A 115,343-nucleotide genomic window follows, 5' to 3' on the forward strand; every position below is an offset into this window, starting at 1 on the left:
CGGGAGGCAGCAGTGGGGAATATTGCACAATGGGCGCAAGCCTGATGCAGCAACGCCGCGTGAGGGACGACGGCCTTCGGGTTGTAAACCTCTTTTAGTAGGGAAGAAGCGAAAGTGACGGTACCTGCAGAAAAAGCACCGGCTAACTACGTGCCAGCAGCCGCGGTAATACGTAGGGTGCAAGCGTTGTCCGGAATTATTGGGCGTAAAGAGCTCGTAGGCGGTTTGTCGCGTCTGCTGTGAAAACCCGAGGCTCAACCTCGGGCCTGCAGTGGGTACGGGCAGACTAGAGTGCGGTAGGGGAGATTGGAATTCCTGGTGTAGCGGTGGAATGCGCAGATATCAGGAGGAACACCAATGGCGAAGGCAGATCTCTGGGCCGTAACTGACGCTGAGGAGCGAAAGCATGGGGAGCGAACAGGATTAGATACCCTGGTAGTCCATGCCGTAAACGTTGGGAACTAGATGTGGGGACCATTCCACGGTCTCCGTGTCGCAGCTAACGCATTAAGTTCCCCGCCTGGGGAGTACGGCCGCAAGGCTAAAACTCAAAGGAATTGACGGGGGCCCGCACAAGCGGCGGAGCATGCGGATTAATTCGATGCAACGCGAAGAACCTTACCAAGGCTTGACATATAGAGGAAACGGCTGGAAACAGTCGCCCCGCAAGGTCTCTATACAGGTGGTGCATGGTTGTCGTCAGCTCGTGTCGTGAGATGTTGGGTTAAGTCCCGCAACGAGCGCAACCCTCGTCCTATGTTGCCAGCACGTAATGGTGGGAACTCATGGGATACTGCCGGGGTCAACTCGGAGGAAGGTGGGGATGACGTCAAATCATCATGCCCCTTATGTCTTGGGCTTCACGCATGCTACAATGGCCGGTACAAAGGGCTGCAATACCGCAAGGTGGAGCGAATCCCAAAAAGCCGGTCTCAGTTCGGATTGAGGTCTGCAACTCGACCTCATGAAGTCGGAGTCGCTAGTAATCGCAGATCAGCAACGCTGCGGTGAATACGTTCCCGGGCCTTGTACACACCGCCCGTCAAGTCATGAAAGTCGGTAACACCCGAAGCCAGTGGCCAAACCCGCAAGGGATGGAGCTGTCGAAGGTGGGATCGGTGATTAGGACTAAGTCGTAACAAGGTAGCCGTACCGGAAGGTGCGGCTGGATCACCTCCTTTCTAAGGAGCACAGCAGTGCCGTCTGTATACAGCGGAGTAACACTGCCAAGTCATACGAAGACGAATGTTCTTCGATGGCGCTCATGGGTGGAACATTGACATTGATGCGCAGAGTAATGGTTTGAACTAAGTACGCTCCTTCGGGGGTTGGAAAGGTTTGGGCCGGCATGAAACGCATATGCACGCTGTTGGGTCCTGAGGGACCGGAACACGAACCGCTTTCGAGTGGTTGGTGGACTTTTCCTCTGGACCTTTTTCGGTCAGCAGTCGTACTCTTTCGGGGGTCGTTGGTCGTAAGGGGTACCGCCCGTACTTTGAGAACTACACAGTGGACGCGAGCATCTTAAATTTGAACCCTTCGGGGTCAAATTACAAAGATCAACACACTCTTTGAGTGTGTGATCATTGGTCAATTTCGGTCGCGAATTTATTCGCGGCACTTAATCGATTCAAACTCATGTGATTTCAAATTTCTAAGAGCAAACGGTGAATGCCTTGGCATGTAGAGCCGAAGAAGGACGTAGTAATCTGCGATAAGCCTCGGGGAGTTGATAAACGAACTGTGATCCGAGGATGTCCGAATGGGGAAACCCCGCCAGGCCCGCAAGGTGACCTGGTGACTCCCGCCTGAATATATAGGGCGGGTAGAGGGAACGTGGGGAAGTGAAACATCTCAGTACCCACAGGAAGAGAAAACAATAGTGATTCCGTTAGTAGTGGCGAGCGAACCCGGATGAGGCTAAACCGATCATGTGTGATAGCCGGCAGGCGTTGCATGGTCGGGGTTGCGGGACTTTTCTGCTGATTCTGCCGAACAGTGAGCGTTACAAAGTTGTATAGACGAACAGGATTGAAAGCCTGGTCATAGAGGGTGCGAACCCCGTAGTCGAAATGCAGCGATGGCGCGAAGAGTATCCCAAGTAGCACGGGGCCCGAGAAATCCCGTGTGAATCTGTCAGGACCACCTGATAAGCCTAAATACTCCTACATGACCGATAGTGAACAAGTACCGTGAGGGAAAGGTGAAAAGTACCCCGGGAGGGGAGTGAAATAGTACCTGAAACCGTTTGCTTACAAACCGTTGGAGCACCCTTTGTTGGTGTGACAGCGTGCCTTTTGAAGAATGAGCCTGCGAGTTAGTGATATGTGGCGAGCTTAACCCGAGAGGGGAATGCGTAGCGAAAGCGAGTCTGAATAGGGCGATTCAGTCGCATGTCCTAGACCCGAAGCGAAGTGATCTATCCATGGCCAGGTTGAAGCGACGGTAAGACGTCGTGGAGGACCGAACCCACTTCAGTTGAAAATGGAGGGGATGAGCTGTGGATAGGGGTGAAAGGCCAATCAAACTTCGTGATAGCTGGTTCTCTCCGAAATGCATTTAGGTGCAGCGTTGCGTGTTTCTTGCCGGAGGTAGAGCTACTGGATAGCCGATGGGCCCTAAAAGGTTACTGACGTTAGCCAAACTCCGAATGCCGGTAAGTGAGAGCGCAGCAGTGAGACGGTGGGGGATAAGCTTCATCGTCGAGAGGGAAACAACCCAGACCACCATCTAAGGTCCCAAAGCGCGTGCTAAGTGGGAAAGGATGTGGAGTTGCATAGACAACCAGGAGGTTGGCTTAGAAGCAGCCACCCTTGAAAGAGTGCGTAATAGCTCACTGGTCAAGTGATTCCGCGCCGACAATGTAACGGGGCTCAAGCACGCCACCGAAGTTGTGGCATTGATATTTTTGGTAAGCCGCACCCTTGTGGTGTTGGTTCAGCCGTGTTGATGGGTAGGAGAGCGTCGTGTGGCCAGCGAAGCGGCGGTGTAAACCAGCCGTGGAGGCTACACGAGTGAGAATGCAGGCATGAGTAGCGAAAGACGGGTGAGAAACCCGTCCTCCGAAAGATCAAGGTTTCCAGGGCCAGGCTAATCCGCCCTGGGTAAGTCGGGACCTAAGGCGAGGCCGACAGGCGTAGTCGATGGACAACGGGTTTATATTCCCGTACTGATGAAAAACCGTCCAAGCTAATCCAGTAATGCTAAGCATCTGAATCCTCTAGATGGATCCCTTCGGGGTGAAGCGTGAGGCCTAGCGTGCGACCCTATGCTGGTGCGGTTAGCGTATTAACAGGTGTGACGCAGGAAGGTAGCTGAGCCGGGCGATGGTTGTCCCGGTCTAAGGATGTAGGGCGAACGATAGGCAAATCCGTCGTTCATTAAGCCTGAGACCCGATGGGTAGCCCGTAAGGGCGAAATCAGTGATCCTATGCTGCCAAGAAAAGCATCGACGCGAGGTTTTAGTCACCCGTACCCCAAACCGACTCAGGTGATCAGGTAGAGAATACTAAGGAGATCGAGAGAATCGTGGTTAAGGAACTCGGCAAAATGCCCCCGTAACTTCGGGAGAAGGGGGGCCTGAGGCGTGAAGGGATTTACTCCTGGAGCGTTCGAAGGCCGCAGAGACCAGTGGGAAGCGACTGTTTACTAAAAACACAGGTCCGTGCCAAGTCGCAAGACGATGTATACGGACTGACGCCTGCCCGGTGCTGGAAGGTTAAGAGGAACGGTTAGCCGCAAGGCGAAGCTGAGAATTTAAGCCCCAGTAAACGGCGGTGGTAACTATAACCATCCTAAGGTAGCGAAATTCCTTGTCGGGTAAGTTCCGACCTGCACGAATGGCGTAACGACTTCCCAGCTGTCTCAACCGCGAACTCGGCGAAATTGCATTACGAGTAAAGATGCTCGTTACGCGCAGCAGGACGGAAAGACCCCGTGACCTTTACTACAGCTTGGTATTGGTGTTCGGTGTGGCTTGTGTAGGATAGGTGGGAGACTTTGAAGCTTGGACGCTAGTTCAGGTGGAGTCATCGTTGAAATACCACTCTGGTCATATTGGATACCTAACTTCGAACCGTGATCCGGTTCAGGGACAGTGCCTGGTGGGTAGTTTAACTGGGGCGGTTGCCTCCTAAAAAGTAACGGAGGCGCCCAAAGGTTCCCTCAACCTGGTTGGCAATCAGGTGTCGAGTGTAAGTGCACAAGGGAGCTTGACTGTAAGACTGACAAGTCGAGCAGGGACGAAAGTCGGGACTAGTGATCCGGCAGTGGCTTGTGGAAGCGCTGTCGCTCAACGGATAAAAGGTACCTCGGGGATAACAGGCTGATCTTGCCCAAGAGTCCATATCGACGGCATGGTTTGGCACCTCGATGTCGGCTCGTCGCATCCTGGGGCTGGAGTAGGTCCCAAGGGTTGGGCTGTTCGCCCATTAAAGCGGTACGCGAGCTGGGTTTAGAACGTCGTGAGACAGTTCGGTCCCTATCCGCTGCGCGCGCAGGAAATTTGAGAAGATCTATCCCTAGTACGAGAGGACCGGGATGGACGAACCTCTGGTGTGTCAGTTGTTCCGCCAGGAGCACCGCTGATTAGCTACGTTCGGAACGGATAACCGCTGAAAGCATCTAAGCGGGAAGCCGGCTTCGAGATGAGATTTCCATCCCTTAGGGGGAGAGGCTCGCAGCTAGACTACTGCGTTGATAGGCCGGATGTGGAAGTGGGGACTAAAGACCCACGGAGCTGACCGGTACTAATAAGCCGATAATTTGATAACACTCAGTTTGAATAAGCTGCTATGCGTCCACTATGTGGTTCTCGATGTACGGTCGAGAACAAACACATTCCCACGGGAGTGTTCTATAACTAAAAATATAGATTCGATTCACCATCACCAGGTGTTTCGGCGGCTATAGCAAGAGGGAAACGCCCGGTCACATTCCGAACCCGGAAGCTAAGACTCTTTGCGCCGATGGTACTGCAGGGGGGACCCTGTGGGAGAGTAGGACACCGCCGGACTTAACTTAAGTAACACACGAAATGGCCACCCCCAGGGGCGGCCATTTTGCGTTTAACCCACCCCACCCCACCCCGCCCCGCCCGTCCCGCGACCCGTGAGTCAAACCCCCAAAACCCCCGGTTTTCGGGGTCAAACTCACGGCTCGCGAACCGGCTCCGATCGGGAACGCGCCCCTCCCGCTGGTCGAGCTTGTCGAGACCCCGCGAGGCGGCCTCGGGAACGCGCCCCTCCCGCTGGTCGAGCCTGTCGAGACCCCGCGAGGCGGCCTCGGGGACGCGCCCCTCTCGCTGGTCGAGCCTGTCGAGACCCCGCTGGACGGCCTGCGGAACGCACACCGGCACCCCACGCCACCCGCGCACGTCACCGGGTCTCGACGAGCTCGACCAGCGGGTGGGCGCGACCCGCAGACATCCGCCCGCGCGCATCCGCGAACCGTGAGTTTGGCCCCGAAAAGGTGGGGGTTTTGGGGTAAAACTCACGGCTCGCGGGAGGGGGAGGGGTGTTGTCCTGTACACTGGAGACATCGAAGCTTGATGGTTCGAAACGACTTGGTGCGCCAGCCTTCGCGGCAGCGCATCGCACGATGTTTCGGCGGCCATAGCAAGAGGGAAACGCCCGGTCACATTCCGAACCCGGAAGCTAAGACTCTTTGCGCCGATGGTACTGCAGGGGGGACCCTGTGGGAGAGTAGGACACCGCCGGACTTAACTTAGTCAAAATGGCCACCCATTCGGGTGGCCATTTTGACGTTAACGTACGCTGGAGAAGTAGTCCGGTACGTATAGCCACACCTACAGGAGATAAACAGTGACCCCCACGGAACGCAACGGGAACGACGCACGCGACAACGGAAGCGGCGATCGTCGAACCGGCGGCTACCAGGGAGGTCGCGGCGGGTCGGACCGGCCCCGCCAGGACGGCGCACGACCGCCGTACCGTGGCAACACCGGCGGCAACGACCGTCCCCAGCGCGATGGGGAGCGTCCTCCTTACCGTGGCAACAGCGACCGTCTGCAGCGCGATGGCGACCGTCCCGCGTACCGTGGCAACTCCGACCGTCCGCAGGGCGGGGAGCGCGCGCCGTACCGTGGCAACAGCGACCGCCCGTCTTACAACTCCGACCGTCCGGCGCAGGGCGGCGAGCGTCCGCCCTACCGGGGCAACGGCGACCGTCCGGCGCAGGGCGGCGAGCGTCCGCCCTACCGTGGCAACAGCGACCGTCCGCAGCGCGATGGCGATCGTCCCGCGTACCGCGGCAACTCCGACCGTCCGCAGGGCGGGGAGCGCGCACCGTACCGGGGTAACTCCGACCGTCCTGCCTACAAGGGCAACAGCGACCGTCCGTCCTACAACTCCGACCGTCCGCAGCGCGATGGCGAGCGTCCTCCGTACCGGGGCAACTCCGACCGTCCGGCGCAGGGCGGCGAGCGAGCTCCGTACCGTGGCAACAGCGACCGTCCCGCATACAAGGGCAACTCCGACCGTCCGCAGCGCGATGGCGACCGCCCGCCGTACCGCGGCAACAGCGACCGTCCGGCCTACAACTCCGACCGTCCCGCGCGTGACGGCGACCGCCCGCCGTACCGCGGCAACAGCGACCGCCCGGCCTACAACTCGGACCGCCCCGCCTACAAGGGCAACTCTGACCGTCCCCAGCGCGACGGCGACCGTCCCGCGTACAAGGGCAACAGCGACCGTCCGGCCTACAACTCCGACCGCCCTGCCTACAAGGGCAACTCGGATCGTCCGGCGTACAAGGGCAACTCCGACCGTCCGCAGCGCGACGGCGACCGTCCCGCGTACAAGGGCAACAGCGACCGTCCGGCGTACAAGGGCAACTCTGACCGTCCGCAGCGCGACGGCGACCGTCCCGCGTACAAGGGCAACAGCGACCGCCCCTCGTACAAAGGCAACTCCGACCGTCCCCAGCGCGACACGGAGAACAAGCCGTGGCTGAAGGACAGCGCCCGCGGCGGTTCACCGACCCGCGCCGGCGCTCCGCGCGACGCCGGGAAGAAGCTGTGGACCCGCGACGGCGCCCCGGCCCGTAATGACCGCGACGCCCGCGTCGTGGAAGAGGAGATGACCGAAGAGCAGCGCATGCAGCGCGAGCTGCGTTCGGTGCGCCCGCGTCACGACGACCCCGAGCTGCCCGACGACATCACGTCGGAAGACCTGGACCGCATCGCCCGCAACGAGCTGAAGACCCTCACCAAGGACAACGCCGAGGCCGTGGGCCGCCACCTGGCCATGGCCGCCCGGGTCATCGACGAAGACCCCGAGCTGGCTCACCGCCACGTGATGAGCGCCGCGCGTCGTGCCGGCCGCATCGCCGTGGTGCGCGAGAGCCTCGCCATCACCGCTTACGCCACCGGCGACTTCGCCCTGGCACTGCGGGAACTGCGCACCTACCGCCGTATCTCGGGCTCCAACGCCCAGCTGCCGCTGATGGTGGACAGCGAACGCGGCGTCGGCCGCCCCGACCGCGCCCTCGAGCTCGGCCGTTCGGTGGACCGCTCCACCCTGCCGGCCGGCGTGCAGGTGGCCCTGGCCATCGCCATGTCGGGTGCCCGGCTCGACCTGGGGGAGACCGAGGCCGCGCTCAACGAGCTTGAGATCGCCCAGCTCGACCCCAAGACCGCGTTCTCCTACAGCTCCGAGCTGTTCGCGGCCTACGCCGAGGTGCTCGAGGAACTCGGCCGCACCGACGAAGCCGAGCTCTGGAACGACCGCGCCTCCCGCGCCGACGCCGCCCTGAACGGTGACGTCGACGAGACCATCGAAATCGTCGAACTCGACGACGAAGAGTTCGACGAGGACGAAGACGAGTCCGACGAGGACGAGGAGGAGTCCGAGGCGGACGACGCCGACGTGCCCGACGAACTCGAGACCGCCGACGACACCATCACCATCACCGAGACCGAGGACACCGCTTCAGCCGATGACGAATCCACCGACGGCGCCGAGGGCGTGGACGAAGATCCTGAAACGACGCCCGTTGACTGAGCCGGCCACGCCCCTGGCCGGCATCGACGTGGTGCTCGCTGACCTCGACGGTGTCGTCTACGCCGGACCGCACGCCATCCCGTTCGCGATCGACGGCCTCAACAAGGCCGCCGAGAGCATCCGGGTGGGCTACATCACCAACAACGCTTCGCGTACGGATGCGTCCGTGGCCGGCCACCTCACCGACCTCGGCCTCACCGTGGCACCGTCCGACGTGGTCACCTCGCCTCAGGCGGCCATGCGGCTGCTCGTGGACCAGGTGCCCGCCGGATCGCGCATCATGGTGGTGGGCGGCGACGGCCTGGTGGACGAACTGCAGAAGCACGGCTTCGAGGTGACCCGGTCCGCCGAGGACAACCCCGCCGCCGTGGTGCAGGGCTTCGCGCCCGACGTGGGCTGGACCCAGCTGGCCGAGGCCTGCTTCGCGCTGAACGCCGGCGTCACGCCGGACGGCGACTACCCCGGCATCCCGTGGATCGCGACGAACACCGACTGGACCATCCCGCAGGCCCGCGGCATCGCGCCGGGCAACGGCACGCTGGTCTCCGCGGTGCACACCGCGGTGGGACGCCTGCCCCTCGTGGCCGGCAAGCCCGAGATCCCGATCTTCCTCGAGGCCATCAAACGCTTCGACGCCACCGCGCCGCTGTTCATCGGCGACCGGCTCGACACCGACATCCTCGGCGCCAACCGCGCCGGGATCCCGTCGGTGCTCGTGCTCACCGGCATCGACAAGGCCAAGCAGGCCCTCGCGGCCGGCCCGGAGGAACGCCCCACGTTCATCCTGGAAGACCTGCGCCAGCTGCACGAACCGTACCCGCAGACCGTGTTCTCCAAGGACAAGTCCCAGGCCACCGTCGAGGGCGCCAGCGTGCGCATCCACGGCGCCGACGTGGAGATCGTGAACGTCGGCGACGACGGAATCAACCTGTTGCGGGCGGCCTGCGCCGTGATCTGGGCATCCGGCCGGCCGATCTATGGGCTGAACGTTCCGGAGAGTCTCTATCTCGGACGGTAGCCTAGGAAGCGTGAGTGCAGACGGAGTAGACCAAGCACGACAGGCCGGCGGGCCCACCCCCGGTCGGCCGGGCCCGCGCCCCACCCCGTCTGCGCCGACGCCCGTTCCCGGCGCCGACACTCCCGCACCACCCGTTCTGGGCGGTGAACTCGAGGCCCGCATCGCGGCCATCGAGGCGCTGCCCCTCGCCGACCGGGCCGCGGCATACTCCGAGCTGCACGACAGTCTGCGCGACCACCTCGAAGGTGGCGACGTGCCCCGATCGAAGGCCGAATGACCACCACGAGCACGGCACAGCCAGACCCCGACATGGGGACCCCGCAGGGCGACACCCCGGCACCGCCCCGGTCCGCCCCACAGCCCACCAGCGTGCCGATCCGCCCGCCCATCGCGCCCGCTAGCGAACCTGTGCTGTCGCCGACGGGGGAGCAGCGCCTGGACTCCGCGCTCTACGAACGCGGCCTGGTGCGCTCCCGCACCGTCGCCGCCCGGCTCATCTCCGAGGGTCTGGTCACCGTGGACGGCAGCCCCGTCGTGAAGGCCTCCGCCAAGGTGCGTGACAGCCAGGTGATCGCCGTCGCCCCCACCGACCACTACGTCAGCCGCGGCGCGCACAAGCTCGTCGCCGCCCTCGACGCCTTCGCCCTGCCCATCACCGGGCGTACCGCGATGGATGCCGGCGCCTCCACCGGCGGGTTCAGCCAGGTGCTGCTCGAACGCGGTGTCGGCCGGATCGTCGCCGTCGACGTGGGTCACGGCCAGCTGTCGCCGACCATCAAGGCCGACCCCCGGGTGACCCTCGTGGAGGGCTTCAACCTGCGTTACGCCACCGCGGAGTCCATCGCGGCCGCCTCCGGTGTGCCCGAGCGCGCCGACCTCGTCGTGGGCGACCTCTCGTTCATCTCCCTCACCACGGTGCTGCCGGCCCTGGTGGCCACCGCCGCCGAGGGCGCCGACTTCGTGCTGCTGATCAAGCCGCAGTTCGAGGTCGGTCGCGGCGGCATCCGTGAAGGCGTCGTGCACGACGCGGGCCTGCGCGCCGACGCCGTGTCCGGCGTGCTCTGGGCCGCCTGGGACCTGGGTCTCGGCGTGAACGGCCTGATCGCCTCGCCGATCGCCGGAGCGGCAGGCAACCACGAATATCTCGTCTGGCTGCGACATGGAACCGGCACCAATCCGACAGAATGGATCGATCGGATAACCATCCTGGTAGGAGCGTGACGAGCATGACCGCAACGCCCCGCCACATCCTCGTCGTCGCCCACACCGGCCGGCAGGATTCGCTCGAAGCCGCAGCCACGGTGTGCGAGCAGCTCATCGCCGCCGGCGCCGTGCCGGTGCTGGCCGCCGACGAGCGCAACGACCTGCTCGCCTCCTGCCCGCAACTGAACGGCAGCACCGCCGTGCTCGGCGACACCGTGCAGGCCACCGACCTCGAACTCGTGATCGTGCTCGGCGGCGACGGCACCATCCTGCGTGCCGCCGAGATCGTGCGCGGCTGCTCCGCCCCGCTGCTGGGCATCAACCTGGGCCACGTCGGCTTCCTCGCCGAAAGCGAACGCGACGACCTCGGCGAGGCCGTGCGCCGCGCCCTGCTGCGCGACTACCTCGTCGAAGAGCGGATGACCCTGTCGGTGCGGGTGAAGGTGGACCACGAAGTGGTCTACGAAACCTGGGCGCTGAACGAAGCCACCGTAGAGAAGGCCAACCGGCAGCGGATGATCGAGGTCATCATCGAGGTCGACGGCCGTCCGCTGTCGGCGTTCGGCTGCGACGGCGTGGTGCTGTCCACCCCCACCGGGTCGACCGCGTACTCGTTCTCCGCCGGCGGACCCATTGTCTGGCCGAGTCTGGACGCCCTGCTGCTCGTGCCGCTGAGCGCGCACGCCCTCTTCGCCCGGCCCCTCGTCGTCGGACCGGACTCCTCGCTGGCCGTGGAAGTTCTCGCCCGCGGCGACAGCTCGGCGGTGCTCTGCGCCGACGGCCGCCGCGTGCACGACCTGCCGCCGGGCGCCCGCGTCATCGTGCGGCGCTCCCCGGTGCCGGTGCGGCTCGCCCGGCTGCACAGCGGCCCGTTCACCGACCGCCTGGTGAACAAGTTCAACCTGCCCATCTCGGGCTGGCGGGGCCCGGTCGGTCGTGAGTGAGGCAATGACATGATCGAAGAACTGGTGATCCGCGACCTCGGCGTCATCCGCGAGGCCACCCTGCCGCTCGGCCCCGGCTTCACGGCCATCACCGGCGAAACCGGCGCGGGCAAGACCATGGTCGTCACCGCGCTCGGCCTGCTGCTGGGCGAGCGCGCCGACCCCGGCACCGTGCGGGCCGGCCAGCCGCAGAGCTGGGTGGAGGGCCGCTGGCTGATCGCGCCCGACGGCCCCGTGGCCCAGCGGGTGCGGGACGCCGGGGGAGACCTCGACGGCCCGGAGCTGCTGCTCAGCCGGTCGGTGTCAGTCGAGGGCCGCAGCCGCGCCGTCGTGGGCGGCCGCAGCGCCCCCGCCGGGGTGCTCGGCGACCTCGGCGGCGACCTCGTGGTCGTGCACGGCCAGTCCGACCAAGTGCGGCTCCGCTCCGCCTCCGCGCAGCGCGACGCGCTCGACCGGTTCGCCGGCGCCGAACTCACCGAGGTCCTCACCGACTTCCAGCACGCCTACCACCGCTGGCACGCCAACCAGTCCGAGCTCGACCTGCTCATCGCCGAGCAGGACCGCCGGGCCCGGGAAGCCGAGGACCTGCGCCTCGCGATCGCCGAGATCGAGCTGGCCGCCCCGCAGCGCGGCGAAGACACCGAACTCACCGAACGCGCCGAACGGCTCGGCAACCTCGAAGAACTCCGCCTGGCCGCCGCGCAGAGCCGCGAGTTGCTCTCCGCCGAAGAATCCACCGACGACGCCCCGGATGTCGTGGCCCTGCTCGACGCCGCCCGCCGCCAACTCGACCGGGCCGCGGCGCACGACCCCGCCCTGCCGCCGCTGGCCGAGGCCCTCGCCAACGCCGGGTTCCTCGTGGCCGACATCGCCGCGCAACTCTCCACCTACCTCGCCGGCCTCGACGCCGACGGCGCCCGGGAGCTCGAGGTGGTGCAGGAGCGCCGCGCCGAACTGAGCGTGCTCTCCCGCAAGTTCGCCGGCGGCCTCGACGAGGCCATCGACTTCCTCGACACCGGCAGCAGCCGCCTGGTCGAACTGGACAGCGACTCCGACCGCATCGACACCCTCCGCGCCGACACCGGCGCCGACCGGGAGCTCGTGCAGCGGCTGGCCGACCAGCTCACCGGCATCCGCACCCGCGCCGCCGCCGAACTGGGCACCGCCGTCACCACCGAACTGGCGGCGCTGGCCATGGCCAACGCCCGGCTGGTGGTGGAAATCGACCGGCTCGACGACGTGACGGCCACCGGGCACGACGTGGTGCGCATCCTGCTGCAGCCGCACGCCGGCGCCGAACCGCGCACCCTGGCGCGCGGGGCATCTGGCGGTGAACTCTCCCGGGTGATGCTCGCCATCGAGGTGGTCATCAACGCCACCGACCCCGTTCCCACCTTCGTCTTCGACGAGGTCGACGCCGGCGTGGGCGGAGCGGCCGCCATCGAAATCGGCCGACGACTCGCCCGGCTCGCCGAAACCGCGCAGGTGATCGTGGTCACCCACCTCGCCCAGGTGGCGGCGTTCGCCGGCAACCACCTCAGCGTGGTGAAAGACAGCGACGGGTCGGTCACCGCCAGCAGCGTGCGCCAGCTCACCGGCGACGACAGGGCCGCCGAGATGGCCAGACTGCTCTCCGGCCTGCCCGACTCCAGCAGCGGTCTCGAGCACGCCCGGGAGCTCATCGAACTTGCCCACTCAACCAGCTCCAACGGAGAGGCCCACACTAGGTGATAGGATCGAAGCCCGTGGTGAACAATATAAACGCGGACAAATCAGACGACATTACGAAGCACATTTTTGTGACCGGTGGTGTCGTTTCTTCATTGGGTAAAGGCCTGACGGCGGCAAGCCTCGGCAACCTGCTCACTGCTCGCGGACTGCGCGTTGTGATGCAGAAGCTCGACCCCTACCTCAACGTCGATCCCGGAACGATGAACCCGTTCCAGCACGGCGAAGTCTTCGTCACCGACGACGGCTCCGAGACCGACCTCGACATCGGCCACTACGAGCGCTTCCTCGACATCAACCTCACCCAGGCGGCGAACGTCACCACCGGTCAGGTCTACTCGCAGGTGATCGCCCGCGAACGCCGCGGAGAATACCTGGGCGACACCGTGCAGGTCATCCCGCACATCACCGACGAGATCAAGCGACGGATGCGCCTGCAGGCCAGCGATGAGCCGCGCCCCGACGTGATCATCACCGAGGTCGGCGGCACCGTCGGCGACATCGAGTCGCAGCCGTTCATCGAGGCCGCCCGCCAGGTGCGCCACGAACTCGGCCGCAAGAACGTCTTCTTCGTGCACGTGTCCCTGGTGCCGTTCATGAACGCCTCCGGTGAGCAGAAGACCAAGCCCACCCAGCACTCCGTCGCGGCGCTCCGCTCGCTTGGCATTCAGCCGGATGCGCTCGTGCTGCGCAGCGACCGGCCCGTCTCCGAGTCGAACAAGCGCAAGATCGCGCTCATGTGCGACGTGGACGAAGACGCCGTCGTGAACTGCAAAGACGTGCCCAGCATCTACGAGATCCCCGCCGTGCTGCACGAGCAGGGCCTGGACAAGTACATCACCGACGCCCTGAACCTGCCGGTGAAGGACGTGGACTGGACCGCCTGGCAGCGGGTGCTCGACGCCGTGCGCGAACCCAAGCATGAGGTCACCATCGGCCTGGTCGGCAAGTACATCGACCTGCCCGACGCCTACCTCTCGGTGACCGAGGCGCTGCGCGCCGGCGGTTTCGCGCAGCAGACCAAGGTGAAGATCGAGTGGATCGCCTCCGACACCTGCGAGACGCCCGAAGGCGCCGCCGCGATGCTCAGCGAGCTCGACGGCATCTGCGTGCCCGGCGGCTTCGGCGTGCGCGGCATCGAGGGCAAGCTCGGCGCCCTCAAGTTCGCCCGCGAGAACGCCATCCCCGTGCTGGGCCTGTGCCTCGGCCTGCAGTGCATGGTCATCGAATACGCCCGCAACAAGGCCGGTCTCGAGGGCGCCTCGTCCAGCGAGTTCGACCCGGAGACCGAGTTCCCGGTGATCGCGACCATGGAAGAGCAGGTCGAGATCATCGCCGGCGGCGACCTGGGCGGCACCATGCGCCTGGGCCTGTACCCGGCGGACCTCGCTTCCGGTTCGATCGTGGAGGAGCTCTACGGCGCTCCCGTCGCATCCGAGCGTCACCGTCACCGCTACGAGGTGAACAACAACTACCGCGCCCAGATCGCCGAGGCCGGCCTGTGGTTCTCTGGCACCTCGCCCGACGGCCACCTGGTGGAGTACGTGGAGCTGCCCCGCACCGAGCACCCGTTCTACGTGGGCACCCAGGCGCACCCCGAGCTGCGCTCCCGCCCGAGCCACGCGCACCCGCTGTTCCGTGGCCTGATCGGCGCCGCCTTGGACCGTCAGCAGGCCAGCCGCCTGTTCGAGGTGAAGGAAGATGCCTGAGTCCCTGTCTGACCGCGCCGCGGCCGACGCGTTGCTTCCCCGCATCGAGGATGAGCCGGCTCCCACCGCGGTGACCACGAGCACGGTGCAGTTCGAGGGCCACGTCTGGAACATCCGTCAGGATGCGTTCGACTACAACGGCGCGGAGATTGTGCGCGAGTACGTCGACCACCCCGGCGCGGTCGCGATCCTCGCGCTCGACGACCAGGACCGGGTGCTGCTGATTCAGCAGTACCGGCACCCGGTGCGGATGCGCGAATGGGAACTGCCCGCCGGGCTGCTCGACATCGACGGCGAACACGCCCTCGTCGGCGCGCAGCGTGAGCTGGCCGAGGAGACCGACGTCGTCGCATCCGAGTGGAATGTGCTCACCGAGTTCTACACCTCCCCGGGCGGCAGCAACGAGGTTATCCGCATCTACCTGGCCCGCGGGCTGTCGCCGGCCCCCGAGGCCTTCGACCGCACCGACGAGGAAGCCGACATGGTCACCCGCTGGGTGTCCCTGGACGACGCCGTCGACGCCGCGCTCGCCCGCCGGGTGCAGAACCCGTCGCTCGTGCTCGGCGTGCTCGCCGCCGCCGCCTCCCGCGCACGCGGCTGGTCGTCGCTGGCGCCGGCCGACCTGCCCTGGCCGCGGCATCCGTCGAACTGGGACCACACGGTGTGACCGGCCCCGTGTTCGTCGAGGAGGCCGTGCACTCGTATCTGCGGCACGTCTCGATTGAACGCGGGCTCTCGGCCAACACGGTCGCCGCGTACCGGCGCGACCTGGTCATCTACGCCGGCTGGCTCACGGATGCCGGTGTCACCGACCTGCGCGCGGTCACCTCGTCGCAGGTGAGCGGGTTCGTGCAGCACCTGAGCAGCCGGGTCGAGTCGCCGCTGACCGCGGCGTCGGTGGCGCGCGTGCTGTCCACCGTGCGCGGATTCCACCGGTTTCTGCTCGAGGAATCCCTCGTGGACGAAGACGTGGCGCACGAGACCAAACCGCCCAAGCTGGGCCTCAGGCTGCCCAAGGCCATCTCGATCGAGCAGGTGACCGCGCTGCTGGCCGCGACCGACGGCGAGGAGCTGCCGCAGCTGCGCGACAAGGCGCTGCTCGAGCTGCTCTACGCCACCGGGGCGCGGGTGTCTGAGGTGGTGAACCTCAACGTGGACGACATGCTCGAGGAAGACGTGGTGCGCCTCACCGGCAAGGGCAACAAGCAGCGCATCGTTCCGGTGGGCAGCTTCGCCCGCGCCGCCGTGGACGCCTACCTGGTGCGGGCCCGGCCGGCGCTGTCGGCGCGCGGCAAGGCCACCCCGGCGCTGTTCCTCGGCGTGCGCGGGCACCGGGTGAGCCGGCAGAACGCGTGGTTGATCATCCGTGCCGCGGCCGAACGTGCCGAGCTGGGCATCGAGGTGTCGCCGCACACGCTGCGGCACTCGTTTGCCACCCACCTGCTGTCCGGCGGCGCCGACGTGCGCGTGGTGCAGGAGCTGCTCGGCCACTCCTCGGTGGCCACCACCCAGATCTACACCCTCGTCACCATCGACACCCTCCGCGACATGTACACCACGGCGCACCCCCGAGCCCGCTGAGCGGCGGCGATCGCTGGTCTGGGGGCGTCTCGGTCCCGGTGGTCGAGCTCGTCGAGACCCCGTGACGTGCGTGTGTGTCGTGCCCCGATCGCTGGTCGAGCTGGTCGAGACCTCGTGACGTGTCTCGGGATCGGCTCACCGGGTCTCGACAAGCTCGACCAACGCACTGGGTGCGTTCCGCAGTCTGGCCCGCCGGGTCTCGACAAGCTCGACCAGCGCAGGGGGTGCGGTCTGCGTGCCAGCTCCGCGACAATGGGGGAGTGACCCGCACCTCCCCGCCACAGCCCGCAGCGACGCCGGCCGGCCGCTTCGGCATCCGCCGTAACCTGCTGCGACCCGACGACGCCGAGGGTGCCGACCGCGTCACCTATGTTGAGCTGTTCTTCGACCTGATCTTCGTGTTCGCGCTCACCCAGCTGTCCCGGTACCTCTACGAGAACCAGTCCTGGGAGGGCGCGCTGGAGTCGGCGATGCTGGTGCTCGCGCTGTGGTGGCTGTGGGTGTACACGACCTGGGTGACCAACTGGCTCGACCCGGCCAAGCTGCCCGTGCGCGCGGTGGTGCTCGGTCTCGCGCTGGTGGGCTTCGTGGTGAGCGTGTCGATCTACGAGTCGTTCGGCGACCGCGGCATCGTCTTCGCGCTGGCGTACACCGTGCTGCAGCTGGGCCGCACGGTCTTCATGCTGCTCGCCGTGGCCCGGCACGACGCCGAGTTGCGGCGCACCTTCGTGCGCATCCTCGTTTGGCTGGCGCTCTCGAGCGTGTTCTGGATCGTCGGCGCATTGCTGCCGCTGCAATACCGGCTGCCGCTCTGGTTGATCGCGCTGGCCATCGAATACCTCTCCGCCGGGGTGGGTTTTCGGGTGCCGGGACTCGGCGCCGCCGGGATCGACCGCTGGGACCTCTCCGGCCCGCACATCGCCGAGCGCAGCGCCCTGTTCGTGATCATCGCCCTGGGCGAATCGCTGCTCGTGACCGGGTTCGCGTTCGTCGACAAGGAGTCGTCGGCGGAGAGCATCCTGGGCATGCTGCTCGCGTTCGGCGCGAGCGTGGCCATGTGGTGGCTCTACTTCGACCACAGCGAACGCGCCGGCGCGAAGGCGATCAGTGCGGCCGCGGAGCCGGGACGGATCGCCCGGCTGGCGTACACCTACGTGCACGCGGTGATCATCGCCGGCATCGTGCTCACCTCCGTGGCCGACAAGGAGGTGCTCTCGCATCCGCACGCCCAGATGACCCTGTCGACCGCGGTAGTGCTGGTGGGCGGCCCGCTGCTCTACGTGCTCGGGATGCTGCTGTTCCGGCTGGTGGTGGCGCGGGAGTTGCTCGTGTCGTACCTCGTGGGCGTTGGGGCGCTGCTGGTCGCGTTCGCGGCCGCGTTTGTGCTCACGCCGCTGCAGCTGGGCGCGGTGACCACGGTGGTGCTGATGATCGTGGCCGGCTGGGAGACCGTGGTGCGGGTGCGCGCCGGCACCGACGACAAGAAGGCCGGCTGACCGCTGCTGCCGCTCGCGCTCGCGCCCGCGCCCGGGCCGCGCCGCACCAATCCGCGCGCATCGGCCGCAACTGTTGCCGAAGCGGACAAATGGTCCCGGCACACCGGGTGCAATTGTCCGCATTGGGAACAGTTGGGCACGGGGGAGGGTCGAAGCGGCGGGCGCGGATGGCGCGGGGCAGGTGACGGCACACCGGGGGGCTTGGCGGGGGCGGGCTTGTCTGCTCGGTACAATCGACCAAGTGAACTGCATGACGGATCGAGGACAGCCCAGTGGCGCGTAAGACGGATAGCCGGACGCAGCTTCCCGGACTCGAGGAACTCCCCACCGGCGCAACCGGACGGCCGGTGCAGGTGTTCGACGAACCCGCCCCGCTGAAGGCGCACGGCCCCGCACGCATCATCTCGCTGTGCAACCAGAAGGGCGGCGTCGGCAAGACGACGACCACCATCAACCTGGGTGCCGCGCTGGCCGGCTACGGCCGCCGCGTGCTCGCCATCGACTTCGACCCGCAGGGCGCCCTGTCGGCCGGCCTGGGCGTGCCCACGCACGACGTCACCACCATCTACGACCTGCTCCTCAGCGGCTCCAAGGACCCCAAGGAAGCCATTCAGCAGACCTCGGTGGAGGGCCTGGACATCATCCCGGCCAACATTGACCTCTCCGCCGCGGAGGTGCACCTCGTCAACGAGGTCGCCCGTGAGCAGATCCTGGCCCGGGTGCTGCGCAAGGTCTCCAACGACTACGACGTGATCCTCATCGACTGCCAGCCGTCGCTGGGCATCCTCACCGTGAACGCGCTCACCGCCAGCCACGGCGTGCTCATCCCGCTGGAGTGCGAGTTCTTCGCCCTGCGCGGCGTGGCCCTTCTCATCGAAACCATCGACAAGGTGCGCGACCGGCTCAACCCGGCCATCGAACTCGACGGCATCCTGGCCACCATGTACGACTCCCGCACGCTGCACTCGCGCGAGGTGCTCGAGCGGGTTGTCGACGCGTTCGGCGACCGGGTGCTCGACACCGTCATCGGCCGCACCGTCAAATTCCCGGATGCCAGTGTCGCGGGGGTGCCGATTACCGAGTTCGCTCCGGAGCACGCCGCCGCCAAGGCCTACAAGCAGGCGGCGCGGGAACTGATCCAGCGTGGCGCGGTCGCCTAAGCGGCCCACGGCCGCTCCGGCCCGCGTCGCGGCGACCACCGCGACGGCCAGCGCCGGCACGACCGGATCCGGCGCGAATGGCCCCACGGCCGCACCCGGCTTCTCGGTGGCGCTGCAGAACTTCGAGGGCCCGTTCGACCTGCTGCTCTCGCTGATCGGCAAGCACGAACTCGACATCACCGAGATCTCGCTCAGCCGGGTCACCGACGAGTTCATCTCCTACCTGCGCGGCCTCGACGCCGCGGAGGAGCTCGACCAGGCCACCGAGTTCCTCGTGGTGGCCGCCACCCTGCTCGACCTCAAGCTGGTGGGCCTGCTCCCGCAGGGCGAGCTAGTGGATGCCGAGGACGTGGCGCTGCTTGAGGCCCGCGACCTGCTCTTCGCCCGGCTGCTGCAGTACCGGGCGTTCAAGACCGCGTCGGCGTGGTTTCTCGAGCACCTCGAACACGAGGCCACCCGGCACGTGCGCTCGGTGCGGCTCGAGGAGAAGTACCGCACCACGACGCCCGAGCTGGTCTGGACACTGTCGCTGGGGGACTTCGGCGCTCTGGCCGCGCTGGCGCTCACGCCGCGGGAGCTGCCGACCGTGGGGCTGGAGCATCTGCACGCGCCGCTGGTGAGCATCCGCGAGCAGGCCGCCATCGTGGTGGCGATGCTGCGCGCCAACCAGAGCCTCACCTTTCGGGAGCTGATCGTGGACTGTGCGGCGAAGGGCCTCGTGATCGCCCGTTTTCTTGCCGTGCTGGAGCTGTACCGGCATGGCGCCCTCACCTTCGACCAGATGGAGCCCCTGGGCGAGCTGAGCTTGCACTGGGACGCCGACGGCTGGACTGATGACAACCTTGCGAACCTCGGAGCCGACTATGACGCTTGATGCCAGCACTGCCGCGGTCGAAACAGAGGCTCACGGGGTCTCGACAAGCTCGACCAGCGAAGAAGGCTCGACCGGCGAGACGGGCGCGACCGATCGTGGGTCGAGCTTGTCGAGACCTGGTGACGGGGTCTCGACAAGCTCGACCAGCGAAGTGGGCTCGACCAGCGATGGGGGAGCGACCAGCGGCGGGGGAGCGGTCGCGATTGAGCGGCGGCTCGAAGCGATCTTGATGGTGGCTGATGAGCCGCAGAGCCTGGTGCACCTGGCCACCGCGGTCGCGCATCCGCTGGTGGAGGTGCGCGAGGCCATCCTGCGGCTCGTCGCCGACTTCGACGGCGTCGACGGCACCGTGCGCCGCGGCTTCGAACTGCGCGAGGTGGCCGGCGGCTGGCGCATCTACGTGCGCGCCGAACACGACCCGGTCGTGGCCGACTTCGTGCTCACCCAGAACCCCAGCCGGCTCTCGCAAGCCGCCCTGGAGACCCTCGCGGTGATCGCTTACAAGCAACCGATCAGCCGCGGCGCGGTAGCCTCGATCAGGGCCGTTAACGTCGACTCGGTGGTGCGCACCCTTCTGGGGCGCGGATTGATCACCGAGGCATTCACCGATAGCGAGACCGGCGCGATCAATTACGCCACCACCGACCTGCTGCTCGTGCAGCTGGGAATCAACTCGCTCGACGAGTTGCCACTAATTTCGCCGTTGCTCGCCGACGGTGCGAACGGATTCGAGGATCTACCATGACCGACCACAACGATGGCTACATCGACACCAGCAGCACCAACCCAGACTTCGCCACTAACCCCGAGGCCGCCGCCGACGGCATCCGCCTGCAGAAGGTGCTCTCCGCCGCCGGAGTCGCCTCCCGCCGGGTGAGCGAAGACATGATCAGCTCCGGCCGGGTGCGGGTCAACGGCAAGGTCGTCACCGAGCTCGGCCGCCGCGTGCACCCCGAGACTGACAAGATCGCCGTGGACAACATCGCCATTCAGCTGGACACCAGCCGCCGCTACGTGATGCTGAACAAGCCCGTCGGCGTGGTCTCCTCCATGCAAGACGAAAGCGGCCGGCCCGACCTGCGCCAGTTCACCGAGGGGTACGAGGAACGCCTGTTCAACGTGGGCCGCCTCGACGCCCAGACCAGCGGCCTGCTCATCCTCACCAACGACGGTGACCTCGCCCACGTGCTCGCGCACCCCTCCTTCGGCGTCGCCAAGACCTACATCGCCAAGGTGGAGGGCCGCGTCTCGGCGCAGACCATCGGCAAGCTGCAGAGCGGCATCGAGCTGGAGGACGGCCCCATCGCCGCCGACAAGGCCCGCATCCTCACCAGCCCTCCCGGCGACGGCTTCACCCTGGTGGAGCTCACCCTGCACTCCGGCCGCAACCGCATCGTGCGCCGGATGCTCGACGCCGTCGGCCACCCCGTCGTGGACCTGGTGCGCCGCCAATTCGGGCCGCTGCAGCTGGGCACCCTCCGGGCCGGCGCCGTGCGCGACCTCACTAAAGTGGAACTCGGTCAGCTGCTCACGGTGTCCCGCGCCGAAGTTCAGAAGTAGAGCCCCCGCAGCATCCGTTTCACCCTGTTAACCGCGCAAGTTTGGAGCCGAACGTGGTCGAGTCTCGCCTGATCGGGCCGGTGCGTGTTGTCGGCGCCGGGCTCCTGGGAACCAGCATCGGTCTGGGCCTCACCGCCCGGGGGATCGACGTGATCCTTGCCGACGCGTCGCCGACCAACCTGTCGCTGGCCATCGACTACGGCGCCGGCCGCGCCGCGCGCACCGGCGACGCCCCGCAGCTGATCGTGGTGTGCGTGCCGCCGGATGTGACCGCCGAGATCGTCGCCCGCGAACTCGAGGCATTTCCCGACGCGATCGTGACTGATGTGGCCAGCGTCAAGCTGGCCCCGCTCACCGAGCTGCAGGCGCGCGGCGCCGACGTCTCCCGCTACATCGGCTCGCACCCGCTGGCCGGCCGGGAACGCGGCGGACCCCTCGCCGGCCGCGCCGACTTGTTCATCGGCCGGCCCTGGGTGGTGGCCGCGCACGATGCCATCAGCTACCAGCGCGCCACCGCGATCGACGACCTGATCCTCGACCTCGGCGCCACCCTGGTGGAGATGAGCCCCGCCGACCACGACAACGCCGTGGCCCTGGTCTCGCACGTGCCCCAGGTGATTTCCACCCTGATGGCCCGCCGCCTCACCGACGCGCCCGCCTCGGCGCTCAACCTCGCCGGCCAGGGTGTGCGCGACGTCACCCGCGTCGCCGCGAGCGACCCGGAGCTGTGGGTGCAGATCCTCGGCGCCAACCCCGCCCCTGTGCGGGAGATCCTGCTGGCGCTCCGCGACGACCTCGACCGCTTCATCGGCGCGCTCGACGACCCGTCCGCCCCCGGCGCCCGCCGTCAGGTGGCGGAGGAGATCGCCGGCGGCAACACCGGCGTGGCCCGGCTGCCCGGCAAGCACGGCCAGGACCGCCGTTACGCCAGCCTCACCGTGATGGTCGACGACACACCCGGCCAGCTCGCCCGCCTCTTCCAAGAGATCGGCGAAGTGGGCGTCAACCTCGAGGACCTCCGCCTCGAGCACTCCCCGGGAGCCCAGATCGGGCTCGCCGAGATCAGCATCCTCCCCGAGACGGTCAGCCGTCTCACCTCTGAGCTGGCCGCCCGCGGCTGGCGGATTGTCGGTTAGACGTTTGAGCAAGCACTCCTACCCCCTGTTCGTTGCCATCGACGGGCCTGCCGGCAGCGGCAAGTCCAGCGTGAGCCGGGCCGCGGCCCGCCGCCTCGGCTACGGCTACCTCGACACCGGCGCCGCCTACCGCGCCCTCGCCTGGCACGTGCTGGCGCAGAACATCGACTCGCAGGATGCCGACGCCGTGACCGGTGCCCTCGCCACCTTCGACTACACGATCGGCACCGACCCGGATGCCTACTTCGTGCGGGTGGGGGAGACCGACGTCACCGACGCCATCCGGGAGCCGCAGATCTCGGCCGTGGTGAGCGCCATCGCCCGGGTGCCGGCCGTGCGCACGCACCTCACCGAACTGTTCCGGAGCATTGCCAGGAACGTGCCGCAGCCCGGTGTGGTGGTGGAAGGCCGGGACATCACCACGGTCGTGGCACCCGAAGCTCAGGCGCGCATTCTACTCACAGCAACCGAAGAGGCTAGAATGGCTAGGCGCTCTGCGGAAATATCAACCCAATCGGCCCACACCGTGGCGGAACAGTTGCGATCGAGGGATCGCGCTGACTCCCAGGTAGTGGAATTCATGAGCGCCGCAGACGGTGTGACCACCGTCGACTCCACCCATCTCGACTTCGACCAGACCATTGACGCGGTTGTAGAGGTCATCAATACCGCGAGGAACTCGCATGACTAATCAATTCGACGACACGACGATCCCCGAGCTCGACCCGGAAATCGCGGCGCGCCTGACCGACCTTGACGACGATGACGCCCTGATCTCTCAGCGCGCCCTCGCGCTGCGCACCGGCCTGAACGAGTATGACCTCGATGACGAGGACTTCGACGTTCTCGACTCGATCAGCGACGACCCCGACGCCATCCAGTACCTGCCGGCGCTGCCGGTGATCGCGATCGTCGGCCGCCCCAACGTGGGCAAGTCCGCGCTCGTGAACCGCATCCTCGGCCGCCGCGAGGCCGTCGTGGAGGACACCCCCGGTGTGACCCGTGACCGGGTCACCTACAAGGGCGAGTGGCACGAACGCCGCTTCAGCCTCGTCGACACCGGCGGCTGGGAGCCCGACGCCAAGGGCATCGACCGTTCCGTGGCCATGCAGGCCGAGCTGGCCATCGAACTTTGCGACGTGGTCATGTTCGTCGTCGACGCCAACGTGGGCCCCACCAGCACCGACGAGGCCGTCGTCAAGCTGCTCCGCAAGAGCGGCAAGCCCGTCTTCCTCATCGCCAACAAGGTCGACGACATCCGCCAGGAGCCCGAAGCGGCCAGCCTGTGGGCGCTCGGCCTCGGCCAGCCCTGGCCGGTCTCCGCGCTGCACGGTCGCGGTGTGGCCGACCTGCTCGACGCGATCCTCGAAGAGCTCCCCGAGATCTCGGCCGTGGCCAAGCAGGAAGTGGGCGGCCCGCGCCGCGTCGCCATCCTGGGACGCCCGAACGTGGGCAAGTCCAGCCTGCTGAACAAGGTCGTCGGCGAAGAGCGCGTTGTTGTCAACGAGCTCGCCGGCACCACCCGCGACCCGGTCGACGAGCAGGTTGAGCTCGGCGGTCGCGTCTGGCGCTTCGTTGACACCGCCGGCATCCGCCGCCGCGTGCACCTGTCCCAGGGCGCCGACTTCTACGCCTCGCTGCGCACCAGCGCCGCTCTGGAAAAGGCCGAAGTGGCCGTGGTGCTCATCGATGTGACCGAGGTCATCAGCGAGCAGGACGTGCGCGTCATCGACCTGGTGCTCGAATCCGGCCGCGCCCTGGTGCTCGCGTTCAACAAGTGGGACCAGATCGACGACGACCGTCGCCGCTACCTCGAGCGTGAGATCGAGCAGGACCTGGCCCACGTGGCTTGGGCCCCGCGCGTGAACATCTCCGCCAAGACCGGCCGTCACATGGAGAAGCTGGTTCCGGCCCTCGAGCTCGCGCTCGAGTCGTGGGACACCCGCGTCGCCACCGGCAAGTTCAACGCGTTCCTCGCCGAGCTGGCCGCGGAGCACCCGCACCCGGTGCGCAGTGGCAAGCAGCCGCGCATCCTGTTCGGCACCCAGGCCTCCAGCCGCCCGCCGACCTTCGTGATCTTCACCACTGGGTTCCTCGACCCGGGCTACCGCCGGTTCATCCAGCGTCGTCTGCGCGAGGTCTACGGCTTCGCCGGCAGCCCGATCAACATCAGCATGCGCGTGCGCGAGAAGCGCAAGCGCTAAGCCGCACGGCTGGTTCACCGGCCGGTTCGACAGGGCCGTATGCCGACACTTCAGGTGTCGGCATACGGCTTTTTCGCGTCCCCAGACAGGATTAATGGCCGGTCGGGGCCGATTCGAGCGCAAGGTTCGCGCAAGGCCTGCGCAACGTCCGCCCAAGGGCAGCGCAACCGGACGGCCGGGATCCCAGTGCTGGCGCGGAACTGCCGCGGGAACTCCAAAGTAGAGGTTGAAGGTGTGCCCCGGAGGGCCGACACGGGCCGCCGAAAATGCCCTAAGTTCGTCGTGTTGGCAGATTCACCCGGATCAGCCGGCACCACAGATTTACACCCAGCAGCACCACCCCAGTCTCCGCTTCCTAGTGCGGAACTGGGCGCAGCAGATGCCCTTCCGACATTTCCGTGTCCATCGCATTCCAGAGAACCTGGCCCGAAACTTTCGACCGGTCAGTCCTCTGCGTCAGCACAACCGCAGGCCGTCACCCTAATGACGGCCTGCGGTTTTTGTCGTGCCCAAACGGATGCCTGTGCGGCCGCCAGCGGGCAGAGAAATGCCCGGGCCGGTAGTAGGGCACCGGCCCGGGCAAAGCTCCCTGTTCGCGGCTTAGCGCGTGGTGGTGGGGCCGTACGACGAGTCGTCGTCGCCTGACTTGGTCGCGGGCGCATCCGTGGCCGGGGTCTCGGCGGGTGCCGCGGCCGGGGTGGCCTCGGTGGCGTCAGCGACGACGGTGGGGGAGACGGTGGTCGCGGCGGCGGTCTGTGCGGCCTCGGCCTCAACGGCGGCCTTCTCGTCGGCGTCGAAGTCGGTGTCGTCGAAGTCGAAGTCCGGCTCGTCGTCGACGGTGGTCACGGATGCCACGGCCTCGGCGTTGCGGGCCAGTGACCAGGACACGGCGTGCGCGGCGAGGGTGATGAGCACGCCGATCACGCCGGCGCCGATCAGGGTGGCGCCCAGGTTGCTGCCGGACTGCGCACCGAAGTAGGAGACGTAGTCGGAGGACTGCGAGGTGTAGAAGTCGGCCTGGCTGGCGTTGGAGGAGGTCAGGATCAGGTATCCGGCGCCGGTCACGACCACGTCGACCAGCCACAACAGTGCCAGGGCGAGGTTGAACTTGGACAGGGGGCCTGACTTTTTCTGGGACATAACTTCCTTCGTTGTGGGTGCGGCCGATGACGACCTCGCGTCACGCTACGCACCATTCCTATGGACAACCTATGCATAAGCAGGGAATCGCAATTGCCCCACCTGTGCGCCCCTCCAATTTCGCTGGGCACCGCTGGTCGAGCTTGTCGAGACCCCGCACACCGTAGTCGAGATCTCGCCCCGTCGTTGGTCGAGCTTGTCGAGACCCCGCAACCTTTCGACACCCAACGCACCCCCACGCTGGTCGAGCTTGTCGAGACCCGGTGACCCACATGCACTCGAAACTACGTCTCTCCAGCCCCTTGTCAACCACCCAACCCCAGATACACCCCCCAAAGTGAACGCAACCCCTCTCCTGAGGCGGTAAGCTAGTCCAGTTGTCTCCGGTAGATGCCTTCGGGAATCCACTGGGAAACGGCGGGCTGTAGCGCAGCTTGGTAGCGCACCTGACTGGGGGTCAGGGGGTCGCAGGTTCAAATCCTGTCAGCCCGACCAAATGTCCCGGAAACTCAAGGGTTTCCGGGACTTTTTTGGTTAAGAGATTTGATGTTCCCATCACTACCCCATCACTTTCAGCCCAATTCCGCCCCTTTGCCGGCCCTGTCGTGCGGGGTGCTGAGGTCGGTTTCGGTTCCTCCCGATCGTCCGGGATCGCCTGGCACACCTTCGGGGTATGAGCATTCACAACGAGAACCCAACCACTTCTTCCACCGACGACTGGGGCCTGGAGCCCCTGATGGACGTCCACGAGCTGGCCGCCTACCTCGGCATCCCGATCTCCACCGTCTACGACTGGCGGGTGCACGGCAAAGGCCCCGCCGCGTACCGGTTCGGCAAACACCTCAAGTTCGCGATCTCCGATGTGCGGGCCTGGATCGCCCAACAGCGGGAGCCCACCAGCGAGTCCAGGCGCCCCGATCGGCGGTGAGCTGAGGTGCCCCGGCAACGGTTGACTATCGGCACTTTCGGTGACATCAGTACCCGCCAGATGCCGAACGGACGCTACGAGGCGCGAACTCGCTACCGCGACTGGGACGGCCACGCACGCCTGGTGCAGGGCACCGGTGCCACGGCCAAGGCCGCCGAACGGGCACTAAAGGCCAAGCTCGCCGACCGGGACCTGTTCCAACCTGCCGATACGAGCTTGTCGCCGGACAGCCTGTTCAGCGACCTGGTGGTCTACTGGTTGGAGGACATCGACCTGGAGGACCGGATCTCCCGGACGACCCGGAACTTGTATGAGCGCAACATGCGCACCCTGGTCTCGCCCGCCTTTGATCACCTCGCGTTGCGGGAGATCGGGGTGGCCCGGTGCGACAAGTTCATCAAGCAGCTCGCGAAGATTTCCTACAACCGCGCGAAACAGGCCCGGGCAGTGCTGCGGCTGGCCCTGGAGCTGGCGGTGCGGCACGAGGTCCTGCCACGGAACCCGATGGACCACGTCGCCCGCCTGCACCGGGAGCCGCGCGTACCCGCTGCGCTCATGGCGCCGGAGGTGAATGTGATTCGCGCGGCGATCGCGCAGTGGGAGAGCGCTGTCAACCACACGTCCGGGCCCAAGCCGGACGGCCAGCTCGGCGCGATCATCGAGGTCATGCTCGGAACTTCAGCCCGGATCGGCGAGGTCCTGGCCATCCGCCGCCGGGACGTCGACATCACCAGCCCCGTGCCCTCCATCCGGCTGGCCGGCACCATCGTTAGCCGCAAGGGCGAGCAAACCTTCCGGCAGGACCACCGCAAAACAGCCAAGTCCACTCGCGTTGTCGCCATCCCCACGTTCACTTCCGACGCAGTTCGCCGGCGGCTCGCCAAGGTCGGGAGCATGGGCCTGGATGACCTGCTGTTCCAATCCCGGGACGGCACCCCGCTGACAACCGGGAACGTGCGCCGCCAGTTGCGACAGGTGCTCGAGGGCGCGGGCATCAACGGGGTGACCCCGCATCTGTTCCGCCGCACGGTAGCGACCGCGGTCAACACCAACGCCAGCAGCGAACTCGCCGCAGAACTCCTCGGCCACACCGACACCAGGGTCACGATCATGCACTACATCCAACGCAGCGAACTGGTGAACCCGGCCACCGCCGCTCTCCTCGACCGGGCGTTCGCGAAAGAGAAAGACTGAGCACGGTGCCGCCGCGTTCGCGGCATCGTTGCGCCCGGAGCGGGCTGGTATGCAGTGCGTCAGTGACGCGGCTGCTACCGGTCCAGGCAATGGCAGCGTCGACCTAGCCGAGAATTCTCTGCCGAAGAACTGTCGGCCAACGCTTTTTGCATTGGAAGTGCTTGCGTAAGGTGCAGTAGGTAACAGATATCCGAGCGGGACACTCGTGGCACTCGCCGCTCAGCGACATGACGGTTTGCACTCCTCGTGGAATCAGGTGGGAAGGCCACCTGTCTGACCCTGAGAACGAAACTCCTTATGAATACCGGAGGTGGACTTTAAGGGTCGAAAACAGCCCAGGTGCATATTGCGAGACAACCCCGGCGAGTTGGAGGCGATCGAGGATTAGACGGTGCAGTAGCGAGTCGTCAAGTTTGGGTCGGTGGCGTCCTTTGTCCGCAATGAGGGAGTAGGGCTCACCTAGCTGTCGCAGCATTCCTCGAAGTTCGTCGCTGGTTATTCGATCGCCGGCCCTTGCCAAGAGTTCAACAACAATCTGTTGTGAAGCGCCGCCGATGAAGACCATCTCGATTGTGGGCGCGCTGAGGATGATTTTGTTTTGGAGCGCAGCCTCGGCTACCGCCTGATACGCGTCTCTTGGTACGTGCGTGAAGGTCGGCAGCATCGTGGCCACGTGGTTTCGCAGATTGTTGTCGATTCTTGGGCTTCTCATGAGTGGCGCAACGTGCTCGGAAGCTAGCGTCTCTGGCGCGAGCAGCTCTCGGAATCGGGCGGACTTGAGGATGGCGAACTCGAGAGTCGGCCAATCGGTCATGAGCCTGGGCAAGAAGACACTTTCGTTATCCTCGATGAGCTCCGCCTCGACGAGGCGCCCAATAAGCTCACCGGGATCTGGATTGATGGAGCTTGTTGGCAGTCGACCGGGCTCCAGCGAGCGGGCCAAGGTGGCTCGAAGCCCGGGATCCAAGATGGCGCTGGAGGCGTTGACCAAAGTGAGTGCGACCTCGACGCGCTCCTCGACCGTGGCTATGTCGAAACCGGTAATTCCCCCGGCAGCGTGCAACGAGAGCGCGAGCTCAGCGTCGACCTCACCGATCCAGTCCACATAAGCATTCAAATTCGAAAACGTCATCGGCACACGCAGACCCGCGGCCAACGGCGGCCACGCCAGGTGCGGTACATCCGTGAGGTCATTGACCGTGCAGTCGCCATGTGAGCCTGACACAATTGCGGCATAGTCGGCCGCTCGCAACTGGTCCGAAGCATTTAGGACCTCGACGAAAGCGTCTGGGCTCTCGACGGTATGGAACGTCGTCGGAGACTCGTCATAAGCCAGTAAATATTCGTCAATCCGGTCAATCGCATAGGCGAAGATCTCACTGCCCGCTGACTGGAGGGCATCGAGAGAGATGCTCTTGGTCTTGGCGAGGTGTTCCAAGTTCTCCCAGGTCAGCACGTACGCACGGGTTTTCGACAACTCCTCACGCGTAGCGTCGGAGAGACCAACGACGCTGAGAAGGTGAGCTTCTATGCTGGCCACAAACGAGACTGCCTGGCGGGGCGAAGTAGTTGATCCCGCGCCGTTCAGCGACGGGAAGTCCTTATACGCCAGTTCCACAAAGGCTCCTAGCTCATCTGAGCGGTCGTACCGTATGTCGGCGCTGCGCGCCCCGATCGCCCTGTCTAGGGCAGCGACCCGCTCGCCGTGCTCGAGGGATGCGCTCGAGGCCAGATAGGAGAAAATGGAGGGCATATGCGGAGTGAGTTGGGCCACCATCTCGGATTTGGCGGTTCCCGAACTTAGATATTGGTCGATGAAAGTCAGCCCTTCATCCCCTTTGCCGGCAAGGTTCCGACAGATCACAAGGGCGTCAGTAGGCCGCGACACAAGCAAGTAGTCGAGGATTGAGACGTTAAACATGCTGCGCTCGTTGAGGACGGACGCACCCTGGTCCCGAAGGATGGCCTCAACGTCTGCTCCATCGAGGGGGTATTCGGCATCTGCGGTGCCCCGATCGATGCACCGCATCACGTATGTCATTGCATCGGGACGAATCAGTTGTCCGTAGAAAGATGACACGTGAAGATTAAAGTAGGGGGTGATGTAGCCCCCCAGAACGAGGTCAACTGCGAGGCGTGATGGGAGAAGGTGCTCTGCCCAGCCAGCGAAACTCCGTGACTCAGCGTCTTTGCTTTCGGCGTACTGAAACTCCGGCCGCTCGAATAGTTGCTTCCAAGTGTGGCGGCGGAGAAAAGCGGAATTTGTTCGATTGCGACTGATTGTCTCGTTGTCAGCGGCGGCTGTAGTGTCGGCGTGCTCGTCCACATCGATCGCCTCACCCAGCAGGGTTTGGACGGTATCCAGCGGGAGTTCCATCGCCGAATTGTTGTAGTAGCCCTGCACGATCAGGCTGAGCTTGAACTCTGCTCGGGCGAGACCTCTCCAGAAAGCAGGGGTTTCCAGGCGCGCATCTTCGACCGGCGCTCCATCCAGATGCAGGCGTTTGTCAGCAAAAGTGTTTCCGCGGGCGCTCGTGAGCGCAATGACGGTCTTGCGAAGTCGCACCGCCAGAACGGAAGCGCGTTCATCTGCCCCCTGACGCACTGCGATTCGGGTCCTGAGCCTGGCGTCTTGCACACGATTCGCTCTTATATTCGCAGCGACCAGCGCGCGCCATGTGTCGTAAAAGACGTCTATTGACGAAGTACCTTGACGAATGGCTTCGAAATCAGCCATATGCGCGTTCTTGAATAGAATCATCGCAAACAGGCGCTCCGCGTCGAGCTCTGGGACAGGATTTGCGACAGAGATGAGCCGGTGCTTAAAGACTTCGTACTCGTTAACAATGTTGTGGATGAGCCTCATGTCTGCGACATGGCGGGCTGCGAGATCGATCAGGTCTCTAGAGATCTCGTGCCCACGACCGACTAGGAGCTCATGCATTAGGTCTCGCGCGTTCTTATGCGTGATGAAGGGCACTACAGGGACGACAAGTTCGAAGAACTTGGTGCGATTAGCTCGGACCAATTCGGCTCTAGCTTCGTCAGTAGATTCACCGGTGTCGTCTCGACCCAGCTTCTCGAAGACGCTGTCCCGGACTGCATAAATAAACCGGATGTTACGAGCATCGAGCTGACTGGCCGCGTTCAGGAGGCTGTTGAGTGAGCGCAAGGCTTCAAAGATGCGGGGGTCGTTAAACCTATCGAGGTCCTCGACAATAACGATGTCACGGGTGCGGTTAGTTTCAAAAGAAGTAGATGATCTCGTCTAGGTACTCGTCAAAGTAGCTCGACGAACGCGGCGGCAGCGTGATAGTGGCGGGTCCGGCGTTGATTTTCTCCAAACCGAACCTGCCTTGAACCAGAAGTCGAACGACGAGGACGCTTATGCCGACAACGACGGGAACTGCCATGTAGATCGCGGCGGTCCGCAGCCACATCGGTAGCGGTTCGAGCGCTAGCCCGAGGTTCGGAAGGACGGAAACGTCGAGCCCCGAGGCGATCAGGAGAATCAGGGCGCCCAGCCCAGAAGCGAGAGAAATGGTTAGCTCTCGCAGCCATCTGAAGCGTGCGATACGGCGGAATCGAGATTCAGGAGCTGACGACGGGCGCTGCTGATAAAGCAGCTGCTTGACGATTTCTTTCTGAATTCGGTTGGTCGTCGTGGCGGCCGCTGGATTGTTATCGACGCCGGCAGCCGACGGCTCCGGTTTCGCGCCCAGCGTCAGTAGTGACAGCTCAATAACGCGACCCGAGAACTGGCGACTGACCTCGCGGAGAATGCTGCTTTTCCCAGTTCCATATGTCCCGGCCAAGGCGATATTTCGGACTTCAGGCTGCTTCTCGATCGCGCGCTTCAAGATCTCTACATACACGCCGTGCTGGAGAGGCTGGTATTCAGGCGCGAGTGTATGCAGCTTTGGGGCGTTGATAGGCGTCGACTGCGCGCTGTCACTTAGAGCCGGCATCATCGAATCCTCCCCAGGGGATCGTTGCACTCACGTATTCGCCAGCTGGCCTCGACCCGAGGTCAGTCTATGGGAGCCGCAATGCCGTGATTGAGTGACGAGATCAGGTGGGAACAGACCGCGTAGAAGGCCGCAATTCCGACCATGATTACCAACGTGCGGTCTTGGACTAATCACGCCGGAACTTCCACCTCGCGAGAAGCCACTTCGAGGCGCTCGACGTCAGCAATCAATTCGGCAGCTGATTGATAGCGCGCCGTAACGTCGTGATCCGCGCACTTTTGAATAATGCGTCCGATTTCATCAGTTCCAGTCTTCAGCGATTCTTGCCCATTGAAGATATAGGAGAGGATCCATCCCATCGAATGAACTTCGTTGATCGTCCCATAGTCCCTAAAACTCGTTAGCTGAGGATCACGGATTGACCCGCGCATTTCGGTCTGGGAATTAGTGAAGTTCGATGACTCAATTTTCACCAGCCATTGCTTGAGATCTGACCTGATACAAGTTATCAAAGCAGAGGATTGCTGATGTGAGCGAACTAGCCCAGTTGCTGAAATTGACGGACCATGAGTATGAGGGCTGGTGAGGAAGCATTCTGCAAGGCACGGCCGATTCCTTCAGACCAGCTGAGTATTTGACGCTCTGAGCACCACCCAACCGTGCGGTTCAGCACCGCCGATCGAGTGGGAGAGCACCACGAGTTGCATGATTCAGCGCCACTGGCCCACCGAGCGCCTCAATGTGGGGCTCTCGCCCAGGGGTGGGATTTATGCATGATGGGCGCATGGGGCGGAAAGAGCTAGGCGATGTCAGCAAGCGGATCGGTCTGGTCCGCTGGTCCTACGAGGGTGAGGCCAAGTTGCCGGAGATAGTGGTGGGCATTGCTGTCAACACGCAAGCGGGATCTGGCACCTCGATTCGTATGGGCAGACTCATGCGCTGAATAAGTCGGACTGGACTATGTACCGGCCCTCACGCACCCCGCCGACCAAGTCCTGGGACCTCGTGAATACGGCCCACAATCGCGACGGCGAGTCGAGGTTGACCAAGCACACGCCCCTCGTCGGAGCGGTGCCCAGGTTCTCAAGTGACCGTTTCAATAGCGGATCCTCGAACGTGACACGCATGCTTGCCAACTTTGCGGTAGGAGGATTAGCGCATCAAATTGACCAAATCAGTATTGGACGCGGAAAAAACAGGGTGCCTAGCCATGATGCCTGTAGGTTACGTTTGTGGACGACTGGAAAGAAGAACTGAGGCGCGTCGGCGAGTTGAATCGCAATGCGAAGCCAGCAGAGGCAGAACGGGTCCTCGTGCGGGTGTTGACACAAGCCTCGCCCTACGATCTGAGTCTGCTGAACGCTCCCATTGATCGTCTATTACTCGACTTCTTTCCAAAGCGGCGCGCTCGCATTGAGGCAGTGCGTCAGACCTCCGACTTGATTCATTTGCCCGCTATTGCCCCGAGTTCGGATTCGTCCTCGCTGGCCACCACTCCGATAGCGGATCGGACAACGCCCGATGTGCAAGCCGAACTCGGGGAAATCGCGTCCCTGATTCGCGAAGTTCGACTCGACCTCGCCGAGAACCGAGCACGCGCCCTAGTCCAAGAACTCGCGTTAGAGGACCTCGTCCAAAACGATGCGGCCATTGACGAACTGATTTCCGGGTTCTTGCCGAAGCGCCAACGAGCACTCCGTGCAGCGGTGGACCTGCGGACGAATGCGAGTGATTCCGCCGCCGTCGAGCTCGAAGCGAAGCCCGCCGAAAGCGATGCTCCAGGAGTCCCACGTGTCGTGGAGGTAGAACTTCCGCGCATCACCCCTTCGGTCATAAATAGAGGGCAACAGTCTCTGGCCGCGCCAGTCCAGCCGTCGAGGGTTCCGCACGGGGGAGCGACCATATACCAAAGTAGGACGGCGGTGACCCGCGAGAGATTCCAGTCAGACTTGGCTGAACTCGGTCGCTTTCACATCTTTCAATGGGCGACCTATTATCGCGACACTCTCGCCGATTACTTCGATGTGTTCTTGGATGAGCTAATCGCGACGGAGTCGTCGGAAGCACTAGACATCGTCCGCTCATGTCTGAGTAGCCATGCACGGGAGATTTTTCGAAAGGGATTCCTCCACGTCCGGGGTTCGGCAGCCGACGATCGGAGTTACGCGATCACCAAATCTCTCGCGGGCCTCCAGCGGTTCCTAGATCTGCCGCTGGAGTTTTACTCGTCCACACTTCAGGCGAGACAAGTCGAAAACCCGAAGGCGTTGCGAACACTATGCTCAGCCATGATTTGCGGAATCCTTCAGGGGTACGCTGCAGCCGACTTTGACGCGCCGGGCGGCCAGCTACTGCCGCGTTTCCCGAGATCGTGGGCTCATACGCTCCCGTTCCTCACCACTGCGGATCTCGAGGAACTCACGCCAGCTCTGGAAGCCGGCGACTTTGTCGAGGGGATCTATGACTCCGTGAGACCCGTCACGGCCGCGCTCGACCAGTTCATCGAAAGCGAACCCGGCTCGGCGCCGCTGCCCGCATTGTCGCAGTACCTTTACTCGACGCGGCGACTAGATGTCTCACTGAGCTTGCCACCCGACCAAGGCTCGAGAACCTTCGATCTGCAGTGCTATATGTCCGCGCAGTTTGTCTCGGCGGATCTCCTCGAGGAGGCTACAGCCCGCGCCGTTCATATTGTCGTCGCGCCGCTTAGGTCGGATCTGCGCGCCCGAGTGGAGAGCGTCGAGCGCTGGTCCTCACGAGTCGTGCCGGTTACGGGCCTTACTGAGATCGACCCCTCGCGACGACTGCTCGCACGCCTCCAAGACCTTGTGCATGAGACTCGAAGCGATCGTCTCGATCGCCCCATCACGTTTAACTGGGTTCAAACCTTTCCGCTGGAGAACCCATCACTAATCAAATACAACCACGTGTACCGGTCCAGTGTTCGACGGCTGATGCAGTCTCATGAGCGTCGAAACGGAGTTCGCCTGTGGTGCAGTGTGCGAAGGAGCGGGAAGACGACGGCGTGCACGACGGATCTTGGATCGACGACGGGCGGCTCAATACTAGTTGCCCAGACGTGCGAGTCAACCGGCCAGCTGACCGACGGTGATGTGTTCTATAGCGAGGTGAGACGGGCTTTAGATGAAGGGCGCCGCCTCCCCGAAGACTTTGTCGAGAACGCGGTGAGTAAATGCATACCTTCCGAGACCACGTCCGACACCAGGGTTGTCCTGGTGCTCGATGAGTACGAGACGCTGTTCGGGGATCTACGGAGCTCCCTTCGTCCTCGCCCCGAGCTTCGGTACTCGGTGGTGCAACCTCTTCTGAATCAGCTCGTAGCATTCGCACGCGATAACTTGCTGGTGCTCATGGGTCAGCAGCCGAACGCCCACTTTATCCTTCTCGATCAAAACCAGCTGAGCCCGATCGTGGAGCAGGACTCATTCCCTCTCTTCCCACACGACGAGTCGATGCCTGTAACCGGCGAATTTTATGAACTGCTAGCCAAGGTGATGACGGCACATGTTGAGCTCGAGCCCGAGTTTGTAAACGCGGTGTACCGGGAGACCAGTGGACACCCCTTTCTGACGGTCAAGTTGATGCTCACATTCATGGACTGGCTGATCGAAAAAAAGAGACTGATGTCCGATCTGACGCCAATTCGGTCCGAGCTCCTCTTTGAGTGCCTCGCGGAAGAGTTGCAGCCGCGGCGGATAGCCCGAAATCGGCACTTCGAGTTCTTCCGGTACGCCGCTGCCGAGCACCTATCAGCGGACGGGCGCAGACTCGAACCGTGGCTAAATGCCGCCTACACCTCCCTACGGTTGATCGGGCTGTCGTCACCCGATTCAATGTCGATATCCTTCGGCGACCTATCGCAGGCGCTCGCTCGCAACGCAGACGACATCGCGCCTCATGACCTACTCGCGACAGCATCTCGGGCGAACTTTCTCACGACTGGAGCCGACGATGACCAAATCAAGCCTCGAATTCCCCTTCTCGCTCGAATCTCTGCAGCTGCGACTCAGCGTTGAGCCCGTCATTGAGTGATCCGGACCCCCAATCGGTCGCCGACCACGTTCTCCGCACAAGCTCGGCGCTCCCAGCGCCGATGAACGCGTATTGGTTGAGCGTATCCGGCCCACGCGATGAATACGCAGAGGCGCTCAAGGCGCTTCTGCTCGGCTCCGACACGACGGTCGTGGTGGTTCGCTCCGGCGGCTTCGACAACCCCAACTCGCTCATGCAAGACCTGGCGCGCCTAATTGACAGCCATCGGGATCATCTGGCGGCCTTCTTCTCGCAGCGCCCCGCAATCCCGGGGCGTATCGGTTTGGTGCTCCTCGCCCGTTCTGAGCTTCGAATCCCGCAATCTTCTTCGCCGGTCATCTGGCCCGAGTGGGTGCCAGGTGTGGGAGGCCGAGAGATCTCCTGTTTTATCCAGGACATCACGCGCTCCGTTGACGTAGCACTCGATTCCTCGGAGCTTGGACTCGAACGGCTCTCCCGTTCGATCTATGACCTCGAGTGGGCATTGGCTCGGCGGCTAAAGACCATAAACAAGGTGCGACCGCACGCTCAGACGATCATGTGGGACATGATTCGTGGAAACCAGGACCACGCCGGTATGGACGGTTTTCTTGAGTCGGTCACACGAGCGCTCTCTAGCGAAGGAACGGTTGAGTCCTACCGTCCGACTGGCCGCGGCGCCCGAAGTCTATGCGGTCGACTTTGGGTTCGAATGCAAATGAGGGAACCGCGCGCGGTGGCGCCACTTGCCAAAGCCGTAGCGACGGCGCTTGGGCTTGAAGATCTCGAGATCGATACCCCTCCAAGCCAGACGCTCTTCTCGGTTCTTTCGCGTTCGGGTCCCTCGGCACAGGACGCGTCCCGGGGCGAGCAGTTTGCAAGAGACATTCTCGTCACGAATGCCAACGCGTGTCAGCTGATTACATGCGCGGCCCACGCTGGCGACTACGGGAGATATCCGCTTGGCCTTCTTCAAGGCGTTGCTGATGAGTTGCACCGTGGAATCACCGGCTTCGAGTCATTCATAAACACGCTTCCCCGTTGAGCGGCCTGCCACCCTCTACCAAGCCGACCACCAACTCGCCGCTTGACAAAACATAGAGGCACCCCCCCCGACGGGGATGGCGTCGGTTTTGGCAGCGTGGAACGCTGCGACGCGGATTCTAGATAGGAATCTCATCAACTGAACCCAGACGATCCCGCCGAGGAAACAATCGATTCACAGGCGCAGTTCATACAGAACACTTGCCCGCAAGCCGGCCCCTCACCGGCCCTTCGGCCTTTGCTCGGTTCGACCGATGCGTGCCGTCTGGATTGAAAGCGGGCTCACAACGCTGAATGGAAGCAAAAAGCTGCTGTAGCCATGGAGGCAGCTGCGAAGACCAAGTTACCCCGGTCAACCGAGGCGGTACCGGTCTGATGATCCTGGTCACCGCGGCTGCCGTTGGCGAGCTCAGCGTCCCGTCATCCGGCTACTCGCTCTAGATCGCCATGCGGGGTGCGCAGATGCAAGCCCGCCCCTGCTGATTCCACCGTTTGAAAACGCCCATGCGGCACGATACGCGGGCACCGTTCCCGCGCGGGACGCGGCGTTCTTGAGCGCGCAGTCCCGCCCGCCAAGACGGAGATAAACCTCTCGGGAGATCGCCGCGTGCGTGAGACGGGGCACCACGTGCTCGGGCTGGTTGGGCTTTCGGCTTACGCTGACGAGCGAGAACATCGTACGCATGTTCGCCGCGAACATGGCTCCCGGGATTGGCGAGTGCAATTCGATCGTCCTGCGGGAATCGACGGCCGGCGGATATATGATTCCGCTCATGAGCGGCCAAGATATGACTATCGATTACACAAATCATCGGGGCGAGAGATTCACTCGAATAATACGACCCGAGCGAATCTGGTTTGGGTCGACGGACTGGCATGCTGGAGAGCAGTGGTTGCTAGAGGCCCACGACTATTCGCGCGGCGCTATGCGCACATTCGCACTCTCAGATGTTCACAGTTGGCGAGCACGCGAGGATACGGGCCAAAGCTGAGTTGTGATGTGCACAGAAGTCGCGAGGACAGTCTTGGATCTTTCGCTCTGAGTGGCACGGCGACATGCTCGGCCGGCTTCATCGCGCTCCGTGAAGCGGCAGTCGGCACTCCTTGACCCCTCTGTCCATCCATAGGTCGGCAGTTCGCGGCGGTGGATTCGGCGGTCCTGGGCCTCAGCTAGACCAAATCGCCGGCTCGTTTTGGTGCAGAATCTGAGCGCAACATCCATTCGACAGGGAAGATTCTCTGAAGGCCGGCGGCCGCTTCCCGTGATCGGTCAGCAAATTCGTTCGGATCCTTCACTTGGCGCATGGTGTGGCCCATCTGACGAGCGCCCCTCGGGCCGCTGTACATGTAAAACCCGCTGAGGGGGACCAAGCCGCCCCCTTCTGCCCCGAGCTTTATGACGCCATACCCGTAGAGCTGGACCTGTGGTGAAGAGAGATCATGGTTGGCGAAAATATAGTGAAACTCATTTCGTTCCTTGTCGATATAGCTAGCCGTTGTGTACCAGTGGCAATAGGGTCGACCATCGTTGTAATAGTTGGTGCCGTTGAAGTCGTAGCGCCGTTTCCAAAAGCGATACTTGATTTCTCCGACGCTAAACTGCCGGCCGTACCCCTTGGGTGTCCATTCGCCCCACGTTCCCTCTATTTTGACTTTGCCGCCCGAATTCCGTTCGAGACGTGATCGCAAGAACTCGAATGCAAAGTTTCCGGCGACCCCGAGGATCGCACCCGCGATGAGGAGAAGGATTTCCATATCGCAATGATGCATGAAGTGCTGCGCCGAAGTGATCTTTTCTACGCGCCGGTGCGCACCGGACGAAGATAATCAGTTTTGGCAACCGCATACTTCTACCCGATCTTGGCGGTCAGGAGCGCGTCAAGCCGTAACAGGCGCGGGGCGGTATCGTACGGCGACTGCCCCCGACCGGAACTGCTGGCGATCCACGAGTTCGAGTTGGATGCGTTCACGCAGACCGGCAAGCAACGTGGGCCCGTGTCCGGCAAGGACCGGTTGCACCAAGAACGCGTACTCGTCGATCAACCCCAGATCTGCCAAGGCAAGGGGGAACGTTACGCCACCGACCCACAGGCCCTCGCCTGGTTCCTGCTTGAGTTGCTGAACCGCTTGTGCCAAATCGCCTTGCACCAGCTCGGTATTCCAATCCACCTCGCTCAGCGTGCTCGACACGACGTACTTCTTCGCCCGGTTGATGGTTTCGGCGAACGGGAACTGCCATTCCTGCACCCAGTCAGGCCACGTGCCCGTGGCCGGCTTGTGCCACGCCGACGCCATCATCTCGTAGGCAACCCGACCGAAGAGCAGTGCATCAGCTCGCTCCAGCTGAGCGGTCCAGTAGCGCATCGACTCCTCGTCCGGGGGGAGTCCTGCTTCGTGGTGGCAGCAGCCGTCGAGCGTGACGTTGATCGAGTATCGGAGTGGTCTCATCTCGTTGCTCTCCTTTGATGGGCGCCCCACGTTAGCTGGACCATTCTCAGTCGATTGCCGGGTCCGTTTCTGATCGACATACTAAATCGCGCCCAGTGTATAGCGCCGTCCGTGATGCGAACCAGATCGCCGACCGATCGCAGGAACGAGCGCCATCACCGCCCGTGCTCGATCACTTGCGGCACCATCCGGAGAAGGGGATGGGAGGGCCCATTGGACCGCTAGAGGCGGTTCACAAGGCCATCATTTGCCCATCTAATTCATCTCTATTTGACCCAAAACGATGGGCTACAATCGGAGGCAGCGAACCGCCCGGTTCCCTGTAAACACAAGGGAATCCGCGGGTTTTCGGAGACATTCGGCAACGACTAAATTAAGGCCAGAACCTTCAGGGGGTCGCAGGTTCAAATCCTGTCAGCCCGACCAAAGGGCCGTTCGCGAAACTCTTCACGAAACTGGCCGGTCGGAACAAAAAGAAATCGCTCCTGAGGATCCTCAGGAGCGATTTTTGTTTGTGGGCGGCAGTCTTCCCGGTGTTGCTTTGGGATCCGGTGCAAAGTCTCACATCTTATGGATGTTTGGCGTTTTCGTGCGCGCCGTATTGACTCGGATGCGGGAGTTTTGCCCTCTCGGACGGTATCGGGTGCTTATTTAACGGCTAGGTCTTTAGCGGTGGGCCGCCGGTTTCGTCGGACACTGGCGTTCTTGGTTTGTCCGGTCGTAATACGCCGGCTGGGTAGGAGTCGGTGTATGTGTTGTGAAACTCGCGGTCGCGGCGGCGGATCGGCGGCAGCGCTGGCTGGCCGTTGATCAGTTCCGATAGCGCCTGCTTCCTCGCATCGGTCTGGGTGCCGTCGTTGGAGTGCCCTCCAGTCCAGACGTGTTGGGCGCTCTGCAGCCGAAGTCGACGGGGCGTTTTGTTTCAGCGGTTCTCGACAATCTGAAACCTCTCCGGTGAAGACGGGAATGTCTGGTTCTCCGGATGAGTGGTCGTGGGTGGTCGGCGCTTCTCTGCGCCATTTCAATGGGCATTGTGTGGCGCGTCATTCGGGCATAATCTGTCCGAAAATGTGAGGTCACATGCGCACCCGATTGTCGATATGTCTGCCTGCCGTCCTGCTCCTGGCCCTCGTGACGACTGGCTGCAGCCCGGCCAACCAGAGCGCTGAACCGTCGGCAACTACAACGGACGATTCTGCAGTCGTGCTCCCGGGAGAGGAGTGGATCGTCTACCAGTACGGCACTCCCTGCGGCTTGAGCCCGTCAGATCCCAGCACCATCTGTCTCGTCCGACCCGACGGCACCGGCCGCCACCCCTTACCCACATCAGAGACCGGTGAGGCCGTGCACCCCGACTGGTCACCCGATGGGTCCCGGCTGACCTACGTCATCCACAACGAGATCTGGGTCACAGACGTCGACGGCGGAAACCAGAAGGCGGTCGCCTCCTGCAGCCAAGATGATTGCCTGGCCTTGGACTACCCCGCCTGGTCTCCTGACGGATCTCGGATCGCTTTCACCCGGTACACTGGCCCTCCACTTGGCGGCGGCCCACCCAGCAGCTCCGCCATCGACATTGTCGATGTCGAGTCACGTGCGGTAACGACCGCCACGCAAACCGACCGCCTATCCCTTGTCGATCAGGCCCGCTGGTCCCCAACCGGCGACCAACTCGTCGTTCAACTCGAACAGTTCACGCCAGACGGCACCGAAACTGGAGCGGCCATCGCTATCGTTCCGACAGCTGGCGGGACGCCGACCCCGATCACGAACTTCGACCTCGTCGCGACTTACCCCGACTGGAACCCCCGAAGCGACAGCATCGTGTTCGCCTCACACGACGTCGACACAGAAGACGAACCGGTCCAGCTGTTCACCGTTAACGCCGACGGCTCAGGCCTGACACCCCTTGTCTTCGACGGCGCAGCCACGCAACGGTCGGTGCAACCCAGTTGGACACCCGACGGGCAACAAATCATCTTCGTCGAATGGGAAAACCGCGCCACCTCACTCATCAACCCCGACGGGACATCCCTGCAAACGTTGACAACATTCCGGGCCTCCCACCCCCGCCTCAGACCACTGACCGACTAACCAACGCCCGGAAGGCCTCGACAGACATCGGAGTCGGCATTGTCATTCTCGGCGACTTGCTTGCCGACACGGCCAATCACCGTCTCGAGTCCATCGGATTTGGGGTCTCCCTGAGCGTTGCTACGAAAACACGTGGTTAAAGGTATTTTCACGAGCTGACACGCAGAGTGGAGGAAGACCCGTAGGCCGCGGAAGAACATGCGTGCCGGGAGACCCTCGGATGCCAGTTCTGCGGAGTTTCGCAAACGGCCCAACATTTAGCCCCGGATTTACGCGGAAGCAGCGTAGTCCGGGGCTTTTCATTTCATGCCAGTCAGACCGGGTATGCAGGCAGTGCCCGGTCGGGGTGCAGAGTCCACGCGGCCGTCATGCTGAGGCCGGGGGGGCGGCCTGGCTCGTGCGCTCTGCACCCTGGGCCGGTCAGCTCCCGGTGGAGACGGGCGTGGCGGTCGGGGAGATCGTGTCCTCGGGCCAGGCCGACTCGTACGGGTGGCCGGTCAACTTCTCGACGACCACACGGGCCTCGGAGGTGACGTCGTCCTTGGAGCCGCCGGCCTCGAGGCGGTCGATCTCGGCGCGCAGGACTCCGTGGGTCTGCGGGTCGAGGTACATGAACCGTGAGATGACGAACGCGATAGCGATGAGGACGAGCGGCCCGACGATGACGACGAGTGCGATCATGTGCTGGGTGCCGGAGCTCTGCACGAGGGGGCAGGAGTCGCTGCACAAGGCGTCGAGCTGCACGCCGCCCTCGCTGCCGGGCTTGAGGAAGCCACTCAGGCCCAGGAGCCACGAGACGAGGAGGGTCGCAACGGCACCTGTCGACTTGCGGCCGAAGGTCATTACCGCGGCGTAGATTCCGGCGCGGTCCTGGCGGGTCATGATCCGGTCGACGTCGGGGATGAACGGGAAGACGTTCCACGGCGTGAACTCAAGAACGGATCGTCCGGCCTGATAGGCGAGGCCGACGATGACGAGCAGCATCATCGTCGAGGACGGCTGGAGGAGGTAGATCGCGCCGAGGGCGAGCAGGCAGGCGATGATCACGGAGTAGGACATGGCGAACAGGTAGCGCGGGCCCTTCCGGATCATGAGGAATGCGGCGAGCACCGTGGTCGGCAGCCCGATGATGGACAACGCCTGGAGGGTGAGGCCGAAAGACTCGCTGCCGTTCACGGCGTACACGACGAAGAACGTCAGCGCAGTGGCGAAGATGTCCTTGCCTGTAAAGGAGAAGAGATAGATCGCCAGGTGCTTGCGGAAGCTCGAGTTCTTGAACGTCGAGCCGAAGTCCTTGAGGTTGTCGGCAACAAGCTTGCCGACCGGCACCTTGGGCTGGGCGTCGAGCTCCGCGAGGAACTCCGGGGTGAGCTTGCGCTCCCAGGTGGTGAAGTACGTGGTGATGACGGCGCCGGCGAACAGCACGGAGAAAATGAGGCCGGTGATGAGGTAGGCGTGCGGGCTGTTCGTCTCCTTGATCTGGGCCGGGATGAAGAAGACGAGGAAGGTGCCCGTGGCCGACAGGAACATGCGGGTCGAGCTGAGCTTGGTCCGCAGCTTGTAGTCGTCCGTCATCTCAGTGGGCAGGGTCTCCCACGGGATGAGAATCATCGCCATGATCATCTCGACGGCCAGGTAGACGAGCAGGTAGTACCAGAAGCCCTGGTGCGAGATCCACAGCAGGGGGAAGACGACGAGGAGCAAAGGTGCGCCGATGAGCAGGAAGAAGTGGCGGCGGCCGAACTTTTTGCCTAGGCGGGTCCGATAGAAGTTGTCGGTCAGCGGGCCGATGATGAGGCTGACGACCGCGTCGACGATGCGGGCGATGAAGAGGATCGTGCCGGCTTGGACGGCGCTGACGTCCCCGTAGGTCGTGAAGAAGTACAGCATCAGGCCGCTGATGATGGTGTTCCAGCCGCCGCCCATGAGGTCCAGGACGCCGAAGCCAATGCTCCGGGCGAGCGTGATGGGTCGGGCCGTGTACACGCGCCGGGTCGATTTGTCCATGAGGGGGCTCACGTCATTGTGCCTTCTGTTTCAGGGTCCCAGGCTCGTTCCTGGAACGCTTGCACACTACCATACAAGTACACCAGCGGCAGATGCAGATCGGGCTGGGGCGTAGCCCGGTCGATGGGGCACCGCTTGGTCGCGCCTATCCCGCACACCAGAGGACGACTGACCCTGCGCCGCCCGGCAGCACGCATGAGACTGTGGCCCGGCGGCGGGCGGTTGCCGGGTACGACTTCACGTTCTCGATCCCGAGCACTTTCGGATTCGGTGCACTGATCTGTGCGGTGATCTTCTCAGTTGGGTATCAGGGCGTCCCGCCGGGCGCTTCGATGTGCCTGAGTGCGGGCGTCAGCCTGTTCTTCGTAGCGAGTGCGGCGGAGTCACTGCGCTACGGCGCACCCTTGCGGGATGTCGTGATCTGGGCGCGCCGGCGGGGCACCGAGCTCAGTGACTAGATCCCGCTCAGCGCTTCCTCATCGGCGGCAACATTCTTCTGCACGGCGAACTGGGTCCGGTGCAATTCCTCGTACCGCCCGCCCACAGCCAGCAGTTCCTCGTGCGTACCGCGCTCCACGATCGAGCCGTTCTCGACCACGAGGATCAGGTCCGCGTTGCGGATGGTGGAGAGGCGGTGTGCGATCACCATCGCCGTGCGCCCCTCGAGCGCCTCGCTCAGCGCCGCCTGCACGGCGGCCTCAGACGTCGAGTCCAACGCCGCCGTCGCCTCGTCGAGGATGACGACGCGCGGCTGGGCGAGCAGGAGCCTGGCGATGGTCATCCGCTGGCGCTCACCGCCGGACAGTCGGTAGCCACGCTCTCCGACCATGGTGTCCAGCTGGTCCGGCAGGGACCGGATGAGCGGCTCGAGCCGCGCACGGCGGACGGCGTCCCACACCTCATCGTCGGACGCCTCCGGCCTGGCGAGGCGCAGATTGGAGAGGATGGTCTCGTGGAACAGGTGGCCGTCTTGCGTCACCATGCCCAGGGTGTGCCGCATGGAGGCGAAAGTGACGTCGCGGACATCCGTGCCCGCGAGGCGCACGGCGCCGCTGTCGACGTCATACAGTCGCGAGAGGAGCTGCGCGATTGTGGACTTGCCGGCGCCGGACGAACCAACGAGGGCAACGGTCTGCCCGGTTCGATCCGGAAGGACACGCCGTGCAGCACCTCCTCGCCGCCGCGGGTGTCCAGCGTGGCAACCTCCTCGAGAGAGGCGAGCGACACCTTGTCGGCGGACGGGTAGGCGAAGCGTACGTTGTCGAACTCGACGGCCACTGGGCCATAGGGGACGGCGACGGCGTCGGGCTTCTCCTTGATGAGCGGGTCGAGGTCCAGCACCTCGAAGACGCGCTCGAAGCTGACCACCGCGCTCATGATCTCCACCCGGGCGTTTGCGAGGCCGGTGAGCGGCGCGTAGAGGCGGGTGAGGAGGAGCGCCAGGGTGACCACATCACCGGTGTTCAGCTGGCCGGCGAGTGCGAGGGTACCGCCGAGCCCGTACACGAGCGCGAGCGCGAGAGCGGAGACGAGCATAAGTGCGGTGAAGAAGACGAACTGCAGCATCGCGGACCGGACCCCGATGTCGCGGACGCGGGCGGCGCGGACGCGGAACTCCTCGGCCTCCTCGTCGGGCCGGCCGAACAGCTTGACGAGCGTGGCGCCGGGCGCCGAGAAGCGCTCGGTCATCTGTGTGCTCATGGCGGAGTTGTGGTCGGCGGCCTCGCGGCGCAGCGCGGCGAGGCGGCTGCCCATACGGCGCGCGGGGACCAGGAAGATGGGGAGCATGATCACGGCGAGAACCGTCACGAGCCAGGACGTGCTGAGCATGACGATCAGGGTGAGGATCAGCGCCACGAGGTTCGTGACCACGCCGGACAGCGTGCCACTGAAGGCCTGCTGAGCGCCGATCACATCGTTGTTGAGGCGGCTCACGAGGGCGCCCGTGCGCGTGCGGGTGAAGAACGCGATCGGCATCTTCTGCACGTGGTTGAAGACGGCGGTGCGGAGGTCGAGGATCACGCCTTCGCCGATCCGCGCCGAGTACCAGCGCGTCACGAGAGACACGCCGGCGTCGGCCACGGCTACGAGGGCGATGACGACGGCGAGCCACACGATCGTGCTGACCGCGCCCTGGGCGACGATAACGTCGACCACCTGGCCGGCGAGTACCGGCGTCGCGACCGCGAGGAAAGCTCCCACGGTGGAAAGGGTGATGAAGATCAGCAGCTTGGACCGGTAGGGCACCGCGAACGTCAGGATCCGCCGCACGGACTCACGGGAGAAGCCGTGCTTGCCGTCCCTGGCGCTCGAGATCTTGTACAGCGAGCTCCAGGCCGCGCCTTCCATGCTCATTGAGGTTCCTTCCGTGGGCAACAGTCCAGCTTAGATGGCGACTTGCCTGAGCTCGGGGCTCTTCCCGCGGCTTGTGACCAAGGTCCCGGCTTAGCCCGCGTAGCGTGAACCTGTGTGGGATGCATGACGATGTGATGGGCAGGCCGCCCACACGCCTTGTCCGCCCGCGAGGAGACATGCGCATGACATCGCCCCCGCGGCAGACCGCCCGCGAAACCGCCCGGGCCCCCCTCAGCAGTCTCGGCATCCCGTTCGGGCTATCCGGCCTCGCCGGCACCTGGACCATGGCCGGGGTCACGTCGCTTGCGACGCAGATCATCGCCGAGGGGCTCTGGATGCTCGCGGCCGCGGCATGGATCGCGGTCGTCGCGAACTACCTCTGGCGATCCCACAACCACGGCGGAAGTATCCGCGAGGACCTGCGGGACCCCGTGCAGGGGGCGTTCGCCTCGCTCGCCCCGACGTCGGCGATGCTCATCTGCACGCACTACGCGCAGCAGCTCCCGCTGGCCGGCCGCATCATCACGGGCGTGTTCATGGCCATCGGGTTGCTCTTCGGTGCCTGGTTTCTCGCCCAGCTGGCGCTGCGCGAGCGAAGCATCGACGCTATCCACGCCGGGTACCTGCTGCCCACCGTGGCGGCGGCCTTCATCGTCGGACAGAGTGCAGGCACCTTCGGCTGGACGCTCTTGGGCGAGGCCGCCATCGCGGTGGGTATCCTCTTCTGGCTGGTGCTCGGCACGATCATCCTGGCGCGGATGGCGTTCCGCCCTGCTCCGCCCGCTGCACTCCTGCCCACCTTCGCGATCTTCTCTGCACCGCCGGCCGTCGCGGGCAACGCCTGGTTCGCGGTGAACGGCGGTCGCGTCGATCTGGTGGAGACGATGCTGCTGGGCACCTTCGTTGTGCTGATTCTCGTGCAACTGATGATGCTGGGAGCGTACTGGCGGCTGCCCTTCACCCTGGGGTTCTGGGCGTTCACCTTCACCGCCGCATCCAGCGGAACCTACACGGTGCACTGGCTCGCGCTGTGGGGCGGCCCCGGATACGCGGTGTGGGCGTGGCTTGCCATCGGACTGGTCACACTGCTCATCGGGAGCATCGCCGTGCGATCCGCAGCATTACTCGCCGCTCGTAACCGACGAGCCACATGATCGTGCCCAAAGTTTGGAGGTGGCCTCAGGGCTACGCAGATAGTCGCTTGACCCCCGAATGACCGAAAAGCCCGGTGAAGTGCGCGATTGGCATTACGTTCGTTGCTGGGGGGACACCGATTGCCCTCGATTCGTTCGAAGAGAGGGTTCGTTATGACAGATTTTCCGCCACCCGTGCCGCGAGACGACTACGTCGCTCCTGCGTCTGCGCCCGCACCGGCATACGCACCAGCGACTGCGTCGGCGGTGGAGGGCGTCCAGGGGACACATCCGACGTTTAACAAGATGGCCATCTGGGGGTTCGTCATCGCCTGCGTCGGGCTGATCGTGTTTGGATTCCTCGGAGCCCTGGCCGCGGCACTCTCATCTACTGGTCTCAAGGCCATACGTCGCACCGGTGAGCGTGGCAAGGGCCTCGCGATCGCGGGCATCTGCATTGGCATCTTCGATTTCATTTTCTACCTGGTTGGCCGCTTCTTTCTCTGATGACGTGACGCACGGACGTGCGCAGAGCCGGTGACCCCGGGTGCGGGGTCACCGCTCACCCGGCACCGGTTCAGCCTCTCCTGGCGGGGGACTCCAATGATCCGCGCCTTCACTTTCCGAGCCCGGCGGGGAGATTCTGGCAGTCCAGATGCCCCTGTGCTTCGGTCTTCCGCCGGTGGAGAATCTGCTCGATCACGCCTACCGTGGTCGGGCCGAAGGAGCGGGCCCGTTCGACGAGCCACCGCCTCGACCAAGGTTGGTCGCCGTCAGGATGCCGGATTTATGTGAGCTAGGCTACAAAACAGCTTGATGTTATCGATCACATTTGGATTTGAGAACCCACAGGTGATGCATCCAAGTCCCATAGCCGGGAAGGGCATGTCTCAGAGTGGACCGCTGCGAAGGAGAATAACTCAGCACATCACAATGTGTGCCGCACCCATGTCATCGCCGACAACGCGCTCATGGCACGACGGCATAGGCCCGAGACGACAGTCCCGGCCAGCCATCCTTCCTCGTGATCAACGGGAACTGAAACTGGTTCCTCACGCGGAGTGAAACATGGAAATAAAAAAAGAGATCGACAGTAAGTTCATATACTTCTTCGGATCCTTCGGGGGCATCCTTTTCGGCTACGACATCGGAGTCATGACAGGGGCTCTACCGTTCTTGCAAAGTGACTGGGGCCTTGACGATGCCGCCATCATCGGTTGGGTAACCTCTGGCGTAATGTTCGGCGCCATCTTTGGCGGGGCAGTGGCCGGACAGCTTTCCGATCGATTCGGACGGCGCAAGATGATTCTGGCCGCAGCGGTCGTCTTCATGCTCGGATCACTTCTCTGCGGCCTGGCACCGGAGGATGGTGTCATCTATCTGGTCATCGCCCGAATTTTCTTGGGCCTGGCGGTCGGCGCGGCCTCCGCCTCGGTTCCCGCGTACATGTCCGAGCTTGCACCTGCGCGGCTCCGTGGACGCTTGTCGGGCCTGAACCAGACAATGATTGTCTCCGGCATGCTGATCTCATACATCTTGGATTTCTTGCTGAAGGATCTGCCGGAAGCGTGGGCGTGGCGAGTGATGCTCGCGACGGCTGCGGTGCCGGCTGTGATTCTGTATTTGGGCGTGTTGCGGTTGCCCGAATCGCCCCGGTTCCTAGTGAAAGTCGGCAAGGAAGACGAGGCAGCCAAGGTGCTTCGCTACATTCGCCGCCCCGACGAGGTGGATGCCGAGCTCAGATCGATCAAGGAAACGGCCCAAGTCGAGAAGCGGGCAGCTGGCAACACATCACTGGCGACGTTGTTCGACGGCAAGTACCGGTATCTCGTCATTGCAGGTGTCGGTGTCGCCGCATTCCAGCAGCTCCAAGGTGCCAACGCGATCTTCTATTACATCCCGTTGATCGTGGAAAAGGCCACCGGCAATTCGGCAAGTTCGGCGCTGATGTGGCCGATCATCCAGGGCGTGATCCTGGTGCTCGGCTCATTGCTGTTCCTGGTGATCGCGGACAAGTTCAACCGACGCCTGTTGCTGACCGTGGGTGGCACGGTCATGGGGGTGTCCTTCATTCTGCCCGCGATACTCAATACCGTGATGGAGGACGCGAACCCGATGATGATCGTGGTGTTCTTGAGCATCTACGTGGCGGCCTATTCGTTCACGTGGGCGCCACTCACCTGGGTGATCGTTGGAGAGATCTTCCCGATGGCGATCCGCGGCAGGGCCTCTGGCATCGCATCGTCCTTCAATTGGATCGGATCGTTCGCCGTCGGTCTCTTGTTCCCGATCATGACCGCATTGATGAGCCAGGACGCGGTGTTCGCGATCTTCGGTGCCATCTGCATTCTTGGTGTCATCTTCATCCGGACTCGTGTTCCCGAAACTCGTGGCCGCACGTTGGAGGACATCGAAACCAGAAGTATTCCGACCCAGGATGCTTTCGCTGCTCAGGAGTGGAGCCGGTGAACCAGGTGACTCGGGACTGAGCGGCGTCCCCTGGGATAGGCTCCTCCCGCTGGCGTGTGCCGGTATGCCTCTGCATTTCGCCGCCCAGCTGGGTGCCGATTCGCGACGCAGCGAATTACTCGGGGGTATCAGTGTCTGCTTTGAGGTCGGTGTCGCGTCTTGCGCGGGTGACGGCGGCAACCGTCGCGGGGACACTTATTGCCGGTTCGGTTGTACTGACCGGAGGCGCTGCTCACGCTGATGCTGCCGAGTACGAAGCGGGTGGACTGACCTTTGTGCTCGACGAGGGAAGTCAGACCGCGCTGGTCACGGGTTATGACCGGGTCAGCCCCGATGTCGTCATTCCCGACGAGATCGTGGTGGATGGATCGACGAGCTACGACGTCACGGCCATTGATGCCTATGTTTTTGTTGGCGCGGGTGTCGAGTCGGTCAGGATCGGTGAGAACGTGACCGCTATCGGCGATGTTGCGTTTGCGGAGAATAGCCTCGAAACCCTGGTTCTGCCGGAATCGGTGCGCACAATCGGATCCTGGGCTTTCGATGCCAACAACATCTCAAACCTCAGTTTTTCAGACTCAGCCATCGACCTGGGCTACAGCGTTTTCAGCGGCAATGATTTGACGGAGGCGGTGATTCCGAGCTGGATGACGACCATTCCCGAGAACATCTTCTACGGCAATCAGATCGCTTCCGTGACGATCCCCGACACGGTGACCGAGATCGCCGGCCACGCGTTTGGGGCGAACCAGCTGACCAGCGTTGACATACCCGGGTCGGTTGTCACGCTCGGCGACGATGCCTTCGCGGACAATGTGCTCAGCGCGCTCACCCTGAACGAGGGGCTGAGCTTCATCAGCGGCTGGGCGTTCAAGAACAACAACCTGACCTCGGTGTCGATCCCGACTTCGGTGGAGGTCATCGGCGAGGGTGCCTTCGACGGAAACCCGGGCCTGACCCGGGTGGAGTTCGCCGGTGACGCCCACATGACCTACATGGTGTACGCCGATGACGGCGAGTCGGTGCCGTCGCTCGGCCGTGCGACCGGCCTGACCGTGCACTACCTGTCCCAGTTCGACGGCGACGGCGGATTCAGCTCTCCCACCTGGCGCGGCTATGCGAGCGCGGTGGATGTGATCGTGTCGTTCGAGCTGAACGGTCACGGGGAAGCGGCCGCGCAGCGCATCGAGATGGCGACCCCGCCCGTGGTTCCGGCCGTTCCTGTGGCCGCGGGGTGGGTTTTCGACGGTTGGTTCAGCGATGAAGCCTTACTCGAGCCGTTCGATTTCTCCGCTGTCGTCAACGCTGACGTTACCGCCTACGCGAAGTGGACGGCCGAGGTCGTCGTTCCCGAGGAGCCGGTCGCTGCGAGCCTCACGCTCGACCTGGATTTGGTTGTGGGGGAGGATTCCGCCGGTGCCTCGGTGACCGCGTCGGGTGTGGGCCTGCGTGAGGGATCCGACCTCACCGTGATTCTGCGGTCGACACCGGTTGAATTAGTGCGGGAAGTCATTGGTGAATTGGGAGAGACCAGCGCTACCGCTGTCCTTCCGGCCAGGCTCTCGGCCGGAGCGCACACCGTGACGCTCTCGGGCGTGGCCGCTGATGGCACCGCCATGTCGAAGATCGCCTACTTCACCGTCAACACGAATGGGACCGTGACGTACCTCTCGTACTCAGCAGCGGAGACGATCTCGCCAGCAGAGCCCGTCTCGACACCGGCGCCGGTATCGCCAGCAGAGCCCGTGTCGCCATCCGAGCCTGTTTCGTCACCGGAGCCCGTATCGCCAGCGGAGCCTGTGTCGCCGTCGGAACCTGTCTCGCCGTCGGAACCTGCCTCTCCGCCAGAGACTGTCACGCCATCAGAGACCGTCTCGCCAGCGGTAGAGTCCAGTTCGCCCGCGGCCGACCAGGATCAGGTTCTGGCCCGCACCGGATTCGACCCAGCGCCTCTCGGCTTCGCCGCTCTGCTGACGCTGCTCGCCGGCGGCGCGCTCATCCTGATCCGGCGTCGGAGTGTTTCGTAGCGGCATCCGCTTGTTCTCGACGACATGCGGCTGACTTTTTAGCGTCCGGTCGGAGCTGAGCATTCCTTGCGCCCCGATGATGTATGCGCTTACACTCGTCGGAACGTGCTTAGCGCGCCTCAGATGGGCCCGGTCCTCCGGTGATCTGTCGCCCGGCGCCGACGCGGTCAACGACGACACGAAGGAACACGCTGTGAAACGAATACCAAAGTTTGCCGTGATGTGCGCCGCGCTAGTGGCGGGAACGCTCATCATCGCGCCGAGCGCCACCGCCGCCACCGGCACAGCGACGGGGCCCACGACGGGGGATACCCGTGGAGACAACACGGTCCTTCAGGGCTATGCCGTCGACACCTGGGCCTCTCTCGCCGCCATGACCGACAAGAAGACCGGGCTCCCCGCGGACAAGCTCCAGGGCGACCTGTCTGAGCCGAGCGACAACACCAGCCCGACCAACATTGGCGGCTACCTGTGGTCGGTCGTCTCGGCGAGGGACCTCGGCATCATCAGCAAGCAGGATGCCTTCAAGCGGATGAAATCCACCCTCAAGACCCTCGAGAAGATCGAGCGGCACGAGCCCAGTGGCATGTTCTACAACTGGTACTCGCCGCGCGACGGTCACAAGCTCACGACCTGGCCGGGCAGTGGCGACCCCGTCGACCCGTTCCTGAGCTCGGTCGACAACGGCTGGCTCGCCGCGTCCTTGCGCATCGTCGCCGAGGCCGAGCCGCGTCTGGCCCGATCGGCCGACGCTCTCTACGACAGCATGGACTTCGGCTACTTCCACGATCTTGACGGCGGTGCGAACGCCGTCAACGGCGCCGGGCTCAATCGCGGCGGCTTCTGGGTGACACCCCCTCCCGGCTGCAGCGTTCCCGGCAACTACGGCGACGATGGCTCTGAGCTCTACTACACCTGCCACCACTACGACACGAGTGTGAGCGAGGCGCGCATCGTGAACTACCTCGGAATCGCCAACGGACAAATTCCCGCCGAGGCCTACTACGGAACCCTGCGCACGATGCCCGATCAGGGCTGCGACTTCGCCTGGCAGGAGCAGAAGCCCAGCGGTGAAACGAGGGAGTACCTCGGTGTGCCCGTCTACGAGGGTGTCTACGAGTACCGCGGAATGAAACTCGTCCCGGCCTGGGGCGGCAGCATGTTCGAGGCGCTGATGCCCGACCTGCTCGTGCCCGAAGCCGACTGGGGGACGCAATCGTGGGCGGTGAACCACCCCGCGAGCGTGCGCGCCCAGATCGAGCACGGTCTCGACGAGGCCGGCTACGGCTACTGGGGCTTCTCCCCGGCGAGCGATCCCTTCGGCGAATACGCGGAGTACGGAGTCGAGGGAGTGGGTATGAGCACCGACGGCTATGCCTCGGACCGGGAGCGAACCAACGTCGATGCCGGCTACGAGGGATGCCGCGAGGCCACTAACCCCACCCCCGAGTTTGGCGACGGCGTTGTGACGCCGCACGCCTCATTCCTCGCCCTTGCCTATGACAAGCCGGCCGTGCTGAACAACCTTGCCGGTATCGAGAACGACCTGGGCGCCTATGGCCCCGGCGGCTTCTACGACGCCGTCGCAACGCAGAGCGGCACCATCGCCGAGCGGTATCTCTCCCTCGACCAGTCGATGATCATGGCCGCGATCGCCAACGAACTGCTCGACGACAGGCTCAAGGACTACTTCGTCGACGACGCGTTCGAGGCGGCCGTGCGTCCGCTCGTCGAAGCGCAGATCTTCGGTTCCAGCCTGGAGTAACCGCGCCCCCCCCGCCCGGCCTGGGCGGGGCTGAGGTTATTTTCGATAGCTGCTGAGGTCGCAGGTGTGAATCGCGGTCGGGTCGGAGAGGAGCCGGTAGTTGTGGGCTGCGCAGTCTCGGAAGGTGGCGATACTCACCCTGCGACTGGATCGCTCGAGGTGGCCTTTTGACGGCCCGTCCGACCCGATTCCGGCCCGGTGAACCATCCAGTCGATGTCCATGGCCTCGTCTGTCAAATACCGCATGACTGCTTCGTTGTCCTCGTGCTGACCGATGTATCCGCGCGCGATGGTGTTTCTGATCATCCACAATGCCGGTGACAGCCTCCGGTTCGGTGGGGCGCTGAGTCCGCCCGCCTGGTAGAGAAAGCGGCTGACTCCGTGGCGTCGCATCGCCGGCACCAGGTCACGCACGAAGGCGGTGTTGATCTTCTGTGTCTTCTGCAACTGCCTATCGCCCAGCAGCGACACCACAAAATCGGCGCCGTCGACGAGCCGGTCGAGGTCAGGGGAGTCGGTGATCGATCCCTGGTGGATCTCAAGGTTCGGGATTGCGCTGTCGAGTTTGGCGGGGTTTCGGGCGAGAACCCTGACGTGGTGTCCGTCGTTCAGGGCCAGCGAGATGAAATGCTTGCCGGTCTGTCCGGTTGCGCCGAACACGAGGAAGGTCTGTCTGGCGCTCACGGGGTGATCTCCTGGGGGTCGATGGTGACGACGAGCTTGGTTGCAGAGACTCCCGCACGGAGTGCCGCCAGCGCCCCGGGCACCTGCTCGAGTCCGGTCCCGACGATTCTCGGATCGGGTGCCGGCCGGTACTGTCCGGTGCTGAGTGCGAACGGAAGGAAGTCCCGGAAGATTGCGGGGCCGACAGGGGACTGCACGGGAGTGCCGCCCCAGATGCTCGTCACCCGGATGCCACGCACGCGTGCGAGGAGCGACCGCAAGCGGGTGAGCGGGTCGGGGTAGGCAGACGCGATGCGCTTCGTGCCGGTGGTGCGGCCCACGATGCGCAGGGCGTGGGTGAGCGCCCCGCTTCCGATCGCAATCGTGCCGGCGAGGGGGCGGCGCCCTATCGCTTCCACGATCTGCTGATCCACGTCGTGGTCGCGGTAGTCGAAGACCGCTTCCGCGCCCAGGGACCGCACGAAGTCGTGGTTTCGGCGACCGGCTGTGGCGATCACCGTGTAGCCGCTGGCTCGCGCGAGCTGCACAGCGTTGCTGCCGACACTTGTGGAGGCGCCCCACACGAGTACTACTTCTCCACGCGGCGACGGTGAGGAGGTCGGGAGCGGCAGGGCGAGTTGGTCTCTCTCGTACAGTCCCGCGGCCGCGGTCGAAACCCCGAGTGGCAGAACCGCTGCCTGCTCGAACGTCACGGTGTCGGGCAGCTCGGCACAGACGCGCTCGAGCACCGTGACGTACCGCTGGAAGCCACCCTCTGCGGAACTGTTGCGCAGCCGCTCTTGCCCGGCCGCATACCCAACGACTCGGTCTCCCACCTGGAATCGTGTTATTCCGTCGCCAATCGCGGCGATCTCACCGGCCACGTCGCTGCCGAGGACGGTCGGGTACCGTATCCATGGAGTGACGAGACGACGAAATTGCCCGGTGATCGCGTCAACGGGGTTCACTGCTACCGCCCCGACTCGCACGACGACCTCACCCGCCCCCGGTGTTGGGTGGGTGGACGTTCGAACCTCAAAACCTCCTCGAACGTCGAGCAGCCAGAGCGCTTCGTTCGCTTCCCTCACGCTGTTACCGCTCGCGCCAGTACCGTTCACGTCCGTGCCGCTCACGACTGCACCGCTGACGTCACTGCCGCGGGATCTGCTGGGTATGTGTTCGCCGGTGACTTCATTGGTGGCTCCTCTTCGATCGATGACATGTCGTGTCATCGTATAACTTATTACACGTCGTGTCATCACGTAGACTCGGTGCATGCGATGGGCACCAGACGCACGGGGCCGGCTCCAAGGAGCGGCGTTCGAGCTGTTCTCCGAACAGGGGTACTCGGCGACGACCGTTCCCCAGATCACCGCCCGGGCGGGCCTGACGACGAGAACGTTCTTTCGCTATTTCGCCGACAAGCGAGAAGTGATCTTCGGCGGCGACGAGATCCCGCAACGAGCCGCCCAGCTGATCAACGAGGCCCCCGACGGCCTGGAGCCCATGGAGGTCATCCGACTCGTGTTGCACCGAGTCGCGACCGAACAATTCGAGGGGCAGCGGGAGCAGACTGCGGCGGTGCGCGCAATCATCCACGCGAACGACTCGCTCCGCGACAGGGACGCTCGCAAACGCGACGATCTCGTCCGCGCCGCCCGCGCCGCCTTCATCGAGCGCGGCGAGGAGCCCCTCAGCGCCACAGTCGTCGCGGAGCTGGGCATCCTCATCTTCCAGGTCGCTCTCGACGAATGGGCCATCGATGAAGAATCACGATCGATGACGGGAGTCATCGACGCCGTCATGACCCTGCTTGCTGGTGTTTCTCCCTGACCGCTGGCTCACACGAAGCAGCGCGGGGTGTTTTGGTCGCTGACTGGTGCGACCGGGTTTTTCAGGTGTCGCTGTCGGAGGCGCTCTCGGTCTAGGCTCACCGAGAACGTCGATATCACCGGCTGAACTTCGCTTAGGAGGTGACTCCATCTCGGTCACGGAATCGGTAACAGTGGCGCCGGCCCATTCGGGTAGGCGAGTGCACTGGCTCGAACTCTTCTTCGACCTGGTGATCGTGTCGTATATCGGCCAAATTGCCCACACCATGCACGGCGATCCGTCATGGATGGATGCGGTCGCGTTTCTGGGGTTTCTGGCCGCCGCGTGGTGGGCATGGGTCAACGCGACACTGACGATGAGCCTGTTCGGCGCGCGGGTGACTCCGTCGATCTGGGTATTCGTCGCAATCGCCATGGTTGCAATCGGTGTGATGGCGGCGGCTGTCCCTGATGCCCTGGGCGATCGAGCTGCCGCATTTGCCATCGGCAACGCCGTGCTGCGGCTCGTCTGGGTGGTGCCCTGGTTCATGAACCGACGATCGGTCGGTAACCCGTGGTGGCGGTCGGTGCTGTACAGCGTCGTTCCGGCCTCGCTGTGGCTGGTCTCGGTGGCGGTCGTACCCCCGTGGCAATATGCCATGTGGGCTATCGCCGTGGCGATCGAGATCGTTTTGCTCAGCTTCCTCGGTGGCCGGCAAGCGCGGCTGCGCAACGCCATTGACGTCAGTCACCTCGCCGAGCGGGTGGGCTTGCTGGTCGTGATTGTCTTCGGCGAGTCAATCCTGACCATCATCGCTGAGCTCGACTCTCACTGGACCGCGGCGTCGGGCCTGGCCGCCGCGCTGGGATTCGCCGCCGTCTCGATGCTCGCCTGGATCTACTTCAGCTACGCCGCCTCATCCGTTGAGCGCGGGCTGCAGCGCCTGCAACGGAGGGGGAGCATAGGCGGAATCCGTGACACCGTGATGTATCTGCCCTTCCTGCTCGTGGCCGGCATCACCCTGTTCGCCTCCGCGCTCGGCACGGCCGTGGCCGACGCCGGCCACCAGCTGCCACCGGGCGCGTCGATCTCTCTCAGCGCTGGTATCAGCCTTTTCTTCGCGGCGAGTGCCGCCGAGTCGATCCGTTACGGAGCCTCTTGGCGCCGTCTGGCCGTCTGGGCGCCGGCTGGCATCCTCTTGCCCTGGACTCTGATTCCGCTGTCGACGCAGGTCGCTGCTGAAGCGGTGGTGGCCGCAGCTGCCGGGATCACCGCTATTCTGCTCGCGCTAAGCGCGATCAACGCTCGGCGCATGCGGCCACAAGCCGAGGCCGCCGACATCGCGGGTGCTGAGAGCTAGTCGACTTGCCCGACCATCAAGAAGCTCCATGAAATCTTGGGCGCGATACTACTGTTGCCGTATGCTCACAAACGATCCGCTGCCCAACCGCCCCGCCCCGGATAACCCGTCCGGCAAGCTGATTCTCCTGCGCCACGGGGAGACGGAGTGGTCGAAGAGCGGCAAACACACCGGGCTCACGGATGTGCCGCTCACCGCCAGGGGAGAGGACCTGGCCCGCGGCGCGGGCAAGTTGGTGGCCGATTACGATTTCACGCTCGTGCTGACCTCGCCGCTGAAGCGCGCCCGGCAGACTGCGGAGCTCGCGGGCCTTGAGGCCGAGGTCGACCCGTTCCTCGTGGAGTGGGACTATGGCGGATACGAGGGGCGCACGACGCGCGAGATCCGCCGCGAGCTGGGCTACAACTGGAGCGCATTCACCCACGGCGTGATCCGTGGGGAGACGCCCGGTGAGACGGTGGAGGAGGTCGCCGCCCGCGCATCCCGAGTGCTCACACGGGTGCTGCCGGCGATGGAGAAGGGAGACGTCGCCCTGATCGCGCACGGCCATTTCCTGCGCATCCTGACGGCCGTGTACCTGAGATTGGCCCCGCGATTCGGTGCGCAAATCACGCTGGATGCTGGATCGGTCTCCGTGCTCAGCTATTACCGCGAGCAGCCGGCCATCTTGTCGTGGAACTACGGAGCCGAACTGCCCATGGAGCCCTCAGAGTCCTAAGCAGCCATCCCAGCTGCTCAGCGTCCTGGGATCAGCGCACGCGCTCGGCGGAGAACTGCATGCGCGGATGCGCGTAGAAGTTCTGAGCCTGCACGAGCTGCAGTTCTCGCTCACCCGATTTGTACGTCAGCTCAATGAGGTCGAAGACGCTGGACGCGGTGCGTTCCAGCGCCAGAGCGGCGTCGCCGGTCGCGCGGTAGTGCGCCGAGAACAGCGCCGCGGTGACGTCGCCCGATCCGTTCGCCTTGAAGGGCAGATGGGGAGTCTGCACGATCCAGGCGCCTTCCGCATCCACGGCCATCATCTCGATGGTGTCGTGCTCGCGGTCGGGGCGTTCCACACTCGTCACGAGCATGGTGTCTGGCCCCATTGCCCGGGCGAGGTCGACGGACTCGAGCGTCGAGTCCAGCGTTGAGGGCTCGGTTCCGGTGAGGAAGCCCAACTCGAACTGGTTCGGAGTGATGATGTCGGCCACGGGGACGACGCGATCCCGAAGCAGCACGGGGATCTCGGGTGCCACGAAGCATCCGGACTTTGCGTTGCCCATCACGGGGTCACACGCGTAGATGGCCGACGGGTTCGCCGCCTTCACCCGCCGCACCGCATCCACGATGACGTCGCCGATGCCGGTGCCGCCCTGGTATCCCGAGAGCACCACGTCGATCTGGGGGAGCACACCACGTTCCTCGATGCCGAGGATCACATCGTGCACATCCTCGGGGGCGATGAGGGAGCCGCGCCACGCGCCATACCCGGTGTGGTTGGAGAAGTTCACCGTGTTGACCGGCAGCACCTCGACCCCGATGCGCTGGAGGGGGAACACGGCCGCTGAGTTGCCAACGTGGCCGTGAGCGACGGCCGACTGAATCGAGAGAATCTTCACGAGGTCAATCTTCCTCCCTTCGAACAGCCCGGGCCGCCGAGGAACTCGTCCGTGCGCGGCTGCATCCGGATGCGGGGGCTCCCACACGGCCAGGGTAGGGAATACGATCTCGCCATGGAAAGCAGCGAGAACGACAAGGGTGAAGGCCAGGGAACGGGTACGGGCACCGCGGCGCAAGGCGGCGCCGACTGGACTCTGCCCGATGCGATGACGGGCAAGGCCAGCCCCGCGAAAGCGGCGGTCGGCGACAAGCCGGTCTTCGCCTACCTCGCCAGCCTGCCGCAGCCTCAGCGCGGGATCGCCGAGGCGGTCGACGCGCTGGCGGCCAGGACTCTGCCCGACCTTCAGCGCTCGGTGAAGTGGGGCATGGCGTATTACGGCGTCGGCGACGGCTGGTGTTTCAGCTGCGGCGGCTTCGCCGGCCACGTCAAACTCATGTTCATCAACGGTGTCGCGCTCGAGCCGGTACCGCCGGTGACGCCGGTGGGGATGGGCAAATCAACGCGGGGTGTGGAGCTCGAGTCGGTGGATGACCTCGACGAAGACCAGATCGCGACGTGGATGACACAGGTCACCTCCGTACCGGGTCTCGGAGGCAAAAAGCGCTGAATCCGGGTCCTGACGTTCCGCTGACGAGCGGTTGCCTTCAGCAGCTCCCTTCAACCGCGGCCGAACCACGGGTCGTAGCCGACCTCCAGGTGTCGAGGCCGGCGATGGCCCCCGCTGTAGTCCCACCGGGGTTCGATCCTCAGACCGCTTCGCCGTGCCTGATCTAATAGCATCCAGTCGAACGCTTCCTCGTTGGCGGAACTAGGACAGGTGGAGCCGGAGCGGCAGTGCCGCGACACTCGGAATGTGCGAACCGTCACGCTCTGGCGGCAATTGGGCAAAAAGGGAATACGCAAATGAAGGCAGACAGTGTAGTCGACCGTTTTCAACTCGTAACGTCAAAGATTCAGGAGAACCGCTATGTGAAGGCCATCAGCAACGGATTCATGTCCACGCTGCCAGTGCTCATGTTCGGCGCGATCTGCGCGCTGGTCGTCGGCTTCCCGATTCCGGGCTGGAGCGATTGGGTGCGGGCGACACCCTTCGGCGCTGCGCTGCAGCTGGGCAACGATGTCACGATCGGCTTGCTGGCCTTGTACGTCGTCGTGTCGATTTCCTACCGGCTCGCCCGGGAGTTCGACAAGGACGCACTCGGCGCCGTTGTGATCGCGCTGCTCGCGTTCGCGCTTGTGCTGCCCATGTATACCGACTTCACCCCCGAAGGCGGCGACCCCATCACCGTCACTGGCGTCATCCCGGTTCAGTGGCTGGGCTCCCAGGGGGTGTTCAGCGCGCTTATTGTGGCCCTTGTGTCCACGCGAATCTACGTGTTCGTTATTGACCGCGGATGGAAGATCTCAATGCCGGCCAGTGTGCCGCCGGCCGTTTCGCGTCCGTTCGAGGCGATCATTCCCGCCGCAATAATCGGCATGCTGTTCCTGGTCGTGCACCAGATCTTCGCGATGACCCCGTTCAAGCACATGGGCGCCTTTATCTTCACGAGCATCGGTGAGCCGATCGCAGCAATGGGCGACAGCTACTGGACGTGGCTGGTCATCGTGCTGCTGTCACAGATCCTGTGGGTGTTCGGCATTCACAACTCGGCCGTGTGGGGCTTGGTGTTCCCCATCATGCTGCCGGCAGCCTTCGCGAACCAGGACGCCGGCGCCGCAGGTCAGGCGTTGCCGTACGTGGTCACCATCACCCTCGTGTTTGCGATCTACCAGTGGATCGGTGGTTCGGGCAACACGCTCGGACTCGCGACGAACATGCTCCTGTTCGCCAAGAGCAAGCGCTACAAGACCCTGGGACGCCTGGCCGGGCCGCCATCGATCTTCAATATCAATGAGCCGCTGATGTTCGGGTTCCCGATTGTCTACAACCCGCTGATGGCGATCCCGTTCATCCTGACTCCAGTGATCAACATCACGGTGGGCTACTTTCTCGTCGTCGCCGGCATCGTCGGCAACCCGTACATTGCCCTACCCGTGAGCGCGTTCACGATGCCGCTCATCCCAGGTGGGTTCGTCATCGGCGGTGGAGTCACCTTCGGGATCTTCCTCATCTGCTGCTACCTGTTCTCGGTCGTCGCCTACTTCCCGTTCTTCCGGATCGCGGACCGTCGCGAGCTGTTGGAGGAGCGCGCAGCTGAGCGTGAACTTGAACTCGCCGAGAGCGAGAAGAGCGCGTCGGAGGCGTAACTCACATCCAATAGGCCGGCCGGGTCGTGACTCCCTGATGGAGTCACTACCCGGCCGGCCCTGTGCTGCGGCAGGCTCTACGAGGAGCCAACGCCGCGAACACGAAGAGACGTCCCTGACCGTAGTCAGGGACGTCTCTGTTGTTGTATCTGTTACGCCAGGAGGGCGCGAGCCTGAACGAGGACCTTCTCACCGTCCATCGTGCCGTAGGCGCGCATGTCGATGACGTCGACGACCTTCCCGAGCGGGACAAGCATGGTCTTGGCCTCGGATAGGCGGAACTTGACCTGCGGACCGAGCAGAACGACGTCATAGCCGGCGACCACATCACTCACATCGCCGTAAGGGACTGCGTCGATGACATCATCCGCTGCCGCGAACTTCCGCATGTTGTTCATCAGCAGGCTGGTGGACATTCCGGCGGCACATGCCAGGAGTACTCTCATTTCTTGCCTTTCGGTTGGGACGGGTATCCGTCGGATTCGTGGCGGATGCTCCGCCAAGGTGTGTGCGTCACTGCCCGATCTCGGAGATCAAAGCGTTCGCGAAGCTGTCGTAAGACGTGGCCGCATTCACGATGCGTGCAATGCGGGCGGTGTCGGCGAGGATGGCGATGAAGTCGTCGAGCACGTCGCGGAACACCTGTCGCCCGTTGGGGCTGAGCGCGAAGAGCGCGACGAGGTGGACGGACGAGCCAGCCCAGTCGATGGGCTCCTCAGAGATGAGGATGGAAATCGCGGTGCGGTGCGCGGTCATGTTCATCGAGTGGGGTACGGCGATCGAGCCGCCGAAGGCCGTGGGGGACAGCCTTTCCCGATCCCGGACTTCTTGCGCGAAGGAGGGCTCGACAATGCCTTCCGCGTGTAGCTGCGCGGACATGTGTGCGAGCGCTTCGTTCCGCGTGGTTCGCTTCACGCGGGTGAAGAGTCGAGGGTCGATGAGCGTTGTGATGGCCCAGCGGATTCTCTCGCTGGACTTCGCTGAGCGGGCATGCCGGACGGCATCTACGACGGCTTCCAGGTCGGCAAGTGACGGTATCGGGGACACCTCGACAATGCGAGTCTTCAATCCTGGAGGTAGCGGCGTACTCGTGACGATGAGGTCGGCATCCAGCGACGCCCAGTCATAGTCGAGGCTGGTCACAGTGTGCACCACGGCGGCCGCGTCTCCGAGGCGTGATTCGACGCGGCGGGTGAACTCGTCCGACGCGGAGTAATACTGGGGCGTGACGCACACCACTCGCACTCGGCCGGCCGCTTCCAGGGTGCGCTGCAGGTAGCCGCCGAGGTGGAACGCGATGAAGACGATCTCGTCCTCATCCATCGTGATGTCCGTGCCGCGTTCGATGCCGTCGGCGACGAATACGGCGAGCTCATGGATGAGGGGATGATCCTGTTTGAACGAGCGTCCGAGCGGATTGCGGGCGATTGCTCCTGTGCGGGCTCGTGCCACTAGATTGCGCACGTGCAGACTCAGGTTGATGGTGAACGTGTCATCATCGATATCGAGCATGTACCTCTCCGAGATGCTCTTCAAGATTGACTGCACGAGGGCGAGGTACTCGTCGCCGACCGCTTCTGCACCGACGGACACGGTGCCGGTGCGGGTGAGGATGAGGCGCGCGAGCTCTGCACGCTCGACGTCGGGCAGCGCGACACCATGCTTGCGCTCGATGAGGTCGGCGAGCTCGGCCGCGGCGGAATTGACCTGCGCGTTACGGGGAGCGTCGTCGATGTGTTCGCGCGTGCGCCCCTCGATGATGCGACTGACGGCGATACCCACATGGAGGGAGAGGTCGTGCAGCCCGTACTCCTGGGTCTGCAGGTCGTGGCCGTCGAGGATGCGTCGGAGCCACGTCGTGAGCTCGCGGAAGTCGATGTTCTGAAGCTCGAGCAGAGCCGAGATGAGTCCGGCAGCGGAGACGCCTCGGGCGGATTCCAGCAACAGCTGGCGGACCAGACGCCGCTGGTCTCGTTCGCTCCCCAGGATCAGCACACGCGAGCGCGTACGGTGCAATTCCAGTTCATACTCGGCGAGGAGGACGCGCACCTTCACAAGATCGCGTTCGATGGTGGAGTCGCTGACGAAGAGCATCTCGGCGAGTTCGTAGACATCCGCTCCGTCGGTGCTTTCTACGAGGCTGCGCGCGATGTAGTACAGCCGATCCATCGGTGTGTCGATGTTCCGGTCCGCTGGCTCTGACTCGTTCAGCTCGCGCCACGCCCGTTCATCGATGGAGTAACCACGATGCGTCGCCAGCACGAGCGGGGAAGAACCGGCCGAGGAATTCAACACCTGTACATAGGTGCGGATACTTCTCGCGGAGACTCCCAGCGCCGCCCCCAGGTCCTGCGCGGACATGGGATGTTCGTTGCCTCGCAGCGTGTTTACGAGGAGTTGCGGTCGGTTGGGCTGCATGGATTCTCTCCATTGAAAATTCGAAAGGGCTATCTGTTTCGTGCTCTCAGTTTCCGCCGTCGCGGAAGCGCATACAACCTACAAGGGTTCCGCGATTGCGGAAGGCGTCGTAGTGGCGACCCTTGGCCAAATGGACAACATTTGGCTCAGGACGGGAACCGGGTTCCGGATCCCCCATGTACAGGAGATGAAGATATGGATGAGGACTACAGCGTCGCATTCGAGTTGATTGCCTTCGCCGGCAGTTCCCGTTCGCAGTCGATGGAAGCACTGCAGTTCGCGCGCGCCGGGAAGTTCGACGAGGCCCGCCTGTCACTCGAGGCGGCCGATGCCGATCTTCGTCTCGCGCACAAGTCGCAGACGGGCCTTATCCAGGCAGAGGCCGGCGGGCACCCCGTTCCCGTCAACATCATCCTCGTGCACGCCCAGGATCACCTCGCCACCGCGACCGTGGTCTTCGAACTGGCTTCCGAGTTCCTGCACCTGTACAAGCGGATACCGGCTGCCGCCGCCGTCGACTGACACGACGTATTCCCAACAATCGTGCCCTTCCGGTGGGTTCGGCGTCTGCCGCGCCTCGAGAACGGGTCAGTAACAATGCAAAGGAGCACCCATGAGTCATTCCGCCGAAGTTCAGGTCACGAGCCGATCCGGTCTCCACTCCCGACCTGCCGCGAACCTCGCTAGGCTCGCCGCCCGCGTCGACTCCGCCGTGACGCTGCACAGCGACGGAAAAGCCGTTGACGCCGAAAGCGTCCTCGCGCTCATCACCGCCGGCATCGACGAAGGACAGATGGTCACCGTCGAGTGCGTGGGTAACAACTCCGAGATCGACCTGGCCGAGATCGTTGCTGCCATCCAGTCCGGGCTCGGCGACTGACGGTCCAAGACCCGGCAACGAAAGAGAGAGTATGAGCAACATCCAATTCCCCGACACTTTCCTGTGGGGCGGCGCGACCGCAGCCAACCAGCTCGAGGGCGCTTTCACAGCGGGCGGAAAAGGCTTGTCCATCCAGGACGTCATGCCGCACGGGATCCTGACCCCGCGGACAGAAGGTCCCACCGACGACAACCTCAAGCAGGTCGGCATCGATTTCTACAATCGCTATGCGGAGGACATCGCACTGTTTGCCGAGATGGGTTTCACGGTCTACAGGTTCTCGATTGCGTGGAGCCGCATCTTCCCGAACGGCGACGAAGCCGAACCCAACGAGGAAGGCCTCGCGTTCTACGACCGCGTCCTCGACGAACTCGAGAAGCACGGCATCGAACCGCTCATCACCCTCTCGCACTACGAGACGCCGCTGCACCTGTCGGAGAAGTACGACGGCTGGGTGTCGCGTGAGCTCATCGGTTTCTTCGAGAACTACGCCCGCGCGGTCTTCGAGCGTTACAGGGGCCGTGTCAAGTACTGGCTCACCTTCAACGAGATCAACTCCGTGCTGCACGCCCCGTTCTTGTCCGGCGGTATCAACACGCCCAAGGACGAGCTCTCGGAATCCGACCTGTACCAGGCCGTGCATCACGAGCTCGTAGCTTCGGCACGCGTGACGCGTCTGGCACACGAGATTGACCCGGCATACCGAGTGGGCTGCATGGTGATTGCCCTGCCCATCTACCCGCTCACGCCCGCGCCCGACGACATCGTGAAGGTACTCAACGCCGACCACGAGAACCTCATGTTCACCGACGTCCACGTGCGTGGCGTCTACCCGGGGTACGCACTGCGCCACTTCCGCGATCACGGCATCAAGCTGAACATCACTGACCTCGACCGAGAGGACCTCAAGAACACGGTCGATTTCGTGTCGTTCAGCTACTACATGAGCATGTGCGAAAGCGCCGACCCGTCGTCGCTTAAAGCTGAAGGAAACATCCTCGGCCGGATCCTGAATCCGCACCTTGAAGCGTCGGAGTGGGGATGGCAGATCGACCCGCAAGGACTGCGCGTCATCCTTAACCAGTTCTGGGACCGGTTCCAGAAACCACTGTTCATCGTCGAGAACGGATTGGGTGCCAAAGATCAGCTCGTTGAGATCGACGGCGTGAGGACGGTCGTTGACGACTACCGGATCACCTACCTCAACGACCACCTCGTGCAGGTCGCCGAAGCTCTGGACGACGGCGTGGACGTCATGGGTTACACGACCTGGGGGTGCATCGACTTGGTAGCGGCGTCCACGGCGCAATTGAGCAAGCGATACGGCTTCATCTACGTGGACCGCAACGACGACGGCACCGGCACCCTCGACCGATACAAGAAAAAGTCGTTCCACTGGTACGCCGACGTCATCCGAACCAGCGGCGCGAGCCTGCAGGTCTGAATTCGACCGGATGCCGCGGGCATCCACCTCCCCACCTGCTCCAGTCCACACTCCACTCAGATACAGAGGCATCAATGTTGAATGTCGCCTTCATCGGCAACGGTAAGAGCACGAACCGCTACCACGCCCCGTTCGTGCTCGCCCGACCCGACAAGTTCCACATCAAGACGATCTACGGGCGCAGCGCCCCATCCTGGGCGCTGATCCCGGGTGTCGAGTATGTGTCCGACCCCGAAGCCATCTGGGCTGATGACGACCTCGATCTCGTCATCATCACCACCACAAGCCCGGAATCTCACGCCGAGTTCACCCGCACCGCGCTCGAACGCGGCAAGAACGTGCTCGTAGAGAAGCCGTTCTCGCCGACCGCGGCGGAAGCACGGGAGCTGTTCGAGCTCGCGAACGAGAAGGGCCTGTTCGTGCAGGGCTTCCAGAACCGCCGGTTCGACTCAGACTTCCTCACCGTCAAAGAGGTGCTGGCCCGCGGAGTACTCGGAGACCTCTTGGAGGTCGAGATGCACTACGACTACTACCGCCCGGAGACCTCGCACAGCTTCCCGCCGTCCACGGATCCTGGCTTCTCGTTCCTCTTCGGACACGGCGTGCACACCATCGACCAGGCGCTCAGCCTGTTCGGCTCACCCGACCGGATCCACTACGACGTGCGCCAGCTCCTGGGCCCGGGGCGCGCCAACGACTACTTCGACGTGGACCTCTACTACGGCACTCTCAAGGTCACCATCGGGTCGAGCTTCTTCCGGCTGGTCGGACGCCCACGCTTCACCCTTTACGGAACCACAGGTACCTTCGTCAAGGTCACCGAGGATCGACAGGAGGAACACCTCAAGATGTTCGCGGTGCCGGGAGCGCCCGGCTTCGGCGTCGACTCGCCGGCGCATTACGGAACCCTCAGCTATGTCGACGAAGACGGCGGTTTCCATGAGGAAAAGGTCGTCTCCCAGGTGGGCGACTACTCCCGCTTCTACGACGGGATCTACGAGTCCCTCGTCAATGGTGCGCCCAAGGTCGTCAAGGACGACGAGACCATCGAACTCATCGGGATTCTCGAAGAGGGCCTCCGTCAGGGATGGGTTCCGGCGACCGTAGAGCTGCTGGAGCGGGGCGCGCTGTGAAACTCGCGGTTCTCGGATCAGGGCAGATTGTCAACGACTTCCTCCCACACGCCGCCGATATCGCGGGGCTCGAACTGGCCGCCATCTTCGGGCTGCCCCCGACGAGGAACGAACTGGAAACTCTGCAGGCGCGGTTTGAGATCGGCACGGTGTACGTCGACCTTGACGAGTGTCTCGCCGACCCCAATGTAGACACAGTGTGGATTGCGGTGCCCAACTTTCTGCATGCACGGTTCGCCCGCGCAGCCCTGGAAGCGGGCAAGAACGTCATCTGCGAGAAGCCGTTTGTGCTCCGAGAGGATGAGCTGGCGGAACTCCGCGCGCTGGCCATCGAACGGGACCTCATCCTCGTCGAGGCCATCACCACGCAGTACCTGGCCAATTACCGCTGGATCACGGAGAACCTTGACCGAGTCGGTGAGTTGAAGATGATCCAGTCTGACTACTCGCAGTACTCGTCCCGGTTCGATGCCTTCCGGGAGGGGACGGTGCTGCCGGCGTTCGACCCGGCTCAGGGAGGTGGCGCGCTGCTGGACATCGGCATCTACCCGATCCACTTCGTCGTCGGGCTCCTGGGCCGCCCGCTCGCCGTGCGGTACACCGCCAACATTGAACGGGGCGTCGACACGTCCGGCGTCCTTGTGCTGGACTACGGCGACCGGACCGCGGTGTGCGTCTGCGCGAAAGACTCGGACGGTCCGATCCGCACGAAGATCCAGGGCACCGACGGCTGGATCGTGGTTGATGGTCCGCCGAACGTCATGAGCTCGTTGACGACGAAGGTGCGCGGCGGAGAGGTCGAACAGATCGACCTGACCCTTCATTCACACCGCATGGTTGAGGAGTTCCGTGCGTTCGAGAAGATGATCCGCGAGCATGACACCGCTGAGCGGGACCGGCGGCTGGAGCACAGTGCGATGGTCCTCGCCGTAGCCGTGGCAGCCCTCAAGTCGGCCGGCATCGCCCCCGCGTAGCGGTGTCCATCATCTGACAGTGCGGCCTGGTGGCTTTGTGCACTAGGCCGCACGGCTATATCTATCTGGCAGAACGCCAACTCGCCCGATCGCCGAAGATCGCGAACTTCCGCTGTTCGTGCTTTTCTTCGGGGGCGTGTCGCACGCCCTCGTAGTACAGGGTCACCAGCTCGGATCGTGTGCGGGCGCCCAGCTTGGCCCGGAGCCGACTGACGTACGTCTTGACCGACGATTGAGCGAGATACAGTTCCGAGGCGATCTCGCTGTTGCTCTTACCCTGCGCGATGAGCTGGAGCATCTCGGACTCTCGTTCGGTCATTCGAACGAGGGGCCCGCTGGCTGTGTCGATCTCCCGCACCTGAGCGTCGTGACCGCCGGTGCGCATCCGCTCGATGATGCCCGAGGTCACTTCGGGCGACAGCATCCCGCCGCCGGCATGGATCACCCGGATGGCGCGAAGGAGGTCGGTGAGCGGTCCGTTCTTGACGATGAAGCCGGCGGCGCCGGCGACCACGGCGGCCTCGACGTCTTCCGGCTGGTCGAAGATGGTGACCACGAGGATTCGGATCTCCGAGGTCCGTGCGCAGATCCGACGGGTGGCTTCGACGCCATCCATGCCCGGCATATGCAGGTCCATCAGCAACACATCCGGCTTGACCTCGAGCGCCGTGTGGAAGGCTTCCAGGCCGCTCGCCGCCTCCGCCACGATGTGCATGTCGTCTTGCATATCGATCAACTGCCGATAGCTGTCGCGCATGATCGGGTCGTCGTCGGTGATCATCACTCTGATGGCACTAGTCATGAGTCTCATCTGCCGGCAGCGCTGGAAGCGGGATGGTGACAGTGACGGAGAACAGGTCTCCTTCACGGTGCACGTCGGCTGCGCCTCCGAGCATTTCGGCGCGTTCGCGGATTCCGTCGAGTCCGATCCCGGGGTTGCTGTCATCGTGGTGGCCTGGTGAGATGCTTTCGCTGCTTACGGTCAGTAGACCCGGCGAGTCCAGGCCGACGCGGATCGTCCCCTGTGAGTGCGCCGCGTGTTTTCCGATGTTCGTGACGAGCTCTTGCAGAATTCGGTACAGGTTGACATCAACGATTGTCGGAAGTGACTCGGGCAGATCCATCGCGAGGTCCACATCGATGCCCAGCGCCGCGCTGGAGCGCACCAGGTCGGGGAAACTGCTCATCGTGGGCTGCGTGGCGGGAGCGACGCCGGTTTTCACCGTGACCAGCAGACTGCGAACTTCGGTCAGGGCAAGTCGACTGTCGACTTCGATGGACGCGAGCACGCCGAGGACCTTGGGCAGATCCGTCGAGTTCACCTCCGTCGCCACGGCGGCCTGCATCCCGATGCGGCTGAGGGTGTGGGAGAGGATGTCGTGCAGCTCGCGGGATACTTCCGCGCGCTGCTCCAGCAAGGCGGTACGTTTTCGTGACTCCGCGGCCTGTTCGCGTTGCTCGGCTTCGGCTCGGCCCTGCACGCCCATCAACCAGGCGCCGAAGAGGAACGTGACGCTGACGAGCACCTGGAGAACCATGAAATCGCTCGACGGAGCTTGCGCGGATACGAGGACGAGGAAGAACCCGACAGAGACCACCGAGGTGATGAGCTTGAGCCGCCTGCTTTTCCCCGACAGGAACGTCACCCGATACAGCCCCCACGACGCCATGATGAACGGCTCCTGGGTGACGCCGATCAGCCATCCCGCCACTGTGATCGCGAACAGCAGGTAGAAGGAAAGTTGGGGATGCGTGGGCGTGAAGATCACAACGAGCGCGTATGAGCCGATGAGCGCCAGCTGAATGACCCTGAGTTCGGGTGAGCCGGGGGAGACCGTCAGCCAAAATGCCACTCCGACTCCGACGGCCAAGAACAGGCCAGCGGTGGTGGTGGTCGCCCGGGGAGCTATTCCGTAGGACGACGGCCTACGACGCAAGAAGTTGGTTTTCCGCGAGGTCTCGGTAGAGCGGGGTCGACGCGAGTAGCTCCTCATGCGTCCCTTTCCCGATGACCTGGCCATTGTCAACGACAATGATCTCGTCTGAGTCGATGACAGTTGCCAGCCTATGTGCGATGACCATCAGTGAGCGCCCGGCGGCAACCGCGTCGATCGCCTTCCGCATCTGAACTTCATTGCGGCTGTCCAAACTGGATGTCGACTCGTCGAGCAAGAGGAGAGGGGGCGAACTGAGGAGTGCCCGAGCAATTGCAAGCCGCTGACGCTCGCCTCCGGAGAGGGTAACGCCACCGTCACCGATCTGATGGTTGAGACCCTGTCCGCTTCGTTCGGTGAGTTCGAGGAGATTGACCGAGGCCAGAGCGGCGAGACACTCGTCATCAGTGGCGTTGGGCTTTGCCATGGTCAGATTCTCTCGAATTGTGCCGCCCAGTGCGGGCGCGTCCTGCTCGACGTATCCGATCTGCGCCCGAAGTGAGTTGCGATCAAGCGTCTGGATGTCCTTTCCGAAGATCTGTATCGATCCGTCGCTTGCGTCGTAGAAGCGCTCGATGAGCTGGAATATCGTGCTTTTACCGGCTCCGGATGGTCCGACCAGGGCGATGCGTTTGCCCGCGGGAACCGAGAACGAGATCTGACTGAGCACGGGGCGAGGGGTGCGGGCCGACCCGTCGGAACCATCATGTTCCTCGTAGGAGAAGTCCACGCCTGTGAAACTGACCGCGTTCTCGGCCAGGGCAACGTGGATGGCCGAGAGCGCCAGGGTTTCCCGTTCGGCTACGTCTTCGGTCGGCAAGGAGAGGATTTCCCGAATCCGACCGAAGGCACCCAGGGCTTGGTTTATCGATCCCACGGCTCCGAAAGCCTGGCCGAGGGGAACCACGAGCATGACGAGGAAGAGCATGAACGCGACGAGATCGGCCACACTCATCTGCCCGGCATTGACGCGGTAACCGCCGATGCCGAGGACGGTGAGGAGGGAAATCTGAGTGCAGAGACCTGAGACGGGCGAGATGATCGCGATGAACTTCGCGGCCGAGACTCCGGCTTTCCAGGAACGGACGGCGTGGTCTTCCACCCGGAGCTCTTCGTGCCGAGTCGAGTTGGTGGCGCGGACCGTTCGCACTCCGCGCAACCCGCGCTCCAGAGCGGTGCTGAGGTCGCCTAAGGACTGTTGGGCTTCGGTGCTGGCCTTCTTGACCAAAACGCCCAGACTCAAGACGACCGCGAGGGAAAGCACGATGATCAGCAGGGTCAAGCCGAGAAGCCCGGCGTCGATGAACGCCATCGCTATTCCGGCGCCGATGATGATGGCGATGCCGCTCAACGCGGACACGGCTGACTGAATGAGAGCGACGCGCAGCAGCGTCGTGTCGCTGTTGATCCGAGACACGAAATCACCGGTGCTCCGGCGGTCGTACTCCGAGATGCGCAGTCGAAAGACGCGTCGGATCAGTTGTCGTCTCGAATCGAGGACCACACCCTCACCGATTCTCTGGAGAAGGTACTGCTGGATTCCGGTCAGGACTGTTGCCGCGATCAGGAGGCCGGCCAGGATCCAGATCGTCGACGAAAGGCTCGTTCCCGCGGTCACGGACTCAATGGCCTGTGCCACGACCAGGGGCTGGGCCAATGACGTCAGCGCGCTGGCAATCCCAACGATTCCGACGAACACGAGTTGCGCCTTCTGGCTGAAGAGCAGGTGAACGAGCGCGGAGAAGTCCCCCCGGGGTTTTGCTCGCGATGGCTCACCTTTGGATGGCATCGAGTAAATTCCCTGTGCTGATGCTGCGTACTCAGTCATTTCTTTGCCTCTGAATAGGTGGTGGACGCGGAGCTGAGAACGGTGACGTAGTCAGCTATTTCTGGTTGCTCGCCCACCTGGTGCGCGTCAACTTCCACCCAGGCGTGGGCGCGGAAGGGCTCTAACGCGAAGCCGGTGCACCAGGTCGCCGACGTGCCCGATAACCGGCAGAGGAGCACTGTGGCCACAGACCGGCGGAGGCACCCTTGCGGGCCCCGGCAGCTGAGACTGACCGTGCACACCGCTTCTCGTGCCCGAGCGCACTGCGATATCGAAGCGGTGGGTCGAGACGTGGTCAGCGTGCGGAGGAGACTGGCGATCCTGTGTGGGGGAAGTCTGACGAGCGCACCAGCCAGCAAGACGGCGAGACGAGCCCGGGATGATTCGGCATACCGCAGCGACGTGCTCTCCTCGGAAAACAGCGGGATGCTCATGAGTCCTCGGAGCGAAGCCACTTGTGTTTCTCGAAGGTTGCCAGGCACCCGGTCACATCCGTGAGTGCAGTTCGGGCGTCGACATCGAATTCCTCGGTCAGCTGAGTGGCGACGTGTTCGGGTTCGAGCCCGTTCAGGGTGTGACGCAGCACGAAATACGCCGTCGGGTTCAATTGGAGATATCCACCTCGGCGTGAGTCGAAGATAATGGCGCCTTCGCCCACCTCCTTCAGCGTGATGTGGCTGGCCAGCTTCATAGTTGTCCTTCGTGAGTCCATGGCTAAATCCCGACACCGTGCCGTGTGGCCGCTTGTAACCAGTTCTCCACGGCGACGAACGTCTCGACCTGAGACAGGAAGTCCGGGGACGGAGCTGGATCCGAGAGTCTGCTGAGCATGAGGTCCACATCGATCAAGTTCGCCTCAGCCAGCAGCGACGCCCGGATGCCGGTGTGCAGCTCTGTGCGTCGCTGGGTGAACTCGGCGTAGGTGTCGGCGCTGTACTCGCCCGACACTCGTCTCTTGAAGAATTCCGGTGGCATCGACAGAGGCGCCATTGCCCGCGCCAAGAGGGGTTTCGCCGTCGACGTGCCCAGCCGGTATCGCATCGGGACCGCGGAAACTGCCTCAATCATTGACCGTTTCAAGAACGGACTGTCCCATCGAGCATTTCCTCCATGAACCTGGTTGATCTGATGCTGAACCTGCCCCTGAAACAGCAAGGATTCGTGCATCTGATGCCGGCCCCTATCCGGGTCGAGTCCGGCGCGCCAGGGTGACGAACCATGAAACGCGAGGGCCGTTGCAGCCAAGTCCGTCGCGTGGGTCGTCATGTTCTCGGGCCAGGACGGCCGGGCAAACCACGAGCCGGGCCGATGTGACGAGTTGGCGCGGTGTGCCAGTTTGGAGGGAAGTGCGGCGAGTGAGCTCCCGAAGGTCTGGCGGTTCACGACCTCTGCGAGAACCGGTAGAAACGGGGTCCGTGACGCTGAGCAGAGGCGCCGGACGGCAGCTACGGAATGCAGCCCGCCCTCATTGACCAATGACCACGAAATTGCTGGAACGGGACCGAACAGTTCATCACCACCGATGCCGGTGAAATGGGTGGTCTGTCCGAAGTCGCTCAAGGATCTGCGGAGCTTCTGCAGGAACCCGTTGGATCCTGACCAGAGGATGGGCTGATCGGGGACGACAAGCGCTGAGGGTGATCGGTTGAGGAGAAACGCCTGTGCGGTGCTCCCGAGAGTGGGCAACTCACGCAGCTCAATCGACAGGTCATCGGCTGCCTTTCGCGCCCACGAGAGGTCGTCATTGCGGGGGTTTACCGATCGTGAGTGGAATGCGGTGGGTGTGGCGCCCAACGACCCGAGTGCGTAGGCGACACTGCTCGAATCGAGTCCGCCAGACAAGTCGCAGGTAACGGTGTCGGAGCGGTCCAGCGCTTGCCCCAGGGTCTCGGTCAGGGACTTTCGTACCCGATCGGCTCCCTCGTCCAATGTGTCGCCGACCGCTGGCGGGGTCCACCAGCAGACCGCTCGCGGACCTCCGTTGGGGGAGAGTGCCAGATAGCTGTGCGGATGGAGCCGATCAACCTGATCCCACAAAGGCAACAACGCGAAGGGGTAGGGCGGGAGTTCTCGGTTGAGTCGGAGCGCCAGCCGGGGCAGTGACACCTTTGCGCGGTGCGCTTTGGCCAGTGTCAGCGCGGAGTCGCTGGCAACGGTGCCGTCGTTCGACGTGACCCAGTGAATGTTGGAGCTACCCGAGAGCGATCCAGCCAAAAGTTGGTGGCCGTCGAATGAGATGGCGACGATGCCGTCCCCAGCAATCTCGGCGAGAAAATCGTGAGCTGCGACGAGATCGGAAATGTCGTTCAGCGAGTTCTGAAGCCGGTGCGGATTCGTGATTCCGCATCTCTCGATCACTAGCACGGCGCGACGGTCTCGAGACGTGAGGACGAGATGCTCGGTGAGCCGGCCGATGACCCACTCGTTTCCACTTGCGTGACGCACGGTGGACATCCCTGTTCCGTGCGATAGTTCGGCCAGCACACGTTCGCTGTGCGGTGAGTCTTGGAGGAATGTCAACGCCATGGAATGTCTTGGGCCTTCCGGCTTGGTGAGATCAGGTGCGAAGCGAGTACCGACCCGATGGGCCGGCCGCCAGTGGCAGCTTGCGGATACACAATCGAGATCGCGCGCCGTCAAGCTGCCACCGGTCGATCGGTCGGTTAGCCGATCGCGATGAAGGCGCGACCGCCGAAGATGTCGCGCCAGGATCCGAACCACACGCCGTTCGTCACGGACTTGAACTCGCCCAGGGTCTGGACGGACGGAGAAATGTATGCGGACTTGTTCATGGCGATGCTCTTTTCTTTGTACTGGCCGCGTCCTAGGACACTGCTGGTTTATGGCCAAAGAATGAGAAATCCGGATGGATGCCCCCCACCAACTGGCGCTAAACCTAGCAAGGCAGGAAAGGGCCAAACTCGCCCTGTTATCCACAGCCCGGCGCCAATTCCCCCACTTCAGGGGGCCGCCAACGTGATACTGGCGTTGCTCCTCGCATCCGAAATTCACGCCACCGGGAGCCAGGAGACTGCGAACGTTCCAGCGTCAGTCCTCAGCGCGCGTGACACGCCCGTGTGGTCTAAACATCCCGATTAAAGGATGTTTAGCCGTCTACCTAAGGCCGGGCTGGGGCGAGTTCCGTTCCGTGAAGGGCGTGCTGGTCGAGCTTCCGAGCGCGCTCGAGGCGCGCGCAGATCCCGAATTCATCGGTGCCACCTGGCCTCGGCCGGCGCCCCTCTGACTGTCAACTTTGGGGGACAAATACGCGCCATGCCGACAACGTGGCAAGAGGCCCGCGAGGTCGGGCCGGCCCCTTGATCCCGTGCAAGAGTCAACTTTGGGCGACTATCTACCAGCCGGCAGATTCGAGACTCTGGTCTCATGATCGAAATCAAGAATTTGCGCAAACGGCACGGGCGCAAGGAAGTGCTCCACGACCTCAGCTTCGCCGTCGAGCCGGGCCGAATCACCGGTTTCCTGGGGCCCAACGGTGCGGGCAAAAGTTCGACCCTCCGGATCCTGCTCGGGCTCGACCGGGCAACCAGCGGGTCCGCTTTGATCAACGGAGTCGCCTACGGGCAGATGCTGAACCCGATGCGGTCGGTCGGGGCGATGTTCGATGGTCCGGGGGCCAGTAAAGGGCGCTCGGCCAGAGACCACCTGCGGTGGATGTGCGTCAGCAACGAGATTCCGCGCAATCGGGTGAACGAGGTGCTCGAGATCGTCGGTTTGGCAGACAACGCGAAGGACAAGGTCGGAACGTTCTCGTTGGGGATGGGACAACGCCTCGGCATAGCATCCGCCCTCTTGGGGCACCCCGGGGTGCTCGTGCTGGACGAGCCCACCAATGGGCTCGATCCCGATGGGCTGCGGTGGTTGCGAGCGTTTTTGCGAGACCAAGCGCAGATGGGAAACACCGTTTTGGTGTCCAGCCATCTCATGACGGAGATGGAAGGGATCGCAGACGACCTCGTTGTCATCAGTGACGGTGCGATCGTGTCCACGGGCACCGTCGCTGCTGTTCGAGGAAGGCACCCGTCGTTGGAATCCGCGTTCTTTGCGTTGACCGACGCTGTCACGTGGCGAGTGGACAAACGCGCATGACCTGGCTAACGATCAGCGTCAAGACCGAGGCCGTCAAGGTCGTCACTTCCAAACCGCTCTGGCTCCTGCCCGTGGTGACCGTCCTGCTCACCTGGGTGTTGACGTATGTCACCGGCCTGTCTGACTTGAAGGCGACAGGAGGGGACTTGGGCGGCACGACAGCCGAGAACAATCCCCTCATGTACGCCGACAAACTCCCCCCGCTGGAGTTTCAAGGATTCGATCTCATGAACATCGGTCTGATTCTGATGATCGCGCTGGGGGCGATCTATGCCGGCGCCGAGTATCGAGATGGTCTCATCCGAAGTTCTCTGATTGCGCAGCCGAGAAGAGTCAGGTTGTTTGTGACCAAGGCGGGCGTGCTCGTGGCGATCATCGCCGTGACCGCAGCCCTCTCCATGGGGGTCGGCACGGTACTTCGGCACCTCGCCCTGGGTGAACATGGCCTGGACCCCCTCGCATTTCCCCCGCTCGTGTGGCGAAACGTCGCCGGTGTCGCACTGACGTGGTCCGTTCTCGGCCTCCTCGCCTTCACCATCGGGGTCATCGCACGCAATGCGATTGTGCCGCTTGTGTTCACGATTCCACTCGCGGTTGGGCTGGGAGACTTCCTCGTCACCCTCTGGGAGCCCGCCAAATTCCTCCCGCCAGCGGCTGGGGCAGATCTCTTCACTCCGGCGGACGGAATCCATCTCGACCCCGTGACGGGCGCTCTGGTCATGAGCGCCTGGGCCGCCATCTCGATAGTCAGTGCGGGTGCCCTCTTTCTCAAGCGGGATGCCTAAATGTCGCTGGGATCGGCCACAAATGCGGAAGTTGTGAAGCTTCTGTCGCTGCCGGCCGCGTTGTACACGATGCTCGCTGTGCTCGTGATCCCCGCGGCGCTCGCCGTGGCGATGGGCCTGAACATGAGGGGGTCGGACGCGCTGACCTCGATGGGCGCCGAAACCCAGGGTTTTGAAGTCGCAGGTTTCGGCCAACCTCTCGTGATCCTGCTGGCCGCCCTCATCGTCGGCAGCGAATATCAGAACGGCCTGCTGCGGTCGTCCCAGCTCGCCACTCCGAACAGAGCCCGCCTCCTCGGCGCAAAAGCCATCGTGATCACGGTCCTCTCCGTCTCGCTGGCATTTCTGTCCATCGGACTAGCGGTCGCCCTCCGACAGATCGTGCTCGGTGATTCCGGCATCCCGCTGTTCTCTTTCACCGGCGCAATGTGGATCAACCTCGCCACTGTCGCTCTCAACTGGACCCTGATCAGCCTGGTTTCCGGGGCCTTGACCGTGCTGGCGCGATCGGTGCTCCTCCCGGTGATCGTTCTCGTGCCCATGGTGCTCGGCCTGGGGGTGTCCCTGGTCGGGGTGCTCCCGTGGCTGAAGTTCGCGCCCGACCTCGCTGGACTCCAACTCCTGACCGAGTACCCTGGGATCGGCTTACTTGACCCGGTCGTCGGTGGGCTGGTCATGGCCGCGTGGGCCGTGGCGCTGTCAGCTGCTGCATTCGTCACATTCAACAGGCGCGATGCGTAACGCGCACCAGTTCTTGTGGTGGTCGCCGAGGCGGCCGATCAGGCGTTCTCAAGCTCGGCGATCACGATCTTCTTCTGCTGCATCATCACCTGGATCTGCTCAGGGCGGCGGGTGTACTCGCCCATGTTCGCGGGGATGATCTGCCAGCTGAGGCCGAACCGGTCCTTGCACCACCCACACTGCTCCGAGTCGGGCACGTGCGAGAGCCGCGACCAGTAGTGGTCGATTTCCTCCTGATCCCGGCACGACACCACTAAGGAGATCGACTCGTTGAAGGTGAAGGCCGGCCCGCCGTCGAGACAGACGAAGTCCACACCGTTCAGACGGAACTGGCCGTTCAGCACCTTGCCGCTCATACCGCCGAAATGCTCGTCGAGCGTCTCGTCGGGATACTCTCCGATCGACAGGATGCGGGAGTTCGGGAACACGCTGACGTAGTACTCCATCGCCTCGCGGGCCTGATCGTCGAACCACAGACACGGCTGTATGGGTGAGAGTTCGGCCATGGGATCCTCCCTGTTCGCACTGTTCTAGTGCGTCCAAGATATGCGGATGCGGCGAAGCCGGCGAGAAGCACGGCGGGTATTACCCACGGGTGCCAAACCGCATACGCTGGGTGTGTTGCCGACCGAAGGATCCGCCGTGTCTGACCACTCCGAGCACTCCCCGCAGGGCCACATCCCAGCCCCGGATGAACCGTCCGTTCCCGAGCTTGAGGACGACCAAACCGTCGCGCCACGTCCGGAGGAGGAGATCGCCGACGTTCTGCGGGCCAAGCCAGACCTTGACGATCACAGCGAGCATCGAGTGAAGACACCCCGGCATCGCGAAAGAAGTAATTTGGATTAAGAAGCCGCGTCTGCGCGCACCTCCCGGCCGTCGATGTCGGGGTGGTCGCGTCGCCTGTGGCCGTGTTCGGAGCCAATAGACTCACGCAATGCGTCAGACCGATACCTCCCAGGCCCGCGCCGAGCACCGGTGGCCGGCCGTCATCGGGCTGCTGATCGCCCTGGGCCTGTACGCCACCCTGCCGAGCGTGTTCATTCCAGGGCTGCGATACGCGGTGGTGGCCGTCGGCCTCGCCATGTTGATCCCGCTCCTGCTGCTGAACCCCCACCGGCTCCTGAAGGAAACCCGGTGGTCGAAGAACCTCGCCACCGGGCAGGCGCTGCTTCTGGTCGCGGCGAACGAGGTGGCCCTCGTACAGCTGATCATGCTGCTCACCACGTCCGGCATGAGCGACGGGCCCAATCTCCTGCTCGCCGCCCTGCAGATCTGGGTCACGAACATCATCGCGTTCGCCCTGGTGTTCTGGGAGCTCGACCGCGGCGGACCGGTGTCCCGCCGGCACGCCGCCCGTGCGGACATGCCGCCGGCAGACTTCCGGTTTCCCCAAGACGAAGACCACGACGCGATCGACGAGGTGGCCGCGAGGTCCTCGCAGCGAATCGGCTGGGTGGCCTCGTTCGTCGACTACGCGTACTTCTCCCTGTCCAATTCCATGGCGTTCAGTCCCACCGACACGATGCCGCTCTCGGGCAGGGCGAAGGTGTTGATGGGTCTGGAAGCCGCTGGCGGGTTCATGCTCCTCGCCCTGGTGATTGCCCGGGCCGTCTCGCTCCTCGGTTGAGGGATCCCGCTCCCGCCTCCCGAGTAAGAAAGCCCCCGGAAGCCGAGTCGCTTGCGGGGACCTTCGGTTGAAGACTGTGCTCTGCGTTTAGCCGAACGGGACGGCGCCGACCAGCACGCCGACGAACAGCATCACCAGCGAGACCACGCAGGCTCGCCAGAGCACCTTCTTGTGGTGGTCGCCGAGGTTGACGCCGGCGAGGGAGACGAGCAGCAGAATGGCCGGTACCAGCGGGCTCTGCAGGTGCACGGGCTGGCCGATGATCGAGGCACGGGCCATCTCGACCGGGTCGATGCCGTAGGTCGCCGCGCTCTCGGCGAGCACGGGGAGGATGCCGAAGTAGAACGCGTCGTTGGACATGAAGAAGGTCATCGGGATGGAGAGCACCCCGGTGATGACCGCCAGGTACTCACCCATCGAGGCCGGCACAACCTGCACGACCCAGTCGGCCATGGCCGTGACCATGCCGGTGCCGTTGAGCACGCCGACGAGCACACCGGCGGCGAGCACCATCGACACGACGCCGACGATGCTGGGGGCGTGCGCCACGATCTCGTCGGCCTGGCTGCGGAGCTTGGGGAAGTTGATCACGAGCGCCACCGCCGTGCCGACCATGAAGATGTAGGCCAGCGGCATGACGTCCAGCACGAGCAGCACCATCACGGCGACCGTCAGTGCGAGGTTCACCCAGATCAGCTTGGGCCGCAGCGTCGGCCGGTCCGCGCTGAGCATGGTGTCGGCCATCGCGGTGTCGCGCTCGTCCTCGAGAGCCAGCTGCTGGGCCAGGGTCGTGGGCCCGGCCGGCATCCGCTGGCCCGGACGCACCGTGAGGATGCCAGTGGTCGAGAGCGTTGCGGCTGCTCCGGGGCGCACGTCGGTGCCGCGCACGATGCGGTTGCCGCCAAAGAGCTTGCGCCCGAAGCTCGGTGCCGCGGTGGGCGCATCCGCCTGGGCGGCGGGGGAGTACTCGAGCGAGCCGATGCGCTTGCGCTCGCTCAGCCCCAGGAACCAGGCGAACGTCAGCGCGATGACGAGGCCCGTCGCCAGGGAGGGCAGCATGGGCACGAAGATGTCGGTGGGTGAGACGCCGAGCGCCGACGCGGCCCGCACGGTGGGGCCGCCCCACGGCACGATGTTGAGCGTGCCGTTCATGAGCCCCGCCACGCAGGTGAGCACCACCGGGCTCATGCCCAGACGCAGGTAGATCGGCAGCATCGCCGAGGTCGTGATGATGAAGGTCGTGGAGCCGTCGCCGTCGAGCGACACCGCGCCAGCCAGGATCGCCGTGCCCAACACCACCTTGGCCGGGTCGTTGCCGAGGAAGCGGGTGATGAAGCGGATGAGGGGATCGAACAGCCCGACGTCGATCATGATGCCGAAGAACATGATTGCGAACATGAGCAGCGCCGCCGTCGGGGCGAGGTCCCCGATCGACTCGATGATCATGTCGCCGAGACCCAGCCCGGCGCCGGCGAAGAGGCCGAAGATCGTGGGGACGAGGATGAGGGCGACCATCGGCGTGAGCCGTCTGGTCATGATGAGGACCATGAAGGTGAGGATCATGGTGAATCCGAGAATGACGAGCACAGAGACTCCCTTGTCTATGTCTGGATGGTGCGTGTGTCTGGATGGTGCGGCCGAGCCGGGTGGACCCCGCTCGGCGGCCACCGCCGAAGCGGATGACGATGAGTGTGAAGCCTAGACAGGCTGCGCGCGCCGCATCCGGTATCTCGCTTTGCGGCACGTATTGCGCATATCGTTAGTTGTGCGCATTGTGCTCGATGCGCCGCAAGGAGGCGAAGGTGCGGTTCTCGACGCAGATGCTGCTGCTGCAGCTGGCCTGCGTGACCGTCGTCGTCGCGATCTGCACCGGCGTGTTCGTGGGGATCGGCGTGCAACAGCTGCGGGCCGAGGCCGAGACCTCTGCGCTGTCGATCGCACGCACCGTGGCCGCCGACTCCGATGTGCGCGCCGGTGTGGCCCAGGCGTCGGCGGATATCGGAACGCCGACGAACGCGAGCCTTCGCGGCGGGCCGCTCTCCGAGCTCGCGGCGGGGGCGGAGGCCAACACCGGCGCGCTGTTCATCGTGATCACCGACGACCACGGCATCCGCCTCGCCCACCCCGATCCCACGATGCTCGGCAAGGTGGTCAGCACCGAGTTCGCCGAAGCTCTGGCCGGGCGGGAGACGGTGTCGTGGGAATCGGGCACCCTGGGTGCGTCGGCTCGCGCCAAAGTTCCCGTGCGTGACCCCGACACCGATGTGCCGGTGGGGGAGGTGAGCGTCGGGTTTGCCCCGAGCAGCGTGTTCCAGGAGCTTCCCCTCCTGCTGGGCGGCGTCGCGCTGGCGGCCGCCGTTGCCCTGGCGCTGGGCGCCGTCGTGTCGTTCGTCATCCGACGCCGCCTCGAGCACCTCACTCTCGGCTTGCAGCCCGAGGAACTCTCCGCGCTGGTGCAGAACCAAGCGGCGGTGCTCGACGGTGTGGGGGATGGAGTGCTCGCGTACCGATCGGATGGCGTCGTGACGGTTGCCAATACGACGGCCGCTCGATTGCTCGGCATCTCCGACCTGGTCGGACGCCGCATCCACGATCTCGCACTGCCCGGGCCGGTGATCGCGGCCCTGGCCGGTGAACCGAACCCGCTGGTGGCGGGGCGACGGGGAGCGGGGGCTGCCGAGCCGGTTGTGCTCGCCGACCATGTGGTCTACATCGACACCCACCCGGTGTCGCGCGCGAACCGGGATCTGGGCGTGATCGCGGTCATCCGCGACCGCACCGACGTGGTGAACCTCACCGATCGCCTGGAAACCGTGGCGTCGATGACCGATGCGCTTCGGGTGCAGCGCCACGAGTTCGCGAACCGCCTGCACGTGACGGCGGGCCTGATGGACGCGGGCCGCATGCCCGACGCCCGGGACTACCTCGACGAGGTGCTGCTGGCGTCACGCACCCCCGGCGGTCCGTTCGCCGGGGAGCATCTGACCGAGCCGTTCCTGGTGTCGCTGGTGCAAGCGAAGGCCGCGCAGGCCGGTGAGCGCGGCGTGCAGCTGACGGTGGGCGCGGACTCCTTGGTACGCGGAGTCGTCGCTGCGCCCGCTGACGTGGCCACCGTGCTCGCCAACCTCGTCGACAATGCGGTGAACGCGGCCGTGTACGGAGCCGAGCCGCGGTGGGTGGACGTGGAACTGCTCGACGACGGTGACACCCTCGTCATCACCGTGTCCGACTCCGGGCCCGGCGTCGCCGACGAGGCACTCGTGTTCAGCGACCGGCAGCGCCTGGACCTGGACCCGAACGCGGTGCATGGGCGGGGCATCGGTCTGCCGCTGGTGCGCGAGATCGCTGCGCGTCTGGGCGGGGAGGTGTGGCTGGCCGACGCCGGTGGCCCGTGCGGCAGCGGTGCCGTGTTCTGCGCCCGTCTGCCCGGGGTCATGCGGGCGCCGGCGCATCCAATTCAAGGAGAAGAACGATGACCGAAACCATTTCCGTGCTCGTCGTCGACGACGACTTTCGCGTTGCCGGCCTGCATCGCGACATCGTGGATGCGTGCCCCGGCTACACCGCCCTCGAGCCGGTTCGAGGAGTGCGCGCCGCGCGCGCGGCCGTGCGTGACCTGCGGCCCGACCTTGTCATCTGCGACGTCTATCTGCCCGACGGTGACGGGATCGCCTTCGTCGCCGAGATCGACGTGGACGCGTTCGTGATCAGCGCGGCATCGGATGGCGCCACCGTGCGCCGTGCCCTGCGCGCCGGGGCCCTGGACTACCTCATCAAACCGTTCGAACCCGCGCGATTGAGCGAGCGGCTGGAAGCCTATCGCCGGTTCCGCACCCTGGCCGGCGAAGACCGGCCGCTCGACCAGGAGGCCATCGACAAGGCGCAGCGGGTGCTGCACGGTCGGGAGGGGGGAGCCACATCCGTGTCACGTTCCACCACCGAGAAGCTGCTGATCGAGCTGCTCCAGGACGGCGAAACGTCTGCGAGTCTGATCGCCGACCGTGCCGGTCTGTCGCGCGCGACCGCGCAGCGGCACCTCGCAGCCCTGGCCACCCGCGGTGACGTGGACGTGACCCTGCGCTACGGGTCGACGGGTCGCCCTGAGCACCGCTACAGCGTGCGGCGCTGACCCGGCCGCTGGTCGAGCCTGTCGAGACCCCGCGAGCCAATCGCCCAACGCGACCCTGTCGCTGGTCGAGCTTGTCGAGACCCCGCGAGCCGGCCCACGGACTCGCCATGCCCCGCTCGTTTGCGGACTTCGCACAGTCGTTCGCGCCCGGTACTGTGCGAAGTCCGTAAACGAACGAGAAACCGAAGGGGTGGGCGCGGCCCGCAGACCGCTCACCTGGTCTCGACAAGCTCGACCAACGGGGATGGGTGCGGCCGGCAGGCAGCTCACCTGGTCTCGACGAGCTCGACCAACGAGACCGGTAGGCAGTCACCCTCTCCAGGACCACTGCCTGGTGGCCTCCGCTGGCGGGCTGAGTCGAGCGACCATGGTGTTCGACCGTCCACCCGATCACAACGAGCCGTTCACCGTGGACGCGAGCCTGCGCACGGGCTCGACAGGTCGCGCCACGCACCGCTACAGCGTGCGGGGCCGATTGGCATAGCGGCGCTGGTGCTCAGTGAGCACCACGCCAACGCCTTATGCCTTAGACGATTCGCTCAAACACCAGCGTTGCTTGGATCCGATCGCCGCCTCCGAAGCCTTTGCTGCCCGACGCCGCGGTCGTAATTGTGTGCAGTCGATAGCCGAGCGCCGCCTGCGCGTTGATGGAGTTTTCCAACTCCGTGAGATTTCCGGAGCCGGTGCCCAGGAACTTCTCTTTGAGCACAACCTGGATCACTACATACATGCCATTTGACGCCATCTGAGCTTCGCCTTTCATTGCCCCGAAAATCGGAGCACTACCCGAGGTCTCCACAGTATCGGTGATGAGCGAAATCGCCGCCCAACAGCTAAAAGACGAGCTGATCGACGACCGTGCCGGTGTGTCTCGCGCGACGGCGCAGCGGCACCTCGCCGCCCTGGCCACCCGCGGTGACGTGGACGTGACCCTGCGCTACGGCTCGACGGGTCGCCCCGAGCACAGGTACAGCGTCCGACGCCGACGCCTCGAAAGAACTGTCTAGACCGCGTGAGGCAATCGCTCAAAGCTACCCTTTCGCTGGTCGAGCTTGTCGAGACCGCGCGAGCCGGCCTTCGGACTTGCTATGCAAACGAACGAGAACCCACGGGATGGGCGCGGCCCACAGACCGCTCACTTGGTCTCGACAAGCTCGACCTACGAGATGGGCGCGGCCCACAGACCGCTCACCTGGTCTCGACAAGCTCGACCAACGGGAGGGGCGCGGCCCACAAGGACTAGAGCCTGACCGACGCCCAGATCGCCGACCGGCTCTACCTCAGCGCCCACACTGTGCACCGGCACGTCGCCAACGCGCGCACCAAGCTCGGCGTCCCCTCGAGCGCCGCCGCGGCGGCCTGGGTGCTGACCCACCCGCACTGATTCCGTCGGCGGGGCATCGTTCCGCCTCGCGTCGCGAAATGGCGGGCGGTGCCCTCTTAGCCGGCGGTGCGGGCGCGGATCAGGTCGAGCTGCGCTTCCGCGGCCCACATGGCGGCGTCGGCGATGTCCCGGCCGTCCATGCCGAGCTCTCGGCGCATGGTGACCCAGGTGGCCGAGGAGTCCAGGTGGCAGAGCGCGGCCACGAGGAGACGGCGCTCGTGATCGGACAGGGAGGGCACCTCTTGCCGCAGCATCGAGTCGAACCGGTCGCGGCGCGGCGCCGGCTCCGACCCGTTCACGCCGCGCATCGCCGTCTCCGCGACGACGTGAGCGAGTTCCGGGCGCAGCTCGTAGGCTTCCATCGCCTCACGGATGGCGATCGGCACATCGAAGATCGACTCCGATTCCTGCCTGGTGAAGATGGTCCGCTCGATCCAGGCCGAGGTCGCCAGGAGCAGGTCGACGCGGGTGGGGTAGTACCGGAAGACGGTTCGCTCGCCGATGCCGGCCCGCAGCGCGATGAGGCGGAACGAGATGTCGTCGGTGCCGACCTCTTCGATCAGTTCGGAGTAGGCCGTGAGGATCGCCGCCTGGGTCGACGAGAGCTCGGGCTCCGGGCCGGCTTCGGGCACTAAGCGGCCCAACTCGATTTCGGAGCGGTCGCGAGAACCTGCAGGATGGCGCGGTCGAACGCCTCGAACGTCTCAGCGGCACTCATATCGAATCCGGTGCGCATCCGGGCCCAGAAGATGGGGGAGGCGAAGTACCGTGCGGATGCGGCGATGCGCTGCGCGTCGCGGCGGTTGAGCGTGGGCGCCGCTTCGTCGAGCATCGCGAGGATGGCGCTGGTGATCGGGACCGATGGCGCTTGGGTGGTGGGGGAGAGGGCAGCGCCACGTGCCGACACGAACGCACAGCCGGGCGAGGTCTCGTAGGCCCGGAACCGGTCGCGCACCGCCTCGCGGAATTCCTCTGGCGTGCGGAACTCGGGGAGCGGGAACTGCTCGGCCTCGATCCAGGTTGCCAGGGCCTCCAGGAGGTGCGAGCGCGTGGGGAAACGGCGGTAGATGGTGCGCTCGGACACCCCGGTGGCTTCGGCGAGATCGAGGTAGGAAATGTCCTCGAACGTGTGCTCACGCAGGAGTGCGACCGCGCTCTCGAGGATCAAAGTCTCGGTATCGACCGGCTTCTCCATCACGCCTCCTTCTTCTTCCGACACCGGGCAGCTTGTCCGGCTCCGGCGGAAGCACGTAACGGGCGGAGTCATCGAGCGTCAGCGCGAGCGACGAGATGTACTGGATCTCCCCGTGCGGCCCACGCTCGGCTGACACCATCATATCTGGTCGCTCGAACATGTATCCAGTGACATGGCAGCGCAGCCGCTCCCCGGACGGGTTGCCGTCGAGATCCAGAATCGGTGTCGGGATGCCGTCATCGCGGCGCCGCAGGTAGTACCGGCCGCGCGTGAGTATCGCCATGAGCGGGGTGAGCACGACGGCGACCCCGATCGCGATCAGAACGGAGAAAGGTTGCATGGCCTCGCCGAAGAGACCGGCGAAACACAGCAGGGAGAGCAGAGAGGCCAGGCCGACGGACGTCAGCCCCACCGGGTTCCAGTTGTGCAGCATCCCGCGCCGGAACTCGGGGAAGCGGGGCGAGATCTTGAGCAGGTATTTGTTGATCGCGATGTCGGCCGAGATAGTGACCAGCCACGCCATCACCACGTTCGCGTAGAGGCTGAGCACGAACGAGATCAGGCTGAAGACATCCATGAGCATGAGCGTCAGGGCGATGGTGAGGTTGAAGGCCACGAAGACCGCGCGACCGGGGTAACGCTTGCGCACACGCGTGTAGACGTTCGACCAGGCGAGCGAGCCCGAGTAGGCATTGGTGACGTTGATCTTCACCTGTGCGACCACGATGAGGATGAGCGCGAGGATGAGGGCGATCCAGTCCGGCAGGATCGACTGGTACATGCCGAGGAACTGTTTCACCGGCTCGACGGCCCTGTCCCCGATGTCGGGGTCGACCTTCATCACCAGGTAGACGGCGAGGAACACGCCGATCACCTGCTTCGTGCCGCTGAACAGCACCCAACCGGGCCCGCTGAACAGGAACGATGCCCACCACGACGTGCGGTTCGCCGCGGTGCGCGGCGGCATGACCCGGATGTAGTCGATCTGCTCCGCCAGCTGCGGGGTGAGAGCGAAACACACCGCGGCGCTTCCGACGATGGCACTGAAGCTGACCGTGCCGCCGGACTCACCCGGGAAGCCGAGAAAATCGGTGACGGTGTCGGGCTGGGTGAACACGACCCAGAGCAGCGGCAGCAGCGCGAGCGCGAGCCAGAGCGGCGTTGTCCAGAACTGCAGACGCTCCAGCGCGCGCATGCCGAAGACGACGATGGGGATGACCACCAGGGTCGACACGATGTACCCGGCGGGCAGGGGCAGGCCGACGGCGGCTTCGAGGCCCTGCGCCATGATCGCGCCCTCGAGCGCGAAGAAAATGCAGGTGAAGCCGGCGTAGATGACGGTGGTGATGATTGAGCCGTAGTAGCCGAAACCGGAGCCACGGGCGATCAGGTCGAGATCGAGGTTGTATCTCGCGGCGTAGAACGCCACCGGCACGCCGACCGCGAAGATGATCACGGAGGCCAGCAGGATGCCGAGCATCGCGTTGGTGGTGCCGTGCTGGAGTCCGACACTGGCCCCGATGGAGAAGTCGGCGAGGAATGCGATCGATCCCAGCGCGGTGCCGCCGATGGACAGGGCACTCCAACGGCGGAACGAACGCGGTACGTAGCGGAAGGCGTAGTCCTCGAGGCTGTCCTCGGCGGCTGCGCGTGCGTCGTCGGCTCGAGCCACCTTCGTCACCCCCAGCGCATCCACGATGTCAACATTCTGTCGGAGGCGTGTTTCGCATGCGTTGCCGAGAGGATTCAATCTGAGTCAAATCACCATCGCGGCCCGCACGTCAGTCATCGCCGCAGCACCGCCCTCTCCGGCCTGTGTCACCCGTCCTGAGGCGAGCACCACGTACTTCTCGGCCGCCGCGAGGGCGAAGCCGATGTGCTGCTCGACCAGCAGCACGCTGAGTCCGCCCTCGGCCAGCCCGATGATCGTCTCCTCGATCTCGGCCACGATGGTGGGCTGGATGCCCTCGGTGGGTTCGTCCAGGATCAGCAGTTTCGGTTGGGTGATCAGCGCCCGGGCGATGGCCAGCTGCTGCCGTTGGCCGCCGGAGAGCAGCCCGGCCTTGCGGGTGGCGAACTGGGCGAGCGCCGGGAAGCGTTCGAGCATCTCGGCGATCTTCGCCTTGCCGTTGCGCCGGCCATCGGCGATGAGCTGGAGGTTCTCCATGGTGGTCAGCTGTCCGAACGACTGCTGCCCCTGCGCCACATAGGCCATGCCGCGCTGGACGCGCCGGTTCGGTGCCAGATGGGTGACGTCCTCGCCGTCGAAGAGCACCTGGCCGCTCGTCGGGCGGATGAGGCCGATCGTGGTGCGCAGCAGCGTGGACTTGCCGGCCCCGTTGTGGCCGAGCACGGCGACAAGCTTGGTGGAGCCGGGGATGGACACCCCCTGGAGCACACTGGTTCGGCCGTAGCCGGCGTCGATGTTGATGATTTCGAGCATCAGCCGTCCTCCATGCCGATGGTCATAACGGACGGCGCCGCAGCGGTGCCGAGGTACACCTCCTGCACGCGCGGGTCGGATTGCACTTCGGCAACCGAGCCCTCGCTGAGCACCCGGCCCTGGTGCAGCACGGTGACCCTGGACGCGAATCGGCGCATGAAGTCCATGTCGTGTTCGACGACCAGGACGGTGCGGGTGGCGGCCACCCGACCGAGCAGTTCGCCGGTGGCGGTGCGCTCGTCCAGGCTCATGCCCGCCACGGGCTCATCGAGCAGCAGCACCTTGGCGTCCTGCACCAGCAGCATCGCGATCTCCAGCCACTGCTTCTGGCCGTGCGACAGGATGCCGGCCGGCGTCGCGAGCTCCTGGCTGAGACCCGTCTCGTCGAGTGCCCGGTGGATCGCCGGATCGATGCCGCGCCGGGCCCGCAGCAGCGACAGTGAGGAGCGGTGCAGTCCGGCGGCGATGTCGAGGTTCTGCAGCACCGTGAGCTCGTCGAACACGCTCGCGGTCTGGAAGGTACGGCCGACGCCGAGCCGGACGATCTTGTGGGCAGGCTTGCCCAGAAGTTCCTGGCCGCCGAGCCGAGCCGAGCCCGAGCCCTTGGACAGACCGGTGATGGCGTCGATGCAGGTCGTCTTGCCGGCGCCGTTCGGGCCGATGAGGAATCTCACCTCGCCGGGGTGGGCGTCGAAGGAGACGCCGCCGACGGCGACGAACCCGTCGAACTCGACGCGGAGGTCTGTGACGACGAGTGAACCGTCTGTGACTGTCATTTCTTCACCTCATCGAACTCGGGTGCCGCAGTGGTGGCCGTGGGGGCGGGCGTTCCCCGCGGGCGCCACACCAGGCCGGTGACCTTGCCGACCAGCGACGACAACCCCATCGGGAGGAAAAGCGTCACCAGGATGAACAGCAGCCCGAGGATGTAGATCCACCCACTGGGCCAGCTGGAACCGAGACTCGACTGCCCCCATCCGATGGCCATGGCCCCCAGTGCCGGCCCGAACAGAGACGCACGCCCACCCAGCGCCACTCCGGCGATCATCAGGATCGACGCGGAGGCCCCGATCTCCTGCGGAGTGATGATGCCCGCGATCGGCACGAACATGGCTCCGGCGATGCTGGCCATCACGGCGGCGACCACGAAGGCGACCAGTTTGATGTTGGCGGGGTCGTAGCCGAGAAAGCGCACGCGTTCTTCGGCGTCCCGCGTGGCGATCAGCAGTTCGCCGAAGCGGCTGCGCTTGAGCTGCCACACCACCAGCAGGCACACGATGAGCAGTGCGGCCGCGATCAGGTAGACCATGAGCTTGTTGCCGTCGTCGCTGAGAACGAAGCCGAAGAAGTACTTGAAGTCACTCAGCCCGGTGTCGCCGCCGGTTTCCCGGATCGTGGAGCTGATCAGCACGGCCAGTGCCACGGCCAGCGCCTGGGTGAGGATGGCGAAGTACGCGCCCTTGACCCGGCTCTTGAAGAGCGCGTAGCCGAGGATCGACGCCACGATCACGGGGAGGAGCACGATGGCCAGCAGGGTGAAGACGTCGCTGCGGAAGGGCTCCCAGAAAGCCGGCAGCGGCGCGAGCGGGTCGTACAGGATCATGAAGATCGGCAGGCTGTCGGGCCCCGCGGATTCCAGCGTGAGGTGCATCGCCATGGAGTAGGCGCCGAGGCCGAAGAAGACGCCCTGGCCCATGACGAGCATGCCGCCCCGGCCCCAGGCCAGGCCGATGCCGACCGCGGCAATCGCCCAGCAGCAGTACTTGCCGAGGTTGTTGATCCAGTGCATGGACAGCACAGAGGGGGCGACGGCCAGCAGGAGGAGAGCGAACACCCCGATGCCGATGAGGGGGAGCCACGGTCTGAGATTCTTCATGTGAGCCCCCTGGTGCGAACGGTGAACAGGCCTTGCGGGCGAAACTGCAGGAAGACAACCACGAGCACGAACGCCAGCACCTGCGCGAGGCTTCCGGTGGTCCAATCGGCGAAGTACGCCATCGCGACCCCCACGACCCAGGCCGCGATGATCGTGCCCTTGATCTGGCCGATGCCGCCGGCGACGACCACGAGGAAGGCCGGGATGATGTACTGCGTGCCCATTTGAGAGTTCGTGCCGCCGATCAGGGAGGCGGCCACGCCGGCGACCCCGGCCAGGCCGGACCCGACGAAGAAGGTGATGCGGTCGATGCTGCGGGTGGGCACGCCGCTGGTCTCGGCGAGGTCCCGGTTTTGCACGGTGGCACGGATGCGGCGACCGAAAGACGAGTATTTGAGCCATCCGGCCAGTGCGGCCACGCAGAGGGCAGCCAGCACGAGGGTGAACACCTGACGGAGAGGCCAGTCATAACCGAGGACGGTGAGCTGGCCGTCGAGCCAGCCGGGTTTCTCCACCGGCACGCCCTGGGCGGGGAAGATCTGGAGGGCGGCCTGCTGCAGGATCAGGCTCACCCCGACCGTGACGAGGAGGGTGTCCAACGGCCGGCGGTACATCCACTGGATGATGCTGACTTCGACCAGCAGGCCGAGGAGGCCCGCGCCCAGAAAGGCGAGTGGCAGTGCCACCGGGATAGAGAGGTCACTGGACGAGATGACCTGTTGGGTCAGGTAGGCGATGAAGGCTCCGGCCATGAGGAACTCGCCGTGCGCCATGTTGATCACCCCCATCTGACCGAAGGTGAGTGAGAGGCCCAGTGCTGCCAACAGCAGCAGTGCGCCTTGCGCGGTGCCGTTCAGCAGCGGCGGTATGAGTCCATCCACGGATGGGTCCCTCTCTGAGGTTGCGAGCGTCGAAAGAAGCGGGGTGTGCGCGGGGTCCCGTGCCGTTGCCGGCACGGAACCCCGCGCACAGTGGGAGGGACTAGCCCGCGGACTTCACGAGCGCGTCGCGCACGTCGGCCGGGAACCAGTCGTAGCCCTCGAGGTACGGGTCGGGCTCGATCACGTCGTCGGAGGACCAGACGATGTCGAACTGGTTCTCGGCGTTGATCTTGCCGATGTGACCGGGCTTGGAGATGTGGTGGTTCTCGCCGTCCAGCGTGACGGTGCCTTCCGGTGCGTCGAACGTGACGCCGCCTTCGGCAGCGGCGGCGTTGACGTCGTCGACCTCGAACGAGCCGGCCTTCTCGACCAGTGCCTTGTACAGGTACAGCGAGATGTACGCGGCCTCCATCGGGTCGCTGGTCACGCCGCTGCTGCCGGGGTAGGCCTTCCAGTCCTCAATGAACTTGGCGTTGTTCGGGGTGTCCAGCGACTGGAAGTAGTTCCACGATGCGTAGTTGCCCGTGACCTCGTGGCCCATGGACGGCGCCTCTTCTTCAGCGATCGACACCGAGATGATCGGGGTCGTGTCGGGGGTGAGCCCGGCGTCGTAGTACGCCTTGATGAAGCCGACGTTGGAGGAGCCGTTGATGGTGTTGAAGATGAAGTCCGGCTTCGCTTCGGCGATCTTCGCCACCTGGGTGGTCCAGTCATCCTTGTCGAGCGGAACGTACTCCTCGCCGACGATCTCGATGCCCAGCTCGGCCGCGTAGAGCTTGATGATGGCGTTGGCGGTGCGCGGGAACACGTAGTCCGACCCGGCCAGGAAGAGCGTCTTCACGCCCTGAGAGGCGAGGAAGTCCATGGCGGGCAGGATCTGCTGGTTCGTGGTGGCGCCGGTGTAGTAGATGTTCGGCGACGCCTCGAGGCCCTCGTACTGCACGGGGTAGAAGAACAGGCCGTTGTTCTCCTCGACGACAGGCTTGACGGCCTTGCGCGACGAGGAGGTCCAGCCGCCGAAGATCGCGGCGACGCAGTCCTGAGTGAGCAGCTTCTCGGTCTTCTCCGCGAAGGTCGGCCAGTCGGTGGCACCGTCTTCCTGCACGTACTCGATCTGCTTGCCCAGGATGCCGCCGTCGGCGTTGATCTCGTCCGCAGCCATGTGCAGCACGTTGGAGACCGTCTTCTCGGAGATCGCCATGCCCCCGGTGAGCGAGTTGAGGAAGCCGAGCTTGATGGTGTCGCCCGAGGTGTCGATGCAGCTGGCGGCGGCGGGAGCCGCGGACTCCACCGTGTCCCCTGCACGGGCACCGCAACCGGAGAGGATGAGCGCCGTGGTCGCGGCAAGCGCGCCCGTGGCGAGGAGCGTCTTGACGCGCCCCCTGCTGGTGATGAGCATCTAGAACTCCATTCGATGGATGTGAAGTGGCGCGGGTGCAAGGGCGAGATCAATCGGTGATCCGACCCAGTTCTGCGAAGTAGCAGAACACTGACGAATGCTGTGTCTGAGTTCACGATGGGGGCGTGGCATTGCACTGCCATTTCCGAAACGTGTCGTGTTTGTAAACTGTCGCGGCGCTCGCCGAGTCAGATCCCCGGAAACATGCGGTTCTGTCGGGAAGAGGGTGCGGTCGACGATGACGAGTGGTTTGGTCGTGCTGTGCGTTTGACTGGAATATGACAGACTCCTGACATCGGTTCGGCGGCCTGTGCGTCGTCGTCGATGTCAGCGAACCGGCAGCGTATCGAGAGGGGGCAGCGTGCATCTCACGCCTGCGGACAATGAAAAGCTCCTGCTGGCCGTGGCCGGCATGGTGGCCCGCGACCGGCTGGAGCGCGGCGTCAAGCTCAATTACCCCGAAACCGTCGCGCTGCTCAGCACCTGGGTGATCGAGCGAGCCCGTGATGGTCGCGCCGTCGCCGACCTGATGGTGGAGGGCCGGAGTGTTCTCGGCCGGGAGCAGGTGATGGAGGGCGTCGCCGAGATGCTCGCCGACGTGCAGGTGGAGGCCACCTTCCCCGACGGGCGCAAACTCGTCACCATTCACGACCCGATCATCTAGGAGCAGCGACCATGGCAGGCCATCACTCGTCCGGCCCCGGCGCCATCCGTGTGCGCCCCGGCACCATCGTTCTCAACGGCGACCGCACCCCTGAGCAGCGGCTCACCCTGGTGTTCCTGAACACGGGGGACCGGCCGATTCAGATCGGCTCGCACCTGCACCTGCCGGATGCCAACGCCGCCTTGCAGTTCGACCGGGAGGCCGCGCACGGCTTCCGCCTCGACATTCCCTCCGGCACCTCCCAGCGCTTCGAGCCGGGTGCTTCGCGCGAGCTCGACGCCGTCGCCTTCCTCGGCGACCGCCGGGTGCCCGGACTCCAACTGCGCAACCAGGGAAAGGAAGCTCTCGATGGTTGAGATCAGCCGCGAACGCTATGCCGCCATCTACGGGCCCACGGCGGGCGACCAGGTGCGCCTGGGCGATACCGACCTGTGGATCGAGATCGAGAAGGATCTCACCGTGGGTGGTGAGGAGGCGATCTTCGGTGGCGGCAAGTCGATTCGCGAGTCGATGGCGCAGGGGATGACCAGCCGCGCCGACGGGGCGCTGGACACGGTGATCACCAACGCGATCGTGCTCGACTGGTGGGGCATCGTGCGCGCCGATGTCGGCATTCGCGGCGGGCGCATCGTCGCGCTCGGGCGGGCCGGCAACTCCGACATCGCCAACGGGGTGCACCCGCAGCTGGCGATCGGGCCGTCCACCGATGTGATCTCGGGGGAGGGCAAGATCCTCACCGCCGGCGCCATCGACTCGCACGTGCACCTGCTCTCGCCGTCGCAGATCCACGAGGCCCTCGCCACCGGCATCACCACCATCGTCGGCGGTGGCACCGGGCCGTCCGAGGGGTCGAAGGCCACCACGGTCACGCCGGGCGCCTGGCACCTCGAGACCATGCACCGCTCACTGGACGCACTGCCGGTCAACTTCCTGCTGTTGGGCAAGGGCAACACCGTCTCTGCGGATGCCTTCCGTGAGCAGGCGCTCGCCGGGGCGGCCGGCTACAAGGTGCACGAAGACTGGGGATCCACCCCGGCCGCGATCGACGCGTCGCTCAAGGCGGCGGAGGAGTTCGGCCTGCAGGTGGCCCTGCACTCGGACTCCCTGAACGAGTCCGGTTTTGTCGAGTCGACCATCGGGGCCATCAACGGCCGCTCCATCCACGCCTTCCACGTGGAAGGCGCCGGCGGCGGGCACGCCCCCGACATCCTGAGCATCGCGTCGCTGCCGCACATCATCCCCGGCTCGACCAACCCGACCCTGCCGCACACCGTGAACACCGTCGCCGAGCACCTGGACATGCTCATGGTCTGCCACCACCTGAACCCGTCGGTGCCGGAGGACCTCGCGTTCGCGGAGTCCCGCATTCGGGCCACGACCATCGCCGCCGAAGACATCCTGCACGACATGGGCGCACTGTCGGTCGTCTCCTCGGATTCCCAGGCGATGGGGCGTATCGGCGAGGTGATCACCCGCACCTGGCAGGTCGCGCACGTGATGAAGGCCCGCCGCGGTGCACTCTCCACCGCGCTGCCCGCCGACAACGAGCGCGCCCGCCGCTACGTGGCGAAGTACACCATCAACCCCGCGGTCGCGCACGGCATCGACTCCGAGGTCGGCTCGGTCGAGGCCGGCAAACTCGCCGACCTCGTGCTCTGGGAACCGAAATTCTTCGGCATCCGCCCCTCCGTGATCATCAAGGGCGGCGGCCTGGTCTGGGGCGCGCTCGGCGACCCGAACGCGTCGATTCCCACCCCGCAGCCCGTTCTGATGCGGCCGTCCTTCACTCATTCGATCGGTGCCGACCTCTCGGTGTCGTTCGTGTCGCCGGCCGCGCTGGACGACGGCCTCGTCGACCGACTGGGCCTGCGCCGACGCCTGGCCGCCGTGGCCCCCACCCGCGATATCGGCAAGGCCGACATGAAGAACAACGACGTGCTGCCGCGCATCGACATCCGCCCGGATACCTTCGCCATCTCGATCGACGGTGATCACGTGGTGCCCGCCCCGGTCGACCGCCTGCCGCTCGCGCAGCTCTACACGATGTTCTAGCCGACGCCGATGACCATCACCACGACAAGACTTCCACCGCCACTGTCGTCCGCGACGATCTCGATGATGCTCGCGGATGCGCGCCTGCCGGTGGGCGGCCACGTGCACTCCGCGGGGCTCGAGCCCGCTCTGGCCGGGGGGATGTCGGCCGCCCAGGTTCCCGCCTACATGCTGGGCCGTGCCCGCACGGTGACCCTGGTGGAGGCCGGCACCGCCGTTGTGGCGCGCCACCTGGCCCTGCAGGCAGCGGCGCCGCAGGATCGGGGCGGGAAGTCCACGCAGCAACTGGTGCTCGCCCTGGCCAGGGTCGACCGTGCCTGGGCGGCCCGCACTCCCAGCCGCGCCGTTCGGGACGTGTCGCGGTCGCTGGCCCGCGGCTACCAGCGACTCGGCGGCCGGCTGTGGGCACAGCATCCGGCCGTGATCGCGGCTGGCCTGATGAGCACGCTGTCCAGCCCCGACCTATCCCGCCCCGTGCTGCTCGGCGTCATCGCCGCGGCCGCCGGGCTCAATGCCGAGAGCCTGGTGCGACTGGTGGTCTACGACGACGCGCAAACCATCGCCGCGGCCCTGCTCAAACTCGAGCCGCTGGATCCGGCCATCCCGCCGGCCTGGGTGCTCGCCGCGTGTGCCGCAGCGGAGGAGTTCGTGCCCGACCTCGCCGCCCTGACTTCTGCCGACGCCATCCCGGCGTGGGGAGCTCCCGAAAGCGAAGGGTGGGCTGAGGCCCACTCCCGCACGACACAAAGGTTATTCCGTGCCTGAGAACACCACTTCCTCTTTCAGTGCGCCCGCGCGGTCCCTGCGCATCGGCGTGGCCGGACCGGTGGGAACGGGGAAAAGCTCCCTCATCGCCACCGTCTGCCGCGCCCTCGCCGCAGAGCTGCGCCTCGGCGTGATCACCAACGACATCTACACCGACGAGGATGCCCGCTTCCTGCGCTCCGCCGGTGTGCTCGAGCCCGAACGTATCCGCGCGGTGGAGACCGGCGCCTGCCCGCACACGGCCATCCGCGACGACATCACCGTGAACCTGCTCGCCGTGGAGGACCTGGAGCGCGACTTCAACCCGCTCGACGTGGTGCTGATCGAGTCCGGCGGCGACAACCTCACCGCCACCTTCTCGCCGGCCCTGGTGGATGCACAGATCTTCGTGCTCGACGTGGCCGGCGGGGGAGACGTGGCCCGCAAGGGCGGCCCCGGCATCGCCCGCGCCGACCTGCTCGTCGTGAACAAAACCGACCTCGCCCCCTACGTCGGGGTGGACGTTCCCACGATGGTCGCCGACGCCGAGACCGCCCGGGACGGTCGCCAGGTGCTCGCCCTGTCACGCTCCGACGCGGCCAGCGTCGAGACTCTCGCCGCATGGGTGCGCGGCTTGCTGGTGCAACACCGTGCTGGAACCCACACCCCGCAGGACCCCGGCCCGATGGCACCGCATTTCCACGCCGACGAGGAGGGTGGCCCCGGAGTGCTGCACAGCCACGACGAGACCGAGCACGTGCACGACGGCCAGCCGGCGCACGTGCACCACTAGGCCGCAGGCATCCACCGCCCGGTTGGCATCGCACGCCGACCGGCACAGCACCCACATTGGCCCGCACCCACATTGGACCCCGATGACACACATCCACCTAGGCAAAGCGCCCGGTCGTGCTCGCCTGGAAACCCGGGCGGGCGCGCTGGTGCCGCGCGTCATCGAGGTGGGCCCCGCGTTCGCGCGGGTAGCCATCGTGGCCGGCGGCGCCCTACTGCTGGGCGGGGACTCGGTGCACGTGTCGATCACCGTCGGTGCCGGCTGCACCCTGGAGCTGGAGGACATCGGCGGAACCGTCGCCTATGACGCCGACGGCCGCGGCTCTGAGTGGGTGGTGGAGGTGACCGTGGAGGCGAATGCCCTGCTGATCTGGCACGGCCTGCCGTTTGTGGTCGCCGACGGTGCCAACGTGGACCGCCGCACGACGATCACCCTGAGCGGCGCCGGCGCGGTGGCCTGCCTGCGCGAAACCATCGTTCTCGGCCGCACCGGCGAACGTGGCGGCACCATCGACCTCAGCACAACCGTGCACACAACGCCGGTCGGCGGGTCGGCCGCGACCGACCCGCTCTTCGTTGAACGATTGAGGGTGCGCGGAGCGGAACCGGTTCCCGGGGTTCTCGGCCGACATCGGGTGCTCGATTCGCTGCTTCTGCTGGGCGCTCGAGCCCCGGCGGATGCCGCCGCGGTCTCGGGCGGGCCGACAGCGGCCCGAGGGTCCACCGAGGTGTTGGAGCTTGAGGGACCGGCCAGCATCGCCCGCTCGCTGCAGCATGAGGCGCACCGCTCCGTGCTGTCGCCGGTCTGGGAGGACTGGTGCGCGCACGCCCTCTCGGTTCACAGGTCGACCTCCCGCACCCCAGTTTTGGAGCCCCGATGATCAGATCAGCGCGCCCAACCCCCGCCGCCTCGACGCTCGGCATCACCCTGACCATCGCCGTCCTGCACCTGTTCGGATGGGGTCTGCCGGTCGTGGCCATCCTGCTGGGCAAGGACGTGCTGCTGGTTCTGGGCCTGGCGGTCACGGCCTACCTGCTCGGGGCGCGCCACGCGTTTGATGCCGACCATATTGCCGCGATCGACAATGCGACCCGCACGCTCAGCGGCCGCGGAGCGCGGACGAGCGCGGTCGGTTTCTGGTTTGCGCTCGGCCACTCCACCGTGGTCGTCGGCACGGTCGGCTTGCTGGCAGCGGGGGTGCATTTCCTGGTCACGGCGATCGAAGACGACTCCTCTCCCATTCGTCAGGCCGCCGGACTCTGGGGTGTCAGTATCTCGGTGCTGTTCGTGCTGGCGTTCGGCATGGTGAACCTGCACTCGCTGGTGCGGCTGGTGCGCCGCCGCCGGGCAGCCGCCGGCGCCGATGTCGGCACGGCCGGCGGGGGGCCGACAGGGCCGCTGTTCCGGCTGTTCCGCCCTATCGCCAACCTCGTCGACCGACCGGGGCGGATGTATCCACTGGGGCTGCTGTTCGGCCTCGGCTTCGACACCGCCGCCACCATCGGACTGTTCATCACGACCGGCGCCGCCTCCTTCCAGGTTTCCTGGGCCCTCGCCCTGGCCCTCCCGCTTCTCTTCACCGCCGGCATGTGCCTGTTCGACACCCTCGACGGCGCGTTCATGGCGCGCTTGTACGGATGGGCCGCCCAGCACACCGGGCGCACCTTTCGCTACAACGTCGTGGTCACCTCGCTGTCGGTCGCCGCCGCCGTGCTGGTCTCGATGGCGGGATTCTCCGAGATCCTCAGCCAGGCCACCTCGTCGAACCTCGCCCTGCCCCTCGACACCACCTACGTCGGCTTCATCGTGGTCGGTGTTTTCGCAGTCGTCGCCCTGGTAGCCGCCGTCACCCGGGTACGCGAACCGATCACGGTCTAGCATCGTCGCGACCGGCGGCATTGCACATGTGTGCGCTCGAATGTAGGTAAGGCTTACCTAATTGTCTCTACGCTGTTGGAGGGTCGCCAACGGGCGACAGCCCACCACCCAACTCGAGGGATTGCACATGACGAGAGCGAATCGCGCCCCAGCAAGCTCCGGTGATTCGCACCCCACCGGCGCGATCACTCTGGACAGGCTCAGCGTCGGCCAGGCCGGCCGTATCCTGACGGTCAGCGGTGACCAGAGCGAGTACGGTCGGCGACTCGTGGAACGACTTGGCGCTCTCGGCATTCTGCCCGGCGCCACCATCAGCGCGCTTCGCCGTGCCCCGCTCGGCGACCCGGTGGTGTACCGGGTCTGCGATTTCGACCTGTGCCTGCGCGCGGCCCAGGCCGCACTCGTCACCGTGGCGGTCGCCGCCGCCGATGCGACTGGGTCCGCCGCCCGATGACGGACTCCTGTCATGGCGGCGCCACGACGCCCGTACTCTCCGCCGACGCGCGGGTCTTGCTGGTCGGCAGTCCCAACGCCGGCAAGACCAGCATCTTCAACCGGCTCACCGGACTGAACGCGAAGACCGGCAACTACCCGGGGGTCACCGTCGGCCGGTCCACCGGTGCTCTCACCGTCGATTCCCAGCGCTTCGCCGTGGAAGACCTGCCCGGCACCTACGGGCTCACCCCGATCAGCCCCGACGAGCAGGTGGTCGTGGATGCGCTCAGCGGTGACCTGCCCGGCATCGGCCGGGCGGATGCGCTCGTGCTGGTGATCGATGCCACCACCCTCCGCCGATCGCTCCACCTGGTAGCCCAGGTGCTCGCCCTGCACCTGCCCACCGTGATCGCGCTCACCCTCACCGACGAACTCGCCGGCCGCGGCGGCTCGCTGGACCTGGTGGCCCTCGAACGTGCACTGGGCGTGCCCGTTATCCGGGTGGTGGCCCATCGGGGCTTGGGGATCTCGGACCTCCGCGATGCCCTGCCCTCCTGGTCGACGTGGCCGCGGCCGGTTCTGGACGCCCCGTTCGACGGTGCGGAGCAGAGCGCCTGGGTGGAATCGGTGCTGCACTCAGCCGGGCACCGACCGGCCGGCCCCGACCGGCGAACGGCCCGGATCGACGCCGTGCTGCTGCATCCGCTCTGGGGCTCGCTGGTCTTCGCCGCGGTGATGGTCGCCTTCTTCCAGGTGATCTTCGCGTTCGCCGCGCCCCTGCAAGACCTGGTGGAACTGCTGTTCTCCGGCCTGGCCGATGTCGTGACCCGATTTGTTCCGTTGCCCTGGCTGGCCGGCCTCCTCGGCGACGCCGTGCTCGGTGGTGTCGGCGGAGTCGTGATCTTCCTGCCGCAGATCCTGCTGATGTTCCTGCTGGTGTCCCTGCTCGAGGGCATCGGCTACATGTCGCGGGCCGCGTTCCTGATGGACAAGGTGATGGGAGCCGCCGGGCTGGAAGGCCGGGCCTTCGTGGCGTTGCTCTCCTCGTTCGCCTGTGCGGTGCCCGGCATCATGGCGACCCGCACCCTGCCCTCGGCCAAGGACCGGATCGCGACGATGATGGCCGCGCCGCTGATGACCTGCTCGGCCCGGCTGCCGGTCTATATCCTGCTCATCGGGCTGCTGGTCAGCCCGCACGAACGGTTCGGCCCGCTGCAGGTGCAGGGTCTGGTCATGTTCGCGCTGTATGTGCTGGGAGCGGTGTCGGCCATGGTGGCCGCATGGGTGGTGAAGGCCGTGCAGGACCGCGATGGCCTGCTGATGCCGTTCTACATGGAGATGCCGCCGTACCGGATTCCCACCTTGCGGTCGATCGCCCTGTCGATGTGGGGATCGGCCGCCGCGTTCCTGCGGAAATGCGGCACCATCATCCTGGTCACGACGATTCTGCTGTGGCTGCTGCTCAACCTGCCGCTGCACTCCGACGCGGAGCTGCGCGCGGCGGGCATCGACCCCGCCGACGATGGCGCCGTCTCCGCGTACGTGCTCGACACCAGTGCCGCGGCCTTCATCGGCCGAGCCGTCGAGCCGGTCTTCGATCCGCTCGGCTTCGACTGGCGGGTGAACGTGGGGGTGCTCGCGTCGCTCTCGGCGCGGGAGACCTTCGTGGCAACGCTGGGCCAGATCGCCTCGGCCGCCGACCCGGACAATCCGGCGCACGCCTTGGCGGCGATGACCTACACCGACGGTGGACACGAGGGGGAGACCGTGTTCAGTGCTCCGACGGTGGCAGCGCTGTTGGTCTTCTTCGTCTACGCGTTGCAGTGCATGTCGACAGTCGGGGTGATGCGGCGCGAGACCGGCACCTGGAAGTGGCCGTTGATCGCGTTCGGGTACATGTTCGCGTTGGCCTGGGTGGGTGCGTGGCTGGCTCATGGCGCGGTCCTGCTGGCGGTGGCTGCCGGCGCCGCACCGTGATCCCCACCCATCCGGAGGCCGTCGTCGGCCAGCCGGACACTCTGCGGTGGGTGCTTCCCGCCGGGATCCTGGCCGTGGGGGAGGTGCGCGCCGCCCCGGGCGCCCTCGGCACCCTGCTTCGCACAGGCGTCGTGCGCCGGATGCGGGTCGACCGCACCGGCGTGCTCATCAGGCTCGAGCCGGATGCGTCCTGGCCGGCCCAGGGCGCAGCCGTGCGCGCCGCCCTGCACTCGGCCCTCGAGCAGCCCGGGGCGTGGACGCTGGCATCCTGTGCGCCACCTCGCTCGGCCGACGACAGGCTGCACGAGGCCGCCGAGGCCGTGCTCGCCGGCGCGGCCGGCGACTTCATCCGCTCGCACGGCGGCACGGTCGAGCTGATTCTGGCCAGGGATGACGTGGCCACCGTGCGGCTGCGTGGCGCCTGTGCGGGGTGCCCCGCGGTGGGTTTCACGCTGCAGGCCCGGGTTGAGCGCGACCTGCGACTGCTCTACCCCGAGCTGCGGGCGGTGCGGGCCGGCTGAGGGCACGGGTCGTGATTGCATACCCAGTGCTTGCGCGAGTCGTTTCCGTTCGATAACATACAATCAAATGGTTGTATTAGAGCTTTCAGATCAGGACGTCAACCGCCTCTTCCGTGCCCTCGCGGACGCGACCAGGCGCGATATCGTGCGCCGCACGCTGGTTACCGGGGTCACGGTGTCGCAGTTGGCGGACTCCTACGCGATGTCGTTCGCGGCCGTGCAGAAACACGTTTCAGTTTTGGAGGAGGCGAGGCTCGTGACTAAGGAGCCACGTGGTCGTGAGCGGATGGTGCGGGGAAACCCCGACCGTATCCGCGAGGCACAGCGCCTGCTCGACAGCTTCGAAGAACTCTGGCGTTCGCGCATCGACCGGCTGGACATTCTGCTGGCCGAAGACGACACACCTGCTTCACCCGACATCTAACCGAAAGGAACACCATGCCTGTCACCTCCGTCGAGAAAGACCTCGACCAGCTCACCATTACGATCGACGCCGACTTCACGGTGCCCCTGCGGCGGCTCTGGGATGCCTACACCGACCCGCGCCAGATTGAACGGTTCTGGGGTCCGCCCACCTACCCGGCGAAGTTCCTCCGGCACGACGCTGTCACCGGCGGCCGGAGCGTGTACGCGATGACCGGCCCGGAGAATGATGTGCACTACGGCTGCTGGGATTGGACGAAAGCGGACGCTCCGCACTCCTTCGAAGTGATCGACAGGTTCGCGGACGCGGCGGGCGTGCCGAATCCCGACCTTCCGGCTACCCGCATGGACTTCGCTTTCGAGGAGACCACGAGTGGCAGCCACCTGCGGACGACCTCGCACTTCGACTCCCTCGAGCAGATGCAGCAGCTCATCGAGATGGGAATGCTCGAGGGCACTCGCCAGGCCATGGCTCAGATCGACCAGGTGCTGGCGGATCTGGCCTCCTTCGCCACCGAGCGCGCGGCGGAGGCCCAGATCCTCAGCGATACCCAGGTGCGGGTGGCCCGCGTCATCCGCGGCACCGTCGAGCAGGTGTGGCGGGCCCACAACGATGCCGCCCTGATGAAGCGCTGGCTGCTCGGGCCGGACGGCTGGTCGATGCCCGTCTGCGAGATCGCCGCCAACGTCGGTGACAGCTATCGCTATGAGTGGCAGCGGGATGGCGGCGAAGAGCGATTCGGCTTCACCGGCGAACTACTCGAGTCGGAGGAGCCGTACCGGGCGGTCACAACCGAGGCGATGATCGGGATGGACTTCCCGGCCACGCTCAACGAGCTCACCCTCACCGAAGTGGAGGGCGGCACCCTGCTCGCACTCGTGATCACCTACGCAAACGCCGAGCAGCGTGACGCCGTGCTGGCGACCGGCATGACCGGCGGCATGGAGACGAGCTACCAGCGCCTCGAGGGACTCTTGCAGCCCACTCTGGCTTAGGCGGCTAGCGTGCCCGGCCGGCCTCAACTCCGGCCGGAGCAACGCTCTCATCTACCGCCTCTACCGCTGCGTGGATGGCAGCGAGCGTGGCCTCCGGATGCGACACCATCGAGACGTGGGACGCCTGCACTTCGGTGATCGTCGCGTTGGCGCGCTCGGCCATCTTGCGTTGTGTGCCGATCGGAATCACTTTGTCTTCGGTGCCCAGCACCGCCCAGGTGGGGATCGTCTTCCAGGCCGGAGGCCCCGACGGGGTCACGTTGGCGACGAACGAGGCCGGGCGCTGGGTGGCCACGATCGTCCATCGATCAGCTTCCGGCAGGTCTTGAGCAAAAGCTGTGTGCACGGTGTCGGGCTTGAGGAACGCCTCGGCGGCCCCTTCCGGGGCTCCGGGGTAGCCCGCTACATCGAGCACCGTCGTCGGGTCGGCGACCGCGAGTGCAGAACCGGACCCGTCGAGGATTGAGACAACCGTCTCACCCTCGTCGGGAATGAACGCGTCGACGTAGACGAGCGCCTTCACGTCGCCGCCGTTGGCGCCGGCGTTGGTGATCACCGCGCCGCCGTAGGAGTGCCCGACGAGCACCACTGGTCCGCTGGTGCGCTGGGCGAGGAAGGACGCGATGTACGCCGCATCCGAGGTCAGCCCGCGCAGCTCATTGGGCGGGGCCAAGACGGTGAACCCCTCGGCTTGCAGGGGTGCGATCACGGCATTCCAGCTGGACGCGTCGGCCCAGGCGCCGTGAACGAGGACGATGGTCGGTGTGCTTTCTGGCATTTGACTTCCAATCCGTAATGTCGCGGTGTGACGTCATTTGTTTGGGGTCACGTCCTGTGTTGCGCCAGACGCTGGAGGCCACGATAGCCGGGCATTGGGGCTGTTCCAATAGGGGCCAGACCGATTGAATCAGTGCCGCAGCTGCGCCTCGGCCGTCGAATCCGGAGCGCCGTCAACCGGCACCGACTCGGCCTGGTCGAGGTACTGCGCCGAGATGCGGCGGTAGGACTTGGTGAAGAACGCGGCGACTGCCGCGAGCACCATCAGGATGCCGGCGATGAGGAACACGAGCGCGATTCCCCGTGCCTGACCGTCGCCCAGGAGCCAGCCGAGATCTGAGCGGCCGGCATCCGAGTTCATGAACGGGATGATGATGAACTCGGCGATCGGCGCGATCAGGAACGCGGTGATTGGTGCAGCCGCCGACTCGAACGCGGCGGCGAATCCGAACACCCGGCCCTGCTCGCGGAACGGCACCACCTTCTGGATGACCGTCTGCTCGGACGCCTCGACCGCCGGGATGAGCATCATGTAGACCCAGATACCCGCGGCGTACAGCCACCACCACTCCCGGATCGTGAACAGCGCCCCGAGCACACCCATCAGGATGACGAGCAGCAGCATGGTGCGGATCGGGTTGCGGCCGAGACCGAACTTCGCAATCAGCAGGCCACCGATGATGAACCCGGTCGACGTCACCCCGAGCACGATTCCCCACACCTCGACGGGGAAGAGCTCGAGGCCGTACGGGTCCATCAGCGCCATGTAGACGCCGCCGATGAAGTTGTTGAACGTGGAGAAGATGATGAGCGCGAAGAGCCCGGTGGCCGCCCGCACGGCGGTGATGCTGCCCCGGAGGTCGACGAGTGGCCGCCGCTCGCCATCCTGCTGCGGTTGTGCCTCGGGGATGCGCAGGAACAATAGGTGAGCGAGGGCCGCCGCCGACAGAACTATGGCGATCAGGAGCGTCCAGCCCATGCCGAGCAACCCGATCGCGAGCCCACTGAAGACGCTCGTCACCATGAAGGCGAGCCCCTGCACCGTGCCGACGAGCCCGTTCGCGTTCGCGTGCCGTTCGGTGGGGATCAGCAGCGTGACGACCGTGGACAGGGCGATGTTGCGCATGTTCTCGATCACCGCACCGAAGAGGATGATGCCGCTGAACAGCCAGAACCAGGGCCCACCCAGGTCGAGCAGGGTGGACTCGGGGAACACCAGATACAACCCGCCGCCGATGCTGAAGGCGATCAGCGTGACCGCGCCCGCGAACACCATCACCAGGTGCTTGCGATGCCGGTCCACGATCGTGCCGAACGCCATCGAGAACACGGCGACGAGCAGCATGTATGCGCCGCCGATGATGCCGGTGGCGAGCACCGACCGCGTCTCCAGGTAAACCCAGAAGGTGAGCGCGAACCAGAGGAAGCTCGTGGTGACGTTGGCGACCGCCGTGTTCACCAGCACCTGCGCAAAGGTGCGCGCGCCCCCTGCCGGTGCTGCGGTCTGGGCGTGGGATGCGGCTGGGGCCTCGTCGGCTCTGCTCATGTGATCGTCCCCTCCTGGCCGGCTCAGAGTCGCAGTCGAGCGCTTGAATCACTCGGATCGACAGTCTGAGCCAAGCGGAGACCACTGACATTTATTGTATGGAGACAGCGTCACCGTGTCGTCCTATGCTCGTCGCAACGAGAGGATGGGCTCGATGACTGGCACCAACCGGCCTCGTCTGGTCCCTCGACTTCCACGGATGACGGGACGGGACCCAGAGCAGACCGATCGCGCGGCGACTCCGCTGGAACTGCTCTTCGACCTCACCTTCGTCGTCGCGTTCGGCCAGGCCGGCGACCAGCTCGCCCACGCCATCGCTGAGGGTCATACGGCGTCGGGCATCGTTGCCTTCGTCTTCGCGGTGGCGGCGACGTGTTGGGCGTGGATCAACTTCTCCTGGTTCGCGTCAGCGTATGACACCGATGACTGGTTCTACCGGCTCTCGACTATGGTGCAGATGATCGGTGTGGTTGTATTCGCCCTGGGGATCCCGGTGTTCTTTGTCTCCATCGAACACGGCGGCCACGTCGATAACGGTGTGCTCGTCAGCGGCTACGTCGTGATGCGGGTCGCGCTGATGGGCCAATGGTTGCGCGCCGCCGCACAAGACCCGGACCACCGCGGGACCGCGCTGAGATATGCGCTGTGTGTGGGTGTCGCCCAGGCAGGCTGGATCGCCCTCGCTATCCTCAACCTCGACGTCGCACCGTTCTTCCTCTGCGCTGGTGTGCTCTTCGCGGTCGAGCTCCTTGGCCCTATCCTGGCCGAGCGCCACTCCTCTGGCAGCCCCTGGCACCCCCACCACTTGGCCGAGCGGTACGGGCTGCTTGCCATCATCACCCTCGGCGAGGGAATCTTCGGCACCGTCGCGGCGGTGGCGGTTCTGGTGCAGGAACAAGGCTGGAGCAGTGAGGCGGTCATCGTGGTCGTTGCCGGCGTGGGCCTCACCTTCGGGCTGTGGTGGAGCTACTTCACCATGCCCTCTGGACGGATTCTGGCCCGATTCCGGTCACGGCTGTTCGGCTGGGGCTACGGGCACATCCTCATCTACGGGTCGATCGTCGCTGTCGGTGCCGGGCTGCACGTTTCTGCCTATGTCATCGAGGGTCGCTCCAGCATCGGTGTTGTCGGGGCCATCCTGGCCGTCGCGGTCCCCGCACTCCTTTTCTCCATCACGATGTTCACTCTGTACACGTTCCTCCTGCGCACCTTCGACCCGTTCCACATCGCGCTGCTCGCCGGCACCGTACTGCTCCTGGTCGCAGCGATCCTGCTGGCGACGGCGGGTGCGTCCCTGGGCGTCTGCCTCCTCGTCGTCACGTTCTCACCCGCCGTTGTCGTAGTGGGTTTCGAGGTGGTCGGGCGCCGCCACCAGGCTGATGCGCTGGACCGGATTCTGTAGTAGTGCTCGACGACTGCCCGGTAGTACCGTCTCGACAAGCTGTTGCACGTTCACAAACGGAAGGAATCCCATGCTGACGCAGGTCGCGGAGGGTGTGCTGGTTCACGAGAGCGAGTTCCTCCAGAGCAATTCGATTGTCGTGCTGGGCCGGGCGGGCGTGCTGCTCATCGACCCGGGCATCACGGCACTCGAGATGGGTGATCTCGCGAGTGACCTTCGCGGGCTCGGCCGGCCCGTGGTGGCCGGCTTCTCGACGCATCCACACTGGGACCACGTGCTCTGGCACGCGAGCTTCGGAGTGGCGCCCCGATACGGCACAGCCCGCTGCGCTGCGTCCATCCGCGACGTGCTGGCGAATGCCGACTGGAAAGAGCGCGTGGCCGGGGCGCTCCCGCCGGAGTACGCCAAGGACATCCCGATGGATCTGCTCGGTTTCATCACCGGTCTGCCCACCGACGTGACACAGATCCCCTGGGATGGCCCCACCGTGCGCATCATCGAGCATCAAGCGCATGCCGCCGGCCATGCGGCACTGCTGATCGAGGAGCGCGGCGTGCTGGTGGCCGGCGACATGCTGTCGGACATTCTGATGCCGTTCCTCGACCTGGCGGCCGCGAATCCGATCGAGGACTACCTCGACGCGTTGCGGAGGCTGGAGGGCGTGGCGGGCGGTGTTGATGTGGTCATCCCCGGTCATGGGTCGGTCAGCGGAGCCGACCAGCTGCGGGTGCGAATCGACCAGGATCGCGCGTACGTGGAGGCTCTGCGAGATGGCGGGGATTCTGGCGACCCGCGGGTCGGCCCGGCAGCCCCGTTGGAGTGGGTGCCTGACGCGCATAGGTGGCAAGTCCAGCAGCTTGCCCACACAAGAGAGAAGAGCTGAGGAGCGGTGAAGCCCGTCGAGTGACCGGCGTCGCGGACCTCCTGAGCTGGGTCTGAGTCGCCGAAAGAGCCCCGCTACGTCGCCGGGGGCCCCTCGCTGCCTCGCGCCGGTTCGGCTTCCGATTCCTTCTCCACATGCAGCAGCCGCTCCACGTCTTCGACAGAGAGCTGTGACCCCACCGACGGCAGCCCCTCCAGCAGCGAGGCGGTATACGCCCTCGCCACTCCGACATCCATCATGGCGAAGGCGGCACCGATTCCACGGGCAACGTCCGTGGCGCGCAACCACTCCGTCTGAGAGGTGAAGATCGGCTGACGCTCGCGGATGATACCGACGTCGAACACGGGCGGGTCGCCTGGCCGCGGCCGGCGCATCGGATCGTATCGCTCGATGTACTGCTTGAGTAGTTGCTTGAGGCAGCGCTCATATTGATCGGTGTAGGACGGGTCGATTTCGAGTTCGGTGCCGCGCACTCCCACCTCCACGAACGGCTCCACCGTCGGCTGGGAGAGGATGTTGCCGGTGATGTCCGCATCGGTCAGCGTGCAGCCAATCCGCAGGCCGAAGCTGCCACCGCCGCTTGCGACGTCGAGGTCGATCCCGGACGGTTGAACCTGATAGGTGACCTTCACCGTGACGGCACGGTCGTCGGGGGTCATCCCGGAGTAGCCGCGCACCGTCATCGGTAACCGCAGAACGCCCGACAGACCCGGCACCGCCACGCCGTTGAGCGTCCACGCCGAGGCGCGCATTGTGTGGAACCCCTGGGCGTCGATCCGCACCCGGATGCGTTCGTCCACGTCGAAGGTGCGCCACCAGTACTCCCGGTCTTCGACGCAGAAGGAGAGGCCTCCCGCAGCAGGCCGGAACGACCCCTCGGCGGTGCGGCGGCGGCTCGTCTCCTGCAGCTTGGCCCGCAGCCGACCGAGATAGACGTCTGTGAGCGGGATGACAGTGCGCCAGTGGGCGTTGGACCAATACGCCTGCACCCGCACATCGTCGGTGAAGGCGCTCTGGAGCGTGAAGTTGCTGGTCCAGGAGGCCTGGCCGGGCGCGGGGGAGCCGCCGGCGTCCACCAACTCGTTGTTGGGCGTGTTTCGCTCGGTGTGCCAGCCGTCGAATTCTGGATCGGTGACGATCTCAATGAGTTCGTGCGCGAGCGTCTCGACCGTGTTGTTCGGTGCGGCGCCGACAGGATCGAGGTGGCGCACCCATCCCGCCCAGTACGTGTCGGTGTCGAAGGGGCCGTCGGAGTCGTAGTCGCTGCCGTGCGCGCCCGCCACAGTGGCCATGTTGGTCACGACGTAGCCGTCGGGGAGCAGCACGATGAATGCGATGCGCGGCCCGTCGTCGGGATCCGGGAAGACGTTGTCGTCGAGCAGGTCGTCGATGAGGTCGAGCGTCGCGCGCATGGTTTCGCGAGTCGTCCCCGATGCGGGTGGACTCGGACTGGTGACGATGAGAGAACCGCGCCAGACGGGTGCGTGCGGAATGCCGTACTGGTACAGCTCCGCGAAGTAGCGGGAGGCCAGCAGCCGTTGTGTCTGCGCTTCGATGTTCACGCGCGATGCCGCCCCGGCGCCCGTCCACCAGGTGCCCCAGAAAAGCAGTTGCACCGGCACGCCACCCGCCGTACCGGCGACGGTGCCGCCGTGATGCGTCATCCTCGCGCCGTCCATATTGTGATCGGAGAAGATGACCATCGGATTCTTCGCTCGACGCCAGCCACCCTGGTACGACTCGTCGCTCAGTTTGCTGGTGAGCACCGAGTCGGGCCCCACGGACAGGTCATTGACCGTGAGAAAGGATTGGATAAGCCGGATGTTTGTCATAACGCACGCTCCCGCAGAGAAGGTGAGTCGGCACGACAGCCCGCGCACGGCCCGGAGTCGGTTCCCGACAGTGACGCTGTCACGGCCTGCGGCTGTCGTCAAGGGGCCTACGGGAGGACGCGGTAGTCGAGAACCAGGTAGCCCATCGACGAGATCACACTGCGGATCAGGGCGAGGCGGATGGGCGGCAAGCCGTCGAACAGTGTGCGTCCGGTACTGGCAATTGCCGGCGCGATCACAACCTTGAGTTCGTCGACGAGGCCCGCGGCGAGCAGCGCTTGCGCGACCGAGATGCTGCCGTGCACACCGATGTCACCGCCCGGCTGGTTCTTGAGGTCACGCACAAAATCCACCAGACCGCCCTCGATCGCACTCGCGTTGGCCCAGTCGGGGTCGAGCGGTGCGGAGGTCACCACGTACTTCGGGGCCGTGTTGATGAAGGTCGCGAATGGCTCGATCGCGCTGTCCGGCCAGAACCCCACCCATTCGTCGTAGCTGTGACGGCCCAGGATGACGGCGTCTTGGGTGGCGATCCAGTCGGATCCGGCGGCATCCGCCTCGTCATCCCATTCGGTGAAGAAGACGTTGGGGTTCTCGGCGACACCGTCGAGGGAGAGCAATTCGCACACGACAACTTTTCGCAGGGAGGCCATGGGGTGTCCTGATCATCTTGGTCGAGCGAGGGGTGCGACAGGTGGACGGTGTGAATCCTTGCAAGGATCAGGGACCGGGTCAAGACCGCCGGGTTTCGGACGGAATCCGTCAGAATGGGCGCGTGATCCACATCCGGTCTCGTCGTGTTGGTGCCGTGCTCGCCGGCGTGGGTGGCGCCGTCATGGCGGTGTTCCTGGTTGTGCTGGTTTTGTCAGGCGGTGACCTGGTCTACGCCTGGCGGGTTCTCGCGTATCAGGAGTCGGACACCCGAGATACGGAGTGGAAGGCGTCGGTGCCGATCCCCGCAACAGACCCGCGACCGTGGCCAGCGGAGGTGGACTGCGCACCGGTAAACGCCGCGCTGCGCGCCACCGGCGCCGACGGTCTGGACGACTGGCTGCACGCCGGCGGCGGGTCCGCGTTCGTCGTGATCCAGAACGGGGTGCTCACCTGCGAAGACTACGCAGACGGGATCACGGCCTCCTCAGCGTTGCCCGTCTTCTCGGTGTCCAAGACGCTGACATCGCTCCTCTTGTCGCGGGCCGTCGAGGAGGGCGTTGTCGACTACGACGACAGCATCGTGGAATATCTGCCAGAGCTGGCGGAGCGGGACGCCCGCTTTGCCGACATCACCCTCGGGGATCTGGTGGACATGCGCTCGGGGATAGCCTTCACCGTCGCCGCGGGGTTTCCGTTTCTCGATCAGGATGCCGCCCGCGTCTACTATGCGACCGACCTGCGGGCAGCCCTGCTCCGCTACCCCGAGATCGTCGCCGCGCCGGGCACCTTCGCCTACAACGATTACGCGCCGAACCTCATCGGCCTCGCCCTCGAACGGGCGGGCCAAAGCGCCATCGGCACCGATATGTCGCGACTCTGGCAACAGCTGGGGGCCCAGGACGGTGCGAAATGGCTCGTGGACGACGCCGGGTTCGCGTGGCACGAAAGCGGCCTCGTGGCCAGCGCGCGGGATCTCGCGCGCGTGGGTGAGTTGTTGCTCGACGGGGGACAGGCCGACGGGCGGCCGGTGGCGCCGGATGCGTTCCTGGCGCGCACGCAGTCCCGGGGCGGGGCCGAGACCGTTCAGTCTCTCGCCGCCGACGGGATGGGGTACGCGAACGGCTGGTGGGTGCTCGACTCAGGACGCTCCTATGTGGCGCTGGGCCGGTACGGCCAGCTGGTGGTGGTGCATCCGAAGACCCGCACGGTGATCGTTCGCCTGGGCGTGGAGGGCTACGAGGGCCACGAATCCGACGCCGCCATCGCTCGACGGTTGACCGCCGTCGCGGAGCAGCTGGGCGGATCCGTCGGCGACGACTGAGATCGTTTCAATGCTCAGTGAGCGGCGGCTTCTGCGCGGTTCCGGGGGAAAAGGCGCGAGACCCCGAGGACGATCCCGGCCACGATCAGGCCGAGGATGAGCCCGAACACGGCCGACATCGCCGTGTCGGCAACCCAGATGACCACGGGGCCTGCGGCGTCGATGGCGTGCGTCACGGCGTGCAGCACGTCGGCGGGTCCGTGCCAGAAAGTGTCGGCCAGGTTGGTGATCACCAGGTGGCCACCCACCCACAGCATGGCGACGGTGCCGATGACACTGATCACCCGGAACACAGCGGGCATCGCTGCCACGATGCGCGCTCCGGCGCGGCGCACGTGCCGGGCCGGGTTCTTCATCAGGGCGAGCCCGATGTCGTCGATCTTCACGAGCAGGGCGACGGCGCCGTAGACGAGCGCCGTCATGCCGAGGCCGATCACCACCAGAGCACCGAGCGTCATCCAGATGCCGAAATCGGGGTCGAGGCTGGCCAGCGCGATGAGCATGATCTCGGTGCTGAGGATGAGGTCGGTGCGGATGGCGCCGAAGATCAGCTTGCCCTCATCCCGCGACTCGGTCTCACCGGCGGCGTGATGCACGCCGAACCACTCGGTGACCTTCTCCGCGCCCTCGAAGCACAGGTAGGTGCCGCCGAGAATCAGCAGGAACGGCAGCACCCAGGGCGCGAACGCGGTGAGCAGCAGCGCGATCGGGATGATGATGACGAACTTGTTGAACAGGCTGCCCAGCGCGATGCGCCACACAACGTGCAGCTCGCGTGCCGGCGTGAGCCCCTGCACGTACTGCGGGGTGACGGCCGCGTCGTCGATCACGACGCCGGCGGTCTTCGCGCTCGCCTTGAGGGCGGCGGTGAGTATGTCATCGACTACGGCGAGCAAGCCGACCGACATCTGGTTCTCCTCGGATTGGGGGCGTCGTCCTCGTGAGCGGCGACGGCAATGGAATCCACAGTACCGGGCGGCCCATTCCCGAGTGCTACCGTGCCCGATGCTGGCGGAGCGACGGGCGGCCGCGATACTGTTCGGGCATGGCACTGAAGTGGGAAGAAGTCGTCGTTGACAGCCGCGATCCGAGGGCGCTCGGGCTCTGGTGGCGGGATGCCCTGGGCTGGGTCGTGGTCGGCGACGGCGCCGACGAGATGGAGATCGCGCCCGCGGAGGGGGCCAATCCGACGCTGTTCTTCGGGGCGGTGCCCGAGGAGAAGCTGGTGAAGAACCGGCTGCACCTCGACTTCGTGCCCGACGACCAGGCCGCCGAAGTGGAACGGCTGCTCAACCTGGGCGCGACCCGCGTGGACATCGGACAGCACGACACTCCCTGGGTGGTTCTCGCCGACCCCGAGGGCAACGAATTCTGCGTTCTGGCGGCCCGCCCCGCCTAGCCTCCAGGCCGGGTCCGAAAACGGCCGGCACGGCAATAGGCTGGGAGCGGTCCGCCTCGCTGCGCTGAGGGAGTCGCGGGCACTCTATAGTTCCGGCGCTCAGGAGAAACCCATGACCGAATTCGCCCCCGTTGATCCCACCTCGACCGATGCGTGGAAGCAGCTTTCCGGCATCGCCGAGGGCTTCTCGCCCGATCTGCGCGGGTGGTTCGCCACCGACAGCGCACGGGCCGACCGGTACACCTTCCAGGCCGCCGACCTCACCATCGACCTGTCGAAGAACCTCCTCACCGAGGAGATCCTGGCCCAGCTGCTGCAGCTCGCGAAGGACACCGACATCGCCGGCCGCTACAGCGCCATGATCACCGGCGAACACATCAACGTGACCGAAGACCGCGCGGTGCTGCACACCGCGCTGCGTCGCCCCAAGAACGGCGCTGACCTCGTGCCGCCGGCCGGCTTCGTCGTGGACGGCCAGGACGTGGACGCGGATGTTCACGCCACCCTCGACAAGGTCTACGCCTTCGCCGAGAAGGTTCGGTCGGGTGAATGGACCGGCGTGACCGGCAAGCGCATCGAGACCGTCGTCAACATCGGCATCGGCGGCTCTGACCTCGGCCCCGTCATGGTCTACGAAGCTCTCAAGCCGTACGTGCAGGCCGGCCTCGAGATCCGCTTCGTGTCGAACATCGACCCGACCGACGTCTACGAGAAGACGGCGGGCCTGGACCCCGAGACCACGCTCTTCATCGTCGCGTCCAAGACCTTCGGAACCCTCGAGACCCTCACCAACGCCCGTCTGGCCCGCGAGTGGCTGTGGAACCAGCTCCTCGCTGCCGGCGCCATCGACGACGAAGAAGCCGCCCGCACCGACGCGGTTGCCAAGCACTTCGTGGCCGTGTCGACCGCTCTCGACAAGGTCGCCGCATTCGGGATCGACCCCGAAAACGCGTTCGGCTTCTGGGACTGGGTGGGTGGCCGGTTCTCGGTCGACTCCGCCATCGGCACCTCCGTGGTCATCGCCATCGGCCCCGACAACTGGCGCGAATTCCTCGCCGGTTTCCACGCCCTCGACGAGCACATGCGCACCGCACCCCTCGAGCAGAACGTGCCCGTGCTGATGGGCCTCCTGAACGTTTGGTACACCAACTTCCTCAAGGCGCAGAGCCACGCCGTGCTGCCCTACGCCCAGTACCTGCACCGCTTCCCGGCCTACCTGCAGCAGCTCACTATGGAGTCGAACGGCAAGAGCGTGCGCTGGGATGGCTCGCCCGTCACGACCGACACCGGTGAGATCTTCTGGGGCGAACCGGGCACCAACGGTCAGCACGCCTTCTACCAGCTCATCCACCAGGGCACCCGCCTGGTTCCGGCCGACTTCATCGCGGTCGCCAACCCCGCGCATCCCCTGAAGGACGAGGCCGCAGACAAGCCGGGCCAGGACGTGCACGCGCTGTTCATGGCGAACTTCTTTGCCCAGACCAAGGCCCTCGCGTTCGGCAAGACCGCCGACGAGGTGCGCGCCGAGGGCACCGCAGAGTCTGTTGTGCCGGCCCGCTCCTTCGCCGGCAACCGGCCGACCACGTCGATTCTCGCGCCGGCCCTCACGCCGAGCGTGGTGGGCCAGCTCATCGCGCTCTACGAGCACATCGTGTTCGTGGAAGGCACCATCTGGGGCATCGACTCCTTCGACCAGTGGGGTGTCGAGCTCGGCAAGCAGCTGGCCGTGCAGATCGCCCCCGCAGTCGAGGGCGACACGGCAGTGCTGGAGTCCCAGGATTCCTCGACTAAGTCGCTGATCGCGAAGTACCTCGAGCTGCGCGACTAACACCGAGCACGTCCCGCACGCGAAATCGCTCCTGAGAACTCTCAGGAGCGATTTCTGCTGTGCCACGCTTCGGGCTACGGCACGAGAGGGCGATAGTACTTGTCGGCCTGCCGCCCCGCCGTCACGGCGGTTTTGTCTGGTGCCGTGCTGAAACCGATCTTGGCGGATGCGGTGTAGTCGAGTCCGATCTGATCCAGCGCCCGGGTGAACTCCGTGACGAACCCGTCGGACTCGAAGCTCTGCAGAACGTCGACGGTGATGAACGCCCCGGCCGACAGCATGTTCAGGATGAGTCCCTTGTTGCCACTGCTGTACAGGTGCACCGAGTCGACGTATTCGGCGCACTCGCCGAACTGCAGCTGACCCAGGTAGCTCACCACGAACGTGTCGATGCAGAGGTTGTCGAAGAACGACAGCATCCGCTTCTTCTCGGCCATCGTGGGCAGCTGGTCGAGCTTGTCGCTCAGGCCGATCTGACTATTCGCGGCGGCCCGAACCGCATCCGGTTGCCGTTGCTCCGCGATCTGCGCCCGGTACTCGGTGGCCTGCTCGCGCAGGCTCAGCCCGGCCAGGGCGTCGGTGTAGGGCAGGTACAGGCTGCTGACGCAGTTCTTGTGCGTGTTCGGGTGCCCGAGCTCGGTGCGCATGTCACTGGCCAGGCTGCAGACGATGGGGGTGTCGGCATCCGGATGCAGCGTTGTGATGGCCGCCCCGGCCAGCAGCGCCACCAGGATCGACGGGGTGGCGTTGTTCGCCCGGGCGAACGCCAGGAACTGCTCGCGATCGATGGTGATCTCGGAGCGGTAGGAGGTGTCGACGGTAGCGGCGTTCTCCGGGAGCGCATACCCGGCCTTGATGACGTGCGGAGCCGGGGTGTCGCCCACCTCGTACCGCCTGTAGCCGAACGGTTCGTCGGTCTCGCCCGGGAGCAGCGGTTCGCCGGCCAGCCGGACGGCCTCGGGCGCGAGGGCCGTGGAGTAGCGCATCGAGCAGTAGTAAAAGATCAGCGTCTCGAGGAACGGCGTGATGCCACGGCCGTCGCACAGCGCGTGATGAAACGCCACCCGGATGCTGGCGCCCGAGTAGGTGACGTCGATGAGGTGGTAATTCA

General features: G+C 64.9%; 97 protein-coding genes, 1 tRNA gene, 4 rRNA genes and 2 pseudogenes (2 of these 104 only partly in view). 68 read left to right on the forward strand and 36 right to left on the reverse strand.

Features of this window, described 5'->3' with window-relative positions:
- From BJQ94_RS06505 to der, 21 genes are all read left to right on the forward strand, one after another.
- Positions 1–1,181 (forward strand): 16S ribosomal RNA (locus BJQ94_RS06505); it begins 340 nt to the left of the window's first position.
- Between the two features lie 463 nt (positions 1,182–1,644).
- Positions 1,645–4,772 (forward strand): 23S ribosomal RNA (locus BJQ94_RS06510).
- A gap of 125 nt (positions 4,773–4,897) precedes the next feature.
- Positions 4,898–5,014: ribosomal RNA gene (gene rrf / locus BJQ94_RS06515) — 5S ribosomal RNA — on the forward strand.
- A 588-nt stretch (positions 5,015–5,602) separates the two neighbouring features.
- Positions 5,603–5,719: ribosomal RNA gene (gene rrf, locus BJQ94_RS06520) — 5S ribosomal RNA — on the forward strand.
- The 16S, 23S and 5S rRNA genes sit together here, the layout of an rRNA operon.
- A gap of 103 nt (positions 5,720–5,822) precedes the next feature.
- Positions 5,823–8,021 (forward strand): primosomal protein, encoded by a 2,199-nt coding sequence (locus BJQ94_RS06525; RefSeq protein WP_275875572.1) that lies wholly within the window; start codon positions 5,823–5,825, stop codon positions 8,019–8,021.
- Positions 7,957–9,039, forward strand: a complete 1,083-nt coding sequence (locus BJQ94_RS06530) for an HAD-IIA family hydrolase (protein ID WP_265398917.1) — start codon at positions 7,957–7,959, stop codon at positions 9,037–9,039. The genes BJQ94_RS06525 and BJQ94_RS06530 overlap by 65 nt, the downstream gene beginning before the upstream one ends.
- A 10-nt stretch (positions 9,040–9,049) precedes the next feature.
- Entirely contained in the window at positions 9,050–9,316 is a 267-nt protein-coding gene (locus tag BJQ94_RS06535) for a hypothetical protein (RefSeq protein ID WP_265398916.1), read from the forward strand.
- Positions 9,313–10,260, forward strand: a complete 948-nt coding sequence (locus BJQ94_RS06540) for an SAM-dependent methyltransferase (protein ID WP_265398915.1) — start codon at positions 9,313–9,315, stop codon at positions 10,258–10,260. The genes BJQ94_RS06535 and BJQ94_RS06540 overlap by 4 nt, the downstream gene beginning before the upstream one ends.
- Positions 10,261–10,265: 5 nt before the next feature.
- Positions 10,266–11,186, forward strand: coding sequence for an NAD kinase (locus BJQ94_RS06545; protein ID WP_265398914.1), 921 nt, complete (start codon positions 10,266–10,268; stop codon positions 11,184–11,186).
- A gap of 9 nt (positions 11,187–11,195) precedes the next feature.
- A complete protein-coding gene (recN, locus tag BJQ94_RS06550) occupies positions 11,196–12,917 on the forward strand; it encodes a DNA repair protein RecN (protein ID WP_265398913.1) in 1,722 nt (573 codons plus the stop codon).
- 17 nt (positions 12,918–12,934) lie between these two features.
- Complete coding sequence (locus BJQ94_RS06555; protein WP_275875593.1) at positions 12,935–14,623, forward strand: CTP synthase; 1,689 nt, start codon at positions 12,935–12,937, stop codon at positions 14,621–14,623.
- Positions 14,616–15,290 (forward strand): NUDIX hydrolase, encoded by a 675-nt coding sequence (locus BJQ94_RS06560; protein WP_265398912.1) that lies wholly within the window; start codon positions 14,616–14,618, stop codon positions 15,288–15,290. The genes BJQ94_RS06555 and BJQ94_RS06560 overlap by 8 nt, the downstream gene beginning before the upstream one ends.
- Positions 15,287–16,204, forward strand: a complete 918-nt coding sequence (gene xerD / locus BJQ94_RS06565) for a site-specific tyrosine recombinase XerD (RefSeq protein ID WP_265398911.1) — start codon at positions 15,287–15,289, stop codon at positions 16,202–16,204. The genes BJQ94_RS06560 and xerD overlap by 4 nt, the downstream gene beginning before the upstream one ends.
- A 260-nt stretch (positions 16,205–16,464) precedes the next feature.
- Complete coding sequence (locus BJQ94_RS06570; protein ID WP_265398910.1) at positions 16,465–17,700, forward strand: low temperature requirement protein A; 1,236 nt, start codon at positions 16,465–16,467, stop codon at positions 17,698–17,700.
- A 272-nt stretch (positions 17,701–17,972) separates the two neighbouring features.
- A complete protein-coding gene (locus BJQ94_RS06575) occupies positions 17,973–18,860 on the forward strand; it encodes a ParA family protein (RefSeq protein WP_265399812.1) in 888 nt (295 codons plus the stop codon).
- A 106-nt stretch (positions 18,861–18,966) separates the two neighbouring features.
- Positions 18,967–19,734: a ScpA family protein gene (locus BJQ94_RS06580; RefSeq protein WP_265399923.1), complete on the forward strand. Its 768-nt coding sequence runs from the start codon at positions 18,967–18,969 to the stop codon at positions 19,732–19,734.
- A gap of 151 nt (positions 19,735–19,885) precedes the next feature.
- The gene (scpB, locus tag BJQ94_RS06585) at positions 19,886–20,479 is read left to right on the forward strand and encodes an SMC-Scp complex subunit ScpB (RefSeq protein WP_265399813.1); all 594 of its coding nucleotides are present in this window, start codon (positions 19,886–19,888) and stop codon (positions 20,477–20,479) included.
- Positions 20,476–21,294, forward strand: a complete 819-nt coding sequence (locus tag BJQ94_RS06590) for a pseudouridine synthase (protein WP_265399814.1) — start codon at positions 20,476–20,478, stop codon at positions 21,292–21,294. The genes scpB and BJQ94_RS06590 overlap by 4 nt, the downstream gene beginning before the upstream one ends.
- Before the next feature lie 53 nt (positions 21,295–21,347).
- On the forward strand, positions 21,348–22,430 hold the full coding sequence (locus BJQ94_RS06595; RefSeq protein ID WP_265399815.1) for a prephenate dehydrogenase: 1,083 nt from the start codon (positions 21,348–21,350) through the stop codon (positions 22,428–22,430).
- Between the two features lie 4 nt (positions 22,431–22,434).
- Positions 22,435–23,121 carry a (d)CMP kinase gene (cmk, locus tag BJQ94_RS06600; RefSeq protein WP_265399816.1) on the forward strand — a complete coding sequence of 229 codons (687 nt, stop codon included), beginning with the start codon at positions 22,435–22,437 and terminating at the stop codon, positions 23,119–23,121.
- Positions 23,114–24,634: a ribosome biogenesis GTPase Der gene (gene der, locus BJQ94_RS06605; protein ID WP_265399817.1), complete on the forward strand. Its 1,521-nt coding sequence runs from the start codon at positions 23,114–23,116 to the stop codon at positions 24,632–24,634. The genes cmk and der overlap by 8 nt, the downstream gene beginning before the upstream one ends.
- A 600-nt stretch (positions 24,635–25,234) precedes the next feature.
- Here the strand turns inward: der and BJQ94_RS06610 are convergent.
- Entirely contained in the window at positions 25,235–25,774 is a 540-nt protein-coding gene (locus tag BJQ94_RS06610) for a hypothetical protein (RefSeq protein WP_265399818.1), read from the reverse strand.
- A gap of 418 nt (positions 25,775–26,192) precedes the next feature.
- On the opposite strand from BJQ94_RS06610, the gene BJQ94_RS06615 reads away from it, so the two are divergent.
- The 3 genes from BJQ94_RS06615 (at position 26,193) to BJQ94_RS06625 (ending at position 27,896) form a co-directional block, all read left to right on the forward strand.
- Positions 26,193–26,269: transfer RNA gene (locus BJQ94_RS06615), tRNA-Pro, on the forward strand.
- Between the two features lie 178 nt (positions 26,270–26,447).
- Entirely contained in the window at positions 26,448–26,702 is a 255-nt protein-coding gene (locus BJQ94_RS06620) for a helix-turn-helix domain-containing protein (protein WP_265399819.1), read from the forward strand.
- A 21-nt stretch (positions 26,703–26,723) separates the two neighbouring features.
- Positions 26,724–27,896: a tyrosine-type recombinase/integrase gene (locus tag BJQ94_RS06625; protein WP_265399820.1), complete on the forward strand. Its 1,173-nt coding sequence runs from the start codon at positions 26,724–26,726 to the stop codon at positions 27,894–27,896.
- A gap of 295 nt (positions 27,897–28,191) precedes the next feature.
- On the opposite strand, the pseudogene BJQ94_RS06630 reads toward BJQ94_RS06625, so the two are convergent.
- The 3 genes and pseudogenes from BJQ94_RS06630 to BJQ94_RS06640 all read right to left on the reverse strand — a co-directional run.
- A pseudogene (locus BJQ94_RS06630) lies at positions 28,192–31,125 on the reverse strand (hypothetical protein); the annotation flags it as partial.
- 16 nt (positions 31,126–31,141) lie between these two features.
- Positions 31,142–31,867, reverse strand: coding sequence for a hypothetical protein (locus BJQ94_RS06635; RefSeq protein WP_265399822.1), 726 nt, complete (start codon positions 31,865–31,867; stop codon positions 31,142–31,144).
- Between the two features lie 170 nt (positions 31,868–32,037).
- A complete protein-coding gene (locus tag BJQ94_RS06640) occupies positions 32,038–32,340 on the reverse strand; it encodes a hypothetical protein (RefSeq protein WP_265399823.1) in 303 nt (100 codons plus the stop codon).
- A gap of 759 nt (positions 32,341–33,099) precedes the next feature.
- Here BJQ94_RS06640 and BJQ94_RS06645 point away from each other — a divergent pair.
- Positions 33,100–35,904, forward strand: a complete 2,805-nt coding sequence (locus tag BJQ94_RS06645) for a hypothetical protein (protein WP_265399824.1) — start codon at positions 33,100–33,102, stop codon at positions 35,902–35,904.
- Between the two features lie 92 nt (positions 35,905–35,996).
- A complete protein-coding gene (locus BJQ94_RS06650) occupies positions 35,997–36,944 on the forward strand; it encodes a hypothetical protein (protein WP_265399825.1) in 948 nt (315 codons plus the stop codon).
- Positions 36,945–38,113: 1,169 nt separating this feature from the next.
- On the opposite strand, the gene BJQ94_RS06655 is transcribed toward BJQ94_RS06650, so the two are convergent.
- Positions 38,114–38,698 (reverse strand): hypothetical protein, encoded by a 585-nt coding sequence (locus BJQ94_RS06655; RefSeq protein ID WP_265399826.1) that lies wholly within the window; start codon positions 38,696–38,698, stop codon positions 38,114–38,116.
- Between the two features lie 123 nt (positions 38,699–38,821).
- Positions 38,822–39,391 (reverse strand): dihydrofolate reductase family protein, encoded by a 570-nt coding sequence (locus tag BJQ94_RS06660; protein ID WP_265399827.1) that lies wholly within the window; start codon positions 39,389–39,391, stop codon positions 38,822–38,824.
- A 1,203-nt stretch (positions 39,392–40,594) separates the two neighbouring features.
- Between BJQ94_RS06660 and BJQ94_RS06665 the strand changes: the two genes are divergently transcribed.
- Positions 40,595–41,485 carry a DPP IV N-terminal domain-containing protein gene (locus tag BJQ94_RS06665; RefSeq protein ID WP_265399828.1) on the forward strand — a complete coding sequence of 297 codons (891 nt, stop codon included), beginning with the start codon at positions 40,595–40,597 and terminating at the stop codon, positions 41,483–41,485.
- 420 nt (positions 41,486–41,905) lie between these two features.
- On the opposite strand, the gene BJQ94_RS06670 is transcribed toward BJQ94_RS06665, so the two are convergent.
- The gene (locus BJQ94_RS06670) at positions 41,906–43,504 is read right to left on the reverse strand and encodes an MFS transporter (protein ID WP_265399829.1); all 1,599 of its coding nucleotides are present in this window, start codon (positions 43,502–43,504) and stop codon (positions 41,906–41,908) included.
- Between the two features lie 442 nt (positions 43,505–43,946).
- Positions 43,947–45,847: pseudogene (locus BJQ94_RS06675) on the reverse strand (ABC transporter ATP-binding protein).
- A 182-nt stretch (positions 45,848–46,029) separates the two neighbouring features.
- Here BJQ94_RS06675 and BJQ94_RS06680 point away from each other — a divergent pair.
- The 5 genes from BJQ94_RS06680 to BJQ94_RS06700 all read left to right on the forward strand — a co-directional run bounded on the left by BJQ94_RS06680 (position 46,030) and on the right by BJQ94_RS06700 (position 53,241).
- Positions 46,030–47,001, forward strand: a complete 972-nt coding sequence (locus tag BJQ94_RS06680; RefSeq protein WP_265399830.1) for a hypothetical protein — start codon at positions 46,030–46,032, stop codon at positions 46,999–47,001.
- Between the two features lie 153 nt (positions 47,002–47,154).
- Positions 47,155–47,487 (forward strand): DUF4190 domain-containing protein, encoded by a 333-nt coding sequence (locus BJQ94_RS06685; RefSeq protein ID WP_275875573.1) that lies wholly within the window; start codon positions 47,155–47,157, stop codon positions 47,485–47,487.
- Between the two features lie 561 nt (positions 47,488–48,048).
- A complete protein-coding gene (locus tag BJQ94_RS06690) occupies positions 48,049–49,449 on the forward strand; it encodes a sugar porter family MFS transporter (protein ID WP_265399832.1) in 1,401 nt (466 codons plus the stop codon).
- A gap of 167 nt (positions 49,450–49,616) precedes the next feature.
- Positions 49,617–51,476 (forward strand): leucine-rich repeat protein, encoded by a 1,860-nt coding sequence (locus tag BJQ94_RS06695; protein WP_265399833.1) that lies wholly within the window; start codon positions 49,617–49,619, stop codon positions 51,474–51,476.
- Between the two features lie 193 nt (positions 51,477–51,669).
- On the forward strand, positions 51,670–53,241 hold the full coding sequence (locus tag BJQ94_RS06700) for a glucoamylase family protein (protein ID WP_265399834.1): 1,572 nt from the start codon (positions 51,670–51,672) through the stop codon (positions 53,239–53,241).
- A gap of 36 nt (positions 53,242–53,277) precedes the next feature.
- Here BJQ94_RS06700 and BJQ94_RS06705 read toward each other — a convergent pair whose 3' ends face one another.
- The gene (locus BJQ94_RS06705) at positions 53,278–53,925 is read right to left on the reverse strand and encodes an NAD(P)H-binding protein (RefSeq protein ID WP_265399835.1); all 648 of its coding nucleotides are present in this window, start codon (positions 53,923–53,925) and stop codon (positions 53,278–53,280) included.
- Entirely contained in the window at positions 53,922–54,992 is a 1,071-nt protein-coding gene (locus BJQ94_RS06710; protein ID WP_265399924.1) for a zinc-binding alcohol dehydrogenase family protein, read from the reverse strand. Before BJQ94_RS06710 ends, BJQ94_RS06705 begins: the two co-directional genes overlap by 4 nt.
- Before the next feature lie 187 nt (positions 54,993–55,179).
- On the opposite strand from BJQ94_RS06710, the gene BJQ94_RS06715 reads away from it, so the two are divergent.
- From BJQ94_RS06715 to BJQ94_RS06725, 3 genes are all read left to right on the forward strand, one after another.
- The gene (locus BJQ94_RS06715) at positions 55,180–55,737 is read left to right on the forward strand and encodes a TetR/AcrR family transcriptional regulator (protein ID WP_265399836.1); all 558 of its coding nucleotides are present in this window, start codon (positions 55,180–55,182) and stop codon (positions 55,735–55,737) included.
- Between the two features lie 199 nt (positions 55,738–55,936).
- On the forward strand, positions 55,937–57,076 hold the full coding sequence (locus BJQ94_RS06720) for a low temperature requirement protein A (protein WP_265399837.1): 1,140 nt from the start codon (positions 55,937–55,939) through the stop codon (positions 57,074–57,076).
- Positions 57,077–57,137: 61 nt separating this feature from the next.
- Entirely contained in the window at positions 57,138–57,794 is a 657-nt protein-coding gene (locus tag BJQ94_RS06725) for a histidine phosphatase family protein (RefSeq protein ID WP_265399838.1), read from the forward strand.
- 31 nt (positions 57,795–57,825) lie between these two features.
- Here BJQ94_RS06725 and pdxY read toward each other — a convergent pair whose 3' ends face one another.
- A complete protein-coding gene (gene pdxY, locus BJQ94_RS06730; RefSeq protein ID WP_265399839.1) occupies positions 57,826–58,677 on the reverse strand; it encodes a pyridoxal kinase PdxY in 852 nt (283 codons plus the stop codon).
- A 114-nt stretch (positions 58,678–58,791) separates the two neighbouring features.
- On the opposite strand from pdxY, the gene BJQ94_RS06735 reads away from it, so the two are divergent.
- Positions 58,792–59,286, forward strand: a complete 495-nt coding sequence (locus BJQ94_RS06735; protein ID WP_265399840.1) for a DUF1801 domain-containing protein — start codon at positions 58,792–58,794, stop codon at positions 59,284–59,286.
- Between the two features lie 296 nt (positions 59,287–59,582).
- On the forward strand, positions 59,583–60,926 hold the full coding sequence (locus BJQ94_RS06740) for a PTS transporter subunit EIIC (RefSeq protein WP_265399925.1): 1,344 nt from the start codon (positions 59,583–59,585) through the stop codon (positions 60,924–60,926).
- Between the two features lie 152 nt (positions 60,927–61,078).
- Here the strand turns inward: BJQ94_RS06740 and BJQ94_RS06745 are convergent, their stop codons facing one another.
- Both BJQ94_RS06745 and BJQ94_RS06750 read right to left on the reverse strand, forming a co-directional pair.
- Positions 61,079–61,372 (reverse strand): PTS sugar transporter subunit IIB, encoded by a 294-nt coding sequence (locus BJQ94_RS06745; RefSeq protein WP_265399841.1) that lies wholly within the window; start codon positions 61,370–61,372, stop codon positions 61,079–61,081.
- A 67-nt stretch (positions 61,373–61,439) separates the two neighbouring features.
- The gene (locus BJQ94_RS06750) at positions 61,440–63,344 is read right to left on the reverse strand and encodes a PTS sugar transporter subunit IIA (protein ID WP_265399842.1); all 1,905 of its coding nucleotides are present in this window, start codon (positions 63,342–63,344) and stop codon (positions 61,440–61,442) included.
- A 195-nt stretch (positions 63,345–63,539) separates the two neighbouring features.
- Here BJQ94_RS06750 and BJQ94_RS06755 point away from each other — a divergent pair, with 195 nt between their 5' ends.
- The 5 genes from BJQ94_RS06755 (at position 63,540) to BJQ94_RS06775 (ending at position 67,775) form a co-directional block, all read left to right on the forward strand.
- Complete coding sequence (locus BJQ94_RS06755) at positions 63,540–63,866, forward strand: PTS lactose/cellobiose transporter subunit IIA (RefSeq protein ID WP_265399843.1); 327 nt, start codon at positions 63,540–63,542, stop codon at positions 63,864–63,866.
- A gap of 91 nt (positions 63,867–63,957) precedes the next feature.
- Positions 63,958–64,224 carry an HPr family phosphocarrier protein gene (locus tag BJQ94_RS06760; RefSeq protein WP_265399844.1) on the forward strand — a complete coding sequence of 89 codons (267 nt, stop codon included), beginning with the start codon at positions 63,958–63,960 and terminating at the stop codon, positions 64,222–64,224.
- Between the two features lie 31 nt (positions 64,225–64,255).
- The gene (locus tag BJQ94_RS06765) at positions 64,256–65,668 is read left to right on the forward strand and encodes a family 1 glycosylhydrolase (RefSeq protein WP_265399845.1); all 1,413 of its coding nucleotides are present in this window, start codon (positions 64,256–64,258) and stop codon (positions 65,666–65,668) included.
- Between the two features lie 74 nt (positions 65,669–65,742).
- Positions 65,743–66,801, forward strand: coding sequence for a Gfo/Idh/MocA family oxidoreductase (locus BJQ94_RS06770; RefSeq protein ID WP_265399846.1), 1,059 nt, complete (start codon positions 65,743–65,745; stop codon positions 66,799–66,801).
- Positions 66,798–67,775, forward strand: coding sequence for a Gfo/Idh/MocA family oxidoreductase (locus BJQ94_RS06775; protein ID WP_265399847.1), 978 nt, complete (start codon positions 66,798–66,800; stop codon positions 67,773–67,775). Before BJQ94_RS06770 ends, BJQ94_RS06775 begins: the two co-directional genes overlap by 4 nt.
- 61 nt (positions 67,776–67,836) lie before the next feature.
- On the opposite strand, the gene BJQ94_RS06780 is transcribed toward BJQ94_RS06775, so the two are convergent.
- From BJQ94_RS06780 to BJQ94_RS06805, 6 genes are all read right to left on the reverse strand, one after another.
- Positions 67,837–68,556, reverse strand: coding sequence for a response regulator transcription factor (locus BJQ94_RS06780; protein WP_265399848.1), 720 nt, complete (start codon positions 68,554–68,556; stop codon positions 67,837–67,839).
- A gap of 13 nt (positions 68,557–68,569) precedes the next feature.
- Entirely contained in the window at positions 68,570–69,628 is a 1,059-nt protein-coding gene (locus tag BJQ94_RS06785) for a histidine kinase (protein WP_265399849.1), read from the reverse strand.
- Positions 69,629–69,701: 73 nt separating this feature from the next.
- On the reverse strand, positions 69,702–71,537 hold the full coding sequence (locus BJQ94_RS06790; RefSeq protein WP_265399850.1) for an ABC transporter ATP-binding protein: 1,836 nt from the start codon (positions 71,535–71,537) through the stop codon (positions 69,702–69,704).
- Positions 71,538–71,967: 430 nt separating this feature from the next.
- Positions 71,968–72,228 carry a PqqD family protein gene (locus tag BJQ94_RS06795; protein WP_265399851.1) on the reverse strand — a complete coding sequence of 87 codons (261 nt, stop codon included), beginning with the start codon at positions 72,226–72,228 and terminating at the stop codon, positions 71,968–71,970.
- 23 nt (positions 72,229–72,251) lie between these two features.
- Positions 72,252–74,063, reverse strand: a complete 1,812-nt coding sequence (locus BJQ94_RS06800) for an asparagine synthase-related protein (RefSeq protein WP_265399852.1) — start codon at positions 74,061–74,063, stop codon at positions 72,252–72,254.
- A 137-nt stretch (positions 74,064–74,200) separates the two neighbouring features.
- Positions 74,201–74,329, reverse strand: a complete 129-nt coding sequence (locus tag BJQ94_RS06805) for a putative RiPP precursor (protein ID WP_265399853.1) — start codon at positions 74,327–74,329, stop codon at positions 74,201–74,203.
- 592 nt (positions 74,330–74,921) lie between these two features.
- On the opposite strand from BJQ94_RS06805, the gene BJQ94_RS06810 reads away from it, so the two are divergent.
- The 3 genes from BJQ94_RS06810 to BJQ94_RS06820 are packed head-to-tail and all read left to right on the forward strand — an operon-like array spanning position 74,922 to position 77,170.
- On the forward strand, positions 74,922–75,644 hold the full coding sequence (locus BJQ94_RS06810; RefSeq protein ID WP_265399854.1) for an ATP-binding cassette domain-containing protein: 723 nt from the start codon (positions 74,922–74,924) through the stop codon (positions 75,642–75,644).
- On the forward strand, positions 75,641–76,429 hold the full coding sequence (locus tag BJQ94_RS06815) for an ABC transporter permease (protein ID WP_265399855.1): 789 nt from the start codon (positions 75,641–75,643) through the stop codon (positions 76,427–76,429). Before BJQ94_RS06810 ends, BJQ94_RS06815 begins: the two co-directional genes overlap by 4 nt.
- Before the next feature lie 33 nt (positions 76,430–76,462).
- Positions 76,463–77,170 (forward strand): ABC transporter permease, encoded by a 708-nt coding sequence (locus tag BJQ94_RS06820; protein WP_265399856.1) that lies wholly within the window; start codon positions 76,463–76,465, stop codon positions 77,168–77,170.
- A 38-nt stretch (positions 77,171–77,208) separates the two neighbouring features.
- Here the strand turns inward: BJQ94_RS06820 and BJQ94_RS06825 are convergent, their stop codons facing one another.
- Positions 77,209–77,676, reverse strand: coding sequence for a VOC family protein (locus BJQ94_RS06825; protein ID WP_265399857.1), 468 nt, complete (start codon positions 77,674–77,676; stop codon positions 77,209–77,211).
- A gap of 136 nt (positions 77,677–77,812) precedes the next feature.
- On the opposite strand from BJQ94_RS06825, the gene BJQ94_RS06830 reads away from it, so the two are divergent.
- Positions 77,813–78,019 (forward strand): hypothetical protein, encoded by a 207-nt coding sequence (locus BJQ94_RS06830; protein WP_265399858.1) that lies wholly within the window; start codon positions 77,813–77,815, stop codon positions 78,017–78,019.
- Positions 78,020–78,107: 88 nt separating this feature from the next.
- Positions 78,108–78,800 (forward strand): hypothetical protein, encoded by a 693-nt coding sequence (locus BJQ94_RS06835; RefSeq protein WP_265399859.1) that lies wholly within the window; start codon positions 78,108–78,110, stop codon positions 78,798–78,800.
- A gap of 87 nt (positions 78,801–78,887) precedes the next feature.
- Here BJQ94_RS06835 and BJQ94_RS06840 read toward each other — a convergent pair whose 3' ends face one another.
- Entirely contained in the window at positions 78,888–80,387 is a 1,500-nt protein-coding gene (locus BJQ94_RS06840; protein WP_265399860.1) for a CitMHS family transporter, read from the reverse strand.
- Between the two features lie 215 nt (positions 80,388–80,602).
- On the opposite strand from BJQ94_RS06840, the gene BJQ94_RS06845 reads away from it, so the two are divergent.
- Both BJQ94_RS06845 and BJQ94_RS06850 read left to right on the forward strand, forming a co-directional pair.
- Positions 80,603–82,276, forward strand: coding sequence for a sensor histidine kinase (locus tag BJQ94_RS06845; protein WP_345893486.1), 1,674 nt, complete (start codon positions 80,603–80,605; stop codon positions 82,274–82,276).
- Positions 82,273–82,929, forward strand: a complete 657-nt coding sequence (locus tag BJQ94_RS06850; protein ID WP_265399861.1) for a response regulator — start codon at positions 82,273–82,275, stop codon at positions 82,927–82,929. The genes BJQ94_RS06845 and BJQ94_RS06850 overlap by 4 nt, the downstream gene beginning before the upstream one ends.
- A gap of 526 nt (positions 82,930–83,455) precedes the next feature.
- Here BJQ94_RS06850 and BJQ94_RS06855 read toward each other — a convergent pair.
- A complete protein-coding gene (locus tag BJQ94_RS06855; protein WP_265399862.1) occupies positions 83,456–83,692 on the reverse strand; it encodes a DUF4177 domain-containing protein in 237 nt (78 codons plus the stop codon).
- A gap of 46 nt (positions 83,693–83,738) precedes the next feature.
- On the opposite strand from BJQ94_RS06855, the gene BJQ94_RS06860 reads away from it, so the two are divergent.
- Together BJQ94_RS06860 and BJQ94_RS06865 are read left to right on the forward strand one after the other, a co-directional pair.
- Positions 83,739–83,936: a hypothetical protein gene (locus tag BJQ94_RS06860; protein WP_265399929.1), complete on the forward strand. Its 198-nt coding sequence runs from the start codon at positions 83,739–83,741 to the stop codon at positions 83,934–83,936.
- 254 nt (positions 83,937–84,190) lie between these two features.
- Positions 84,191–84,313, forward strand: a complete 123-nt coding sequence (locus BJQ94_RS06865) for a LuxR C-terminal-related transcriptional regulator (RefSeq protein WP_265399927.1) — start codon at positions 84,191–84,193, stop codon at positions 84,311–84,313.
- 56 nt (positions 84,314–84,369) lie between these two features.
- Here BJQ94_RS06865 and BJQ94_RS06870 read toward each other — a convergent pair whose 3' ends face one another.
- From BJQ94_RS06870 to urtA, 8 genes are all read right to left on the reverse strand, one after another.
- Positions 84,370–84,945, reverse strand: coding sequence for a TetR/AcrR family transcriptional regulator (locus BJQ94_RS06870; protein WP_265399863.1), 576 nt, complete (start codon positions 84,943–84,945; stop codon positions 84,370–84,372).
- Positions 84,945–85,508, reverse strand: a complete 564-nt coding sequence (locus BJQ94_RS06875) for a TetR/AcrR family transcriptional regulator (protein WP_265399864.1) — start codon at positions 85,506–85,508, stop codon at positions 84,945–84,947. The genes BJQ94_RS06870 and BJQ94_RS06875 overlap by 1 nt, the downstream gene beginning before the upstream one ends.
- The gene (locus tag BJQ94_RS06880; RefSeq protein ID WP_265399865.1) at positions 85,447–87,204 is read right to left on the reverse strand and encodes a hypothetical protein; all 1,758 of its coding nucleotides are present in this window, start codon (positions 87,202–87,204) and stop codon (positions 85,447–85,449) included. The genes BJQ94_RS06875 and BJQ94_RS06880 overlap by 62 nt, the downstream gene beginning before the upstream one ends.
- A gap of 60 nt (positions 87,205–87,264) precedes the next feature.
- Positions 87,265–87,951, reverse strand: a complete 687-nt coding sequence (locus BJQ94_RS06885) for an ATP-binding cassette domain-containing protein (protein WP_265399866.1) — start codon at positions 87,949–87,951, stop codon at positions 87,265–87,267.
- Complete coding sequence (urtD, locus tag BJQ94_RS06890; RefSeq protein ID WP_265399867.1) at positions 87,951–88,727, reverse strand: urea ABC transporter ATP-binding protein UrtD; 777 nt, start codon at positions 88,725–88,727, stop codon at positions 87,951–87,953. The genes BJQ94_RS06885 and urtD overlap by 1 nt, the downstream gene beginning before the upstream one ends.
- Positions 88,724–89,827: an urea ABC transporter permease subunit UrtC gene (urtC, locus tag BJQ94_RS06895; protein ID WP_265399868.1), complete on the reverse strand. Its 1,104-nt coding sequence runs from the start codon at positions 89,825–89,827 to the stop codon at positions 88,724–88,726. Before urtC ends, urtD begins: the two co-directional genes overlap by 4 nt.
- Positions 89,824–90,708, reverse strand: a complete 885-nt coding sequence (gene urtB, locus BJQ94_RS06900) for an urea ABC transporter permease subunit UrtB (RefSeq protein ID WP_265399869.1) — start codon at positions 90,706–90,708, stop codon at positions 89,824–89,826. Before urtB ends, urtC begins: the two co-directional genes overlap by 4 nt.
- 100 nt (positions 90,709–90,808) lie before the next feature.
- Positions 90,809–92,107, reverse strand: coding sequence for an urea ABC transporter substrate-binding protein (gene urtA, locus BJQ94_RS06905; protein ID WP_265399870.1), 1,299 nt, complete (start codon positions 92,105–92,107; stop codon positions 90,809–90,811).
- A 361-nt stretch (positions 92,108–92,468) separates the two neighbouring features.
- Between urtA and BJQ94_RS06910 the strand changes: the two genes are divergently transcribed.
- The 12 genes from BJQ94_RS06910 to BJQ94_RS06965 all read left to right on the forward strand — a co-directional run bounded on the left by BJQ94_RS06910 (position 92,469) and on the right by BJQ94_RS06965 (position 102,590).
- On the forward strand, positions 92,469–92,771 hold the full coding sequence (locus BJQ94_RS06910) for an urease subunit gamma (RefSeq protein WP_265399871.1): 303 nt from the start codon (positions 92,469–92,471) through the stop codon (positions 92,769–92,771).
- Between the two features lie 11 nt (positions 92,772–92,782).
- Positions 92,783–93,127, forward strand: coding sequence for an urease subunit beta (gene ureB / locus BJQ94_RS06915; protein ID WP_265399872.1), 345 nt, complete (start codon positions 92,783–92,785; stop codon positions 93,125–93,127).
- The gene (locus BJQ94_RS06920) at positions 93,120–94,823 is read left to right on the forward strand and encodes an urease subunit alpha (RefSeq protein WP_265399873.1); all 1,704 of its coding nucleotides are present in this window, start codon (positions 93,120–93,122) and stop codon (positions 94,821–94,823) included. The genes ureB and BJQ94_RS06920 overlap by 8 nt, the downstream gene beginning before the upstream one ends.
- Positions 94,824–94,832: 9 nt before the next feature.
- On the forward strand, positions 94,833–95,588 hold the full coding sequence (locus BJQ94_RS06925; protein ID WP_265399874.1) for an urease accessory UreF family protein: 756 nt from the start codon (positions 94,833–94,835) through the stop codon (positions 95,586–95,588).
- On the forward strand, positions 95,581–96,360 hold the full coding sequence (gene ureG, locus BJQ94_RS06930; RefSeq protein ID WP_265399875.1) for an urease accessory protein UreG: 780 nt from the start codon (positions 95,581–95,583) through the stop codon (positions 96,358–96,360). The genes BJQ94_RS06925 and ureG overlap by 8 nt, the downstream gene beginning before the upstream one ends.
- 82 nt (positions 96,361–96,442) lie before the next feature.
- Positions 96,443–97,240, forward strand: coding sequence for an urease accessory protein UreD (locus tag BJQ94_RS06935; protein WP_265399876.1), 798 nt, complete (start codon positions 96,443–96,445; stop codon positions 97,238–97,240).
- A complete protein-coding gene (locus tag BJQ94_RS06940; RefSeq protein ID WP_265399877.1) occupies positions 97,237–98,238 on the forward strand; it encodes a HoxN/HupN/NixA family nickel/cobalt transporter in 1,002 nt (333 codons plus the stop codon). Before BJQ94_RS06935 ends, BJQ94_RS06940 begins: the two co-directional genes overlap by 4 nt.
- A 127-nt stretch (positions 98,239–98,365) precedes the next feature.
- A complete protein-coding gene (locus BJQ94_RS06945) occupies positions 98,366–98,692 on the forward strand; it encodes a FeoA family protein (RefSeq protein WP_265399878.1) in 327 nt (108 codons plus the stop codon).
- Complete coding sequence (locus BJQ94_RS06950; protein WP_265399879.1) at positions 98,689–100,650, forward strand: ferrous iron transporter B; 1,962 nt, start codon at positions 98,689–98,691, stop codon at positions 100,648–100,650. Before BJQ94_RS06945 ends, BJQ94_RS06950 begins: the two co-directional genes overlap by 4 nt.
- Entirely contained in the window at positions 100,647–101,171 is a 525-nt protein-coding gene (locus tag BJQ94_RS06955) for a NifU family protein (RefSeq protein ID WP_265399880.1), read from the forward strand. Before BJQ94_RS06950 ends, BJQ94_RS06955 begins: the two co-directional genes overlap by 4 nt.
- 67 nt (positions 101,172–101,238) lie before the next feature.
- Positions 101,239–101,595 (forward strand): metalloregulator ArsR/SmtB family transcription factor, encoded by a 357-nt coding sequence (locus BJQ94_RS06960; RefSeq protein WP_265399881.1) that lies wholly within the window; start codon positions 101,239–101,241, stop codon positions 101,593–101,595.
- Positions 101,596–101,609: 14 nt separating this feature from the next.
- Positions 101,610–102,590 (forward strand): SRPBCC family protein, encoded by a 981-nt coding sequence (locus BJQ94_RS06965; RefSeq protein ID WP_265399882.1) that lies wholly within the window; start codon positions 101,610–101,612, stop codon positions 102,588–102,590.
- Positions 102,591–102,594: 4 nt separating this feature from the next.
- Here BJQ94_RS06965 and BJQ94_RS06970 read toward each other — a convergent pair whose 3' ends face one another.
- Together BJQ94_RS06970 and BJQ94_RS06975 are read right to left on the reverse strand one after the other, a co-directional pair.
- Positions 102,595–103,368, reverse strand: coding sequence for an alpha/beta hydrolase (locus tag BJQ94_RS06970; RefSeq protein WP_265399883.1), 774 nt, complete (start codon positions 103,366–103,368; stop codon positions 102,595–102,597).
- 129 nt (positions 103,369–103,497) lie between these two features.
- Positions 103,498–104,913, reverse strand: a complete 1,416-nt coding sequence (locus BJQ94_RS06975) for an MFS transporter (RefSeq protein ID WP_265399884.1) — start codon at positions 104,911–104,913, stop codon at positions 103,498–103,500.
- Between the two features lie 199 nt (positions 104,914–105,112).
- On the opposite strand from BJQ94_RS06975, the gene BJQ94_RS06980 reads away from it, so the two are divergent.
- Both BJQ94_RS06980 and BJQ94_RS06985 read left to right on the forward strand, forming a co-directional pair.
- The gene (locus BJQ94_RS06980) at positions 105,113–106,315 is read left to right on the forward strand and encodes a low temperature requirement protein A (protein ID WP_265399885.1); all 1,203 of its coding nucleotides are present in this window, start codon (positions 105,113–105,115) and stop codon (positions 106,313–106,315) included.
- 70 nt (positions 106,316–106,385) lie between these two features.
- Positions 106,386–107,198: an MBL fold metallo-hydrolase gene (locus tag BJQ94_RS06985; RefSeq protein WP_265399886.1), complete on the forward strand. Its 813-nt coding sequence runs from the start codon at positions 106,386–106,388 to the stop codon at positions 107,196–107,198.
- A gap of 74 nt (positions 107,199–107,272) precedes the next feature.
- Here BJQ94_RS06985 and BJQ94_RS06990 read toward each other — a convergent pair whose 3' ends face one another.
- A complete protein-coding gene (locus BJQ94_RS06990; RefSeq protein WP_265399887.1) occupies positions 107,273–109,078 on the reverse strand; it encodes a hypothetical protein in 1,806 nt (601 codons plus the stop codon).
- Between the two features lie 59 nt (positions 109,079–109,137).
- Complete coding sequence (locus tag BJQ94_RS06995) at positions 109,138–109,683, reverse strand: dihydrofolate reductase family protein (RefSeq protein ID WP_265399888.1); 546 nt, start codon at positions 109,681–109,683, stop codon at positions 109,138–109,140.
- Between the two features lie 122 nt (positions 109,684–109,805).
- Here BJQ94_RS06995 and BJQ94_RS07000 point away from each other — a divergent pair, with 122 nt between their 5' ends.
- On the forward strand, positions 109,806–111,005 hold the full coding sequence (locus tag BJQ94_RS07000) for a serine hydrolase (protein ID WP_265399889.1): 1,200 nt from the start codon (positions 109,806–109,808) through the stop codon (positions 111,003–111,005).
- A gap of 14 nt (positions 111,006–111,019) precedes the next feature.
- Here BJQ94_RS07000 and BJQ94_RS07005 read toward each other — a convergent pair whose 3' ends face one another.
- Positions 111,020–111,913, reverse strand: coding sequence for a DUF808 domain-containing protein (locus BJQ94_RS07005; RefSeq protein ID WP_265399890.1), 894 nt, complete (start codon positions 111,911–111,913; stop codon positions 111,020–111,022).
- A 137-nt stretch (positions 111,914–112,050) separates the two neighbouring features.
- Between BJQ94_RS07005 and BJQ94_RS07010 the strand changes: the two genes are divergently transcribed.
- Entirely contained in the window at positions 112,051–112,404 is a 354-nt protein-coding gene (locus tag BJQ94_RS07010) for a VOC family protein (RefSeq protein WP_265399891.1), read from the forward strand.
- A 112-nt stretch (positions 112,405–112,516) separates the two neighbouring features.
- Positions 112,517–114,232 (forward strand): glucose-6-phosphate isomerase, encoded by a 1,716-nt coding sequence (gene pgi, locus BJQ94_RS07015; RefSeq protein WP_265399892.1) that lies wholly within the window; start codon positions 112,517–112,519, stop codon positions 114,230–114,232.
- A 74-nt stretch (positions 114,233–114,306) separates the two neighbouring features.
- Here pgi and BJQ94_RS07020 read toward each other — a convergent pair whose 3' ends face one another.
- Positions 114,307–115,343: the 3' portion of a hypothetical protein gene (locus tag BJQ94_RS07020; RefSeq protein WP_265399893.1), read on the reverse strand. It continues 253 nt past the right edge of the window; the window shows 1,037 of its 1,290 coding nt (coding positions 254–1,290); its start codon lies beyond the right edge, outside the window — the gene reads right to left on this strand; the stop codon is at positions 114,307–114,309.

Source organism: Cryobacterium sp. SO2 (assembly GCF_026151165.2).
In the GTDB taxonomy this organism is placed as follows: domain Bacteria; phylum Actinomycetota; class Actinomycetes; order Actinomycetales; family Microbacteriaceae; genus Cryobacterium.

Coding starts and splice junctions, on each gene's coding strand:
- BJQ94_RS06835 (WP_265399859.1), top strand. CDS start 78,108: ATGCGTCAGACCGATACCTCCCAGGCCCGCGCCGAGCACCGGTGGCCG.
- BJQ94_RS06740 (WP_265399925.1), top strand. CDS start 59,583: ATGAAGGCAGACAGTGTAGTCGACCGTTTTCAACTCGTAACGTCAAAG.
- BJQ94_RS07005 (WP_265399890.1), bottom strand. CDS start 111,913: ATGTCGGTCGGCTTGCTCGCCGTAGTCGATGACATACTCACCGCCGCC.
- BJQ94_RS06850 (WP_265399861.1), top strand. CDS start 82,273: ATGACCGAAACCATTTCCGTGCTCGTCGTCGACGACGACTTTCGCGTT.
- BJQ94_RS06825 (WP_265399857.1), bottom strand. CDS start 77,676: ATGGCCGAACTCTCACCCATACAGCCGTGTCTGTGGTTCGACGATCAG.
- BJQ94_RS06935 (WP_265399876.1), top strand. CDS start 96,443: ATGACACACATCCACCTAGGCAAAGCGCCCGGTCGTGCTCGCCTGGAA.
- BJQ94_RS06995 (WP_265399888.1), bottom strand. CDS start 109,683: ATGGCCTCCCTGCGAAAAGTTGTCGTGTGCGAATTGCTCTCCCTCGAC.
- BJQ94_RS06980 (WP_265399885.1), top strand. CDS start 105,113: ATGACGGGACGGGACCCAGAGCAGACCGATCGCGCGGCGACTCCGCTG.
- der (WP_265399817.1), top strand. CDS start 23,114: ATGACTAATCAATTCGACGACACGACGATCCCCGAGCTCGACCCGGAA.
- BJQ94_RS06960 (WP_265399881.1), top strand. CDS start 101,239: ATGGTTGTATTAGAGCTTTCAGATCAGGACGTCAACCGCCTCTTCCGT.
- BJQ94_RS06685 (WP_275875573.1), top strand. CDS start 47,155: ATGACAGATTTTCCGCCACCCGTGCCGCGAGACGACTACGTCGCTCCT.
- BJQ94_RS06620 (WP_265399819.1), top strand. CDS start 26,448: ATGAGCATTCACAACGAGAACCCAACCACTTCTTCCACCGACGACTGG.
- BJQ94_RS06655 (WP_265399826.1), bottom strand. CDS start 38,698: ATGGAAATCCTTCTCCTCATCGCGGGTGCGATCCTCGGGGTCGCCGGA.
- BJQ94_RS06985 (WP_265399886.1), top strand. CDS start 106,386: ATGCTGACGCAGGTCGCGGAGGGTGTGCTGGTTCACGAGAGCGAGTTC.
- BJQ94_RS06965 (WP_265399882.1), top strand. CDS start 101,610: ATGCCTGTCACCTCCGTCGAGAAAGACCTCGACCAGCTCACCATTACG.
- BJQ94_RS06920 (WP_265399873.1), top strand. CDS start 93,120: ATGGTTGAGATCAGCCGCGAACGCTATGCCGCCATCTACGGGCCCACG.
- BJQ94_RS06800 (WP_265399852.1), bottom strand. CDS start 74,063: ATGGCGTTGACATTCCTCCAAGACTCACCGCACAGCGAACGTGTGCTG.
- BJQ94_RS06635 (WP_265399822.1), bottom strand. CDS start 31,867: ATGATGCCGGCTCTAAGTGACAGCGCGCAGTCGACGCCTATCAACGCC.
- urtA (WP_265399870.1), bottom strand. CDS start 92,107: ATGCTCATCACCAGCAGGGGGCGCGTCAAGACGCTCCTCGCCACGGGC.
- urtC (WP_265399868.1), bottom strand. CDS start 89,827: ATGAAGAATCTCAGACCGTGGCTCCCCCTCATCGGCATCGGGGTGTTC.
- BJQ94_RS06885 (WP_265399866.1), bottom strand. CDS start 87,951: ATGCTCGAAATCATCAACATCGACGCCGGCTACGGCCGAACCAGTGTG.
- BJQ94_RS06805 (WP_265399853.1), bottom strand. CDS start 74,329: ATGAACAAGTCCGCATACATTTCTCCGTCCGTCCAGACCCTGGGCGAG.
- BJQ94_RS06610 (WP_265399818.1), bottom strand. CDS start 25,774: ATGTCCCAGAAAAAGTCAGGCCCCCTGTCCAAGTTCAACCTCGCCCTG.
- BJQ94_RS06875 (WP_265399864.1), bottom strand. CDS start 85,508: ATGGAGAAGCCGGTCGATACCGAGACTTTGATCCTCGAGAGCGCGGTC.
- BJQ94_RS06590 (WP_265399814.1), top strand. CDS start 20,476: ATGACCGACCACAACGATGGCTACATCGACACCAGCAGCACCAACCCA.
- ureB (WP_265399872.1), top strand. CDS start 92,783: ATGGCAGGCCATCACTCGTCCGGCCCCGGCGCCATCCGTGTGCGCCCC.
- BJQ94_RS06735 (WP_265399840.1), top strand. CDS start 58,792: ATGGAAAGCAGCGAGAACGACAAGGGTGAAGGCCAGGGAACGGGTACG.
- BJQ94_RS06940 (WP_265399877.1), top strand. CDS start 97,237: ATGATCAGATCAGCGCGCCCAACCCCCGCCGCCTCGACGCTCGGCATC.
- BJQ94_RS06680 (WP_265399830.1), top strand. CDS start 46,030: ATGACATCGCCCCCGCGGCAGACCGCCCGCGAAACCGCCCGGGCCCCC.
- BJQ94_RS06560 (WP_265398912.1), top strand. CDS start 14,616: ATGCCTGAGTCCCTGTCTGACCGCGCCGCGGCCGACGCGTTGCTTCCC.
- BJQ94_RS06715 (WP_265399836.1), top strand. CDS start 55,180: ATGCGATGGGCACCAGACGCACGGGGCCGGCTCCAAGGAGCGGCGTTC.
- BJQ94_RS06690 (WP_265399832.1), top strand. CDS start 48,049: ATGGAAATAAAAAAAGAGATCGACAGTAAGTTCATATACTTCTTCGGA.
- BJQ94_RS06970 (WP_265399883.1), bottom strand. CDS start 103,368: ATGCCAGAAAGCACACCGACCATCGTCCTCGTTCACGGCGCCTGGGCC.
- BJQ94_RS06545 (WP_265398914.1), top strand. CDS start 10,266: ATGACCGCAACGCCCCGCCACATCCTCGTCGTCGCCCACACCGGCCGG.
- BJQ94_RS06660 (WP_265399827.1), bottom strand. CDS start 39,391: ATGAGACCACTCCGATACTCGATCAACGTCACGCTCGACGGCTGCTGC.
- BJQ94_RS06770 (WP_265399846.1), top strand. CDS start 65,743: ATGTTGAATGTCGCCTTCATCGGCAACGGTAAGAGCACGAACCGCTAC.
- BJQ94_RS06755 (WP_265399843.1), top strand. CDS start 63,540: ATGGATGAGGACTACAGCGTCGCATTCGAGTTGATTGCCTTCGCCGGC.
- BJQ94_RS06790 (WP_265399850.1), bottom strand. CDS start 71,537: ATGACTGAGTACGCAGCATCAGCACAGGGAATTTACTCGATGCCATCC.
- BJQ94_RS06945 (WP_265399878.1), top strand. CDS start 98,366: ATGACGAGAGCGAATCGCGCCCCAGCAAGCTCCGGTGATTCGCACCCC.
- BJQ94_RS06540 (WP_265398915.1), top strand. CDS start 9,313: ATGACCACCACGAGCACGGCACAGCCAGACCCCGACATGGGGACCCCG.
- BJQ94_RS06725 (WP_265399838.1), top strand. CDS start 57,138: ATGCTCACAAACGATCCGCTGCCCAACCGCCCCGCCCCGGATAACCCG.
- BJQ94_RS06815 (WP_265399855.1), top strand. CDS start 75,641: ATGACCTGGCTAACGATCAGCGTCAAGACCGAGGCCGTCAAGGTCGTC.
- BJQ94_RS06925 (WP_265399874.1), top strand. CDS start 94,833: ATGACCATCACCACGACAAGACTTCCACCGCCACTGTCGTCCGCGACG.
- BJQ94_RS06855 (WP_265399862.1), bottom strand. CDS start 83,692: ATGAAAGGCGAAGCTCAGATGGCGTCAAATGGCATGTATGTAGTGATC.
- pgi (WP_265399892.1), top strand. CDS start 112,517: ATGACCGAATTCGCCCCCGTTGATCCCACCTCGACCGATGCGTGGAAG.
- BJQ94_RS06780 (WP_265399848.1), bottom strand. CDS start 68,556: ATGATCACCGACGACGACCCGATCATGCGCGACAGCTATCGGCAGTTG.
- BJQ94_RS06975 (WP_265399884.1), bottom strand. CDS start 104,913: ATGAGCAGAGCCGACGAGGCCCCAGCCGCATCCCACGCCCAGACCGCA.
- BJQ94_RS06745 (WP_265399841.1), bottom strand. CDS start 61,372: ATGAGAGTACTCCTGGCATGTGCCGCCGGAATGTCCACCAGCCTGCTG.
- BJQ94_RS06750 (WP_265399842.1), bottom strand. CDS start 63,344: ATGCAGCCCAACCGACCGCAACTCCTCGTAAACACGCTGCGAGGCAAC.
- BJQ94_RS06860 (WP_265399929.1), top strand. CDS start 83,739: ATGAGCGAAATCGCCGCCCAACAGCTAAAAGACGAGCTGATCGACGAC.
- BJQ94_RS06765 (WP_265399845.1), top strand. CDS start 64,256: ATGAGCAACATCCAATTCCCCGACACTTTCCTGTGGGGCGGCGCGACC.
- urtD (WP_265399867.1), bottom strand. CDS start 88,727: ATGACAGTCACAGACGGTTCACTCGTCGTCACAGACCTCCGCGTCGAG.
- BJQ94_RS06530 (WP_265398917.1), top strand. CDS start 7,957: ATGACGAATCCACCGACGGCGCCGAGGGCGTGGACGAAGATCCTGAAA.
- BJQ94_RS06795 (WP_265399851.1), bottom strand. CDS start 72,228: ATGAAGCTGGCCAGCCACATCACGCTGAAGGAGGTGGGCGAAGGCGCC.
- BJQ94_RS06810 (WP_265399854.1), top strand. CDS start 74,922: ATGATCGAAATCAAGAATTTGCGCAAACGGCACGGGCGCAAGGAAGTG.
- recN (WP_265398913.1), top strand. CDS start 11,196: ATGATCGAAGAACTGGTGATCCGCGACCTCGGCGTCATCCGCGAGGCC.
- BJQ94_RS06760 (WP_265399844.1), top strand. CDS start 63,958: ATGAGTCATTCCGCCGAAGTTCAGGTCACGAGCCGATCCGGTCTCCAC.
- BJQ94_RS07010 (WP_265399891.1), top strand. CDS start 112,051: ATGGCACTGAAGTGGGAAGAAGTCGTCGTTGACAGCCGCGATCCGAGG.
- BJQ94_RS06950 (WP_265399879.1), top strand. CDS start 98,689: ATGACGGACTCCTGTCATGGCGGCGCCACGACGCCCGTACTCTCCGCC.